Origin of the sequence: Pseudomonas sp. B21-047 (assembly GCF_024748775.1) — a bacterium.
Classification (GTDB): Bacteria; Pseudomonadota; Gammaproteobacteria; order Pseudomonadales; family Pseudomonadaceae; genus Aquipseudomonas; species Aquipseudomonas capeferrum.
Genome location: NZ_CP087169.1, coordinates 1,766,218 through 1,878,625 on the forward strand (window position 1 = coordinate 1,766,218; position 112,408 = coordinate 1,878,625).

Consider the following 112,408-nt stretch of genomic DNA (forward strand, 5'->3'; position numbering starts at 1 on the left):
TGTTGATGGTGGGTGATGTCGAGGTACAGCGTCAGCTGCGCGGATTGCGGGTCGGCCGGCTTCAGGGGCATGGCCAGGCTGCGGTAGTCGGTGCCGTCCGTGTGCAAGGTCGCAAGCCCGGAGGGCGGCGTGGTGTTGGGCAACTGCGTGCGGCTGTCGAACCACGGTGTGCCGTCTTTACCGCTGATGCGCAGGGCCAGGTCAGCCTGGTGGCTGAGCTCATCGCGCAGGGCCGGGAGCCGGGCCGCAAGCTCGGCGGGTGTGGCGACACCGGCGAGTTGCGTGCGAAACAGCGACAAGCGTGATTCGAGCAGTTGTTGGTCCAGCTCGATGAAGTGCTGTTCGCTGGCACGGTTGAACAGGATGCCGGCACCCAGCGAAACAGCAGCCGTGCAGGCCGCGAACAACAGCGCCAGGCGGCTGCCGAGGGAAAGCCTGCGCATCAATCTTGACGTTCCTCCAGTACATAACCCATGCCGCGCACCGTGTGGATCAGCTTGTTGGCGTGCGGGTCGTCGATCTTCAGGCGCAGGCGGCGAATCGCCACTTCGATGACATTGGTGTCGCTGTCGAAATTCATGTCCCAGACTTGCGAGGCAATCAGTGACTTGGGCAACACCTCACCCTGGCGCCGCAGCAGCAGTTCGAGCAGGGCGAACTCTTTGGCGGTGAGGTCGATGCGCTGGCCGGCACGCTCGGCACGGCGGCGGATCAGGTCCAGGCGCAGGTCGGCCAGGCTCAAGGTGGTGTCCAGGCTGGGGCTGGCGCCGCGGCGCAGCAGGCTGCGTACCCGTGCCAGCAGTTCGGAGAAGGCGAACGGCTTGACCAGGTAATCATCCGCGCCCAGCTCCAGGCCGTGCACGCGGTCCTCGACGGCATCGCGGGCGGTGAGGAACAGCACAGGTGTGTCCAGGCCGGCCTGGCGCACGGCTTGCAGAATCTGCCAGCCGTTGCGGCCAGGCAGCATGACATCGAGGATCAACAAGTCGTGATCGCCGCTTAGCGCCAGGTGCTGGCCGGTTTCGCCATCGGCCGCCAGTTCGGTGGCAAAGCCTGCTTCGCTCAGGCCTTGGCTGAGGTACTGGCCGGTGCGGGCCTGGTCTTCGACGATCAACAGTTTCATGCGGTGTCCACACTATCGGAGGCAGCCCTGTGCGGGCGGTGTGATGACTGAAATGATACGTGACTATATCAAGGGCCGCCCACGCGCCGCCCAAGCTGACAAAGTTGTAATCTTCCTGTCAGGTAGTTGCCAGCCGGCCTTTTCTAAAGTGGCCTTATCCCCGCTGTAAACTTTGGAGTCATCATGAAACACCTGTTCATCGCCGCCGCCCTTGCTCTGGTGAGCCTGCCCGCCCTGGCTGACGGTGGCAAAAGCTTCGCCTTCGGCGAGCCGGCCCCGGCGGCCAAGGCTACCCGCACGGTCGAGGTCGTGCTCAAGGACATCGCGTTCGAGCCCAAGCGCCTGCACGCCAAAGCTGGCGAAACCGTGCGTTTTGTCTTGATCAACGAAGGCAAGTTGCCCCACGAGTTCAACCTGGGCGACAAGGCCATGCACGCGGAGCACCAGAAGCAGATGGTCGCCATGCAGGGCAAGCTGTTTACCGCAGGCATGCACCACGAGGGCATGGACCACGGCCAGATGGACCACGGCCAGATGGGCCACGCAGACCATGGCCATGACGCGGGCAACACCGTGCTGGTACAACCGGGCCAGCGTGCCGAGCTTACCTGGACCTTCCGCCAGTCGGCGCCCATCGAGTTCGCCTGCAACGTGCCGGGGCACTACCAGGCCGGCATGGTCGGGCCGCTGACCATCGAGTGACTTGCCCTGCAAGGCGGGCGGTAAAAACGGTAGACTAGGGGTATTTCGAACCTTCAGGTCAGTTTCCATGCATCCCGCCGCCGAACACTCCCCGCTGGGCAAGTCCAGCGAATACATCGCTACCTACTCCCCTGAGCTGCTGTTCCCGATCCCGCGTACTGCCAAGTGGGCCGAGCTGGGCGTCACTGCCCAGACCCTGCCATGGCAGGGCGTGGACTACTGGAACTGCTTCGAGTTGTCGTGGCTGTTGCCCTCGGGCAAGCCGGTGGTAGCGATCGGTGAGTTCGCCATCCCTGCCGATTCGCCGAATATCATCGAGTCCAAGTCGTTCAAGTTGTACCTGAACTCGCTGAACCAGACGGTGTTCGCCGCGATTGGCGAGCTGCAGGCTTGCCTGGAGAAGGACTTGTCGGCAGCCGCTGGCAAGCCGGTCAGCGTCAAGGTTCGCACCTTGGCTGAAGTCGAGGCCCAGGGGGTGGTGGCGTTGCCGGGGCAGTGCATCGATGCACTGGATGTGGCCATCAGCAACTATGAACAGCCGCAACCGGAGCTGCTGCGCTGCAACCCGGAGCGTGTGGTGGAAGAGACCGTACACAGCCATTTGCTCAAATCCAACTGCCCGGTCACCGGTCAACCGGACTGGGGGAGCGTCGTGGTCGAGTACAAGGGCAGGGCGCTGGACCATGCCAGCCTGCTGACTTACCTGATCAGCTTCCGTCAGCATGCCGACTTCCATGAGCAGTGCGTGGAGCGGATCTACCTGGACTTGAAGAACCTGCTGCAGCCTGAGCATTTGACGGTGTATGCGCGGTATGTGCGACGAGGGGGGCTGGATATCAACCCGTATCGTAGCACCGGGGCGATCAGCCCGAATAACGTGCGCCTGGTGCGTCAGTAATTCTGACATGACGGGGCCGAGAAACGGCCCTTGCTATTTCAGATCCCCATGCTGTGCAGCGAATTGGCAATGCTGCGCAGGGTAGCGGTCAAGTCGGGGTGATCAGCCTCGAAGCGTTCAATCGCCAGGTTCACGCCATCCACCAGGTTGTTGTCCGGCGTGGCTTCTTCAAGCTTCAGTTGCGCTTCTATCTGTCTGGCTTCCTCATGCAGGGCGGCCAGCTCTTCTTCCGAAAGCGGTACGTTCCGGTCCAGTTGCTCGCGCAAGCTGTTCAGACGCTCTTGCAATTCGCGGGCAGGCATTGGCTTTTCTCCATCAATGGCTTGGCAAGGCATGGACCTCAGCGAAGCGGCAAAGGTTCTGGCCTGCTTTCAATGTAATCCACTTGCAGCCGCTTTGCATGATCCGCATCAAAGGTGCTGTATCAGGGTTTTTCACCCTTGCGGCGCCGTTGGGCAATGTCCTGCAGGCAGGTGTCCAGCGCTTCGAGGTGATCGATCACCGAGTGCACGCCCAGGCTGAACAGTTCGAGGGTGGCCTTGCCGCGGGCCAGGTCCCGCTCCTGTTGGCTCATGGCTTGCCAATGGCGGGAACTGAGGTCGCAATAAGGGCTGCAGGCGGCCAGGCCCACGGTCCACAAGCCGGCGTTCAGGCCCGATTGCAATAGCGCCGGTTCGCCACTGACCAGTACGCAGCCATCCAGGCGCGCGCTGTCCAGCGCCATCAGTGCCTGCCAGCAGGCGTTCGGTGCCGGCCAGCGCACACCATTAACCGAATGCCCCGGCAACCAGTCGGGCAGCACGTTGGCCAGGCGTTTGCCTTGCGTGGCACTCAGGTCGTCCAGCCAGATGCAGGGCACCTGGCGCTGGCGCAGGCTGGCGAGTGTTGCCAGGGCGCCGGGCGCGGGCAGCGGGTTGCCGTTCGCCCCCTGGACCAGGCAGCCACGCAGGCCGAACAGCACAGCAGTGAAGGCGGATGCATCGTGCATGGCAACTTCCCTGAAATAGTCCGCAGGCTATGCCGCCATTGTTACTGGGCGATGACGGTGCAACATGCGCTCACAAAATCTTGAGCAAAAATGTGTAATGCTGGTGATCAGCCCGTAAGCCCTTATACTTGCGCCTTACCAGCAGCGCGCCCGGTGCGGCTGCGGCCAAGAAATTCGATGGAGAGACATCTATGCGTAGGATCGGTGCCGGTGTGATCGAGCGAGTCACCCAGGCCTGTGTCTGCGCCAGCTTGCTGCTGGCGCCCGTGGCGGCTACCCAGGCGGCCACCGAGGACGACCCGTGGGAGGCGGTCAACCGACCGATCTTCAGGTTCAACGATACCGTCGACACCTATGCCCTCAAGCCATTGGCCAAGGGCTACGAGGCGGTGACGCCGCAATTCCTCGAAGACGGCATCCACAATGTCTTCCGCAACCTGGGCGACGTGACCAACCTGGTCAACAACGTGCTGCAGCTCAAGCCGCATGCGGCAGGGGTGGACACCGCACGCTTGATCGTCAACACCACGTTCGGCATCGGTGGCTTCTTCGACGTCGGCACCAAGATGGGCCTGCAGCGCAGCGACGAGGACTTTGGCCAGACCCTGGGCTACTGGGGTGTGGGCAGCGGCCCTTACGTAGTCATCCCGTTGCTGGGCCCAAGCACCGTGCGTGATGGCCTGGCCAAGTACCCTGACAGCTACACCAAGCCCTACCGCTATATCGACCATGTGCCGACGCGCAACTCGATCTTTGCACTGGACGTGATCGATACCCGCGCCAGCCTGCTGCCGGCGGAAAAACTGATTCAGGGCGACAAGTACATCTTCATTCGCAACGCCTACCTGCAGAACCGCGAGTTCAAGGTCAAGGACGGCGAAGTCGAAGACGACTTCTGATTCTTGAACAAGGGGCTGCCCTGCAGCCCCCGCGTCAATGCATGGCCAGGATGCGCAGGCCGAACTTCTGCTGCCCATCGGGCTGATCGGCGATCCACACCACCTCGGTGCTGGCGTGCAAGCCCTTGAGCGCCGGGTGATCGGAATCGATCCGCACCTCAAGCGTATCCCCCACCTGAAAGCGCTGCGGCGCCTGCACCTGCATGCCCCCGCTGGACAGGTCCAGGCACACCGCCGCAATCACCTGGCCTTCGTGCAGCAGGCTCACCTCGGTATCGATGCGCATGCGGATGAAATCGCGTTTTTCGCTGTGGTTGGAGGGCGTCTGAGGCATGCTGCATCCTTCCCTTTGGGTTGCACGGGTCGGCTTTCTTATAACTCCCGGTGATTTGGCCTGTAAAGAGCAGCGAGGTCGACCCTCGTACGCTTGAAACGCCTGGCGGATGGGAGTACCGTCTGCGCCTTACAGGGTAGCGCTGATAGTTGCCGGGCGGGTCTTCTTGTCCTACAACTCAAGTAGAGTGTTACCACAGAGTATTCCCGTAGCTGGCCGTCAGCTTTGCCGACACCGCTGCACCAACCCAAATCGGCGCCGTTCGCCCACATGCAGAAAACCAGTGCAACGCTGTTGATCATCGATGACGACGACGTGGTCCGTGCGAGCCTCGCCGCCTATCTTGAAGACAGTGGTTTCAGCGTCCTCCAGGCCGGTAATGGCCAGCAGGGGCTTCAGGTCTTCGAAGAACACCAGCCCGACCTCGTGATCTGCGATCTGCGCATGCCGCAGATGGGCGGGCTCGAACTGATCCGCCAGATCAGCGAGCGCGCGCCGCAATTGCCGGTGATCGTGGTGTCCGGTGCCGGCGTCATGAGCGATGCGGTCGAGGCCTTGCGCCTGGGCGCTGCCGACTACCTGATCAAGCCGCTGGAAGACCTTGCCGTGCTCGAGCATTCGGTGCGCCGGGCGCTCGACCGTTCGCGCCTGGTGCTGGAAAACCAGCGCTACCGCGACAAGCTCGAAGCGGCCAACCGTGAGCTTGAAGCCAGCCTGCACCTGCTGCAGGAGGACCAGACCGCCGGTCGGCAGGTGCAGATGAACATGCTGCCGGAAAGCCCCTGGGTAGCCGGCGAGTTCGCGTTCGAGCACCAGATCATCCCGTCGCTGTACCTGTCGGGTGACTTCGCCGACTACTTCCGTGTGGATGACCGCCGCATCGCCTTCTACCTCGCCGATGTCTCCGGGCATGGCGCGTCGTCGGCCTTCGTCACGGTGCTGCTCAAGTTCATGACCACGCGCCTGTTGTTCGAATTCAAGCGCGGCAGCAAGATGCGCGAGTTCAAGCCTTCGCAAGTGCTCAGCCACATCAACCGCGGGCTGATCAACTGCAAGCTGGGCAAGCATGTGACCATGGTCGGCGGTGTGATCGACGAAGACACCGGCCTGTTGACCTATGCCGTGGGCGGCCACTTGCCGCTGCCGGTGCTGTACACCCCGGGCAGTACCCGCTACCTGGAAGGCCGCGGCCTGCCGGTGGGGTTGTTCGACGAGGCCAGTTACCAGGACCTGGTGGTGGAGCTGCCGCCTGTGTTCAGCCTCACCTTGATGTCCGATGGCATTCTGGACCTTTTGCCGGGTGACACGCTCAAAGATAAAGAAGCCGCCTTGCCAGAAATCGTCAAGGCAGCGGGTGGCAGCCTGGATGGGCTGCGCCAACGATTTGGATTGGCTACGCTTGGGGAGATGCCGGATGATATCGCCCTATTGGTGTTGAGCAGGAACCTTCAATGAGTACCGGTAGAATTCAGTTCGCCGAGCAAAGCGGTACCTTTGTACTGAAATTCGTCGGTGAAGTGCGCCTGACCTTGTGTTCGGCGCTGGATGCGACGATCGAGAAAATCTTCACTGCGCTGAATTTCTCGGCCATCGTCATCGACTTGACTGAAACCGAGAGCATCGACAGCACCACCTTGGGCTTGCTGGCCAAGTTGTCGATCCTGTCGCGCCAGAAGGTTGGGCTGCTGCCGACCGTGGTCACCACCAACCCGGATATTTCCCGGTTGCTGCAGTCGATGGGCTTCGATCAGGTGTTCAACATCGTCGATCGTCCGATACCGTGCCCGGAGTGCCTGACCGACCTGCCGTCGCAGGACCAGAACGAAGAGGTGGTGCGGTCAAAGGTGCTGGAGGCGCACAAGATCCTGATGGGCTTGAATGACTCCAACCGTGAAGCCTTCCATGACCTGGTGAATGCGCTAGAGCGCACCTGATTCATTGCCTTTACCGGCCCATGGCAGCGGGCTTACCCCGCCAAGAGGTCGGTAAAGGTTAAAACCATCGCTTATTCCGGCGCAACGAACTCTGTCACTTCCCGCCCACCGGCATCCAGCTGAAACACCCGCGCCGGCCGCCCTTGCTCATCAAAGAACACCTGCCCCAACCCCGCACCATTCCACAGCCGTTCCCCCGCCTTGCTATGGCTGGGCGTACGCGGCACCACCTCCATCTCCCGCCGCTTGGTAAACCAGTTGAGCGGCGAGCGTGGTGAATACAGCCAACGGTTCAGCCGGTCGAGCACATCGAGCAGGCGCCTGGGGAACTCGTTCTTGATGCCGCTGCTGGTGATCTGCCACAAGTGCGGGCTGCGCTGGCGATGGCGAATCAGTACTTCATACACGAATGAATAATGCACGTCGCCGGAGAGCACCACGTAATGCCCCGGCGTGCGCGAGTGGCGGAAGATATTCAAAATTACCTGCGCCGCGCCGCGGTGTGCCATCCAGTTCTCGGCATCCACCAGCAACGGGTAGCCCAGCCAGCTGAACGCTTTCTGCACGGTTTCGATCAGTTTTACCCCGAAGATCGGCGCGGGTGACACGATAATCGCCGAGGGATGATCGAGCAGCGCCTGCTGCAGCTCGCTCAACGCTTCCCAGTCGAGCAGGCCGGATGGCTTGGCCAGGCTGCTTTCGCTGCGCCAGCGGCGGGTGCGGGTGTCGAGCACCAGCAACGGCGGGTTGCTGGGCAAGCTGTACTGCCAGCCCTGGAACTGCAACGCTTCGCCGATCAGTTCGTCCTGTGCCGGGCTGTCTAGCGTTGTACCTGTCAGCACCTGGCAGCGCTCGACCAGCCCCGCGCAGCCATCCGGGTCGTTGCCCCAGCCCTGGCACAGCAAGTAGCCAAGCAACGCGTTGCCGATGATGCGCCGTGAGAAGGGGTGGCCATAGGCGGTTTCTTCCCACTGTGCCGAGAGGTTCCAGTCGTCGGTGATGTCGTGGTCATCGAAGATCATCAGGCACGGCAGGTGGGCCATTACCCGTGCCACCTGGCCCAGGTTGCTGGCGAAGGCCTCGATCAGTGGCAGCTCTTGCCGATACCGCGCCTGGCGCTCATCAGTGAGCCCGGCGGGCATGTCCAGGTTCACCAGGCGCCAAGGCTCGGGTGACCATACCAGCAGGTACATGGCCATGACTTCAGCGAAGGTGACCAGGTGGTTGTCGGCATTGCTTGACGAGAAGATCGGCTTGCGTTTGCCGCCGAAAAAGCGCTCGCGCAGGCTTTCGTTCTGTTCTTGGGCCGGCAGCAGGTCTGCACGGTGGTAATAGCTGGCTGGGTGCTGGTACAGCGCTGTGCTGTCGGCCACCACCGCACCATCGAGCTGTTCGTCGAACAGCCCCAGGCGCTCGATCAGACTATGGATGGCCCGCAGCATGGGGCCGGCAACATCGTCGGCATACACCTGGTCACCGCTCATCAGCAGCACGGCAGGGCGCTGTTCGGGCTGTTCGCACTGTGCCAGCAAACGGTCGGCGCAGAGCAGGCCATCCGCGGCAGGGTGGTGCGGCTTGCGACAAGAACCATGCAATAAATGGTCGAGGCGGTCCCGCAGCACAAAGCTTGGGCGCTGGCAGCCTGGGTAGAGCAGGTGGGGTGCCCACTCGGCGATGCCCTGGCCATCGATGCGCAAGTCATAGCCCAGCGCCTGGTTGCAAGGGAGGGGCTGGTCGAAGTGGATATCCAGCAAGTGGATAAACGCGTGCTGGCCTATCGGGATAACCTGGCAAGTGGCGTTGGCTGTACGCGCTGCGCCGTCCAGGGTGAATTCGGGTTGCAAGGGTTGCGTGGCGACCAGCCAGATGGCCAGGCGCTGGGGCTCTAGCCGGCGCAGTACCGGGCCGGCAAGAACGAGGGGTAGGGATGAGGTCATCAACAGCTCTGTTGGCTAGACAGCCCATCCACCCGTGCAGCGACAGCACTGCACCAGTGGCAGCGGGCTTGCCCGCGAATAGGCCATCGAATTCAAAATACCTCTGAAGCCTGGCGCTATTCAGCGCCAAACCAAAAACGGGCGGAAAATGCTGAGCATTTCCCGCCCGTCAGGCAAACCTAATATGTATCAGGCTTTTTCAGCCATCAGTTTCTCCAGCTTCTCCTGATCGCGGGCAAACTGACGAATACCCTCGGCCAGCTTCTCGGTGCCCATGGCATCTTCGTTCATCGCCCAGCGGAACTGGCTCTCGCTCAACACCTGCTTGGCCTCGCCAGCGTTGCCCGGTTTGAGCACGCGCGGCAGCTCGCCCTGATCATCGCTCAGTTGCTGCAGCAGCTCGGGGCTGATGGTCAGGCGATCGCAGCCTGCCAACTGCTCGATCTGGCTGATGTTGCGGAAGCTGGCGCCCATGACCACGGTGTCGTAGCCATTGGTCTTGTAGTAGTCGTAGATGCGCGTTACCGATTGCACGCCCGGGTCCTCGGCGCCCACGTACTCCTTGCCAGTGTTTTTCTTGTACCAGTCGTAGATACGGCCCACGAACGGCGAAATCAGGAACACCCCGGCATCGGCGCAGGCCTGAGCCTGGGCGAAGGAGAACAGCAGGGTGAGGTTGGTCTGGATGCCTTCCTTCTCCAGCTTCTCGGCGGCGCGGATGCCTTCCCAGGTGGAGGCCAGCTTGATCAGCACGCGGTCTTTGCCGACCCCGGCTTTGTCGTACAGCGCGATCAACTGACGGGCCTTGGCCAGCAGGGCCGGTTCATCGAACGACAGGCGGGCATCCACTTCGGTGGAGATTCGCCCAGGGATGGCCTTCAGAATGCCCGAACCCACCGCCACCGCGAACTTGTCGCAGGCCAGGTCCACATCGCCGTTGGCATCGCCCTTCACCTGCTTGAGCAGTTCCGCATAGCCGGGCATGGCAGCCGCCTTGAGCAGCAGCGACGGGTTGGTGGTGGCATCGACCGGTTTCAGGCGGGTGATGGCGTCCAGGTCCCCGGTGTCGGCGACCACGGTGGTGAACTGTTTGAGTTGTTCCAGCTTGGAGGTCATGGGCGTGCTCTGTCCTGTGCAATGACTCGACATTACCCGAGCCCCGGCGGCCGCTCAAGGCCCGTCGAAGCCGGGCGTGCAAAGCGGCCTTGCCGGGGCATCGGGCCGGTCGGAAAGGGCTGCGAAAGGTGATGATTCGAGTCCCCTCCCGCCGCGAGGTTCCCAAGTCTGCTGGACTATCTGCTTTTCAGCGCCTCGCCCAAGGTGCCGGATTCCCCTTCCTGGAGCCGTTTGCCGTCGGGCATGATGATTTCCAGCGTGGTCCCCGCAGGCCGAGGTGCTGGTTGTGCCGCCCGCGCCTGCGCCTTCCTCGCTTCAACCCTGCGCTCGATCATGGTTGGGTACTGCGAGGCCACCAACAGGATGATGGCGACCGGAGCAAAAATCGCCAGTGCCACACCCCAAGTGCCCTGGGAGCGCGTGCGCCTTTTCAACGCCCCTCCATCAGTTCCGCCGCTTGATCAAACACCGCCAACGGCTCGGCCGCCTTGTGAATATCCGCCGACAGCAACTGCCGGAACCGCCGCGCGCCCTTGAACCCCTGGGCCAGCCCCAGAATATGCCGGGTGATGTGGTGCATTGCCCCGCCACTTTCCATATGCGCCACGATATAAGGCCGCAGCAGCGCCAACGCCTCGCTGCGGCTGACCATCGGCGCCTCGCTGCCAAACAGTTGCTGGTCGACATCGGCCAGCAGGTAAGGGTTGTGGTACGCCTCACGCCCCAGCATCACCCCGTCGAACGTTTCAAGGTGCGCCTGGCATTGCGCCAAGGTCTTGATCCCCCCGTTGAGCACAAACTCCAGGTCCGGGAAGTCCGCCTTCAACTGTGCCGCCACGTCATAGCGCAATGGCGGCACCTCACGGTTCTCCTTGGGCGACAGCCCCTCAAGAATCGCGATCCGCGCATGCACGGTAAAACTCCGGCACCCGGCCTCACGCACCTGGCCGACGAAGTCGCACAGCTCGGCATAGCTGTCACGGCCATTGATGCCGATGCGGTGCTTCACCGTCACCGGCGTCGAAACCGCATCCCGCATGGCCTTCACGCAATCGGCCACCAGCGCCGGGTGGGCCATCAGGCAGGCGCCGATCATGTTGTTCTGCACCCGGTCGCTCGGGCAGCCGACGTTGAGGTTGACCTCGTCGTAACCGGCCTCTTCGGCCAAGCGCGCGCAGGCCGCCAGGTCAGCCGGCACGCTACCACCCAGTTGCAGGGCCAACGGGTGCTCGGACACGTCGTGACGCAGGAAACGGTGGGCGTCGTTGTGCAGCAGGGCGCCGGTGGTGACCATTTCGGTGTAGAGCAGGGTGTGCTTGGAGAGCAGGCGCAGGAAGAAGCGGCAGTGGCGGTCTGTCCAGTCCATCATCGGCGCGACAGAAAACCTCCTAACTACCAAATCGCCTGAGGTTGCTGGAGTTTCTGCTTGTTTCAGTAGCATTTTGGGGTCTCTGTTTGTCGTCGCTTTTTCCGGTTCTTGCTGGTTTTGCTACAGACGTTGCTTCTGTTTAGCAAATCAGCCATGGAGCAAATCCAATGGGAACCATCACGCAGCGCAAGCGCAAGGACGGGTCATCTGGCTTCACAGTCCAGATCCAAATCATGAAGGAAGTGGCGGCAGTTTATCAGGAAACCCAGACCTTCGATCGCAGGCGCAGAGCCCATTTCTGGATCCGGAATCGAGAGGCCAAGCTCTACGAGCCGGGCGCGATAGCGGAGGCGAAACGCCAAGGCATCACTGTCAAGCCGATGATCGAGCGGGCAAGCTGAAATGACTGCGGCGCCGGTCGATCAGACCAGGCGCCGCATGCAATCCAGCCGACCTGCCGCCGTTAGCTATTGCTGTTGATGCCGGCCAGGATGTTAGGCATTTTCTGGTACAACTTCACAGAGCCGGTGTTGCTCAGGTGGCCTGGATCTCGGTAGATCGGCACGCCATCGATGATGGTTTTGCACGACTTGGCATCACAGAGTGCGTCGGACAGGTAGATCACCTTGGCACCGAGGCTAGTCTCGGCGTACTTCATCAGGTTGAGCACATTCTTGTGGGAGCGCTCGAACAGCTTCCTGTCGAGCAGGCATTTGCTGGATTGATTGGTGAGCGATGGACTGGCCATTTCGGCCTGAATGCAGCTCACGATGGTGGTGTTGATGGGGGGCGGCGGAGAAATGATGACCACCTGCTTACCCAGTGCCTTCAGCTTCTCGACGACCACCTGCATATCCTTCATGGCGCGCTCTGGGGTGGACTTTTCAATCTGCATTACCCCGCTGGTGTCGAAGGAAATCGACTCGAAGGTGTCTTGCATGTACTGGCCGTAGGAGCCGGCCAGGATAACGGTCTTGATCGACGGGGTGTCGCTGATGAACTTGAAGGTGCTGTCGTTGAAGCCAACGCACTGACGCGCTTGCTCTTCGAAGTCGCTGCGCTTGGTATTCGGCGCTGTGTTCAGGAAGGGCGCGCAGGCACTGCGGGTGGCTTGGCGGATATCGATCTTCTGCGCTTGCGACAGTCCAGGGATGTTGTGCATTGCATAGGAGTCGCCCCACACGATGATCTTCGGATCTTGCGAGGTCCGGCACTTCTCGGTGTCTTTATAGATGTTGGTGCCGCAGGACCGGTCAAGGCCGTAGTTTGGTGCGAACAGCTTCTCGATCTTCTCCGCCGACTGGACCTTCAGGAACGAATGCGAAAGGCCGAACAGTGCCAGGGTAAGGGCAGGGAAGACGACCAGCGATGGCTTGAAGCCGTACTGCATAACCCGGAAAGGCTTTTCCACCAGGTTGTACAGTGCGATGGCCGTGACCAACGAAGCGGCTAGCAGGGTCGCTTTCACCGTCATGCTCTCGGTGCCGATTGAGGCGTTCGCGATCGCGATGATTGGCCAGTGGACCAGGTACAGGGAGTAGGAGATGTCGCCCGCTTTCTCGATGGGTGTCCAAACCTTGCTGTTGATCAGTCGGTGATTCGCCAGAAGTACGATGGCAGTAGCGAAGCAAACCACCACTGCGTCAAGGCCAGGGTGCGACAGGCCAGAGTTGACGAAGGGCGATGCCAGCAGCACGGCGAATGCCGGGATAGCCAGCTTCGACGTGACGTTCTTGACGGCGGCACTGTGCACGAGCATGGACGCAATGCTGCCGATCAGCAGTTCCCACGCCCGGGTCGGGAGCAGATAGAACGCTGCCGACTGGTTACTCAAGGACAGGTACAGGCAGCCAACGAAGCTGGCGATGGCCAGCACCACCAGGATCTTCCGCCAGTGCTTGGCCGGGGTGAAGGCCAGCAGCGCTGGGACAAAGAAGTAGAACTGTTCTTCAACCGCGAGCGACCACATGTGCAGTAAAGGCTTGGTCGCAGACTCAAGGTCGAAGTAACCCGCCTGGCTCAACAATACAAAGTTTGTGGAGAAGGTCAGCGCACCGATGATCTGTTGCTTCAGCGATTCAATCTGCATGGGTGGCAGGAAGAGTTTCGCCGCAATGATAGTTGCAAGGATCGTTACGAACGAAGCAGGCAGCAGGCGTTTGGCGCGGCGAAGATAGAATTCTTTGAAGGAGAACTTATCGCGCGCTAGTCCTCTTGAAACAATTGATGTAATCAAGAAGCCAGAGATGACAAAGAATATGTCTACGCCCAGATATCCATAGTGGAATCCCGGGATAGCCAAGTGTTCTAGAACGACGAATAAGACAGCAAGCCCGCGTAAGACTTGTATATCAACCCTGATAGTAGACATCGAGATCCCGGTTTGTTTTTCTGCGACAGCCGGAAATTGTATCCACAAATCCACCCGGAACCAATGACTATCGGAGTTGTCAGCGCACCCTTTCGGTGGCTCGGACCGCGATGCTGTCGCGCTGCATGGAAATCGTCCCTGCGCCCTGGCGCAGGAACGATTTTGCCAGGTGCCTAGCCAGGCAAGCTCATATGCAACAACGGAAATGGCCGCCCCTCGCCATCCAGCGCAGAGCGCCCCGTTTGCACAAACCCGTAATGCAGATAAAACCCCACGGCCTCGGGGTTCTGCTCGTTCACATCAACGCTCAATGCGCTGCGCGAACTGCGGGCGTAATCCAGGAGCGCGCGGCCAATGCCTTGCCCACGCAAATCGGGATCGATAAAGAGCATTTCCACATGGTGCTGATTCAGCCCGATAAAGCCCTGCGGGCAGTCGTCAGCATCGACTGCAACCCACAGCTCGACCGCGGGTAGGTAAACGTCGCGCAGCTGCGGTAGCAGCGCGTCTATGTCGGATGCCTGCAAAAAATGGTGAGTGGCGCGAACGGCGCGCAGCCAGATGTCGAGCAGCAGCGAGTGGTCGGCGGCGTTGGCCTGACGAATGATCATGGAAGCAACCTTTTGCACTTGATGACGGATAGCGGCACGCCATTGAGTGGCGACCGTATAAGTGTCGGCATCATGAATGCCCGCTTCGCGATTTAACGCCTGGGCGGTGCACAGCAGAGGTAGCCGAAAAGGAAGGGGCTGAAAAAATACTGGGCGCCGCAGGGGGCGTCAAGGCCAGAGCCCCTGCAAACACCAGGTGCTCAGATCGAACGCTGGTTCACCCGCGCGGTAAGCTGTTCGGCGCTATACGGCGATGGCTTCATGCGGCCGCTGTCGTTTGAACGACTGCGAGCCGCCGCATACCTGCATCACGGCCAGGGTTTTGCCTTGGGTGGGGCGCACGGCGCCAAGGGCCAGGGGTATCCAATCGATCGGTGCCTTGAACACGGCCGATAGGGAACCATGTGCGCATGAACAGGACTTGCACATATGAATAATCAGATTTTGGCTCTTCCTTGTAGGACGCTTCTGAATAACCCTTTGCAGGCCATTGCGTCATTGCGATGGAAAGCTGAGCCCCCTAGTCTCGCTGGGTCGTTGCATATTCAACGACCGGGTCTGCAAGCCCGTAGCTTGGATTGGTCTCAGTGGCTGTTGGCTTTGCTCAATGGTGGCTGCGTGTGGGTGGCCCTCGGGCCAGCCGGGCAATTGACCTCCAAGTCCGGTCTTGCAGGCCCGCACGTAGCCGCCACCCATTCATCTGCAAGTAATTTGGCGACGGTCCGACTTTAATGTTGTCTGGAGGTTGTCATGCTCAAGATCGTCCCTGACCCACCTTGCTCCCCCGATGCCACTCATTACCTCGAAGACACCCTGATCCAGGCCACGGAGTACGTACTCTGCGCCTTGGCAGTCGCCCATCACGCCGTCTCCACGCTGCCCAAGTCGCCCGCCTCGATCATGACCCTGGCAGTCATGCACGAGATGGAGGCCGTGCGCTCATTGCTGGAATCGGCGGTTGCGCAGGTGCAACTGACGCAACGGCCGCAGATGCATACGTTGCATTGACGTTCACCCGTGCCGGGGCTGCCTTGCAGCCCTTCGCGGGTAACCCGCGCCCACTGGGTCGTCAACTCGAATGCAAAGGTTGTTTTCTGCGCGACAGCGCAAGGGGATTTGAAATGGACAAGACAATACCAGAAGGCACCGGCACGCTCGTTTTGACCGTAGGTTCAGCGTCGTGCATGGACGGCGTGATAAAGGGCAAGCGCCTGTTTCGCGTTGAAGCCGGCAACTGCTGCAACCATGCCATCGAGCAGGCCTCGCTGCTGCTGGATTGCTCACGACGGGCATCGTTCATCGGTGTGATGGACGACGAACCTGTGCTGGTCTGGGCTTCGCACTTTCTTTGCGAAATGGCCAAGGCGCTGATGGATGATGCGCACATGGGTATGCGTAAACAACGCTGATGCGTCTCGGGGCTGTTGGCTGTTGCCCCCGCAACAGTGTTTCGCAAACAGTGCTTGAATTGGCTCGGGCGGCCAAACCCGTTAAGGTGTCGCCCCTCGCAAGGACTGCCCCGCTTCAGGACGTTTACGATGCCACTTTCGCCTAGTGCCACGCCGCCATTTGGCTTGCTCAGCGGTCGCCGGTTCACACCCGCTGCGTCACTCAAACCATTGCTTGAGGGGCATTCGCAACTGCTGGTTCCCGGCCCGGAAACGGTCTGGGCCATCGGCGAGGTCGACCTCGGTGCTTCGATGCACCTGCTGCGTTTCTATCTGGACGACGAAGACTATTGGCTGCAAGTGCTGATGAACGGTAGCGAAGTGGGTGATACCGTATTGTTCGGTTATCACAGCGCTGTACCGATCCGCGACGCGTCGCACCTTCAGCGCCTTGTCGGCAGCCAGTCCAAGGTCGGCCTGCCGATCTACGAACACGACGGCTACCTGTATTCCCGCCAGTGGGGCCAGGAGGCAGGCCAGGCCAAACTGGTTCCGTTGCACGAGCGCGTGACCAGCCCTGATGCGCGCTATGGCATCCAGCACCTGTCGATGCTCTACGCCCGCGATACCGGCCTGCCAGAGCGTCGCGAATTCCTGCTGCTGTCAGCGGAGGAGGACGAGCAGGGCAACGCCACTTTCACCACTTCGTTGGGCGTCACCCTACACCCCACGGACTTTCACGTAACCTGACAAGGACTCACCATGCTCGACGCTCTGCGCCTGTCGCTCAATGCCACTGCAGTGACTGGCTTCATCCTTTATATCAGCGTGGCACTGTTGCTGTTCTGGCTGTTCCAGTTCATCTATACCCGCCTTACTCCGCACCGCGAGTTCGCGCTCATTCGTGAGAACAACCCGGCCGCGGCCATTGCCCTGGGCGGCTCGCTGATCGGCTTTTCGCTGCCGGCCAGCAATATCATTGCCTACAGCGTCGGCATCCTGGACGTCGTGGCTTGGGTAGTGATTGCGGCAGTGGTGCAGTTGCTTGCCTTCGGCCTTACCAGCCTGGTGCTGCGCGGCCTGTCCAGGCGTATCGCCGCAGGCGAACTGGCCGCTGCCATCTACGCTGCCAGCGTGGCGATCAGCGTCGGCTTACTCAATTCGGCTTGCATGACCCCGTCGGCCTGACGCACTAGGAGCCCCCATGAAACCCCCAATGAGACGAAGCTCCGTCAAGCTGGTGCTGGCCAGCTCGCTGCCCTTGGCGTTGACCGCGTGCAGCCCGCAAGAGGAAACCTACACCGTCAGCCAGCAGGTGAACTACGGCAGTGTCGAAGCCTGCGTCAACGACAAGGTGCCGGAGAAGGCGTGCAACGATGCCTACAAGCAGGCGCTGGCCGAGTACCGGCGCACCGCCCCGACCTATGTATCGAAGCCCGACTGCGAAGCCGAATTCGCCCCTGACGGTTGCCAGATAGGCGCCGGTGGCCGTTTCATGCCCCGCATGAGCGGGTTCGAGCTGGACACCGCAGGCGAAGTCACCCAGTCCCAGGTCGATGCGGCCCACGCTCAGGGCGGCGGCTATGGCCACGTCGCCACCGCCGTGGTCGCTGGCATGCTGCTGGGGCAGATGACCAACAGCGCCGACCGCCGTTATCGCGCGCAGCCGCTGTATACCTATCGCGACGGCGCCGGGCAGCGCAGTGGCCTGCTTGGGCAGCGTTATGGTGTGGCCGGGGGCATTCAGCGCACCAACAAGGACGAGCAGAGCAGCAGTGGCGGTTCGTCCGGCGGGGGCGGTGCTGGCTATGGCGCGTCAGGCCGCACGGCGTCGCGCTCGGCCGTCTCTGCGTCCATCTCGCGGGGTGGCTTTGGCAGCCAGGCCACGGCCCGCAGTGGCTGGGGCGGCAAGTCCGGCAGCTTCTTCGGGGGGTAGGCATGCGCAAGGTCGAGCTCGCAGAGCGCCCAGGTTGGCGCGCCACTGCCCAACAAGAGGGCTTTGCCTTCCACACCCTCGATGGCGAGCGCTACTGGGACGAGCGGGGCTACTACCAATTCAGCCAGGCCCAGGTCGAGCGCGACTTGCAGGCCCCGACCGAAGCACTGCACGCGATGTGCCTGGACGCCGTTGATCGTATCGTCGACAGCGAGGCGCTGATGACGCGCCTGGCCATTCCTGCGGCATTCTTCGACCTGGTGCGGCACTCGTGGCTAGCGCGGCAGCCGCATCTGTATGGGCGCTTTGACTTCAGCTATGACGGCCATGGCCCGGTGAAACTGATCGAGGCCAACTACGACACGCCTACCTCGCTGTACGAGGCGGCGGCGTTCCAGTTGATCTGGCTTGAAGAGCAGATCCAGCGGGGCGTTCTGCCCGCGCATGCCAGCCAGTTCAATACCCTGGCCGCAGACCTCATTCAGGCGTTTGCCGCGCAGCAGGGGCAGGGCACGTTCTACTTCTCGACCATCTCGGGCTCGGTAGAGGACCGTGGCACAACGGACTTTTTGCGCAAGATGGCCGCGCACGCCGGTATTCCCACCCGGCATATCGACCTGGAGGACATCGGCCTGAATGGCGAGGGGCGTTTCGTTGACCTGGAGGGGCAGCCGATTCAGCGCTTGTTCAAGCTGCACGCCTGGGAGCACATTTTCCACGAAGCCTTCGGCAAGGCCATCCCAGGTTGTGACACGCAGTTCATCGAGCCGCCGTGGAAGGCGCTGATCTCCAACAAGGGCATCTTGCCGTTGCTGTGGGAATGGCACCCAGGCCACCCCAACCTGTTGCCGGCCTTCATCGACGATAACCCTTCGCGGCCTGTGCCCAAGGGCTGGGTACGCAAGCCGTATTTCTCGCGGGAAGGGGCCAATGTGGACATCCGCACCGGCGAGGGGCAGCGGGTGTTCGAAGACGGGCCCTACAACGATGCGCCGTACATCCTGCAAGGGTTTGCGCCGTTGCCCAGGTTTGCTGACAGCTACACGCTGATCGGTTCGTGGGTAGTCGGTGACACAGCGGCGGGTATCGGCATCCGTGAGGATGACTCACTGATTACCAAGGACAGCTCGCGGTTTTTGCCGCATGTCGTGCTGGACTGACGGGCCGCGAAGCGGGGCAGCTGAAACCCCCTGAACCTCACGTCGGTTTCAGGATGCGCCTGGTCGTTCGCATGCAACCCTGCGCCGCCACAAGTGCCATGCTTGCAGGATGCCCTCGGGCCAGTGCGCGCAGACGCACGGCCATGGGCAAGGAGGCTGCCGACACCACGCAACCGTGACGTGGCCGGTACGCCGCAGCAGAACACGCCGGCCCCTGCCTCTACAACGCCAAGGCAGGGTCCGTGATGCCGAGGTCCGCTGTATGCCTGATGAACTGCTCCACCTGCCTTTGATCCACAGCATCCTGGCCCGTGAAAAGGAGACCCCCGGCGCCCTGTTGCCGATCCTTCACGCCATTCAGCAAGGCATCGGCTTCGTCCCCGATGCCGCTGTCGCCGAAATTGCCCATGCCCTGAACCTTAGCCTGGCCGAGGTGCGTGGGGTGGTCAGCTTCTACCACGACTTCCGTACCACGCCGCCTGCACGCCATACCTTGCGCCTGTGCCGGGCCGAGTCATGCCAGAGCCGTGGCGCCGAGGCCTTGGCCGCGCAACTGCGCGACCAATTGGCGCTGGACGACCATGGCACCAGCGCCGACGGCGCCATCAGCCTGCGCCCGGTGTACTGCCTGGGCGCCTGCGCCTGCTCGCCAGCACTGGAGCTGGACGGCCAATTGCACGCACGCCTCACGCCTGAGCGCCTGCGTGCCCTGGTAAACGGTTGCCTGGAGGGCGAAACATGTTGAAAGTGTTCATCCCCTGTGATTCGGTAGCCCGCGCCGTGGGTGCCGACCAGGTTGCCGAGGCCGTGCAGCGCGAGGCCGAACGCCGGCAGTTGGCGGTCGATATCCAGCGCACCAGTTCGCGTGGCCTGTACTGGCTGGAGCCGCTGCTTGAATGCGAAACCGCACAAGGGCGCCAGGGTTTCGGCCCGGTCACGGTGCACGATGTGCCGGCGCTACTCGATGGCTTGGCAGGCGAGGCCCACGAGCATGCCCTGGCCTTGGGGCCGGTTGAGCAAATCCCTTATCTGAAAAGCCAGCAACGCCTGCTGTTCGCCCGGGCCGGGGTAACCCGGCCGCTGTCGCTGGACGACTACCGTGCCCACGGCGGCTTTGCCGGCCTGGAACACGCGGTGGCGCTGGACGGCGCCGAGGTGGTTGCCGCAGTGCTTGATTCCGGCCTGCGTGGCCGTGGCGGTGCGGCGTTCCCGGCTGGCATCAAATGGCGCACCGTGCGCGATGCCGGGGCTGGGCAGAAGTACGTGGTCTGCAACGCCGACGAAGGCGACTCCGGTACCTTCGCCGACCGTATGCTGATGGAAGGCGACCCGTTTCTGCTGATCGAAGGCATGATCATCGCCGGCCTGGCCGTGGGGGCCGACAAAGGCTACATCTACGTGCGCTCGGAATACCCCGACGCCATTCGCGTGCTCGACCAGGCCTTTGCCATCGCCCGTGACGCCGGCTACCTCGGTGTGAACGTGGCCGGCAGCGGCAAGGCCTTCGACCTGGAAGTCCGGGTTGGCGCTGGCGCTTATATCTGCGGCGAAGAAACCGCGCTGCTGGAGTCCCTTGAAGGCAAGCGCGGCATCGTCCGCGCCAAGCCGCCCTTGCCGGCCCTGCAGGGCCTGTTCGGCTTGCCGACCCTGGTGCACAACGTACTTACCCTGGCCTCGGTGCCGATCATCCTGGCCAAGGGCGCGGCGTTCTACCGCGACTTCGGCATGGGCCGTTCGCTGGGCACCATGCCGTTTCAGCTGGCCGGCAATATCCGCCACGGCGGCCTGGTGGAGCGGGCGTTCGGCCTGACCCTGCGCGAGCTGGTGGAAGGCTATGGCGGCGGTACCGCCAGCGGCCGGCCACTGAAGGCCGCGCAGGTCGGTGGGCCGCTCGGTGCCTGGGTGCCGCCCAGCCACTTCGACACGCCGCTGGACTATGAAGCCTTCGCCGCCATGGGCGCGATGCTCGGCCACGGCGGTGTGGTGGTGGCCGATGACACCCTCAACATGGCCAGCATGGCGCGCTTCGCCCTGCAGTTCTGCGCCGAGGAATCCTGCGGCAAGTGCACGCCCTGCCGCATCGGCTCGACCCGTGGCATGGAGGTGGTGGATCGGCTGATCGCCAGCACCGATTTCACCGAACGCCACGACCACGCCCTGCTGCTGCGCGACCTCTGCGACACGATGCAGTACGGCTCGCTGTGCGCCATGGGCGGGATGACGGCCTACCCCGTGGCCAGCGCGCTCAAGTACTTCCCCGCCGATTTCGGTCTGACTCAGACGGAGGCCGCACAGTGATCAATTTTTTCGACCCCGAGACCGATCTTGGCACCCCGGCCCGCGACAGCCAGGTGCAGGTCAGCCTGAACATCGACGGCCGCGCCATCAGCGTGCCTGCCGGTACCTCGGTGATGCGCGCCGCCGCCATGCTCGGCACCAGCATTCCCAAACTGTGCGCCACCGACAGCCTTGAAGCGTTCGGCTCGTGCCGCATGTGCATGGTGGAAATCGACGGCATGCGCGGGTATCCCGCCTCCTGTACCACCCCTGTCAGCGAAGGCATGGTGGTGCGCACCGAAACCCCGCGCCTGGCCGGGCTACGGCGCAATGTGATGGAGCTGTACATCTCCGATCACCCGCTGGACTGCCTGACCTGCTCGGCCAACGGTAACTGCGAACTGCAGACCGTCGCCGGCCAGGTGGGGCTGCGTGAGGTCCGCTACGGCTACGACGGCGCCAATCACCTGGCTGAGAAGAAGGACGTCTCCAACCCGTACTTCGACTACGAACCCAGCAAATGCATCGTCTGCAGCCGCTGCGTGCGCGCCTGCGAAGACATCCAGGGCACCTTTGCCCTGACCATCACCGGGCGTGGTTTCGACTCGCGGGTGGCGGCGGCTGGGGGCGATAACTTCCTGGCCTCCGAGTGCGTGTCGTGCGGTGCTTGCGTGCAGGCGTGCCCGACCGCCACCTTGACCGAAAAGAGCCTGGTGCAGCTCGGCCAGCCCGAACGTGCGGTGATCACCACCTGCGCCTACTGCGGTGTCGGCTGCTCGTTCCGTGCCGAGATGAAGGGCGACCAGTTGGTGCGCATGGTCCCGGACAAGAACGGCGGCGCCAACCATGGCCACGCCTGCGTCAAGGGCCGCTTCGCCTGGGGCTATGCCACCCACCCGGACCGCATCACCAAGCCGATGATCCGCAAGCGCCTCGAAGACCCGTGGCAGGAAGTCAGCTGGGAAGAGGCGGTAAACTACGCAGCCAGCGAGTTCCGGCGCATTCAGCTCAAATACGGGCGTGATTCGATTGGCGGCATCACCTCCAGCCGCTGCACCAACGAAGAGGCTTACCTGGTGCAGAAACTGGTGCGCGTGGCGTTTGGCAACAACAACGTCGACACCTGCGCCCGGGTGTGTCATTCGCCCACCGGCTACGGCCTCAAGCAGACCCTCGGTGAATCGGCCGGTACCCAGAGCTTCGATTCGGTGATGCAGGCCGACGTGGTGCTGGTGATTGGCGCCAACCCCACCGATGCCCACCCGGTGTTCGGCTCGCAGCTCAAGCGCCGCCTGCGCCAGGGCGCGCGGCTGATCGTCATCGACCCACGGCGCATCGACCTGGTCGACTCGCCCCACGCCCGCGCCGAGCTGCACCTGCAACTGCGCCCTGGCACCAACGTGGCCATGCTCAACGCCCTGGCCCATGTGATCGTCAGTGAAGGCTTGCTGGCCCAGCGCTTTATTGACGCGCGCTGCGAGACCGAGGACTTCGCCCGCTGGCGCGACTTCGTCAGCCTGCCAGAGAACGCGCCGGAAGTACTCGGCCCGGTCTGCGGCGTGCCTGCCGAGCAGATCCGCGCCGCAGCCCGGCTGTACGCCACCGGCGGCAACGCGGCCATCTACTACGGCCTGGGTGTCACCGAGCACAGCCAGGGCAGCACTGCGGTGATGGGCATCGCCAACCTGGCCATGGCCACCGGCAACATTGGCCGCGAAGGGGTAGGGGTGAACCCACTGCGTGGGCAGAACAACGTGCAAGGTTCGTGCGACATGGGCTCGTTCCCGCACGAACTGCCCGGCTACCGGCATATCTCCAACGAAGGGGTACGTGCCGAATTCGAGCGGGCCTGGGGCGTGACCTTGCAACCCGACCCGGGCCTGCGCATTCCCAACATGTTCGAAGCGGCCCTGGATGGCAGCTTCAAGGCGCTGTACTGCCAGGGTGAGGACATTGCCCAGAGCGACCCCAACACCCAGCACGTCACTGCGGCCCTGCATGCCATGGAGTGTGTGGTGGTGCAGGACATCTTCCTCAACGAAACGGCCAAGTTCGCCCACGTGTTCCTGCCGGGCAGTTCGTTCCTTGAAAAGGACGGCACCTTCACCAACGCCGAGCGGCGTATCTCGCGGGTGCGCAAGGTCATGGAGCCGCTGGCCGGCAAGGCCGACTGGGAGGCCACGGTGGCCTTGGCCAACGCCTTGGGCTACCCGATGCAGTACCGCCACCCGTCCCAGATCATGGACGAGATCGCCCGCCTGACGCCGACCTTCCACCGCGTCAGCTACGCCGAACTCGACCGCCATGGCAGCCTGCAGTGGCCGTGCAACGATGCCGCGCCCGATGGCACGCCGACCATGCACATCGACCAGTTCGTGCGCGGCAAGGGGCGCTTCATGCTCACGGGTTACGTGCCCACCGACGAGAAGGTCAACAGCCGCTACCCGCTGTTGCTGACCACCGGGCGTATCCTCAGCCAGTACAACGTTGGCGCCCAGACCCGGCGCACCGGCAACGTTGCCTGGCATGATGCCGACCGCCTGGAGCTGCACCCGACCGATGCCGAGAGCCGTGGCATTCGCGACGGTGACTGGGTGGGTATCGGCAGCCGTGCCGGGCAGACGGTGCTGCGCGCCAAGGTCAGTGCGCGGGTGGCGCCGGGGGTGGTGTACACCACGTTCCACTTCCCTGAGTCTGGCGCCAACGTGATCACCACCGACAACTCCGACTGGGCCACCAACTGCCCTGAATACAAGGTGACGGCGGTGGAGGTGGTGAAGGTGTTCCACCCGTCTGAATGGCAGAAGCGCTACCAGGACTTCAGCGACGAACAGCGCCGCCTGCTCAAGGAGCGCCGCACCGCCGAGCAACCGGAGAACGCCGAGGTGCGCCGATGAGCAGCGACAACCTGGTCAAGATGGCCAACCAGATTGCCCATTATTTTGACAGCGAACCGAACCGGGTGCTGGCGGTGCAGGGGGTGAGGCAGCACTTGCAGAGCTTCTGGACGCCGGCGATGCGCCGGCAGTTGCTGGCGTGGAGCGAGGCCAATGGCGGGGAAGGCCTGGACCCAAAAGTGCGTGAGGCGCTGACCTAGCCCTTCGCGCGAGGCAACGCCTTGCCTGTGTAGGAGCGGCCTTGCCGGGGCGCCGGACCGGTCGGAAAGGGCCGCATAGCGGCCCCGGCGATTTTTGCTGCGACACAGAACCTGGGGCCGCTACGCAGCCCTTTCGCGACGCAAGGCCGCTCCTACAAAAGCATGTTGATGCTGTGCTGGCCTACCCGCGGGCCAGTTCTGTCAGGTGGGCAATCGCTTCTTCGCTCTTGAGCACTAGCACATCCCCTTCGAGCGAGTCGAGCACCACCTCCGACGTATTGCCGATCAAGGCACCGGAAATCCCCGTGCGGGCCACCGTGCCGATCACCGTGACCACGGCGCCGAACCTCTTCTCGGTATGGGGTATCAGCACATCGGCCGGGCCTTCGGCGACATGCAGGCGTTCATCGCTGATGTCGAACTCGGCCTGAAACGCGCGGCAGGCTTCGCGGTAGCGCTCTGCAATGGTCTCGCTGAGCTGGTAGACCGGGTCCGCAGCCGACAGCATGGGGGAGGGGTGCGCACTGATGACGTGCAACTGACCTTTAGCCAGGCCGGCAATGGCATAGCCATGGTCGATGATACTTGCGTGCAACCGGCGGTGATCCTCATCCTGGTTGCCGACATCCACGGCCGCCAGAATTACCCCGCCCGTCCATGGCCGCTCGGTTTTCACCATCAGCACCGGGCTGGGGCACAGGCGCAGCAGCTTCCAGTCGCTGGGCGTCAGCAGTGCTTTTTTCAGGGGGTTGTCCGGCCGGTGCTCCTTGATGACCAGCTCGCAGCCTTCAGCTTGCTGCACCGCGATGATCGACTCGTGAAGGGTGTCGTGCCAGGCCTGCTCAAAGGTCACGTTGTCATACCCGTCATCGTGCAACTGGCTGCACAGCAGGCTGAGCAGCGCGCTGTGGTCCTGCTTCTTGTCACACATCAACAGGTGCAGGCGCGCGCCGGTCACCCCTGCGATTAGCTTGGCGCGGGTCAAGGCCCGGCTATGGGCATGCGCGGGGTCGAGGACGACGAGGATGCTGCGGACGGCTTGCATGGGCTTGAGCTCCGTTCAAAGATGGCGGCCAATGCCTGACTATAGTCGGCGCCCCACCCGCCGCCGCTTGATGTACATCAAGCATAGTCACTGGCGCTGCCGCTTGCCGCCGGTATAATCGCCGGCCCTGCCTGTTCTGTCTGGTTGCACGTTTATGTCCTTGATCCCCGAAATCGACGCCTTTCTTGGCTGCCCGACCCCAGATGCCTGGATCGAAGCGGCGCTTGCCGACCAGGAAACCCTGCTGATCGACCACAAGAACTGCGAGTTCAAGGCCGCCAGCACCGCCTTGAGCCTGATCGCCAAGTACAACACGCACCTGGACCTGATCAACATGATGTCGCGCCTGGCCCGCGAGGAGCTGGTGCACCATGAGCAGGTGTTGCGCCTGATGAAGCGTCGGGGTGTGACTTTGCGCCCGGTGTCGGCCGGGCGTTATGCCTCGGGCCTGCGCCGCCTGGTGCGTGCCCATGAACCGGTCAAACTGGTGGATACCCTGGTGGTTGGGGCTTTCATCGAAGCACGCAGTTGCGAGCGCTTTGCCGCACTGGTGCCGCACCTGGATGAAGAGCTGGGTACCTTCTACCACGGCTTGCTGAAAAGTGAAGCGCGCCATTACCAGGGCTACCTGAAGCTGGCCCATCAGTATGGTGAGGCAGCGGACATCGCCCGCCGGGTGGAGCTGGTACGTGAGGCCGAGGCCGAACTGATCCAGTCACCGGACCAGGAGCTGCGCTTCCATAGCGGTATCCCGCTGGCGCAGGCCGCCTGAAACCGGTCAGGCGGCGCTGCGGCCGTTAGCGCTGCTTAGTAACGGCGGCCCAGCAACAGGCCGACCACCAGGCCGAAGCCTGCGGACACGGCAACGGTCTGCCAGGGGTGGCCGCCGATGTAGTCCTGGGTGGCATCCACCACCGGCTGGGCCTTGTCACGCACATTGCTCGCCGCCTGGCGGGCCTGGCGCAGTTTCAGGCTGACTTGGGCGCGCAGGGTTTCTGCCTCCTCGCCAACCAGGGCTGCGCTGTCGTTGAGCAGCTTTTCGGATTCTTCGATCAATGCCTGCAGTTCGCTGAAGACCTGATCCTTGATCTGATCGCTGGCGGCTTGTGCGGCGTTTTTTCGGGCCATGAACTCATCCTCGTCAATGGGGGGGTGAACAATGGATGCCGGCGCGTCGGGAAAGTTGCGCCGGCTTTCCGGTGACGCATCGCTACGGTGTAAGATAGCGGCCATTTTCAACAGGCAGGTACCTTCATGAGTTTCAATCTGGCCAACAAGAGCTTCGAGGAACGGGCGCAGATCGAGGCAGAGAAGGCGCGGTTGTTCGAAATGTGGCAGAGCAACCTGGGCAAGGCCAAGGGCGAAGCGGCCCGGCTGATTTCCGAAAAGCCACGGCGCAAGGGTAAATGGGCCGAGTGGGTGCGTGCCGAGCTTGAAGGCATGTCGCCGCCCGAATACGCCAGCATGGTGCGCAGTGAGGTCAACAAGATGATGGCCGCCGCCAACAACAGCCGCTGAGGCTGTCTACCTGCCAGCGCCCGCAGCCGTCGGCAAATCCAGCGTGCCTTCGTCGGTGAAGCGGACGGTGCCCAGCCACCCGCCTGCCAGTTTGCCGCGCAGTACATAGGGTAGCCCTTGCAGCGAATTGCGCTGGCCCAGGCCATAGGCCTGGCGCAGGAAGGAAAACGCGGTGACGCTGACCGGCACTACGATCACTGCCTCGTCGAAACGGCCTATATGCCCCTGCTGGTCACTCACACCGGCGGCCAGCGGCTGGCCGTTGACCTGCAGGTCGAGCGCGATGCCGTTGTAGTCGATCGGGGTTTCGTTAGGGTTCTGTACGCGTATTTTCACCGCCATGCGCAGTTCCAGCTCCTGGCCGGGCAGCGGCTCGATGCCAATCACGCTGATGTTGAGCGGGTCGCGCGCCTGGAACAACGCACAGGCGCTGAGGCCGAACGCCAACAGCAGTACCAGGCAGCCGCGGGCACAGCGGTGCAAATGGGCAGTCATGGGTTGCAACCTTGCCAGAAGAATTCAAGCGTCAGTGTGGCAAATGCTCTCTGACGTTGAAAGTGGCGTGCACAATGAAAGATACTGTTTCTCATTAACGCCCGACAATTCCTCTTACTGGCCTTTCTCCTACCTCATGCTGACGTCTCCCGTGTCTGGTCTGCTGGCGAGTTTCCAGGAGCACTACGACGACCTCCTGCAGTTCCTGACCCGGCGCATGAGCGATCGCCAGCGCGCCGCCGACGTCGCGCAGGAGACGTACCTGAAGCTGGTGAAGATCGACCAGCAAGCGGTCCCGGTGCTGCATGCGCGCAGTTTCATCTTTCGGGTCGCGGGCAACCTGGCGATCGATGCTTTGCGCCGTGAGCAACGCAACGCTGCCCGTCACGATGACAGCGATGGCACAGGGGAGGTGGCCTGCCCGGCGCCGGCGCCCGAGGCGGCGTTGCTTGCCCGCGAGCGCCTGCAGATACTCGACGAGGCGCTGTTGCAGCTGCCCAGCAACGCCCGCCAGGCGCTGTTGCTCAACCGCATCGAAGGCCTGACCCAGGCACAGATTGCACAACGGCTGGGCGTTTCCGAAAGCATGGTGGCAAAATACATCGGCCAGGCACTGCGCCATTGCCGTGACTGGCTCAAACACAACCATGACTGAGCCTTACGCCATGCCTGCAGCCCAACCGCTCAGCGACCTCAGCGACGATGCCATCGATTGGCAGGTGCTGTTGCACGCGGGCAATGCCACGGCGGCGGACCACGCCCGCTATCAGCGGTGGTGCGCATTGAGCCCGGCGCATGCCGAGGCGGCGCGCGAGGCGCAAGCGCTGTGGCAAGACATTGGCCACACCCCGACCGCCCAGGTTGTCGCGCCACCACCCGTTCGGCGCCGACGGCACTGGGCGGCCGGCTTGGCGGCCTCGGTGGTGTTGATGGCCGCAGGCTTTACCGGCTGGCAGCAGGCCCCAATCTGGCTGGCGGACTACCACACCGGGCTGGGGCAGCGGCAGGCTATTACCCTGGCCGATGGCTCGCGGGTACTGCTGAACAGCGGCAGTGCCTTGACGGTGGCATTTACCGAGCGTGAGCGCCGAGTGGTACTCAATGCTGGCGAGGCCTTGTTCGAAACGGCCAACGACGCACGGCCCTTTGTGGTCGATACCGCAGGCGAGGCGGTGCGGGGCACGGCGGCGACGTTCAGCGTGCGCCGCGATGGCCGCGTGGTGCTGGCCCAGGGCGAGGCCACGGTGGGTGAGCGCAGGGTGCCGGTGTCGCCCGATGCCAGCGCACAGACCGCCTGGCAGCGCGGCAAGCTGATTTTCAACGGCAAGCCGCTGGGGCAGGTGCTGGCAGAGCTTGAGCGTTACCAGCAGGGGCGCATTTTGCTGTCCGATACCACGCTGGCTGCCCTGGAAGTGAGCGGGGTGTTCGACCTCGATGAGCCCCAGGCACTGCTGCGTACCTTGGAGCAGCGTTATGGCCTGAAGGTCACCTACCTGCCCTGGTTGGCCGTGGTGCACTGAGCCTGCAAAAAATAATCGAAATATTTTTCATCTGCCGCTGCAAGTTCATCCAGGCCAGATCGTCGTAGTGGGACTGCTCAGCAACCCATTCTCATTTACGACTTGTCTGGAAGCTCATTCGTGGCCCTTACGCTCAAGCCCTTGCACCGCCGCAGCGGTTCTCTCCATCACGCCTTGCTGTCTTGCAGTGCCCTGGCCATGCTGGCTGGCCCGCTGCAGGCGTTGGCCTCGACCGCTGCGCAAGCGGCCCAGGTCGAAGCCCGCCAGGTGCAGTTGGACGTGCCGGCCCAGCCACTGGACCAGGCCCTGACGGCGTTCGCCGACCAGGCCGGTTTGCACTTGCTGTACACCACCGGTGATGTGTCGGGCCTGAATAGCCAGGCCTTGCAGGGCAGCTACAGCATCGAGCAGGCGTTGCAGCAGTTGCTGGCCGGCAGCGGCATGGGCTGGCAGTTCAGCGATGCCCGCACCGTCACGCTGCGCAAGGCGGACACTGCGCCGCAGGCTGTCAACTTGAAGCCCATCGAAGTCAGCGTCGCCTCGCGCACGAGCACCGCCATCAGTGAAATCCCCGGCACCGTCTGGGTGGTCGATCAGCAGCAACTGCGCGAGCAGATCGACAGCGGTGTGAGCCTGAAGGAAGCCATCGGCAAGCTGGTGCCGGGCCTGGACCTGGCCCCAGAGGGGCGCACCAACTACGGCCAGAACATGCGTGGGCGCAATGTGCTGGTGATGATCGACGGGGTCAGCCAGAACAGCTCGCGCGGCCTGTCGCGCCAGTTCGACAGTATTTCGCCGTTCAACGTCGAGCGTGTCGAAGTGCTGTCGGGTGCCAGTGCCCTCTACGGGGGTGGCGCCACCGGCGGCATCATCAACATCGTGACCAAGAAGGGCGAGCCCGGCCCGGCACGCTTCGAGACCCAATTAGGTGCCAGCAGCGGTTTCAACAACAGTGACGACCTGGCCACCCGCATCGCCCAGTCGATCAGCGGCGGCAACGAGCGGGTCAGCGCCCGCCTGGGCATCTCCGGCGAGCAGAATGAAGCCTTTTACGACGGCGCTGGCGACCAGATATTCATCGACAATACCCAGACCGACCTGCAGTACAACCGCACAATCGACGTGCTCGGCACCTTGGGCCTGACCCTGACCGACGAGCAGAGCCTGGACCTGCTGGCCCAGTACTACGACTCGGGCAACCACGGCAGCACGGGTATCTACTTCCCCAACCTCAACCACAACGCCCCCTCGGACCTGGAAGACGCCGAACTGCGCAGCGGCTATTCCTCCGACCTAGAGCCACGCACCCGGCGCCTGTTGCTCAACGCCAACTACCATCACACCGATGTGCTGGGCCAGGACTTCTACCTGCAGGCCTCGTACCGCAAGGAAGACGACAACTTCTACCCGTTTCCGTACTACAACCGCGCCACCCCCACCGGGGCGCGCGGGGTGTACTTCGCCGCATCACAACAGAACTTCGAAGTCACCAGCCTCAAAGGCCTGTTCGCCAAACAATGGGATGCGCTCAAGCTGACCTACGGCGTCGACCTGGACCGCGAGCGCTTCAACGCCGAACAGACCACCTTCGATGCCCTGACGTCATCCGAAAGCGGTGGCCTGGAAATGGACAAGGCCAGCAAGGCCGCGCGCTACCCCAGTTACCGGGTTGACGGTGTGTCGGTGTACGCCCAGCTCGACTGGCATGCCACCGACAACCTGACCTTGTCCGGTGGCGCGCGGCGCCAGCAGATGGACGTGGATGTCAGCGATTTCAAAGGCGTACCCGGCGGCAGCAACGATTATCAGGTCAGCCTGTACAACGTCGGCGCCATTTACGATTTCAAGAATGGCCATCAGCTGTGGACCAACTACGGTGAAGGTTTCGACCTGCCAGACCCGGCCAAGTACTACGGCAAGCCAGGCCTGAGCGTCGCCGACAACCCGCTGGCCGGTATCAAGAGCCGCCAGGTCGAACTCGGCTGGCGCTTTGCCGACCTGGACTGGGACGCCCAGGCGGCGCTGTACTACATCTGGTCGGACAAGATCATCAACGTCGACTCGCAAACGCTGACCATCAACGTCGAAGAGCAGAAGAGCCGCGACTTTGGTTTCGAAGGTGCGTTGACCCGTCACTTCCAGAGCGGTTGGGAGGCCGGTGGTACCTTGCACCTGACCCGTTCCGAAGAAGAGGCCGCCAACGGTGGCTGGAACAAGCGCGATGCCCGCTATGCGTCGCTGTCCAAGTCCACCGCGTTCGTCGGCTGGAAGGGCGATGGCCGCAGTGCGCGGCTGCAGGCCAACCACGCATTCAGCCTCAAGGACGATGCCGATCACGAAATCGACGGCTACACCACCTTCGACCTGCTGGGCAGCCAGGACACTGGCTTCGGCACCTTCAGTGCAGGCATCCAGAACTTGCTGGACAAGCAGTACAGCACGGTCTGGGGGCAGCGTGCGACGTTGTTCTATGCACCGACCTATGGGCCAGCGTACCTGTATGACTACCAAGGGCGTGGGCGCACCTACACCCTGACCTGGAGCATGGCCTACTGATTGGCGCAGCCTGAAAACCCTTGGGCTACAGTGACGGGCAGCCCCCTTTGCCGAGGTGTCCGTCATGCGTCGATCGCTGTGCCTGTTGTCCGTGTGCCTGGCCCTGCCGCTGCAGGCCCAGGAAAAGGTCGTCAACCTCTACAGCTGGGCCGACTATGTCGCCCCGCAAACCCTTCAGCGCTTCGAGCACGAAACCGGCTACAAGGTGCGCTACGACACCTTCGACACCACCGAGGTGCTGGAGACCAAGCTGCTGACCGGGGGCAGCGGCTACGATGTGGTGGTGCCGTCATCCACCGTGCTGGCCCGTGCCCTCAAGGCCAATGCCCTGCAGCCGCTCGAAGCCCAGGCCATGCCGGGTTATGCCAACCTCGACCAGGACCTGCTGGCCAAGCTGGCCGAGGCCGACCCCGGCAACCGCTATGCGGTGCCCTACACCTGGGGCACTTTGGGCCTGGGGGTGAACGTCGAGGCCGTACGCCAGCGCCTGGGCGATGTGCCGCTGGACAGCCTCGACCTGTTGTTCAAGCCCGAGTACGCCAGCCGCCTGAAGGACTGCGGTATCGCCATGCCCGACTCGCCGCAGGAAATGATCGGCCTGACCTTGAACTACCTGGGCAAGGACCCCTACAGCCAGGACAAAACCGACCTTGCAGCGGCGCAGAAACTGCTGAACCAGCTGCAGCCTTCGATCCGCTATGTCGCCAACGGCCGGCAGATCAGCGACCTGGCCAACGGCAGTGTGTGCCTGGCACTGACCTACAACGGCGATGCGGCGATGGCCGCTGACCAGGCCCGCCGTGCGGGCAAGCCGTTCGAGCTGATCTACCGCATCCCCCAGGAAGGCACCGTGGTCTGGCAAGACAACCTGGTCATCCCCAAGGATGCGCCGCACCCTGAAGCGGCCCGGGCGTTCATCGCCTTCATGCTCAAGCCGGAGTCGGTTGCGGCACTGACCAACACGCTGTTCTTCGCCAATGCCAACCGCGCAGCCACGCCCTTGGTGGACGAAGCCGTGCGCAACGACCCGGACATCTACCCGCCTACCCAGGTACGTAAGCGGCTGTATGCCGACCGCAGCATGGCGCTTTCCGACCTGCGCCAACGCAACCGCCTGTGGATGGCCTTTCGCAGCGGCCAGTAAACCCGCCCGTGCGGGTCCATACTGAAACATCAGGAATTATCTCCAGCTGCATTCACACTTTTGCCGCGAACCCCTCGCGCCTTAGGCTATCAAACGCACAAGGCGCGGCATTTTCGTACAGGAGGTGAAGCATGAACCTGACCCTGCCAATCCTGGCCATCGGCCTGGCGTTGTGTATGCCCGCGCGCGCCGCGCCGGTTGTGCCCTTGCAGCTCGCTGCCAGCAACAACAACCCGTACAACAGCCCGATCCAGCGTGCCAACCCCAACAGTCGGCAAGGCAGCATGCCTGCCACACCGCCGGTGCGCGGGCCTTCGACCGACCCCTACCAGCGCACGCCGTCACTGGACAACCGCGGCATTGGCAACGGCGACAACCTGCGTCGCCAACAGCAGACCCCCAGTCTGGAACCCACCCGGCCACCGCGCGATAACCCACGCGCGCCGTGAGCCCCGTTGCAAGGAACCCTGCATGACCAGAGCTACCTGGCTGACCACCGTGACCGCTGCCGCGCTGCTGCCTTTGCTGGCGCAAGCGGCCTCCGAACAGCAGTTCCCCAGCGAGCAAGGGCAGTTGACCGTCAATACCGTGGCCGACGGCCTGCGCAACCCTTGGGCACTGGCCTTCCTGCCCGGTGGCAAAGACATGCTGGTCACCGAACGCCCCGGCAACTTGCGGCTGGTGAACGCCGAAGGCAAGGTCGGCCCGCCCATCAGCGGTGTGCCCAAGGTCTGGGCCGAGGGCCAGGGCGGCTTGCTGGATGTGGTGTTGTCGCCGGCATTCGGCAAGGACCGTACCGTTTACCTGTCCTATGCCGAAGCGGGCGATGACGGCAAGGCCGGTACGGCGGTTGGCCGGGGCCAGTTGTCTGAAGACCGCGCGCGGTTGGAGAACTTCACCGTGATCTTCCGCCAGCAGCCCAAACTGTCGGTGGGCAACCACTTCGGCTCGCGGCTGGTGTTCGACCGTGAGGGTTATCTGTTCATCGCCTTGGGCGAGAACAACCAACGGCCAACCGCCCAGGACCTCGACAAGCTGCAAGGCAAGATCGTGCGCATTCTGCCCGACGGCGAAGTGCCCAAGGACAACCCCTTCGTCGGCCAGGCCAACGTGCGGCCCGAGATCTGGTCGTTCGGCCACCGTAACCAGCAGGGGGCGGCGCTCAACCCTTGGACAGACACGCTCTGGACCCACGAGCACGGCCCGCGTGGCGGTGACGAAATCAATATTCCGCAGCCCGGCAAAAACTACGGCTGGCCGATTGCTACCCACGGCATCAACTACTCGCTGCTGCCGATTCCGGAGGCCAAGGGCAAGCATGTACAGGGCATGGTCGACCCGCACCATGTCTGGGAGAAGTCCCCGGGCATCAGCGGCATGGCGTTCTACGACAGCCCGACATTCAAGGGCTGGGACCATAATCTGTTCATTGGTGCGCTGGCCAGCCGGGAGCTGATTCGTCTGCAGCTCAAGGGCGACAAGGTCGTGCACGAGGAGCGCTTGCTGGGGGACCTCAAGGCACGTATCCGTGATGTGCGGGTAGGGCCGGATGGCTACTTGTATGTACTGACCGACGACAAGGACGGCCAATTGTTGAAAGTGGGCCTCAACGAAGGCTGAGGGGCAGGGCCGGCTTGCCGGCGAGGGGGGCGGTACTGATAATGCCGCATGACCTCAGACCCGCAGACCCTCTACCAACAAGCCCTGGCCGACCACGGCTATGTCCACGACCCTGCACAGGCCGATGCGGTCAACGCGCTGCAGGCCTGTTTCGAGGCAGTGGCACACGGTCGCCCGACCCAGGGCATCTACCTCTGGGGCCCGGTCGGCCGTGGCAAGACCTGGCTGATGGACCAGTTTCACCGCTGCCTGCAGCTGCCCAGCCGACGCCAGCACTTTCACCATTTCATGGCCTGGGTGCACCAGCGCCTGTTCCAGCTCAACGGCACCGCTGACCCGCTGCTGGCCCTGGCCCGTGAATTGGCCAGGCAGATACGTGTGCTGTGTTTCGACGAGTTGTTCGTCAACGACATCGGCGATGCGATCATCCTCGGGCGGCTGTTCCAGGTACTGTTCGATCAGGGCGTGGTGATCGTCGCCACCTCCAACCAGCCACCAGACCAGCTCTACCGCGACGGCTTCAACCGTGACCGCTTCGTGCCGGCAATTGCGGCCATCGAGCGGCACATGCGGGTGCTGTCGGTGGCCGGTGAGCAGGACCATCGCCTGCACCCGGGCGCGCAGCGCCAGCGCTATTGGGTGGTTGAACCCGGCGCGCGTGGGGTGCTCGCCGAGGTGTTTCGCCAGCTCAGCCCGGCAGACCCGGGGAGCGACCAGCCATTGGCCATAGGCTCAAGGCAGATCACGGTCATCCGGCGCAGCGAGCAGGCCATCTGGTGCCGCTTTGGCGACCTCTGCGAGCAATCCTTGGCGGCCACCGAGTTCATGGCGTTGTGTGACCGCTTCCCCTCGATTCTGCTGGAAGGGGTACCGGCGTTGGGTGGTGAACAACGGGCCGGCCGCATCGCCCGGGGTACAGAAGATGGCGCGGCGCGGGTCGCGGCAGGGGACCGTGAGCTGCCGGCGCTGTCGCCCAAGGACGATGCGGTGCGCCGGTTCATTGCGCTGGTCGACGAATGCTACGACCGCCGTGTGGCGTTGTATGTAGAGGCGCAGGTACCGCTCGATGCGCTGTACACGCAAGGGTACCTGGCGTTCCCGTACCAACGCACCCTGAGCCGCTTGCGCGAGATGCAACTGCAGCGCTTCGGCTCGTAGGCTTAGCGCTCCAGCCACTCGATCAGGGTCCGGTTGAACCGCACCGGCTCTTCGATCTGCGGCGCGTGGCCCATGCCTTCGAATGTCACCAGTTCACCCTGGGGGATCAGCTTGGCCACCTGCGGCCCCAGCACCTGGTACTTGCCCAACTGTGCCTTGACTTCTGGCGGTGCGATATCGCTGCCAATGGCCGTGGTGTCCTGATCGCCGATCAGCAGCAGGGTCGGCATCTTCAGGTCCTTGAACTCGTGGTACACCGGTTGGGTGAAGATCATGTCGTAGATCAGCGCCGAGTTCCACGCCACTGCTTCGTGGCCCGGGCCTTGGTTCAGGCCTACCAGCATCTGCACCCAGCGCTCGTACTCCGGCTTCCAGCGCCCGGCGTAGTACGTCTTGCGCTCATACTCACGTACCCCTGCGGCATCGAGCTTGAGCTCCCGTGCATACCACTGGTCCACCGTACGATACGGCACGCCCAGGGCTTTCCAGTCCTCAAGGCCGATCGGGTTGACCATCGCCAGGCGCTCGACCTGCTGCGGGTACATCAGTGCATAGCGGGTGGCGAGCATGCCGCCTGTGGAGTGGCCCAGCACAATGGCCTGCTTCACACCCAACTGGTCGAGCAGGGCATGGGTGTTGTCTGCCAGTTGCTGGAAGCTGTACTGGTAATACGCGGGTTTGCTGGAGGTGCAGAAGCCGACCTGGTCCGGGGCGATGACCCGGTAGCCGGCCTTGCTCAGGGCATTGATGGTGGTTTCCCAGGTGGCGGCGCAGAAGTTCTTGCCATGCATCAGCAGCACGCTGCGGCCGTTGGCCTGACCTTGGGCAGGCACGTCCATGTAGCCCATCTGCAGGGGTTGGCCCTGGGATTTGAAATCGAAATGCTTGAGCGGGTGAGGGTAGCTGAACCCTTCGAGCTGTTTACCGTAGGTGGGCGACTCGGCGGCGATGGCCGGGCCGCCGACAAGGCAGGCCAGAGCCAGGGCGGTTGCGCGCAGCATGGGGGCACTCCGTGTAGGGCCATGTAGGAATTGGCGACTGTAACAGTGAGTTGACCCCCGCAAGCGGCAAAGGTGTTACCAGGCGTGAAACCAGCCCAGGGTGAGCATGGCCACCACCGCGTAACGGCCGGCCTTGGCCAGGGTTACCAGCAGCATGAAGCGCCAGAACGGCTCGCGCATGATCCCGGCGATCAGGGTGAGCGGGTCGCCGATCACTGGCATCCAGCTCAGCAGCAGCGACCACTGCCCCCACCGCTGGTAGCGCTGCTGGGCACGCTCCAGTTGGACGGCGCTGAACGGGAACCAACGCTTGTCACGCCAGTGTTCGATGGCCCGCCCCAGTAGCCAGTTGACCACCGAGCCGAGCACATTGCCCAGGGTAGCCACCAGCAGCAAGGTTACCCAGGCATCGGGCTGGCGCAGCAGCAAGCCGACCAGCACCGCCTCCGATTGCAGCGGCAGCAGGGTGGCGGCGCCGAAGGCGCTGAAAAACAGCGCCCATAGGCTGAGCATCAGTAGTTGGCGACCACGGTGTCCTTGCCATCCTGGGTCACGCCGATGACCTGGTAGGCGTCTTTGTGGTCACCCATTTCCATGCCCGGTGAGCCCATGGGCATGCCCGGCACGGCCAGGCCCTTGAGGTCGTTTCGCTTGGCCAGCAGGCGAACCTGTTCGGCCGGTACATGGCCTTCGACGAACTTGCCGTCGATCACCCCGGTATGGCACGAGGCCAGGCGCGGCGCCACGCCCAGGCGTTGCTTGACCGCGCTCATATTGGGTTCGACGTGGTCATTGACGGTGAAGCCGTTGTCGCGCAGGTGGCTGATCCAGGCCTTGCAGCAGCCGCAGTTGGGGTCGCGGTACACATCGATGGTTTCGGCGGCCTGGGCCAGGCCGGTGATGGCCAGCAGGCCGACGGTGAGCAGGTGTTTGCGCAGCATGGTGAAGCACTCCTTTAGAAACGCAGGCGGATACCGGCCACCAGGCGGGTCTGGCCTGTGTCTTCGCCGTCTTCGCGGGCCTGATCGGCGCGGTTGCCGTGCAGGCGATTGAAACTGACCCCGAGGTAGGGCGCAAAGCCACGGCTGATCTCGTAGCGCAGGCGCAGGCCGACCTCGCTGTCAGCCAGCCCTGTGCCTTGCTCACGGCCGCCATCGTTGCGGCCGAAGAAGTTGGCTTCCAGGGTGGGTTCGAGTATCCAGCGGTTGGTCAGCAGCATAGCGTAAGCGGCTTCCAGGCGCAGCGCGGTCTGTTGCCGCTCGCCGGCATAGGCGGTGGCCTCCAGCTCTACGCCATACAGCGGTGTGCCCTGGATGCCGAAGGCTGCCCAGGCCTGGCCGCTGGCGGGCTTGAAGTCTTGGCGCAGGCCGCCGACCAGTTCCCACCAGGGGCTGATGGCGTGGCCCCACAGCGCCTGCAGTTCGGCCTTGTGGGTCTGGCCTTGCTCGCGCTCGCCTTCGCTGCGCAGCCACAGCCGGTCGATATCGCCGCCGACCCAGGCGCTGGCGTTCCAGTTCAAGGCACTGCCGTTGTCCACATGCTGGTATTCGAGCTGGTCGACGATCACTGCCCAGTTGAGCGCGCGGTCATGCACCTGGTGCCCTGGCAGCGGCGCGAAGGCGGCGTGGCGGTCGGCGTCGCTGAGCATCGGCAATGGCGTGCGCGGTTGCTGCGCAGGCGGCGTGGCATGGTTCATCTGGCGGTGGTCCATGGGCATGGCGCCGTGGTCCATGTGCTGCATGCCGGCGGCCAGGACGCGCTCACTGGCGAGCAATGCCAGCAGGGCTACGCCGGTGATGATGCGGCGGTTGTTGGGCTCATTCATCGACCCGTACCTCGCGGAACATGCCGGTCTCCATGTGGTAGAGCAGGTGGCAGTGGTAGGCCCAGCGGCCCAGGGCGTCGGCAGTGACCCGGTACGAGCGGCGGCTGCCGGGCGGGATGTCGACGGTATGCTTGCGCACCTGAAAGCGCCCGTGCTCGTCCTCCAGGTCGCTCCACATGCCGTGCAGGTGGATGGGGTGGGTCATCATGGTGTCGTTGACCAGGGTGATGCGCACGCGCTCGCCGTAGGTCAGGCGCAACGGTGCGGCATCGCTGAACTTGACCCCGTCGAACGACCAGGCGAAGCGCTCCATGTGGCCGGTCAGGTGCAGCTCGATGTCGCGTGACGGTTCGCGGCCGTCGGGGTCGGGGTAGGGGCTGCGCAGGTCGGCATACGTCAGCACCCGCCTGCCATTGCCGCGCAGGCCGATGCCTGGGTCGGCAAGGTTGGGCTGTGGGGCCATGGTTTGCATGTCCACCAGTGGGTTGTCGGTTTCGCTGGCCGGGTGCTGCTGCATGGCGGGCATGGCCGAATGGTCCATGCCGGCCATATTGCTGTGGTCCATGCCGGCCATGGCGCCGTGGCCCATGTCGGCCATGCTCAGCACCGGCCGAGGGTCGGGCTGCGGCACCGGTGCCTGCAAGCCGCTGGCGCGGGCCAGGGTGCCGCGGGCGTAGCCGCTGCGGTCCATGCTCTGGGCGTACAGGGTGTAGGCGGGCAGGTTGCCGACGGTTACCAGCACGTCGTAGGTTTCGGCCACGGCGATGCGCAGTTCGTCCACGCTGACCGGCGTCACCGGCAGGCCGTCGGCGGCGATCACCGTCAGCTTCAGGCCGGGGATGCGAAAGTCGAAATAGGTCATGGCCGAGGCATTGATCAGCCGCAGGCGCACGGTTTCACCCGGTTGGAACAGGCAGGTGAAGTTGCCGTCCGGCGGCTGGCCATTGAGCAGGTAGGTGTAGGTGGCTGCGCTGATATCGGCAAGGTCGGTGGGGCTCATGCGCATGCTTGCCCAGCCCATGCGTTCGGCGACCGTAGCGCCCCAGCCATTGTCAGCCACGTCATCGATGAAGTCACCGAGCGTGCGCTTGTGGTAGTTGAAGGCGTCGGATTGCTTCTTCAGGGTCGCCAGCAGCTGCTCGGGAGGTTGGTCCGACCAGTCGCTGAACAGCAGCACATGGTCACGCTGGTAGCGGTGCGCCTCGGCTTCGCGGGGTTCGATGACGATCGCCCCATACACCCCCGCCTGCTCCTGCAGCCCGGAATGGCTGTGGTACCAGTAGGTGCCGCTTTGGCGCAGGGTGAACTGGTAGAGGTAGCTGCCCCCAGGCTCGATACCGGCAAAGCTCAGGCCAGGGACGCCGTCCATGTTGGCCGGCAGAAGGATGCCATGCCAGTGGATCGAGGTGGCCTGATCGAGGTGGTTGCGCACGCGCAGGCTGACCGTATCACCTTCGCGCCAGCGCAGCACCGGGCCGGGCAGGCTGTTATTGACGGTTAGGGCTGTGCGCGGGCGGCCGGTGATATTGACGGCGCTCTGGCCGACCGACAGCTCGAAGTGCTGCCCGGCCAGGTCGCGGCCATCGGCTGCCTGGGCCAACGGCCGCCACAGGCCCAGGCCTGCCAGTGTGGTGGCGGCGCCCAGGCCTTTGACGAAGGTACGACGGGAGGGGGTGCGCAACATGGCGAGGCCTCATGCGAGAGAGCCCCGATGTTCGCCTGTGCCGGCTGTCAGCCAGCTGAGCTGCACATTACAGCGTTGTCAGGCGGCGGCTTCTTCGTGGCGCAGGTCGCGCATCAGCAGGCCGTACTCCAGGGAGACCTGTTCAGGGATCGGCAGGTACACCACATGGCCGTCCCCTGGGGCCACTTCGAGGGCTTGCTGCTGGCGGCCGCACAGGCGGTGCAGGTCGAAATGGTAGTTGCCACGCGGTGTCATCAGCTCCAGGTGGTCGCCCACGGCGAAGCGGTTCTTGACCTTGACCTCGGCCAGGCCGTCCACGCGCGCGCCGGTCAGCTCGCCGACGAACTGCTGGCGTTCGGACAGTGAGTTGCCACGCTGGTAGTTCTGGTACTCGTCGTGCACATGCCGGCGCAGAAAACCTTCGGTGTAACCGCGCTGGGCCAGGGATTCAAGGTTGTCCATCAGGGCGCGATCGAAAGGCCGGCCGGCCACGGCGTCATCGATCGCCTGGCGGTACGACTGCACCGCGCGGGCGCAGTAAAAGTGCGACTTGGTCCGGCCCTCGATCTTCAGCGAGTGCACGCCCATGCCGGCCAGGCGCCCGACGTGCTGGATGGCGCGCAGGTCCTTGGCGTTCATGATGTAGGTGCCGTGCTCGTCCTCGAACGCCGGCATCGCGTCGTCTGGGCGGTTGCTTTCGTGCAGCAGGAAGACGTGCTCGGTGGGCGCACCGAGGCCCAGGGTCGGCTCGACCTGGCGCACGATGTCGCCCGTGGCGTCTTCGCCGGCGGGCGTGGCTTGGTACTTCCAGCGGCAGGCATTGGTGCAACTGCCTTGGTTGGCGTCGCGCTTGTTGAGGTAGCCCGACAGCAGGCAGCGGCCGGAATAGGCCATGCACAGCGCGCCGTGGACGAAAACCTCCAGCTCCATGCCCGGCACCTGCTGGCGGATTTCTTCGATCTCCTCCAGCGACAGCTCCCGCGACAAAATCACTCGGCGTATCCCCTGCTGTTGCCAGAACTGCACGCTGGCCCAGTTGACCGTGTTGGCCTGCACCGACAGGTGTACTGGCATCTCTGGGTAGTGCTGGCGCACCAGCATGATCAGGCCGGGGTCGGACATGATCAGCGCATCCGGTGCCATCGCGATCACCGGTGCGAGGTCCTTGAGGAAAGTCTTGAGCTTGGCATTGTGCGGGGCGATGTTGACCACCACGTAGAAGTGCTTGCCCAGGGCATGCGCTTCCTGGATGCCCAGCGCCAGGTTGGCGTGGTCGAATTCGTTGTTGCGCACCCGCAAACTGTAGCGCGGCTGGCCGGCATAGACCGCGTCGGCGCCATAGGCGAAGGCATAACGCATGCTCTTGAGGGAGCCGGCGGGGGCCAGCAGTTCGGGCTTGGCGGGAGGGTTCATGGACGCACCGGGGCAAAAGGTGCGGATGCTAAGCACCTGCCGGCCACAGCGTATTGACCTGAATCAACGGAGCAGCGGCACTTTTGCGGCAGCGGCGGGCACTAATGTCCAAGAACCCGCGAGGAAGTGCCATGAACCCAACCGCTCTACAGAACAAAGCCCTGGCAGTCCTCCTGACGCTGGTGACCATTGCCTTCGTCTGGATCCTGCTGCCGTACTACGGTGCGATCTTCTGGGCGGTGATACTGGGCATCCTGTTTGCCCCCTTGCAGCGGAACCTGCTGATCCGCTTTGGGCGGCGGCGCAACCTGGCAGCGTTCACCACCTTGATGGTGTGCCTGCTGGTGGCGGTGCTGCCGGTCATCATCACCAGTGCCCTGCTGGTGCAGGAGGGCGCCACGCTGTACCAGCGCATCGAGAGTGGGCAACTGGATATCGCCGGCTACGTCGAGCGCGGCAAGGACATGCTGCCGGCCTTCGCGCAAAACAGCCTGGACAGCATGGGCATGGGTAACTTGGATGGGCTGCGCGACAAGATCACCAAGTGGGCCACGCAGGGTAGCCAGGTGCTGGCCAGCCAGGCATTCAACTTTGGCCAGGGCACGTTCGAGTTTCTGATCAGCTTCGGCATCATGATGTACCTGCTGTTCTTTTTTCTGCGTGAGGGGCCGGAAGTCGCCAGGCGAGTGCGGTTGGCGGTGCCACTGCCCGAGCACCAGAAGCGCCGGTTGCAGTTGAAGTTCAACCGTGTGGTGCGGGCGACGGTCAAGGGCAACGTGCTGGTTGCCATTACCCAGGGCGCGCTGGGCGGTCTGATCTTCTGGGTGCTGGATATTCCGAGTGCGCTGGTGTGGGCGGTACTGATGGCGTTTCTGTCGCTGTTGCCAGCGGTGGGGGCGGGCATCGTGTGGGCGCCGGTGGCGGCGTACTTCCTGCTGACCGGGGCGATTTTGCCGGGGGTGATCCTGAGCGCGTTCGGCGTGCTGGTGATCGGCCTGGTGGACAACGTGCTGCGGCCGATTCTGGTGGGCAAGGATACGCGCATGCCAGACTACCTGATCCTGGTTTCCACCTTGGGCGGGCTGGCGGTGTTCGGGCTCAACGGGTTCGTGATCGGGCCGTTGATCGCGGCGTTGTTCGTGTCGAGCTGGGCGATTTTTGCCGCGACCAAGCCGCAGGTGCAGTTGCCGGAATAAAGGTTGCGCCGCTGATGCTGGACGCTGGGCAGGGGCTTTCGTTTACCCTGTAGCCGTTATCTGCCTACGATGCCCGAGTATGGATACCCGCCACAGCGACAAACCCGGCTTCACCTACCAGGCGGTCTACCGCTACCTGCTCGACTGGATCGAGGCGGCGCCTTGCGACGTGGAGCAGCGCATGCCGTCGTTGCGTGATCTGGCCCAGCGGCTGAGTGTTTCGGTCTCCAGCACCAAATACGCCTATGCGCTGCTCGAGGACCAGGGGCGGGTGATTGCGCGGCCCAAGCGGGGCTACTTCACCGTCACCCGTAGCGCGCCGTTGCGCAGGGAGCCCTCCGCGAGCTTGCTCGACACCGTGTTTGCCAGCGCACGCCAGCCTGGCATGCTGGCCCTTGGCAGTGATGCGCCGGCCATGCTGCTGTCGCTGGATACACCGCTGCTGATGATCGAACGGGAGTTGGCGCGCCAATACCCGCGTGCCCAAGTGCCGCTGTATCAACCGTTCGGTGAACCTGAATTGCGCAGCGTGCTGGCGGGCATTTATACCCGCTCGGCGCAGCGTTGCTGGCAAGCCGAGCACGTGTTCATCGGTGCCGACCTGCGCAGCATGCTGGAGCTGGCGGTGCGTGCCCTGAACCTCGAGGGCGAGGTGGCGCTGGTCGAGTCGCCCTGCAGCTGGGCGGTACTGAGGCAGTTGCAGGCCGCGCGCATGACCATCATCGAAGTGCCCTTGGGCGACGACGGTCGGTTCGACCTGCAGCAGTTGCATCAACTGCTGAGCACCGTACCGGTGCGCCTGGCAGTGCTGTCGTCAACCACCAATGCGCCTCAGGGTGGCCTGATGCCGGCCGAGGACAAACTGCAGATCTGCCGCTGGCTGGCCGAGCGCGAGGTGTGGCTGTTCGAGAACGACGGGTATGGCGAACTGTGTTTCCACGAGGCGGCGCCGCGCTATCGTGATTTCGCCGACCCCGACCGGCTGTTGGTGTTCGCTGCCTTCGACAAGGTGATCGGTGCCGAGGCGCCTTATGGCTATCTGCTGTGCAAGCGCCATGCCGAGCGCTTGCAGCACGTGTTTCTGGAGCGCGGTTTTCGGTTGTCACCGATTCGCCAGAAGGCGATCGCCAAGTTGTTCACCTCGCGTCGGGTAGAGCAGCATCTGCAACGCCTGCGGCCTTTGCTGCGCGCTCGCATGCTGCACATGAAGGCGTTGCTGGAGGCCCACGGCCAAGGCTGCCTGCGTATCGTCGAGCCGCAGGGTGGGGCGAGCCTGTGGCTGGCGGCGACCCGGCCAGTGGACATGCGCCGGGTCTTCGAGCGGCTGTTGGCCCAGCGCATCGTCATCGCGCCGGGGGAAATCTTCAGCCAATGTGGCCTTTGGCAGGGCCACCTGCGGCTGTGCTACACGCTGGACTGGGACAAGGACATTGGCCAGGCGCTGCAACGCCTGGTCAAGGCGATTCAGGACGAGGCTCAGACCCCGTAGCAGTGATGCATTTCGGGGAAGGCGCCGTCGCGCACTTCGTCAGCGTAGCGGGCGCAGGCCTCGCGGATCACCTGGCCGACGTCGGCATACTGCTTGACGAAGCGTGGCACGTGTTCGCCGCCCAGCCCCAGCAGGTCTTCGGTGACCAGCACCTGGCCATCGCAAGCGGGTGAGGCGCCAATGCCGATGGTCGGTTTGTCGGTGGCCTCGGTGATGGCGCGGGCAATGGGTTCGGCCACGCCTTCGAGCACCAGGCTGAAGGCACCAGCCTCAAGGTTGGCCTGCGCATCGGCACGCAGTGCAGCGCCACTGTCGGGGCTCATGCCTTGGGCCTTGTAGCCGCCCATCACATTGATGAATTGCGGCATCAGGCCGATGTGCGCCATGACCGGTATGCCGCGCGCGACCAGAAACGCCACGGTGCTTGCCAAGGCCTGGTTGGCCTCCAGCTTTACCGCGTCGCAACCGGTGCTGGCGAGTACCTGGGCGCAGTTGCGAAACGCCTGCTCATGGGATTCCTGGTAGCTGCCGAATGGCATGTCGGCGATCACGCAGGCCAGGCGCGTGCTGTCTACGACCGCCCGGGTATGGCCAATGATTTCGTCCAGGCGCATGCCCAGGGTGGACGGGCGGCCGTAGCCGACCATCGCGGTGGAGTCACCCACCAGAATGAAATCGACCAGGGGGTCGATGACCTTGGCAATAGCGCTGGAGTAGGCCGTCAGCGAAACGATTTTCTGCCGGCCTTTCATGGCCACCAGCTGCGGTACCGTCAGCCGTCTGTTGCGGGTATGCGTGCTCATCGGTGTTCCCTTTGCGGTGTAATCGTCAGGAAAGAGGTGGCCCGATTATTGAGTTTCGCAGTCACGGCGCAATGTACAGAATGGCCCTGGAAAACAACCCAGATGTGCACCTGGGGCTGCAAGGCAACCCCAGGCGCCAAGCGCGACGGTCAGCAGGCCTGCGGCATCTCGCCCTTGGCCAGGCGCTGGTTGATATCGGCAATCACCTCGGGCAGCTCGTTGATGGTGTCGATCAGGTAGTGCGGGCGGGAACTGGCGAACAGCGCATGAATGCGCTTGCGCTCGCTTTCCAGCGCCTCGGCACTCAGCGCCTGGTAGCCTTCCCAGGTCAGGCCCAGGGCATTGCCGGAGCACACCAGGGCCACGGTCCACATGCCCGCACGACGGCCTTCGAGGATACCCGGCACGGTGTCATCGACCTTCACACAGGCCGCCACGTCATCGATGCCCAGGGCAATCACGTTGGCCAGGGCCTGGGCCGGCCATGGGCGGCCATTCGGGGTTTCGTCGGTGGCCACCACATGGTCGGCCACGTAGCCGTTCTGCGCGGCCAGCGCCACCACCTTGTCCATGACCACCTTCGGGTAACCCGAGCACGAGCCGATCTTCAGGCCGCCCTGGCGCAGGCCGGTGAGGGTGTCCAGCGCGCCGGGGATCAGCGCCGAGTGCACGGCGATTTTTTCGATCTGCAGCGGCATGAAGCGGTTGTAGAGGGCGGTGACGTCATCGTCGGTCGGGGTGCGGCCGAACACCTTGCGGTAGCGCTCGGCGATGTCTGGCACGTTGCACAGGGTGCGGATGTGGTCCCACTTGCCCATGCCCATCGGGCCACGGGCTTCTTCGATGGAGACCTGGACATCGAACTCGGCGAAGGCTTCGACGAAGATCTGCGTCGGGGCGAACGAGCCGAAATCGACCACGGTGCCGGCCCAGTCGAGGATGGCGGCTTGCAGCTGTGTTGGGTTGCTGTAGTTCATGTGCGCTAATTCCTGAAGTCGGGTGGGCAAAGGGTCAGATGGTCAGTACTTCCATTTCCCGCAGTACGTCGGCCACGGCATTTACGGCGGCCTGCATGCCGTCTGGCCCGACCACGCCGATGCAGCCGACGCGGAAGGTTTCGACCTGGGTCAGCTTGCCGGGGTAGAGGATGAAGCCCTTGGCCTTGACCCGCTCGTAGAAGTCCTTGAACTGGTAGCGGGCGTCGTTCGGGGCGTGGAAGGTAACGATGATCGGCGCCTGGATGTCGGCGGGCAGGAAACTGCGCAGGCCGATGGCGGCCATGCCGTCCAGCAGCGTCTTGCAGTTGTCGGCGTAGCGCTGGTGGCGGGCGGGCAGGCCGCCTTCCTCGTTGTACTGTTGCAGTGCTTCGTGCAGCGCCGCGACCACGTGGGTGGGTGGGGTGAAGCGCCACTGGCCGGTCTTGGCCATGTAGGTGTGCTGGTCGTACAGGTCCATGGCCAGGGAGTGGGCGTTGCCTTCGGCTGCGGCCAGTGCGGTTTTTTCGGCGAAGACGAAGCCCATGCCAGGTACGCCTTCCAGGCATTTGCCGGAGGCGGCGATCAATGCCTCGAAGGGGACTGCGCGGGCATCGATCGGCAGGGCGCCGAACGAGCTCATGGCATCGATGATCAGGCGCTTGCCGTGGCGTTTGATCACCTGGGCGATCTCTGGCAGCGGGTTGAGGATGCCGGTGCTGGTTTCGCAGTGGATCAGCGCCACGTGGGTGACACCCGGGTCGGCAGCCAGCAGGCGGTCGACGTCGGCGGCGGTGGTCGGCTGGTCTTCGGCGGTTTCGAAGGTGCTGTAGGTGCGCCCCAGCACCTTGCAGATCTTCGCAAGGCGTTGGCCGTAGGCCCCATTGATCAACACCAGCACCTTGCCGTCACGCGGAACCAGAGTGCCGATGGCGGCTTCCACGGCGAAGGTGCCGCTGCCTTGCAGGGGCACGCAGTGGTGGCTGGCGCTGCCGTCGATGATCGCCAGCAATTGCTCGCAGACGCTGGCCGTGAGTTGGTTGAAGTCGCGGTCCCAGGAGCCCCAGTCCACCAGCATGGCTTGGCGGGTACGGGCTGAAGTGGTCAGGGGGCCGGGGGTCAGCAGGATCGGGGCGTTGCTCATTCCGTGGTTCCTCACAAGCGGCGGGTGGTGAGCCGAAAAATCTGGCGCTGAAACTACGGAGCCAAGGTTGCAATTCACTGTGCTATCAATCAAATTGTTTGTTGTTATGCCAGCCATAAGTCGGGCCGATAGATATGAACCTGTTCCAGCTGCGTGCCTTCGATGCGGTGGCGCGTGAAGGTAGTTTCACCCGCGCTGCGGCGCGGTTGTTCATCAGCCAGCCGGCCGTCACCGGCCACGTCAAGGCGCTGGAAGAGCACTACCAGATCACCTTGTTGCGGCGTACCGCCCGGCGCGTGGAGCTGACCGAGGAGGGCACGCGGTTGGCAGCCATCACCCGCGCCATGTTCGGCCTGGCGGAGGAGGCCCAGGCCATGCTCGAGGCCAACCGGCAATTGCTGACCGGGCGTCTGGAAGTGGCCGCCGACGGCCCGCACCGGGTCATGCCGATGCTTGCCCTGCTGCGCGAGCGCTACCCGGGCATTACTGTCAACCTGCGCCTGGGCAATGCCCAGGAAACCCTGGCTGCGTTGCTCAGCGAGCATGCCGACGTGGCCGTGCTGACCGAGATTGAACCGCGCAAGGGCCTGCATTTGCAGAGCCTGTGTGAATCGCGCCTGTGCGCCTTGCTGCCGGCGGGGCATGCCTGGGCCAGTGGCGAGGGGGGCTTGCCGCTGGCCGAGCTGCACCAGCAGATCATGGTGCTGCGTGAGCCGAGTTCCACCACCCGGCGTACCTTTGACAAGGCCTGCGCCAAGGCAGGCGTGCAGCCGCGGGTACTGTTGGAGCTGGACAGCCGCGAGGCAGTGACCGAAGCGGTGGCCTCGGAGCTGGGCATTGGCGTTGTGTCGTCCACTGAAGTGGCCCATGACCCCAGGGTGGTGGCTCGGCCGCTGGCCGGCGACGGCCTGCTCAACCAGCACATGATTGGCTGCCTGGAGCGCCGCCGCGAACTGCGCCTGATCCAGGCCTTCCTGAGCCTGGCGGCAGGGTTGTGATGGCTGTTTTCAACTGGGCGCCCTAACATGACCGGCACAGAACCGACAGGACTGTCGATGAGCGATAAAGACACTATCTCCATGCAACTGGTGCGCGAAGCGCTGTTGCAGACCTGCCCGAAGGGTGAACCCGATAGCGGCTTGCTGGCGCGGGCTGGCATTGCCGTCGAGCACTTGCACCTGCCCGCTGCACGGGTCAGTGCCGACGCCTATGCCCGCCTCTGGCGTTTGCTGGCGCGGCGCTGCAATGACGAGTTCTTCGCCATGGACCCGCGTGGCCTGCGCAGCGGCAGCCTGGCGTTCATGTGCCGGGCGAGCATGGGCCAGCCGAGCTTGGGCACGGCGCTGGAAACCGCGTTGGCGTTCCTGTCGCTGATGCTCGAAGACTTGCAGCCAAGCCTGGTTCGCCAGGAAGGCCTGGCCGAGATCGTCATCAACGAGCCGCGGGACGAACCCCGTCGCGCCTTCACGTATTTCACCTTCTGGATGATCGTGCATGGCGTGGCCTGCTGGCTGGCCGGGCGGCGCATCCCGATTCTGGCCATCGACCTGCGCTGCGCCGAGCCACCGTTCTGTGACGACTATCGGGTGATGTTTTCGGAGAACCTGCACTTCGAACGCCCGCGCACGCGCATGATCATCGCCGCCGAATGCCTCGAACTGCCACTGCGGCGCAGCGAGGAGGAATTGCAGCGCTTTCTTGCCGAAGCGCCGGGCAACATCCTGGTCAAATACCGTGACCCCGCAAGCCTTGGGCGGCGTATCCGCACCAACCTGCTGCGCCTGGCCCCGGAGCATTGGCCGGACGGTGACAGCCTGGCGCGCCAGTTGTGCCTGTCGCCCTCGACCCTGCGCCGGCGCCTGGCCGAGGAGGGGCAGAACTACCAAGGCTTGAAAGACAGCGTACGCCGTGAGCTGGCGATCGCCTGGTTGAGCGAGGAAGAGGCGGCCATGGGTGAGATCGCCGAGCGCCTTGGGTTTGCCGACAGCAGTTCGTTCTACAAAGCGTTTCGCAAGTGGTTTGGCTGTAACCCGGGGCACTACCGGGCATTGATTCAGGCACGCGATTCGGGGCGCTGAGGGCGCTGCCGTGGCAAGGCCTCGCGGGCCGCTTCCCTCTGCGTCTTGAGCTGACGCTTATGCAGCATGGTTGACTCCGCCCACTACCCAGGGAGCCCACCATGCCCAACCCCACCACTGGCCACGACACGTTCATTGGCGCCACGTTACCCGAGTGGCTCAAGCGCGCTTCAAAAGGCCAGATCAACACCCTGCGTACCAGCCTGAACGCGCACCATGCGAGCCAGGCACGCTTGCGTGAGCTCACGGTTGAGCTACTGCCACTCCAGCAGTTTGCCGAGCAGCACCTGGCGACGCTGCTGGATGCACCGTTGCCAGACGGGCAGGCATTTGCCCAGCTCGAATGGCTGCGGATTGCGCCGCGCTTCGGCACTCTGCCCGGCACCTTGCAGCCCACCTACGAGTACAGCCAGACGCGTGAAAACGGGCTGCTGCGGCTGATGCGCAATTTTGCTGCTGGCACGGGTTACTACCAGGGTACGGGGCTGGTTTTGCCTGGCCGCGAGCAACCTTTGAATGCGTCACTGGAGGCCTTGATCGAGGCCTGCCGCACACTGAACGTCGGCCAGCGCTATCAAGATGAGCTGGAAAGGATCTTTCACCCGTCCACCTTGGCAACGTTGGCTGAAGACAAGCGCTCAGGCCTGAAGCTTGCGACCGAAGTGGCCGCCTTGCAGGGCAGCATCAGCAGCGATGTGCAGATTGCCCTGCGTGAAGTGGCGGACCACGGTCAAGCGCATCGACAGCAAGGGCTGAAAGGTACGCCCATGCTGCTGACGGCCCTTGAGCAACCGGTGGCTGATGGCTTGCTGATCCCGTTGCATGACACTGCGGGGGATGACTGGGGCATCGTCCTGTACCTCCCCAGTGATCCCCATCAGGCGCTGCGCTTCTTTACCACTGCGCAGGCCATGAACAGCGCCCTGGCGCTGCTGCTGCAGAGCGCTGACTACCGGCAGTACTTCACTCAGATGATCAGCCTTGAGCACCGTGCAGGTTTCGTCACTACCCTTGCCAAGCGCCTGAAGGACGACCAGCCGGACTTGCAGCTCGAAGGTGCCGCCCAGGGTACGGGTATTTTCGCGCAACTGGCTTCCCAGCAAGTGCAACGGGTCAAAGGGGATGCCCGGTTGCTGCTGGTACCGACGACCGATGCCGATAGCCTGGCGGTGCGCGCCAGGCACGCTGAGTGGAAGGCCGTAGGCCTGGACCTGGTGAACCTGGCGGGGTTTTTCAGTCCGGTCGTGGGGGCCTTGTTGTTGGGGCAGCTAGTGGTCCAGACCTGCTCGGAAGTGTTCGAGGGTGTAAGGGACTGGTCCAGGGGCCATCAGCACGAAGCACTGGAGCATCTGCTGGGCCTCGCCGAAACCCTGGCTGCCACCGCTGCCACCGTGGCGGGGGTCAGTTACCTGCGCAGCGCGTTTGTCGCAAGTCTTGAGCCTGTAACACTGGGCAATGGGCGTGCTCGCCTGTGGCACTTCGACGCCGCGAACTATCGATCCATGCCAGGCACCATCGACTTGCTCGAAGAAGGGCGCTACGGCGAGGGAGGGCGTCGCTGGGTCCGTCTCGACGGACGCTACCACGAGGTGCATCAGCCAATACCCGATGGCCCCTATCGGCTGCGCCACGCCGCGGGGGAGGGGGGGTATGGGCCGATTGTGCTGCACAACGGTGAGCGAGGCTGGCGACTGATGCGCGCGCAACCGCTGACATGGCAGGAGCCTGCACGCATGCTCGATGTGCTTTGGCCGCAACATCCGCCTATCGAACCTCGACAGGCCGAGCGGATATTGCAGGTGGCGGGTGTCAATGAGGACGAGTTGCGGGGTGTGCTGGTGGAGAACCGACCTGCCCCGGTGAACCTCGGGCAAACCCTACGTGCTTTTCAGGCGCATGCACGCATTGAAACGTTCTTTGCGCGTGTTCGCCTGCAGACCCTGATGCCATCGGACAGTGCATTGCTGGCCTGGAGCGAGGGCCAGCCAGGGGTGGGCAAGGGGCTGGAGCAGACGCTGGCGCATGAGGCGCAATTGCGCCCGCAGTTGTTTGACCATCTGACAGCGCAGTCGTTTGCCGAAGACCCTTTGAGCCTGTTGGTCAAACGGGACTTCCCTACCTTGCCTGCGGCCTACGTCAACGAAGTGGCTGGCCAGGCGGGCGAAGTTGAACGTGCAATGGCGCGGGTCGAGCAACGCCTGCCGTTGTCGTGCGCAAGTGACGCGCACGCCTTGCTGCGCCTGGCACGCTTGAACCAAGCATTGGCTGGGCTTTACCTGAGCACGGCTTACAGCGACCTGACAGGCGAGTTGGTGCTCACGTTGCTGGACAGCTTCGAACTTGAAAACCTCGACATCGACTTGCGCGATGGTGCGGTGGATGGGCGTTCGATCAAACACCTGGGTAGCGGTGGGCACAGTGAGGCGGAACGCATACTGGTCCGCCATGAAGGCACGTTTGAGCTGTACAACGGCCTGGGTGAGCAGCAGGTGATTACGCTTGCCGTGCCTGGCTGCATTTTCGAGGCAATCGTTGCCGCGCTTACCCCAGCGCAGCGGGCGGCTATGCAGCTGACAGCCAAGGATTCGGCAAACCAGTTGCGCGAGCAACTGCTGAGCCGGTTACCCGCTTCGCATTCGGGGGTTGTCCGTATGCTCCGTTGGCCAGAGCAGGGCGCCTGGTTCAATCCAGGTCGTCGTCTGGACGATGGGCGCGTCGGGTACCCACTCAGCGGCCGCCCTTCGGCTGGCCCCAGGGATGAGCAGGCGATCATCCGCGACCAATTACGCTCACTCTATCCAGGCCTGGATGAGCAAGCGCTGGATGCAGAGCAGGCGCGCTTGCAGCAAGGCCCACGTCCAGTGTTCGAGGCCCTGGTGGCGTTGCAGGACGATCATGATCAACTGGTGCAGCACCTCAACCGCTGGGTCGGTGCCGAGTTGCAGGCCGGTCGGCAAGCCGCGCGCAGGTTGACGGCAGACAGCATTCTGCGGGCATGGCGGCTGCAAGGCGAAATCGTGCCGGCAGGCGAAGGGCAGCGCTTGTCGCTGAGCGGCGCGCACCTGGGCACGCTGCCGCTGTTACCCGCGCAAATCGAGTTTCATCGCATCACGGTGCTGAGCCTGAACGACTCGCAGGTCACCGATATCCCGGTCGATTTTCTTCGCCCGTTCACTGCCCTGACGCACCTGAACCTCAGTCAGAACCAGTTGTTACGCCTGCCGAGGGGTATTGCGTATCTACCGGACATTCGCGTGCTGCGTCTGGCGCATAACCAGATTCGGCTCGATGCGCAGGCAATCGAGATTTTGCACGACCTGCCCAATCTTGCTCACCTTGACCTTAGCTATAACCGGCTGGAGGTGCTTGACCTGAGGCTCCATCAACTTTCCCGGTTGAGCAGCCTGAACCTTCGTCATTGCCGCTTGGGCGCCTGGCCGCAACGCCTGGAACTGTGCGGTTTGCTCGAGCGTGCTGACCTGCGCGACAACCAACTGCGCAGTGTACCGAACGAGATCCAGGAAATGCCCTATGCATTTCGGCGTGCCCTTTTGGTCGAGCGCAACCCACTGCCGGCCATGCAGCTACGTAGGCTGTATGCACTCGATGTCATCGATGAGCACGGGCACCTGCCTGAGGCTTCAGCGCTCGTTGACCTGCCCAGGGCCCGTACGCTCATGGTCGGACATGCCGACGAGGCGGCCCAGGTGACCAGGGACGCGCTATGGCAGCGGTTACTGGAGCAACCTGACAGCAGTGGGCTATTCAGGTTGCTGGCGCGCTTGGAGTTCACGGCTGACTACAGTCAGGCAGGCGGAGGGCGTGCTGCGCTGGTGGAAGGCGTGTGGTCATTGCTCGAAGCGCTGGATGGGGACCCGGTGCTTTGTCGGGACGTCTTTGAACGTGCCGCTCGGCCACTCTCCTGTTCGGACGCAGTTGCCAACCGTTTCAGTGCACTTCAACTGGTGGTGAGGCAGGCGCAGGCCGAAACCCGCGCGCTGAACCCTGAAAGCAGGGGCGAGTTGCTGGAGCTGGGCCGCCAGTTGTTTCGCCTGGACCAGCTGGAATGGGTGGCCTACCGGGACAGCCGACAGCGTCAGGCCACGGGGGAGCATTTCGACCAGTTGGCATTGGGGCTCGCCTACAAGGTGCAACTTCGCAGCCGTTTGACGCTGCCCGACCAGCCCTCTGCCATGCGCTACCCCGACGCTGCCGAGCTGACCCAGGCCCAGGTAGAGGCTGCATTCCTGCATGTTACCCGCGCACAGACCCTCGAAGCCCTTACCGATAGCCTGAGCCAGCGCGAGTTCTGGCGCCGTTACCTGCGTCAGCAACATGTCAGGATGTTCGATGCCATCAGTGCGGACTACACCCAGCGTATCATTCGGCTACAGGCTCAGCAGCCAGCCTTGTCGCCAACAGCGCTCGAGGAGCAGTTAAGCCGCCTGCGGGAACAGCAGAGCGTGGATACCGAGCGCCTGATCAGCGGGCTTACCCAGTCCTACCTGCGTGCAGCCAAGCGCGCAGCGGGGTGAACGAGGGCGGCCAAACCGGTCATCCAGATTGACAGCTTTGGCCATTGCCGCCGCGATTGAGCGGCGCGAACATCGTCGGACTGATGGTTAAACTCCAAAAACAAGAACCAGGAGTCAGACGATGCGTGATTACGCCGAGGCCGTTCGAGCGTTCGACCTTGCCCAGGCCGCCAGCACGGCGCTGCATGGCAACCTAGCTACCCTCAATGCCTGTGTCGAATGCTGTGATCGGCATGCCGGTGACGGCAAGCTGGCGCTGATCCACGAGGACCGCGAGGGCAACAGCACGCGCCACAGCTACGATCAGCTGAAGGCGCAAGCTGCCCGTTTTGCCAATGTGCTCAAGGCGCAGGGCGTGGGTGCCGGCGACCGGGTTGCCGGCCTGATGCCGCGTACCCCCGAGCTGCTGGTCACCATTCTCGCCACCTGGCGCCTGGGGGCGGTGTACCAGCCGCTGTTCACCGCGTTCGGGCCCAAGGCCATCGAACACCGCCTGGAGCAGTCCCACGCCCGGGTCGTCGTCACCGACAGCCACAATCGCGCCAAGCTGGACGATGTGCAGGCTTGCCCGACGATCATCACGGTCAACGCCCGCAGTGGCGAGCTGGATTTCCAACAATGCCTGGCGACGGCCTCAGCCGTCTGTGAGCCCGTCATGCGCTCGGGCGATGACCCGTTCCTGCTGATGTTCACCTCCGGCACCACCGGCCCTGCCAAACCCTTGGAGGTGCCGCTGCGCGCGATTGTGGCCTTCCAGGGCTACATGCGCGATGCCATCGGCCTGCGCCCCGAGGACAACTTCTGGAACCTGGCCGACCCAGGCTGGGCGTATGGCCTGTATTACGCGGTGACCGGCCCGCTGTCGCTGGGCCACGCCACCACCTTCTACGATGGCCCGTTCAGCGTCGAGAGCTGCGCGCGGGTCATCAACAAGCTGGGCATCACCAACCTGGCGGGCTCACCCACGGCCTATCGGCTGCTGATTGCCGCGGGTAGCGAGTTCTCCGCGCCGATCAAGGGGCGCCTGCGGGTCGTCAGCAGCGCGGGCGAACCGCTCAACCCGGAGGTGATTCGCTGGTTCGCCGACGAGCTGGGTGTGACCATCCACGATCATTACGGCCAGACCGAACTGGGCATGGTGCTGTGCAACCACCATGCTCTCAAACACCCGGTACACCTGGGGTCAGCCGGGTTCGCCATTCCCGGTCACCGCATCGTCGTGCTGGATGAACAGGGCGCAGAATTACCGGTCGGCCAGCCAGGCATCCTGGCGGTTGACCGCGAGCAATCGCCGCTTTGCTGGTTCGGTGGTTACCACGGTGTGCCTACCCGATCTTTCGTGGGCAAGTACTACCTCAGCGGCGACACTGTCGAGCTCAACGCTGACGGCAGCATCAGTTTTGTCGGCCGCAGCGACGACGTGATCACCACCTCCGGCTACCGGGTTGGCCCGTTCGATGTGGAAAGCGCGCTGATCGAACACCCGGCAGTCATCGAGGCGGCGGTGATCGGCAAGCCCGACCCCGAGCGCACCGAACTGATCAAGGCCTTCGTGGTATTGGCCAACGGTGTGCCAGGCACCGCTGAGCTGGAAGAGACCTTGCGCCAACACGTGCGCCAGCGCCTGTATGCCCACGCCTACCCGCGTGAAATCGAATTCGTCAGCGAGCTGCCCAAGACCCCGAGCGGCAAGCTGCAACGCTTCATCCTGCGCAACCAGGAAATCGCCAAACAACAAGCGCTACTGGCCGCCAGCAACAGCGCCTGAGGGAACCTACCATGCAGATCATCAACAAACATTTCATCGTCAGCGGCGCGGCTTCCGGGCTAGGTGCCGCCACCGCGCAAATGCTGATCGAGGCGGGTGCCAAGGTCATGCTGGTCGACCTCAATGCCCAGGCCGTCGAAGCCAAGGCGCGTGAACTGGGCGACAACGCCCGTTTCGCAGTTGCTGACATCAGCGACGAGCAGGCCGCCAAGGCTGCGGTCGACGCCGCCGTCAGCGCGTTTGGCAGCATTCATGGCCTGGTCAACTGCGCCGGTATCGTCGGCGCCGAGAAGGTCCTGGGCAAGCAAGGGCCGCATGGGCTGGCGAGCTTCGCCAAGGTCATCAACGTCAACCTGATTGGCAGCTTCAACCTGCTGCGCCTGACGGCGGCGGCGATGGCCGAGGGCCCGGCTGACGAAGGCGCTGAACGGGGTGTGATCATCAACACCGCGTCCATCGCCGCCTATGACGGGCAGATCGGCCAGGCCGCCTACGCCGCGTCCAAGGGCGCCATCGCCAGCCTCACGCTGCCAGCGGCCCGTGAGCTGGCGCGTTTCGGTATCCGCGTGATGACCATCGCCCCAGGCATTTTCGAGACGCCCATGATGGCCGGCATGACCCAGGAAGTGCGCGACTCGCTTGCCGCTGGCGTACCGTTCCCGCCACGCCTGGGCCGCCCGCAGGAATACGCCGCACTGGCCCGCCACATCATCGAGAACAGCATGCTCAACGGCGAGGTGATCCGCCTCGACGGCGCACTGCGCATGGCTGCCAAGTAAGGAGAAATGAACATGACCCTCGCCAACGACCCGATTGTCATCGTCAGCGCCGTGCGCACGCCCATGGGCGGCCTGCAGGGCGACCTCAAGAGCCTGACCGCGCCGCAACTGGGCGCCGCCGCAATCCGCGCCGCCGTCGAGCGCGCCGGCATCCAGGCCACCAGCGTCGAGCAGGTGCTGTTCGGTTGCGTGCTGCCGGCAGGCCTGGGGCAGGCGCCTGCACGTCAGGCGGCGCTGGGCGCCGGCCTGGATAAACACACCACCTGCACCACCCTGAACAAGATGTGCGGTTCGGGCATGCAGGCGGCGATCATGGCCCATGACCTGTTGCTGGCCGGCAGCGCCGATGTGGTGGTGGCCGGTGGCATGGAGAGCATGACCAACGCGCCCTACCTGCTGGACAAGGCCCGCAGTGGCTATCGCATGGGGCATGGCAAGATCATTGACCATATGTTCATGGACGGCCTGGAAGACGCTTACGACAAAGGGCGCCTGATGGGCACCTTCGCCGAGGATTGCGCGCAGGCTGGCGGCTTTAGCCGCGAAGCCCAGGATGCCTTCGCCATCAGCTCGCTGACCCGTGCCCAGGACGCCATCAAAAACGGCCGCTTCAGCGCCGAGATCGTCCCGGTAGAGGTCACCGAAGGCAAGGAAAAGCGCGTGATCAAGGATGACGAACAACCGCCCAAGGCGCGTCTGGACAAGATCCCGCAGCTCAAGCCGGCCTTCCGTGAGGGCGGGACGGTGACAGCGGCCAACGCCAGTTCGATTTCCGACGGCGCCGCGGCGCTGGTGCTGATGCGCCGTAGCGAAGCTGAAAAGCGCGGTTTGAAACCCCTGGCCGTCATTCATGGCCATGCCGCGTTCGCCGATGCCCCGGCGCTGTTCCCCACCGCGCCGATCGGCGCCATCGACAAACTGATGAAGCGCACCGGCTGGAACCTGGCCGAGGTGGACCTGTTCGAGATCAACGAAGCCTTTGCCGTCGTCACCCTCGCGGCTATGAAGCACCTCGACCTGCCGCATGACAAGGTCAACATCCACGGCGGTGCCTGCGCGCTGGGCCACCCGATCGGTGCCTCGGGTGCGCGGATTTTGGTGACCTTGCTGTCGGCCCTGCGCCAGAACAACCTGCGCCGGGGCGTGGCCGCCATCTGCATCGGCGGTGGCGAGGCCACGGCCATGGCCGTCGAATGCCTGTATTGAGGTGAACCATGCTGGTAACTGACGAGCAACAACAAATCGCCGACGCTGTCCGTGACTTTGCCCAGGAACGCCTGCGGCCGTTCGCCGAACAGTGGGACAAGGCGCACCGCTTCCCCCGTGAAGCCATCGACGAGATGGCCGCGCTGGGCCTGTTCGGCATGCTGGTGCCGGAGCAGTACGGGGGCAGTGACACGGGCTATGTAGCCTACGCCATGGCCCTTGAAGAAATCGCCGCAGGCGACGGTGCCTGCTCGACCATCATGAGCGTGCACAACTCGGTGGGTTGTGTGCCGATCCTGAAGTTTGGCACCGAGCAGCAAAAGCAGCAGTTTCTGACGCCGCTGGCCAGCGGTGCGATGATCGGCGCCTTCGCCCTGACCGAGCCCCAGGCGGGCTCCGATGCCAGCAGCCTGAAGACTCGCGCGCGTCTGGAGGGCGATCACTATGTGCTCAACGGCAGCAAACAGTTCATCACCTCCGGGCAGAACGCCGGTGTGGTCATCGTGTTTGCGGTGACCGACCCGCAAGCGGGCAAGCGCGGCATCACCGCTTTCATCGTGCCCACCGATGCGACGGGCTACCAGGTGGCGAGGGTCGAGGACAAGCTAGGGCAGCATGCCTCGGACACCTGTCAGATCGTTTTCGACAATGTGCGCGTGCCCGTTGCCAATCGCCTGGGCGAAGAAGGGCAGGGCTACAAGATCGCCCTGGCCAACCTTGAGGGTGGGCGTATCGGCATTGCGTCCCAGTCGGTCGGCATGGCACGTGCCGCGTTCGAGGTGGCGCGCGACTATGCCAAGGAGCGCCAGAGCTTTGGCAAGCCGTTGATCGAGCACCAGGCCGTGGCGTTCCGCCTGGCTGACATGGCCACGCGCATTGCCGTGGCCCGGCAGATGGTGTTGCATGCCGCCGCGCTGCGTGACGCCGGGCGCCCGGCGCTGGTGGAGGCGTCGATGGCCAAGCTGTTCGCCTCGGAAATGGCCGAAAAGGTCTGTTCGGATGCCTTGCAGACCCTGGGCGGATATGGCTATCTGAGTGACTTTCCGCTGGAGCGGATCTACCGCGACGTTCGGGTTTGCCAGATCTACGAAGGCACCAGCGACATTCAGCGCATGGTCATTGCGCGCAATCTTTGAAGGAGCAGTCTGCATGGCATTCGAAACCATCCTGTTGGACATCCACGGCAAGGTCGGCCTGATTACCCTCAACCGGCCCCAGGCGCTCAATGCGCTCAACGCGCAGATCGTCGGTGAGATCAACCAGGCCCTGGACCAGCTGGAAAAGGACCCGAACATCGGCTGCGTAGTGCTGACAGGCTCGGCCAAGGCGTTTGCCGCCGGTGCCGACATCAAGGAAATGGCCGACCTCAAATACCCGCAGATCTACGTCGATGACCTGTTCAGCGATGCTGATCGCATCGCCAACCGGCGCAAACCGATCATTGCTGCGGTGTCGGGTTTTGCCTTGGGTGGCGGCTGTGAACTGGCGATGATGTGCGACTTCATTCTGGCCGCTGACAATGCCAAATTCGGTCAGCCTGAGGTCAACCTGGGCGTATTGCCCGGCATGGGCGGCACCCAGCGGCTGACCCGCGCAGTCGGCAAGGCCAAGGCCATGGAACTGTGCCTGACCGGCCGCCTGATGGGCGCCGAAGAGGCAGAGCGCGCCGGCCTTGTGGCGCGCATCGTGCCCCAGGTCGAGCTGCTTGAGGAAGCGCTGAAAGTGGCTGCGACCATTGCCAGCAAGTCGATCCCGGTGAGCATGATGGTCAAGGAGAGTGTCAATCGGGCCTTTGAAGTTACCCTCAGTGAGGGCGTGCGGTTTGAGCGTCGAGTGTTCCATGCGGCGTTCGCCACTGAAGACCAGAAGGAAGGCATGAGTGCCTTCATTGGCAAGCGTGAGGCGCAGTTCAAGGATCGCTGAGTGCGTTGTACTTGCCTTGAGAGGTGGCGCGCTTCTTCTCGAATGCACCCGCCCTCTCAAGGCATGCCCGCCCAGGGCGCCGACCAGCGGATTCTGGTCAATGGGCGTAAATTCCCCCCCAATTGCAGTTGCTCCACGCGACGTGGCGCCTTAGACTGCCGCCCCCTGTAAAAGAGTGCCGGTTGGCGCTTGAAGAATTCCGCTGCCGACGCGCTGGCGTCGGCGGCACCCGAATCGCCCAATGCACATTTTTTCATAGAGAAATCGATGACCAAGGAACAGTTGCTGGCCATGTCGGCCGATGACTACATGAGCGCTGAACAGCTGGCCTTTTTCACTGGCCTGCTGCAAGCGATGAAAGTCGAAACCCATGAACGCATCGATAAGAACCGCATCATCATCGAAAGCCTGGAAACCCCGTCGGATCCAGCTGATGTGGCCTCGGTCGAAGAAGAGCGCCACTGGTTGGTCAACGCCATCGAGCGTGACCAACGCCTGCTGCCGCAGCTGGAGATGGCCTTGGGCCGAATCGCTGACGAAAGCTTTGGCTGGTGCGATGACAGTGGTGAGCCCATCGGCCTGCAGCGTCTGCTGATCAGCCCGACCACCAAGTACTGCATCGAAGCCCAGGAGCGCCACGAGCAGCTCGACCGCCACCAGCGGCAGATCTGACCGAGCGCGGTGCGTGAGCCCCACGGAGAAATCCCTGGGGCTTTTTGCGTTGTTGCGGCAAACGCTGCTGAATTTGTTGCTTGTGGCGTAACACTGCTGTACCGAGATGCGCTGTTTCCTGCCCGCAGGCAGGCGTATCATGGCTTTATCGTTAGGGTGCTAATTAAATTCCGGAGGGGATGATGAATAGCCGAGTCGATGTAGCCGTGATGATTGGCTCCGGTGTGCCTGCCACCTTGCAGGCGCTGGGCAAGCGCATTTGCTGGGTGGTGCTGGTCAATGGGGAGCGCCGCGGTACTGCGTTCGCCACGCGTGATGAGGCTGTGGAATGCCAGGCGGCCTGGTTGCAGCAACTCAGGAAGGGCCTTGCCGCTTGAAGGCGGTCGCAAGAAATGTTGTTTGCCTCTCGACGGATTTCGGTGTTTTCGTGCATATTCCTTCCCCAGTAATGCGCTGATGGATTTCAGAACCCGTTCTGTCGGGTGCTCTGCAACGCCCTATCGCATCTTTTCTGGCGGCTTTATTGTCAGGCATTACACTTCCCGCGTTGGGAATTTGCCGAAAGCCTGTACTGGGGCCAGATCTGGCAAGCCAGAGTAAAGAATCCTGCATGCTGCATCGCCAGCAGGCACAGACATCAGCGCATCGCTTTATTACTCTTTTCGCCTATCGCTATGTAATGGCCGTGCCTCACCGAGCGTGTGTGGGGGCGGGATGTAACCGGTTGAGGATCACTTCATTGGCAGTCAGCACTCTTGATACCCACGCCTTGTTCGCCCTGGGCGATTTGCGCGGTAAATTGGCCCAGCTGTTCCAAGGCCGCTTTATCTATGTCACCGAACAAAGTCCTGAAGGCCTGTATATGGCCGAGATCGACACCGAGAGTGCATTGGTGGTCGATGACAAGCAGCGCTTGGAGCTGAAAGTAGGCGATCACTTCCGTGCCGCCGTACTGCCCAGCCGCGAAGGCGGCAAGTTGGAAATGCGCTTTCGTGACATCAAGCTCAACGTCTACGGCGTGGGCGACTATGCCTTTGTTTCGGCGCCTGAAGGCAAGGGCATCGTGCTGCGCGAGGGCCATGGCGTGATGTTGGTCTTTGCTGCGCACCAGCAAGTGCAGGAAGGGCTGGGCAAGCTGCTCAAGGCCGTGACCGGCAAAGTCGCGAAATGGCGCAAGGGTGAGCTGACCACCTTCAAGGCCAGTGAATGACTGACGGCAACGGCTCGCCCGTTTCGCGTGCCGAGTTCCATCAGCAGCACCAGGCGGATGCGCTGGCGCAAGCCGAACGCCTGTTGGCTCGGCGTGAGGACTTGCAAGGGGCTTGGCTGAACTGGGTGGCCGGTGAACTGTATCGGCTCGGCCCGCCACCGTATGCCGCCATGGTCCGACGCGAGCTGCAGCGCCTCAGCCAGGGCTGAGGCTGCACGCTGTCAGTGGCCGCGGTCGCCGCCGCTGCTGACTTCCTCGGGCACCGCTTCTTTCGACATGCGCTTGCGAAACAGCGCAGCCCTGGCCAGCAAGAGCGTGGTGACCGGTACGGTGATCGACAGCAGTATCGGGATCAACCAGGCGTGCAGGATGGGCGCTTCCTTGAGCCACGAGAAGTAGATGATCGAGGCCAAGGCCACGCACCATGCGCCGAGTGTCGAGGCCAGCGCGGGTGGGTGCATGCGCTGGAAGTAATCCTTCAGGCGCAGCAGGCCCACGGCACCGATCAGGGCAAACAGGCTGCCGATCAGCAGCAGCGCGGCAGTGACCAACTCCAGCCAGAAGGGCAGTGCTAGCGTTTCGGTCATTCGATCACCTCACCACGAAGCAGGAACTTGGCCAGGGCGAACGAGCCGACAAAGCCGAACAACGCAATCAGCAGCGCACCTTCGAAGTAGGTGTCACTTGCATAGCGAATCCCCAGTACCAACATGGTCAGCATGGCCAGGATGTACAGGTAGTCCAGCGCCAGGACTCGGTCCTGGGCGGACGGGCCGCGGAACAGCCGGATCAGCGCCAGGGCCATGGCCAGGGCGAAAATGAACAGGCTGGCGAGTACAGCGTTGGCGAGCAGGCCTGTCATTGGAAAATCTCCATCAGCGGGCGTTCATAGGTGGCCTTGAAGTGCTCGATGAAGGCGGCTTCATCCTCCAGGTCGAACACATGCAGCAGCAGCACGCTGCGGTCCAGTGCCAGCTCGGACCAGACCGTACCCGGTACCACCGTGGTGATCATCGAAAGCGCGGCCAGGCCATGGGCATCACGCAGGGCCAGCGGGATGTGCACGAATGCCGAGCGCGGCGGCTGTTTGCCGGCGCGCAGCACGCCACGGGCCACCAGCAGGTTGGACACAATCACATCAAGGCCTACCCGGCCAATCAGCTTGGCAATCACCAGTGGGCGCCGCACATGGGCATGCTGGGGGCGTAGGGGTGCCATCAACAGCGGTGCAAGGATGCCGAGCAGGGCAGCGAGCAGCAGGTTGCCGGCGCTGACCGACAGGTTCAGCAGCAACCACAGGCCAAACAGCGACACCGACAGCAGCGGGGCGGGGAACAGACTGTTCATGGCTGCAGCTCCACGTCGAGGGAGGTCGGGCCAGGGATCGGTTTGGCAGCCATCACCGCTTTTATGTAGGTGTCCGGCGCCTGCAGGCTGGCAGCCGTGTCCTGGGTGTAGCGCAGCAACGGCTCGGCTTTGAAGCTGAGGATGATGCACAGCCCGAGCAGGATGACGATCGGCAGGCACTCATAGCGACGCAGCACAGGCGAGGGGCGCTCCTCGGGCTTCCAGAAGCGCTGGATACCCACGCGGCCAAAGGCGATCAGCGATGCCATGCCGGAAAGCACAAGCAATGCCACCAGGCCCCAGCCAGCTGTTGTCAGCGGTTGCTCCGGCGCTATGCCCAGCCCCAGCGGGTTGAACAGCGCACTGATCAGGTTGAGTTTGCCGATGAAGCCCGAAAGCGGCGGCATGCCGATGATCAGCAACGCACAGGCGATGAAGCTCAGGCCGAGGAAGGCCATGGTCCATGGGATGATCTGGCCGATCACGACCTTTTGTTCATCATCGAGGTTGATGCCCTTGGGCGGGTGCAGCGACTCCAGGGGCGAAGGCATGGCGTCTTCTTCTTCATCCAGCGGCACTTCGTTGGCCGAGCGCGAGCGCTCGACCAGCTCGGCGAGCAGGAACAGGGCGCACAGCGCCAGGGTCGAGTTGACCAGGTAGAACAATGCCGCGCCAGTGAGCACTGGTTGGGCAAAACCGACGGCCGCGAGCAGCGTGCCGGCGGAGACCAAGATGCTCAGGGCAGCCATGCGTTCCAGGCGTTGTGCGGCCAATATCGATACGGCGGCCACCGCCAGGGTGACCAGGCCGCCGTAAACCAGCCACTCGCCACCGAAGTGCGCCGAGGCGCCGGCTTGCCCGGAGAACAGCAGCGTCCACAGGCGCAGCACGGCATACAGGCCGACCTTGGTCATGATGGCAAAAAGCGCGGCAACCGGTGCGCTGGCCGAGGCGTAGGCAGGCACCAGCCAGAAGTTGAGGGGCCATATGCCGGCCTTGGCCAGAAACGCCATGGCCAGTATCGCGGCGCCTGCGTGCAGCAAGCCGCGATCGGCCTCCGGCACCAGCGGGATCTTCAGCGCCAGGTCGGCCATGTTCAAGGTGCCTGTCACGCCATAGAGCATCGCCGCGCCCACCAGAAACAACGACGAAGCGAACAGGTTGATGGCGATATAGTGCAGGCCGGCCCTGACCCTTGCGCGGCCCGAACCGTGCAGCAGCAAGCCATAGGAGGCTGCCAGCAGCACCTCGAAGAACACGAACAAGTTGAACAGGTCGGCCGTCAGGAATGCACCGTACAGCCCCATCAGCTGGATCTGGAACAGTGCGTGGAAGCTGGCACCGGCGCTGTCCCAGCGGGCGCGGGCAAACAGCAGGGCGCTGAAGCCGATGATGCCGGTCAGGGTCAGCAGCAATGCCGAAAGATGGTCGACTACCAACACGATGCCGAACGGTGCCGGCCAGTTGCCTGGCAGGTACACTCCGATCGATTCGGCCTGGCCCTGGGTGCGCACCCACAGCAGCAGGCTGACCGCGATGGCCAGGCCGGCGAAGGTGGACAGCAGGTTCAGTTGCGCCTTGATGCGCCGGTGTTTCTCGCCCAGCAACAGCATCACCGCAGCGGTGATGAGGGGCAGCAGGATGGGGGCGACGATCAGTTGACTCATGCCACTCATTCGTCACGCTCCCGGCCATCCACATGGTCGGTGCCGGTCAACCCGCGTGAGGCCAGCAGCACCACCAGGAACAGTGCGGTCATGGCGAAGCTGATGACGATGGCAGTCAGCACCAGGGCCTGGGGCAGGGGGTCGGTGTAGTGCAGCAAGTCCTGGGTCACGCCGTCCTTGATGATGGGCTCCTTGCCGATGAACAGGCTGCCCATGCTGAAGATGAACAGGTTGACGCCGTATGACAGCAGGCACAGGCCCATGATCACCTGGTAGGTCCGTGGGCGCAGGATCAACCAGACCCCCGAGGCGGCCAGTACGCCGATGGCGACTGCAATGACTTCTTCCATCAGGCGGCTCCTGCTTGGCTGGATTTCGACGGGTTGCCCGGGCGGTAGGCGCGCACCGACTGGTGCGCCAGGGCAGTGAGGATCAGCAGGGTCGAGCCGACCACCACGGTGTACACGCCGATATCGAAGAACAGCGCGCTGGCCACGTGCACATCCCCCAGCACGGGCAGGTGCAGGTGTGCCGTGTGCGTGGTCAGGAACGGGTAACCCAGCAGCATGGCGCCGACCCCGGTCAGGGTCGCGCACAGCAGGCCAGTGCCCATCCAGCGCAGCGGCCGCAAGCTCATTTGCGCCTCGACCCATTGGGTGCCGGCGACCATGTACTGCAGGATGAACGCCACCGACATCACCAGGCCGGCGACGAACCCGCCGCCAGGCTGGTTGTGGCCGCGCATGAACAGGTACATCGATACCAGCAGGGCGATTGGCAGCAGCAGCCGCACCAGCACCGCAGGCACCATCATGAAGCCCAGCGCGGTGTCTGTGGCGTGACGCGGGTTGATCAGGTCTGTGACCACGTCGGGCGCCAGCTGGCGCTGCTGGGCGGGCAACTGCATGCTCTCCTTGGGCGGGCGGAAGCGTCGCAGCAGGGCGAACACGGTCAGGGCCACGGCGACCAGCACGGTGATTTCACCGAGGGTGTCGAAGCCACGGAAGTCGACCAGCATCACATTGACCACATTGGTACCCCCCCCTTGCGGCAGGGCACGGCTCAGGTAGAACGAGGAAATGTCGTTGGGCGTTGGCCGGGTGAGCATGGCGTACGACAGCACCGCCATGCCGCCACCCACCAGCACCGCCAGCAGCAGGTCGCGCAGGCGGCGCATGCGGGCGCGCTCCAGGCTGCCCGGCAGCGGTGATACGCCTTCGATACGGCGCGGCAACCAGCGCAGGCCGAGCAGGATCAGTACAGTGGTGACCACTTCCACGACCAGCTGGGTCAGTGCCAGGTCGGGCGCCGAGAACCAGACGAAGGTGATGCAGGTCATCAGGCCGCAGACGCTGACCATGATCAAGGCGGCCAGACGGTGGTATTTGGCCTGGTAGGCGGCGCCGATGGCGCAGGCGATGGCGATCAGCCAGAGTGCGACGAACACGCCGGAACCAGGGATTTTCGGGCGCTCACCCCAGGTCAGCCCGCTGTACAGCATGGGCGTGAGGCCGGCCAGGAAGGCCGCCAGTACCAGCATGAACAGCTGCGATTGCAGGCGGCGCGTGGTCAGCAAACCTTCGATACGGCGGGCCAGCAGCATCAGGCGCACCAGGCCGTGCTCGAACAAGCGCTTGCCGTTGAACCGCTCGATCAGTGGTGGGTAGGGGAAGCGGCCCATGCGCAGTTGCTTGCGCAGCAGCAGGTAGAGCACGATGCCGCCGCTCATGGCCACCAGGCTCATGATCAGTGGCGCATTCCAGCCGTGCCAGATGGCCAGGCTGTATTCCGGTAGCGTACCGCCCACCACCGGCAGGGCCGCCGCAGCCAGCAACGGGCCGACCGACTGGGCAGGGAAGATGCCTACCACCAGGCAGGTGAGCACCAGCAGTTCGACCGGCGCGCGCATCCAGCGGGGGGGTTCGTGAGGTGTGTGGGGCAGGTCCTGGGCGGTTGGCCCGAAGAAGACATCGACGGTAAAGCGCAGTGCGTAGGCCACGCTGAAGGTACCGGCCAGCGTGGCGATCACCGGGAGGGCGGCTTCGACCCAGGCCGTGGAGCTGATGAACACTGTTTCTGCGAAGAACATCTCCTTGGACAGGAAGCCGTTCATCAGCGGCACGCCGGCCATCGAGGCGCTGGCCACCATGGCCAGGGTGGCGGTGTAGGGCACCAAGCGGATCAGGCCGCTGAGGCGCCGGATATCGCGCGTACCGCTCTCGTGGTCGATGATGCCGGCGGCCATGAACAGCGAGGCCTTGAAGGTGGCATGGTTGAGGATGTGGAACACGGCGGCGACTGCCGCCAGCGGGCTGTTCAAGCCCAGCAGCAGGGTGATCAGGCCCAGGTGGCTGATGGTGGAATACGCCAGCAGGCCCTTGAGGTCGTTCTGGAACATTGCGGCAAAGGCGCCGAGCAACAGCGTGATGGCGCCAGCCCCGCCGACGATCCAGAACCACTCCTCGCTGCCTGACAGCACAGGCCAAAGCCGCGCCAGCAGGAACACCCCGGCCTTTACCATGGTTGCCGAGTGCAGGTAGGCGGACACAGGGGTCGGCGCCGCCATCGCGTGGGGCAACCAGAAGTGGAACGGAAACTGCGCACTCTTGCTCAGGGCGCCGATCAGGATCAGTGGCAGTAGCACCGGGTACAGTGCGTGCTGGCGGATAACGTCACCCGCGGCCAGCACCTTGTCCAGGTCGTAGCTGCCGACCACGTGGCCCAGCAGCAAGGCACCGACCAGCAGGCACAGGCCGCCGGCACCGGTCACCATCAGCGCCATGTAGGCGCCGCGGCGGGCGTCGGCGCGATGGTGCCAATAACCGATCAGCAGGAAGGAGAAAACGCTGGTCAGCTCCCAGAAGAACACCAGCTGGATCAGGTTGCCAGAGATCACCAGGCCCAGCATGGCGCCCATGAACGCGAGGAAGAAGGCGAAGAAACGCGGCACCGGGTCTTGCGGTGACATGTAGTAGCGGGCATACAGCGACACCAGCGTGCCGATGCCCAGTACCAGCAGCGAGAACAGCCAGGCGAAGCCGTCCATGCGCAGCACAAGGTTCAACCCCAGGCTGGGCAGCCAGAGGAATTCCTCGCGAATCACGCCACCGTGGGCGACCTGAGGGTACAGCAGTGCTACCTGGACCGTACCGACCAAGGCGACGAGCCCCGCCAATATGGACTCGGCGTTACGTGCGTTGTGCGGCAGCACGGCTGCCAGGCAACTGCCCACGAACGGCAGAAGCAATAGCACTATCAAGGACATAGCGTTCTATTCTGGAGAGGTTTGCAAGGATCATACGTGCCGATCAGTTGATCACCAACACGCAAGCTGTCGCAGAATCCTACAAATACGCTGTGACAAGGTGTTTTTTTATAACAGTTTTTTACAAAGCATAGCTGGAGTTGGCTGCGTTACAGACCGGCCTGCTGCTCGCGTTCGGCCTGTGCTTCGAGTGCCTCGGCGTCTTCGCGGGGGCGGCGCACCTTCAGTTCGCTGACCACCACTGCGATCACGATCAGCAGCCCGCCGATCAATGCAACGCCAGGCAGGCGCTCGCCGGCGAGGCGTCCGACGATCCCGGCCCACACCGGCTCGCCGGCATAGATCAGGGTGGCGCGGGTGGGCGAAACTGACTTCTGTGCCCAGTTCATCGCCACCTGGATCACGGCGCTCATGGCGCCAAGCCCCAGGGCACTGGCCAGCAGCAGCCAGGAGAAGTCGGGGATGCGTTCTTGGGTCGGCACGATCATCAGGAACGACAGCAACGAGGCGGTCGCCAGCTGTACCACGGTTACACGGCGCACATCCACCTGGCCGGCATAGCGGCTGATCAGGATGATTTCGCCAGCAATGGCAATGGCGCTGACCAGGGTTACCATTTCGCCTTCGCTGAAGTGCAAGGTGCCGCCCTCTGGCCCGGCCAGCAGCATCAGGCCGCAGAATGCCAGGCAGATGCCAATGCTTGGCATCAGGCCGGGCCGGCGGCCGAGCACCAGCCATTGCAGCAGCGGCACGAAGGGCACATACAGCGCGGTAATGAAGGCTGACTGACTGCTGCTGATGGTTTGCAGGCCCATGGTCTGCAAGCCGTAGCCCAGCATGATCGACACGCCGATCAGCACGCCGGCCTTGAGCTCGGTAAGCGTCAGCCCCGGCAGCGCACGCGCCGAGACCACCCCCACGAACAACGCCGCCGCAGCGAAACGCAGGCCGACGAAGAACATCGGGCCGCTTACCGTCATCACGTTATGCACCAGCAAGAAGGTGCCGCCCCACAGCATGGTGATGAAGACCAGCACCAGTTCGGCCTTGCTCAGGCGAAAAGAAACGGCAGTGTTCGGTTGGCGGCTGGGGTGGGTCATGGTCTTGCACACTCGGAGGGGCCGGCGCACAATCTGCGCAAAGTGGGCAGTATACTGCGCAGCCACGATCAGCGAGCAACAGCGTGCACAAAAATCCCACACACCGCGCCTCGGTGCTGCAGCATGTCAGCCTCAACGTTCGGCGCCTGCGTAACGCAGCCGGTATGAGCCAGTCGGCCCTGGCCGAGCGCTCTGGCGTCAGCCGGCGGATGCTGGTGGCGATCGAGGCGGGTGAGAAGAATGTCAGCCTCACCACCCTCGATCTGATTGCCGAAGCCCTCGGCGTAGCATTCAGTACCTTGATCCAGGCGCCGGAGCAGCGCGACCCGAGCCGTATCGATGAACTGGCCTGGGCTGGCGAACATCCGCAAAGCAAGGCGGTGCTGCTGGGTAGCAGCACCGCCCGGCGTGAGGTCGAGCTTTGGGAATGGACGTTGGCGCCGGGCGAGTGCTACCTCAGCGAGGCGGATGCCGATGGCTGGAGCGAGCAGATCTATGTGGCCGAAGGGCAGCTCACACTGGTCATCGAAGACGCCGAGCACCGCTTGCAGGTCGGCCAGTTTCATGTGTTCCCCAGCAACTGCCGTTATGCCTATCGCAATGATGGCGCCGTGGCGGTGCGCTTTGTCCGCAACGTGGTGATCTGACCCTTGCAGGAGCGGCCTTGCGTCGCGAAAGGGGCGCAGTTCACAAGCGTCAAGCCTTGGGGGGCAACAGGTCGTCGGTCTTCACCACCTTGGCATAGGCAAATGCCAGTGCAGCCATCGCCGAGTCGTGCACATGGGCCGCCGGCACCTGTTTACCATTGAAATCCAGGGGCAGGGTGGCGCAGGCATCGTGGGCCACGGTCACTTCGTAGCCAAAATCGGCGGCGGCTCGGGTTGCTGCATCGATGCACATATGGCTCATGCTGCCGACGATGGTCAACGCCTGAACCCCATGCTGGTCCAGCGTATCCTTGAGGCCGGTGCCGAGAAACGCATTGACCTTGTGCTTGAGTACCACGGGTTCGCCAGTCACGGGCTCGACCTTGGCATGGATGGCCGCCCCTGGTGACTGCGGCGTGAAGAACGGCGCGTCGGCGCTTTCGAATTCATGCCGCACATGCACCACCAGGTCGCCCCGCTCGCGTGCGGCGGCCAGCAGCCGGGCGGCGTTGTCGGCTGCCTGTTCGGCGCCGTCGAGGGTCCATTTGCCACCGGGGAAATAGTCGTTCTGGATGTCGATGATGATCAGCGCTTGCTTGCTCATGTTGCCTCCTGCGGCGGTAGTCGTTGAATGACCATAGCGTGTGTACATCGACCTGAGGGTTTAACGGCAGCGCTTTTGCATCTTCTGACAAAAAAACCACTTGACCTTGACTTAACTTGAGGTTTTACCCTGCTCACCATCACGCTGATAGCGTCCAGAGCAAGGAGACTGTTCATGAGGGCGACGCCTCACTCTCTGTGGTTTACCCAGATGATCGAATATGAAGTCCCGGCCATGCGCCAGGTGGCATTGGCCCAGGCGTTGGTGGCGCGCAGCGAGGAACTGGCAACGCGCTGTGAAGGCTTGCAGGGCGTGAGCATCCAGGCCAGTGACGATGGCAGCCGGGTCTTGCAGTATCTGCAATGGCAATCGCGGCAGGCTTGGGCGGCAGCTGCGGCTGACTTCGCCGAGGAGCCTTTCTTCGACCTGCTGTGCCAGCATCAGGCGCGCGGCGTCAACTTTGCTGCCTACCAGACATTGCGCAGCCTCGTACGTGGCGCCGATGGTGGCCTGCACTGCCAGGTCGGCGAGCCTCAGGCATACCAGGGCGCGTAGTGCGGGTAGCGGTCCAGGCGCGCGCCTACGACCATTTCGCCGATCCAGGAGGCAAGGATCGAACTGTAGGCTTTCTGGCTTTCTTCGCTGGACAGCGCGTGGTCGGCACCGTCGACGATGCGGTGGGTCAGCGAATGGGCGCTGACGAACGCCGAGCGGTAGCTCATCAGTGTGCTGTGGGGCACATAGTCGTCTTGTTCAGACTCCACGAGTAATACATCACCACCGAATTCCGCGCACGCGGCCAGGGCACGGTTGTCCGTCGGGCCAAGCGGGCGTTGGCGGTAGGCGTTAAGCCGCTGCCGATCAAGGGTTTGCTTGGGGTTATCCCACTCGTCGTCCCAGTACATGGCGGGTACCCGCAGTGCCAGCCATTTCACTGGCCGCAGCCGGGTCAGCAGAGTGGCCAGGTAGCCACCGTAGCTGCTGCCGATGATGGCGATGGCACTGCTGTCCACGGACGGGTGGCTGACCAGGCGGTCGTAGGCGGCCAGCAAGTCGTTGAGGTTCTGTTCGCGGGTGACGGTCAGGCGCTGGCTTTCGGTCTTCTCGTGCCCGCGCAGGTCGAAGGTCATGCACACGCAGCCCAGCCCGGTGATATGCCGGGCGCGGGCCAGGTCGCGTTGCTGGCTGCCGCCCCAGCCGTGGACGAAGAGTATGCCCGGCATCTTGCTGCCAGGGCTGACCAGGGTGCCGACGATGGTGTCGTTCTCGACCTGCAGTTCGATGGTCTCACTCTGAATGGTCATGTTCGCGAATCCGTGCAAATTTGCTGAGTTGTCCGAGTTCACTGTCGATTCCTTGGTAAAAGAGGGTGGCGTCAGTGGGTAAGTCGGGCGTACCGAACACTTCATGGGTGGAAGCGCGAACCCGTTGCAGGGTGGGGTCATCGGCGAAGGCCTGCAGGGCCAGCAGTTCTGCACTGCTGGCGCCCCCTAGGCGCCAGGACTGTTCAAGCACGCCGCTGCGCACATGGCCTTGGGCGGTGGTGCCGTGCGCGATGTCGTAGTTGCGCCGTGATGCGACGAAGCCCGGGAAGTGCTGTTCGGCCGCCCGTTCGTAGGCCATGGCCTGGTTGATCGCCAGGCGCAGGTGGTCTTCCAGTGGCAATTGCAGCAGTGCCTGATAGTCACCGCGCACCACGATCAGGTCGGAGCCGCCATAAACCTCTGTGCCTTGATGGTCGTGGGTCAGCTGCTGGGTGCCGTGGTAGCTGCAGGTCAGGCCGGCGACCCGCACCTGGCCGACACTGAAGGTCTGTACCTCGCTCAGGTCTTCTTCAAGTACCAGGCCCCACACTGCCAGGGCCTGATCATCCATGTCGGCCAGCAAAGGCTCCAGCGCATCCGCTGTATCGATCACCTGTTGCCCGCGGCCGGCGCAAGCCAACACCGGCTTGATGCGCACTGGGCCGTCGAGCAGCAGCAAGCGTGCCGCAGTGCGGGCATCGGTTTTGCTGAACACGGTGTAGCCCCGCAGCAGCGCATCGCTGGCCTGCAGGGCGAAGGCGTCGGTCCAGCCTGGCGGGAAGCTGGCGTCGGCCGGCAGCGGATGGGAGATCGCCTTGGTCGCCATGTAGGGATAGGCGACCAACCCGCCGAACAGGTCCTGCTCGGTACGGATACCCAGCGCGGCATGGCGCTGTGGGTCGACCAGCGTTTCGGTCGGTACATAGTAGTAGCGGTCTGCAGCAGTGGCAGGTGCGGCAGGGTCTACGCGTGGGCAGCCCAGCAGCTGTGCCAGGGCATCGGCGAGCTTGAGGTGGGCGGCATGTTCGTGGTCGGGCGTGTGCTCGCGGGTGTCGAGCAGCACAACGCCGGTTTTCGAGTCGCAGGCAGCGGGCATAGGGGTTGGCCTGTCTGCAATGAATGTACTGTATGTGAATCCGTCGTTTTGGGGAAGTTCATCGGGATGTGATCGGTGGTCCGCGCGACTCTGTAGGGTCAGCTGTAGGAAACGTCTTGATTGCAGAGGGCGTGCCGGGCATTGCATGCCGCTAGCCGGTCGTCGCGATTGCAGGGCTCGGGTGGCTGTTCCATTATCGACAGCCTGGATTAGCCAAGATGTTTCGCAGGAGTGCGCATGAACGTTCAGACCACGATTGAGCAGAGTGTGCCGGAGCGCCTGATGCAGGTGCGCCAGGCAATGGCCGCAGAGGGCATCGATGCGCTGCTGGTGCCATCGGCCGATCCCCATCTTTCCGAATACCTGCCCGGCTTCTGGCAGGGGCGCCAATGGTTGTCCGGTTTCCACGGCTCTGTCGGCACGCTGGTGGTCACGGCGGGCTTTGCCGGGCTCTGGGTCGACAGCCGCTACTGGGAGCAGGCCGAAAACGAGCTGGCCGGCAGTGGCATCGAACTGATGAAGCTGCTGCCAGGCAAGCCGGGCGCGCTGGAGTGGCTGGGTGAGCACATCGCGCCGAAGGGGGCCGTTGCCGTGGACGGTGCCGTCATGGCCCTGGCGTCGGCGCGACTGTTGGGCGAGCGCCTGAAGGCCCGCGAGGTAAGGTTGGTGACTGACAAGGACCTGCTCGGCAAGGTTTGGCAGGGGCGCCCGCCGTTGCCAAGCAACCCGGTCTATCAGCACTTGCCGCCACATGCGACGCAGTGCCGGGCGGACAAACTCGCCCAATTGCGCGACAGCCTGAAGGCCAAGGGCGCCGACTGGCACTTCATCGCTACCCTGGATGACATTGCCTGGCTGTTCAACTTGCGCGGCAGTGATGTGTCGTACAACCCAGTCTTTGTTTCGTTCGCTCTGATCAGCCAGCAGCAGGCGACTGTGTTCGTGGGGCGCGACAAAGTCGATGATCATCTGCGCCATGTGTTGGCGGTAGACGGCATTGAGGTGCGTGACTACGCCGATATAGGTCAGGCCCTGGGTGCGGTGCCCTCAGGGAGCCGGCTGTTGCTCGACCCGGCGCGAGTCACTTGCGGCCTGCTGGAAAACCTGAGCCCTGGGGTGGAACTGGTCGAGGGGATCAACCCCACTACCCTGAGCAAGTCGTGCAAGCGTGAGGAGGACCTTGTGCACGTTCGCCGGGTCATGGAGCAGGATGGCGCCGCCTTGTGCGAGTTCTTCGCCTGGCTGGACGCAAACCTGGGCCGGGAGGTCATTACCGAGTTGACGGTCGATGAGCAACTGAGCGCCGCGCGTGCCCGACGCCCCGACTTCGTGTCGTTGAGCTTCTCGACCATTGCGGCCTTCAACGGCAATGGTGCGATGCCTCATTACCGCGCCACCGAGCAGTCGCATGCCACGCTCGAAGGTGACGGCTTGCTGCTGATCGATTCGGGTGGGCAGTACCTGGGCGGCACCACCGACATTACCCGGATGGTGCCGGTGGGCAACCCGACGCTTGAGCAGAAGCAGGATTGCACGCGTGTGCTCAAGGGTATGATTGCATTGTCGCGGGCCACCTTCCCGCGCGGGATCCTCTCACCACTGCTCGATGCCATTGCCCGGGCACCGATCTGGGCTGATCAAGTGGACTATGGCCACGGCACCGGTCATGGGGTGGGCTACTTCATGAACGTGCACGAGGGGCCACAGGTAATCGCCTATCAGGCGGCAGCCACGCCGCAAACTGCGATGCAGGCGGGCATGATCAGCTCAATCGAGCCAGGCACCTACCGGCCGCGCGAGTGGGGCGTTCGTATCGAGAACCTGGTGGTCAGTCGTGAAGCGGGCAAGAGTGCTTTTGGTGACTTCCTGAATTTCGAGACCTTGACGCTTTGCCCGATCGATACGCGCTGCCTGTTGCCCGAGTTGCTTGCCAGGGAAGAGCTGGACTGGCTGAACGGTTACCACGCGATGGTGCGTGAGCGCCTTGCGCCTTTATTGAAAGGCGAGGCGCTGGCCTGGCTGCAGGCGCGCACCGCGTCGCTGTGATAACCGGCCAATGAAAAGGGCAGCGTTCGCGCTGCCCTTTTCAATTGCGTGTGGTCATCACTTGCAGATGACGATCATGCTGCGGCTGGTATAGCCGGCCGGGTTGATACCGAACAGGTAGTCGCCGGGTTCTTCGTCGGTGTCGCCCGAGCGCGCAATGACCTTGTAGCCACGTGAGCTGCAAGACGTCGCGGCCTTGCTGTAGCAGTTGTCCCAGGACGAGGAAAGGCCAGAACAATTGATATGCAGGCCTTTCTTACCCCTTTTGACCTCAGTCTTGGCCGTGGCGGCACATCCAGCAATAGCCAAGATGGCCAGGATGAGCAAAATACGTTTCATTCCTGTCCTTAAATGCAGGGCGGAGCAGCTGTCTGGCCCTGTCGTTATCGCTTTGGTTCTTCCTGAAGTTTCCCCAGCGTCCGTGTTCGCTCCAGTAGATAGCGTAAAGATGTTGAAGCTGTGACAGCTTAATCAGCGAGACGGGCCGCTACAATCACTATTCCCGTCACAAATGAAAATATTTCTCATATCAGTCGGCGGCGACGGGTGGGGTGGGCGTCTGTCGCATGGACAGCGTGGTGCCTACCGATGCGACGATGATCGCCAGAATTGCCAACCATTGGGTGGTACTGAGTACTTCGCCGAGAAACAGCAGGCCGGACAGCGCGCCAAAGGCCGGTTCGATACTCATCAGCGTGCCGAAGGTGCGTGCAGGCATGCGTGTCAGGGCGACCATTTCCAGGCTGTAGGGCAGGGCGGTGGACAGTACCGCGACAGCCAAGGCCATTGGGATCACGGCTGGGGTGAGCAAGGCGCTGCCGGCGTGGATTACGCCGATAGGGGCCACGAACAGGGCGGCGACGACTACCCCGAGTGCGGCACTCTGGATGCCGTGCTCGGCGCCGGCGCGTTGGCCAAACAGGATATACAGCGCCCAGCACACGCCTGCCCCCAATGCGTAGGCGGCGCCCACCGGGTCAAGTGCTTGCCCACCATCGCCTGCCGGCAGCAACAGTAACAGGCCAGCAATCGCCAGGGCGATCCAGAGGAAGTCGATCGGGCGGCGCGAAGAGCAGATCGCCACGGCCAGGGGGCCGGTAAATTCCAGTGCCACGGCAATGCCGATAGGTACCGTTTGCAGAGACATATAGAAGAGGAAGTTCATGCCGCCGAGTGCCATGCCATAGATGATGACATTGCGCAGGGTGTTGGCGGTCATGCGGGCACGCCACGGGCGCAGGATCAGCAGCATGATGATGCTGGCGAAGATCAGGCGCAGCGCTGTGGTGCCCTGAGCGCCGATGATAGGGAACATGCTTTTGGCCAGTGACGCACCGGATTGTATCGATGCCATGGCGATGAGCAGCAGGCCGATGGGAAAGAGCGTGGCGGCCAGGCTGCGGGCTTGGGTGTTCATTTATGTGCGTCGATCCTTGAACAGGCGTAGGTGTGCACTATAGTGCGCACTTGTGGGGCTGCGGGGCAATGGGTTATTGGGTGTAAGGGTGAGGGCCGCGCGCCAATCCCCCAGGAATAACTGGCCCGAAACAAATGTAGGAGCGGCCTTGCGTCGCGATGCGCCGCGCGGGCGGCGCTCGATCTCATAGGCGCCGAAAGGGTAATGGCGGGCACCTGTCAGCCTTGATGCGGTCTTTTCTGCGGTTATTTCACTTTAATGAACATTAAGGGTTGACGCGGTTTCGAATCCCCTTATAATGCGCCCCACTTCCAGCGTAGTCGGAACGAAAAACTCCTTGAGTTTCAATGAGTTGATCGAGCCAGGTAGTGGTGGAAGTGCTCCGATCGAAAGGTCGTCAGCGGTTAAGATGGTGGTTGACAGCGCTTCTGAACGCTGTATGATTCGCCTCCCGCTACGAGAGATCGCAGCGAGTCAAGTGTTTGAAGCTAAACGAGTTTCTCGCAAAAAACTTCAAAATAAACGCTTGACAGGCACTGAGGAAAGCGTAGAATGCGCGCCTCGGTTGAGACGAAAAGCTCTTAACCAACCGCTCTTTAACAAATTGAATCAAGCAATTCGTGTGGGTGCTTGTGAGTACGGACTGATAGTCACAAAGATTATCAGCATCACAAGTGACCATGCGAGAAATCACATAGTCATTTGAGATTGCTGAGCCAAGTTTAGGGTTTCTTAAAAACCCAAGCAGTATTGAACTGAAGAGTTTGATCATGGCTCAGATTGAACGCTGGCGGCAGGCCTAACACATGCAAGTCGAGCGGATGAGAAGAGCTTGCTCTTCGATTCAGCGGCGGACGGGTGAGTAATGCCTAGGAATCTGCCTGGTAGTGGGGGACAACGTTTCGAAAGGAACGCTAATACCGCATACGTCCTACGGGAGAAAGCAGGGGACCTTCGGGCCTTGCGCTATCAGATGAGCCTAGGTCGGATTAGCTAGTTGGTGGGGTAATGGCTCACCAAGGCGACGATCCGTAACTGGTCTGAGAGGATGATCAGTCACACTGGAACTGAGACACGGTCCAGACTCCTACGGGAGGCAGCAGTGGGGAATATTGGACAATGGGCGAAAGCCTGATCCAGCCATGCCGCGTGTGTGAAGAAGGTCTTCGGATTGTAAAGCACTTTAAGTTGGGAGGAAGGGCAGTAAGCGAATACCTTGCTGTTTTGACGTTACCGACAGAATAAGCACCGGCTAACTCTGTGCCAGCAGCCGCGGTAATACAGAGGGTGCAAGCGTTAATCGGAATTACTGGGCGTAAAGCGCGCGTAGGTGGTTTGTTAAGTTGAATGTGAAAGCCCCGGGCTCAACCTGGGAACTGCATCCAAAACTGGCAAGCTAGAGTACGGTAGAGGGTGGTGGAATTTCCTGTGTAGCGGTGAAATGCGTAGATATAGGAAGGAACACCAGTGGCGAAGGCGACCACCTGGACTGATACTGACACTGAGGTGCGAAAGCGTGGGGAGCAAACAGGATTAGATACCCTGGTAGTCCACGCCGTAAACGATGTCAACTAGCCGTTGGAATCCTTGAGATTTTAGTGGCGCAGCTAACGCATTAAGTTGACCGCCTGGGGAGTACGGCCGCAAGGTTAAAACTCAAATGAATTGACGGGGGCCCGCACAAGCGGTGGAGCATGTGGTTTAATTCGAAGCAACGCGAAGAACCTTACCAGGCCTTGACATGCAGAGAACTTTCCAGAGATGGATTGGTGCCTTCGGGAACTCTGACACAGGTGCTGCATGGCTGTCGTCAGCTCGTGTCGTGAGATGTTGGGTTAAGTCCCGTAACGAGCGCAACCCTTGTCCTTAGTTACCAGCACGTTATGGTGGGCACTCTAAGGAGACTGCCGGTGACAAACCGGAGGAAGGTGGGGATGACGTCAAGTCATCATGGCCCTTACGGCCTGGGCTACACACGTGCTACAATGGTCGGTACAGAGGGTTGCCAAGCCGCGAGGTGGAGCTAATCTCACAAAACCGATCGTAGTCCGGATCGCAGTCTGCAACTCGACTGCGTGAAGTCGGAATCGCTAGTAATCGCGAATCAGAATGTCGCGGTGAATACGTTCCCGGGCCTTGTACACACCGCCCGTCACACCATGGGAGTGGGTTGCACCAGAAGTAGCTAGTCTAACCTTCGGGAGGACGGTTACCACGGTGTGATTCATGACTGGGGTGAAGTCGTAACAAGGTAGCCGTAGGGGAACCTGCGGCTGGATCACCTCCTTAATCGACGACATCAGCCTGCTGATGAGCTCCCACACGAATTGCTTGATTCTATGTGTAAGACGATGCTGTAAGCGACCCTATATAGGTCTGTAGCTCAGTTGGTTAGAGCGCACCCCTGATAAGGGTGAGGTCGGCAGTTCAAATCTGCCCAGACCTACCAATACTTGGCGGCCTCGGGCCATAGCTCAGCTGGGAGAGCGCCTGCCTTGCACGCAGGAGGTCAGCGGTTCGATCCCGCTTGGCTCCACCACTCTTGCAGTTCGCACCTGCTCAAACTCAGAAATGAGCATTCGTGTCGAATGTTGATTTCTGGCTTTTGTCAGATCGTTCTTTAAAAATTCGGATATGTGATAGAAATAGACTGAACACTACTTTCACTGGTAGTGGATCAGGCTAAGGTAAAATTTGTGATGTGCTCTTAACTGAGCAGCATGCGAATTTTCGGCGAATGTCGTCTTCACAGTATAACCAGATTGCTTGGGGTTATATGGTCAAGTGAAGAAGCGCATACGGTGGATGCCTTGGCAGTCAGAGGCGATGAAAGACGTGGTAGCCTGCGATAAGCTTTGGGGAGTCGGCAAACAGACTGTGATCCAGAGATCTCTGAATGGGGGAACCCACTCAGCATAAGCTGAGTATCTTGTACTGAATACATAGGTGCAAGAGGCGAACCAGGGGAACTGAAACATCTAAGTACCCTGAGGAAAAGAAATCAACCGAGATTCCCTTAGTAGTGGCGAGCGAACGGGGACCAGCCCTTAAGTTGGTTTGAGATTAGTGGAACGCTCTGGAAAGTGCGGCCATAGTGGGTGATAGCCCCGTACACGAAAATCTCTTATCAATGAAATCGAGTAGGACGGAGCACGAGAAACTTTGTCTGAATATGGGGGGACCATCCTCCAAGGCTAAATACTACTGACTGACCGATAGTGAACTAGTACCGTGAGGGAAAGGCGAAAAGAACCCCGGAGAGGGGAGTGAAATAGATCCTGAAACCGTATGCGTACAAGCAGTGGGAGCCTACTTGTTAGGTGACTGCGTACCTTTTGTATAATGGGTCAGCGACTTATATTCAGTGGCGAGCTTAACCGAATAGGGGAGGCGTAGCGAAAGCGAGTCTTAATAGGGCGTTTAGTCGCTGGGTATAGACCCGAAACCGGGCGATCTATCCATGGGCAGGTTGAAGGTTAGGTAACACTGACTGGAGGACCGAACCGACTACCGTTGAAAAGTTAGCGGATGACCTGTGGATCGGAGTGAAAGGCTAATCAAGCTCGGAGATAGCTGGTTCTCCTCGAAAGCTATTTAGGTAGCGCCTCATGTATCACTGTAGGGGGTAGAGCACTGTTTCGGCTAGGGGGTCATCCCGACTTACCAAACCGATGCAAACTCCGAATACCTACAAGTGCCGAGCATGGGAGACACACGGCGGGTGCTAACGTCCGTCGTGAAAAGGGAAACAACCCAGACCGTCAGCTAAGGTCCCAAAGTCATGGTTAAGTGGGAAACGATGTGGGAAGGCTTAGACAGCTAGGAGGTTGGCTTAGAAGCAGCCACCCTTTAAAGAAAGCGTAATAGCTCACTAGTCGAGTCGGCCTGCGCGGAAGATGTAACGGGGCTCAAACCATGCACCGAAGCTACGGGTATCATCTTATGATGATGCGGTAGAGGAGCGTTCTGTAAGCCTGTGAAGGTGAGTTGAGAAGCTTGCTGGAGGTATCAGAAGTGCGAATGCTGACATGAGTAACGACAATGGGAGTGAAAAACTCCCACGCCGAAAGACCAAGGTTTCCTGCGCAACGTTAATCGACGCAGGGTTAGTCGGTCCCTAAGGCGAGGCTGAAAAGCGTAGTCGATGGAAAACAGGTTAATATTCCTGTACTTGCAGTTATTGCGATGGAGGGACGGAGAAGGCTAGGCCAGCTTGGCGTTGGTTGTCCAAGTTTAAGGTGGTAGGCTGAAATCTTAGGCAAATCCGGGATTTCAAGGCCGAGAGCTGATGACGAGTTGCCTTTAGGCGACGAAGTGGTTGATGCCATGCTTCCAAGAAAAGCTCCTAAGCTTCAGATAACTGGGAACCGTACCCCAAACCGACACAGGTGGTTAGGTAGAGAATACCAAGGCGCTTGAGAGAACTCGGGTGAAGGAACTAGGCAAAATGGCACCGTAACTTCGGGAGAAGGTGCGCCGGCGAGGGTTAAGGACTTGCTCCGTAAGCCCATGCCGGTCGAAGATACCAGGCCGCTGCGACTGTTTATTAAAAACACAGCACTCTGCAAACACGAAAGTGGACGTATAGGGTGTGACGCCTGCCCGGTGCCGGAAGGTTAATTGATGGGGTTAGCGCAAGCGAAGCTCTTGATCGAAGCCCCGGTAAACGGCGGCCGTAACTATAACGGTCCTAAGGTAGCGAAATTCCTTGTCGGGTAAGTTCCGACCTGCACGAATGGCGTAACGATGGCGGCGCTGTCTCCACCCGAGACTCAGTGAAATTGAAATCGCTGTGAAGATGCAGTGTATCCGCGGCTAGACGGAAAGACCCCGTGAACCTTTACTATAGCTTTGCACTGGACTTTGAATTTGCTTGTGTAGGATAGGTGGGAGGCTTTGAAGTGGGGACGCCAGTTCTCATGGAGCCATCCTTGAAATACCACCCTGGCAACTTTGAGGTTCTAACTCAGGTCCGTTATCCGGATCGAGGACAGTGTATGGTGGGTAGTTTGACTGGGGCGGTCTCCTCCCAAAGAGTAACGGAGGAGTACGAAGGTGCGCTCAGACCGGTCGGAAATCGGTCGTAGAGTATAAAGGCAAAAGCGCGCTTGACTGCGAGACAAACACGTCGAGCAGGTACGAAAGTAGGTCTTAGTGATCCGGTGGTTCTGTATGGAAGGGCCATCGCTCAACGGATAAAAGGTACTCCGGGGATAACAGGCTGATACCGCCCAAGAGTTCATATCGACGGCGGTGTTTGGCACCTCGATGTCGGCTCATCACATCCTGGGGCTGAAGCCGGTCCCAAGGGTATGGCTGTTCGCCATTTAAAGTGGTACGCGAGCTGGGTTTAGAACGTCGTGAGACAGTTCGGTCCCTATCTGCCGTGGACGTTTGAGATTTGAGAGGGGCTGCTCCTAGTACGAGAGGACCGGAGTGGACGAACCTCTGGTGTTCCGGTTGTCACGCCAGTGGCATTGCCGGGTAGCTATGTTCGGAAGAGATAACCGCTGAAAGCATCTAAGCGGGAAACTTGCCTCAAGATGAGATCTCACTGGGATCTAGAATCCCCTAAAGGGCCGTCGAAGACTACGACGTTGATAGGTTGGGTGTGTAAGCGCTGTGAGGCGTTGAGCTAACCAATACTAATTGCCCGTGAGGCTTGACCATATAACACCCAAGCAATTTGCTCATGCAGATTGCGGTGGTGAAGACACACGAACCGAAAGTTCGAATGTGCATCACAACATCACATATCCGAATTCGCTGGGCTGTCCATCTGGACGTTCTGGCAACAGAATTTCTTGACGACCATAGAGCATTGGAACCACCTGATCCCATCCCGAACTCAGTAGTGAAACGATGCATCGCCGATGGTAGTGTGGGGTCTCCCCATGTGAGAGTAGGTCATCGTCAAGATTCATTTCGCAAAACCCCTATCTGCGCGAGCAGGTAGGGGTTTTGTCTTTTCCGGCTTGCACTCTCTATCGCGCTGCCGGGCACCCGACAATGAAATCTGCGTCATCTATGCCTGATCAATCGCGGGGTAGTGCTACCCTCGCGGAAATACTCAGCATGGATATCCATCATGGAAATGAACTGGCACCAGGCCCTGCAAGAGAGTCTGAGCTGGCTTGCAATTGCCTCGTTCATCACCTTGGTCTGCTTCACCGCAGCCGCCACACTGGCAGTACGCTATACCCGCTGGGGCAGCCAGTTCTGGCAGCTTGCCGGGGCATATTTCAGCTTCAGGCGCAGCTGGCGGCCGTTGTTGGTGTTTGCCTTGCTACTGGTGCTGACACTGTTCTCGGTGCGTCTGAACGTGCTGTTCTCGTTCTGGTACAACGGGTTCTACAGTGCCCTGCAAGGCCTCGACCAGAATGCCTTCTGGTACCTGCTTGGGGTATTTGCGGTGCTGGCGACCATTCACGTATTGCGCTCGCTGTTCACGTTCTACGTGACACAGGCTTTCAGCATTCAATGGCGAGTCTGGCTCACCGAGCGCTTGACCCGCGACTGGATGCATGGCGATGCCTATTACCGTAGTCAGTTCCTCGCTGAGCCGGTAGATAACCCTGACCAACGTATCGAGCTGGACGTAAACGCGTTCGTCACCAACTCGGTGTCGCTTGCGCTCGGCGCGGTCAGCGCGCTGGTCTCGCTGGTAGCCTTCACTGGCATCCTCTGGGGGTTGTCGGCGCCGCTTGAAGTGGCGGGGTACGAGGTACCACGGGCGATGGTCTTCGCCGTGTACCTGTATGTGATCGTCGCCACCTGGATCGCTTTTCGTCTCGGGCGCCCGCTGATTCGCCTGAACTTCCTCAACGAAAAACTCACCGCCAACTTCCGTTACGCCCTGATGCGTCTGCGCGAAAATGCCGAGAACATTGCCTTCTACCAGGGCGCGGATGTCGAGCGGGGTACGTTGTTGGGCCGCTTTGGCGCATTGATCGTCAACGCGTGGGCACTGGTCTTCCGAAACCTCAAGTTCAGCGGCTTCAACCTGGGCATCAGCCAGGTCGCCGTAGTGTTCCCGTTCATCCTCCAGGCGCCGCGCTTCTTCAGTGGCGCAATCAAGCTGGGTGACGTCATGCAGACCTCCCAGGCATTTGGCCAAGTGCAGGATTCGTTGTCTTTCTTCCGTGAGTCCTACGATGCGTTTGCCCAATACCGTGCCACCCTCGATCGTTTGACCGGCTTCCTGGATGCCAACGAGCAGGCCAGTTCACTGCCGCGCGTCAACACCGAGGAACAGGCGCACGCCCTGGATATCACCCGTTTGCAGGTGCTTCGCCCCGATGGCCATCACCTGATCGCCGACCTCGCCCTGAGCCTGCGTGCCGGTCGGGCGCTGTTGATCAAAGGGCCGTCGGGTAGCGGTAAAACCACCTTGTTGCGCGCCCTGGCGGGCCTCTGGCCATACGCCGAAGGTGAGGTGAAACGGCCTACGGGGCATCAGGCGTTGTTCCTGTCGCAGCGGCCCTACCTGCCGTTGGGTGACCTGCGTACCATCATCGCCTACCCCTCGGCCAGCGTGCCCGAGGACGAAGCGCGCATGCAGCAGGCTTTGCGCCAAGTCAACCTGGCCCACCTTGCCGAGCGCCTAGATGTCAGTTGTGACTGGTCGCACATACTCTCGGTCGGTGAACAACAACGCCTGGCGTTTGCCCGCGTGCTGTTCAACCAGCCCCAGGTGGTGTTTCTCGACGAGTCCACCTCGGCAATGGATGAAGGGCTGGAGCATGCGCTGTATGCGCTGTTGCGCAGCGAAATGCCAGACACCTTGCTGGTCAGTGTCGGCCACCGCAGTACCTTGGCGGCGTTCCACACCCACCGCCTGGAAGTGGATGGGCATGGGGGGTGGTCAGTACAGGAGCAGCACCCGGCGCAGGTTCCGGTTTAGCGACATTGCACACGCGGATAACGGCAAGACGACGTCAGGGCTGGTGCTCGGTATGCTGCATCACGATCAACTCGGCACCGTCGTTGCGCACATTCCCTACGTCCTTGCCCACCGCAAACCACTCGAACGCCTCCACCGGCAGGCATCGCTCCCGCGCCAGGCGTTCGGCTTGTGCGGCTGGCACATCAGCGTCAATCCACGCGCGCGCGTCCGCCGGCCCCAGCACCAGAGGCCGGCGGTCATGGATGTCGACCATTCCCTCATCACTGGCGGCGGTGATGATCACGAAGCCATCGCCCTCGCTGGGCGCCAGCCCCGTGTGCACTTCGGCTAACGCGGCCATGAACATCGGCGCGCGGCTTTTCAGGCGGATGTAATAGGGCTGCTTGCGCTTGGCATCGTGCGGGTCGGCCACCCATTCGTACCAACCATCCGCCATTACCAAGGCCCGCCCCTGAGGCCACAGAGCCTTGAAGAACTTGCCGGTGGTCACTGTCTCGACCCGCGCATTGATGGGGGCCGGGTGTTTGCGAGTGGCCCAGAAAGGTGCCCAGCCCCAGTGGCAAGGGTCGATGCGCAGGCCGTGCTCGGCATTGTGCAGGATCAGCACCCGGCTGCCGGGGGCAACGTTGTAGCGTCCGATTGGCAGGTTGTCGTAGCCGCTGATTACGTCCTGTTCGGCGTCCAGTTCACGCAGGTAATCGGCCAGGCCCTGATATTGAGCGAAGCGTCCGCACATGGCATCTACCCCCACTTGTCGAAATTTCCTACGCCGAAATTGACCTGATACTCAGCAGGTCGATACTGTATCTATATACAGTTAATTTCAAGGCCGTGCCATGACATCCATCCTGGGCCCCATCACCTGCGGTAGCGGTGTTGTTCCACGTTATCTGTTCCGTATCCCGGCAGGCTTTCCGTCACCGGCGGCGGATCACATGGAGCAGCCCATTTCGCTGGACGAACTGTTCAACCTGCGCGCCCCGCACATGTATCTGGTCAGGATAGACGGCGACAGCATGCAGGGCGCCGGGATCTTCGACGGCGACCTGGTGCTGGTCGACCGCTCCCTCGAAGCGCGGCATGGCCAGATCGTGATCGCTGCGGTCAATGGCGAGCCGCTGTGCAAGCGGCTGCACCGCATTGGCGGGCAGGTGGCGTTGCGCTCGGAGAATCCGCGTTACCCGCCGAGGTACATCCTCGAAGGCGACGAGTTGACGATCTGGGGCGTGGTGACGTTCAGCGTCCGCAGCCATGACCTGAAATAGCGGCGCAGCCCGTTCAGCGCAGCAGGCCAAGCCCTGCAAAGGTAGCCCCGGCGCACACTGCGTGGGATCTTCGGCAAGGCCTTGGCGGTGGCCATGTGCTGGGGTTTCTCGACGCTGCGCATCGCGGGGCCTCGGCCTGGTGGCTACGTTCGAAACTGTAGGAGCCCTGGCCCAGGATGCAAATCGGATGAGCGGGTAGCAGCATCCGCGCAGCGATGTGTTTAACTGTATATGAATACAGTATTTGTGTTGCCGCCCGATGAATCCTTCTCCCGTTTTCGCCCTGATCGATTGCAACAGCTTCTACGCCAGTTGCGAGCGTGTGTTCCGCCCCGATCTGTTGCGCACACCCATCGTCGTGTTGAGCAACAACGACGGCTGCATCATCGCCCGCAGCGCCGAGGCCAAGCAGTGGGTGAAGATGGGCCAGCCGTATTATGAGGTGAAGGAGCTGCTGCACCGCCATGGTGTCGTGGCTTTTTCATCCAACTACGCGCTGTACGGCGACATGAGCCAGCGCGTAATGACGGTAATCGAAGGCATGGTCCCGGCACTGGAGGTGTATTCCATCGACGAAGCCTTCGCGGACCTGGCCGGCGTGCCTGGCGACCTCGACTACCTTGGCCGTTGCATTCGCGAGCGGGTGCTCAAGCACACCGGCATCCCCGTGGGCGTTGGCATCGCCGGCACCAAGACCCTGGCCAAGCTGGCCAACCATGCGGCCAAGCGCTGGGCGGTGCACAGCGGCGGGGTGGTCGACCTGCGGGTTGCGTCGCATCGTGAGTGGGTGCTGAAAAAGTGCGACGTGTCCGAGGTCTGGGGCATCGGCAAGCGCCTCACCGCGCATCTGCAGGGCTTGGGCATCCGCACGGCCTGGGACCTGTCCCGCGCCGAGCCGGGCTTGTTGCGCAAGACCTTCAGCGTGGTGGTGGAAAAGACCGCGCGCGAACTGGCCGGCACGCCGTGCCTGCAACTGCAGGACATCGATCCGCCACGCCAGGAAATCTGTTGCAGCCGTATGTTCGGCCAGCGCCTGACCGAACTGGCGCCCATCAAGGAAGCAGTAGCCACCTACGTGATGCGCGCCTCGGAGAAGCTGCGTGGCCAGGGTTCACTGGCGAGCAAGATGCGTGTCAGCATCCGTACCGGCATGTTCAACCCGGACGAAGCCAAGTATGCCAATGGCGTGGTGGTGCAGTTGCCATACCCTACCGATGACGTGCGGCTGCTCACGCGCATGGCCCTGGAGGCGGTGGGCCGGGTGTATCGGCAGGGCTTTCGCTACAGCAAGGCAGAGGTGTTGCTGTTGCAGTTGTGCCGGCGCGGGGAGTTCACCGGCGACTTGTTTACGCCGTCGCAGACGCTGCAGACGGAGCGGGTGATGAGCGTGATCGACGGTGTGAATGCGCGCTGGGGCAGGGGCACGCTGCGCAGTGCGGCGGTGCCGGCGGCGGCGCAATGGGCGATGCGGCGTGAGTTGATGAGCGCAGGCTTTACCACGCAGGTGGATGGGTTGTGGCGGGTAAACCGCGCGCCCACAGAGCGCCGGTGCACCTAAATACTCAAGCGCACCGCCAACGCCGCCAATGTCACCAGCAACACCGGTACCGTCAGCAGTACCCCGACCTTCAAGAAATACCCCCAGCCAATGCTGACCCCTTTGCGCGCCAGCACATGCAGCCCCAGGTTCGACACCACCACCACCACCACCAGCGGCAGGCTGGCGGTGTCGGCGATGAAACCTGCGCCCATCACGTAGGCCAGAGTCGCGGCAGGCGAGAAGCGCAGCGCCAGCAGCATCGACATGACGAGGTCTCGATGGGCCAAAGAGGCCGCCACAGAGTAGGGCAAGCTCGGGCGTTTCAGCAAAGTTCCGTTACAAACATGTAAGTTTCGTAAATAAGATTTAAACTCATTTGAGAATCACTATATTTACCACCCCTATTGACCTCCACATTGTGTTTGCGAGGGCGGTGGGCGAGGGCTCTCCGGCCTGGCAAGGATGTGCCTTTCGCTCATGAACCGCAGGAGATGTACCGATGCAATCCAGAACCTCACCCAACAGCCTGGCCCTGGCGTTCGTCGCGCTGGCCTCGCCGGCCATGGTCGCGACCGCAGCCCACGCCGAAGAGCAACGCACGGGTGAAGTGCTGGAAGTACCGGTTGCTGAAAATGCCCTGGTCATCCAGGACACCCTCGTCACCGCCGAGCGCGAGGCGCGGCAGGCACTGGGTTCGTCGATCATCACCGAAGAAGACATCAAACGTCACCCCCCGAGCAATGACCTGTCCGAGCTGATCCGTCGCGAGCCTGGGGTCAACCTGACCGGCAACAGCGCCAGCGGTGCGCGCGGCAACAACCGGCAGATCGACCTGCGCGGCATGGGGCCGGAAAACACCTTGATCCTCATCGACGGCAAGCCTTCGAACGCCCGTAACGCCGTGCGCTACGGCTGGAACGGCGACCGCGACACCCGTGGCGAAACCAACTGGGTGCCGGCTGAAGCGGTCGAGCGCATCGAGATCCTGCGCGGGCCGGCGGCGGCGCGTTACGGCTCCGGCGCCATGGGTGGGGTGGTCAACATCATCACCAAGCGCCCGACCGATGAGCTCAAGGGCAGCGTCAGCCTGTACACGCAGATGCCCGAAGACAGCGCTGAGGGTGCCAGCCGCCGCGCCAACTTCAACCTGGGCGGCGGGCTCACCGAAAACCTTGGGTTCCGCCTGTACGGTGGCCTGGCCAAGACCGATGCCGACGACCTGGACATCAACGCCAGCCATGCCAACAGTGCGTTGTCGGCTGGCCGCGAAGGCGTGCGCAACAAGGACATCAACGGCCTGTTGAGCTGGAAGCTCAACGACGAGCACCGCCTCGAAGCCAGCGCCGGCTATAGCCGCCAAGGCAACCTCTACGCCGGCGACACCATGAACAGCAACGGTGGCAGCAATGTCGAGCTGATCTCCAGCCTGTATGGCCACGAGACCAACGTGATGCAACGCAACACCTACGACCTGACGCACCTGGGCGATTTTACCTGGGGTACCAGCAAGACCACCCTGGCCTATGAATACGTGCGCAACTGGCGCCTCAATGAAGGCCTGGCCGGTGGCCCGGAAGGCGCGATCAACGACAGCGGCGCGGCCATGTCGCGGCTGCGCAATACACGCCTGAGCAGCGAAGTGAACCTGCCGTTCGCGATGGGCAGCACCGAACATGTGCTGACCCTTGGGGGGGAGTACCTGTACGAGTCGCTGAACGATCAGGGCTCGTTCCGCCCGCAGAGTTTCGACCCGAGCGGCGGTGGCAACGACGCGATCAGCGGCTTCGATCGCAGCAACTCGAAGATGACCGCCAAGAGCTACGCGCTGTTCGTCGAAGACAACATCATTGTTGGCGACACCACCGTCACCCCGGGCCTGCGCTTCGACCACCACGAAACCTTCGGCGACAACTTCAGCCCTAGCCTGAACCTGTCGCACAAGCTGACCGAGGCGCTGTCGCTCAAGGGCGGTATCGCCCGGGCCTACAAGGTGCCGAACCTGTACCAGTCCAACCCCAATTACCTGCTCTACAGCCGGGGTAACGGTTGCAGCGTGCAGCAGACCAACTCCGGTGGCTGCTACCTGCAGGGCAACGCCGACCTCAAGCCCGAGATCAGCGTCAACAAGGAGATCGGCCTGCTGTACGACCGTGGCACCTGGCGTACCAGCGCGACCTACTTCCGCAACGACTACAAGAACAAGATCATCGGTGACACCGATGTGCTCTACACCATCAACAGCGGCCGTCGCGTGACCCAGTGGGAGAACGCCGGCGAGGCGCGCGTGGAAGGTATCGAGGGCAACTTCTTCATCGAGCTGACCCCGACCCTGGACTGGAACACCAACCTGACCTGGATGCTCGACAACGACAGCCGCGAGACTGGCGAACCGCTGTCGGTGATCCCGGAATACACGGTCAATACCACCCTCGACTGGCGCGCCACCGACAAGCTGTCGTTCCAGGTCGCGGGTACGTACTTCGGCAAGCAGAAATCGCCGACCTACAACTACCGCACCCAGGAAAGCTACGACCAGGATGCGCAGCAGGATGTGGAAGCCTACGGCCTGGTGGACGTGAGCACGGGCTACAAATTCAACGCCAACTATGACGTGCGGGTGGGGGTGAACAACGTGTTCGACAAACAGATCCTGCGCGGTGGCAATGCCAGCAGCTCGGGGGCCAATACCTATAACCAACCGGGTCGGGCGGTGTTTGCCTCGTTGAACATCACCTTCTGACCCCTGGGGCCGCTGTGCGGCCCTTTGCGATCGGTCGGCGCGAAGCAAGGCCGCTCCTGTACGCAGGCGCGGCCTTGCTTCGCGCCCCATCATGACCTTTGAGGGACACCCGATGATCCAAGCCCCCGCCTGGCTGCAGATCCTCTCCCGCAGCGCGGCCGCACTGTTTGGCGGCTACGCCCTCAGCTACGCCGCCAGTGCCTGCCTGGCCCGGTTGTTGCCGCTTTCAGCCGCCGATGCAGTCATTGTCGCGACCCTGCCAGCGTTCGTCTTCTACACCGGCGCAATCCTCTGGGCCTTTGCCAGCCGTGATGCCGTGCGCGCCTGGGCACCCTTGGCCCTCGCCGCACCGCTGGCATTGCTCGGCTTCTGGCCGCAGGCATTGGGGTGGCTGGCATGAAGAATACCTTCACACAATCGATGGCCTGGCTGCATACCTGGGCCGGGCTGATCTTCGGCTGGCTGTTGTTCGCCATCTTCGTCACCGGCACCCTGGCGGTGTTCGACAAGGAACTCGACCACTGGATGCAGCCAGAGGTCCCGGCTACCGAGGTTTCCCAGGCCGATGCCGCGCGACGGGCCGTTGCCTACCTGCAGGCCCATGAACCGCAGGCCGGCAACTGGGGCATCAGCCTGCCGACCGAACGCTCGCCGGGGTTGCGCGTATCCACCGGCGACCGTCGCCATGGCGGTGGCGTGCAGCTCGACCCGCGAACCGGCGAGGCCATCGAGGTGCGTGACAGCGTTGGCGGCAACTTCTTTTTCCGCTTCCATTTCACCCTCGACCTGCCGCGCAACTGGGGCATCTTCGTGGTTGGTGCGTTGGCGCTGGTGATGCTGGCCGCATTGGTCACCGGCATCGTGATCCACAAGAAAATCTTCAAAGAGTTCTTCACCTTCCGGCCCAACAAGGGCCAACGTTCGTGGCTGGACTTTCACAATGCCAGCGCTGTGCTGTTGCTACCGTTCCACCTGATGATCACCTATACCGGGCTGGTGATCTTCATGCTCATCTACATCCCGGCAGGGGTCGATGCGCTGTTCGAAGGCGACAGCCGCGCCTACTTCAATGCCCAGGGCAATGCCCGCCTGGAGCAGCCTCGGCAGCTGGCCAGGCAGCCGGGCCAACTGGTCGATGTAGCACCCTTGCTGGCCCAGGCCGAGGCTCGGCTGGGGCCGCTGGGCGGCCTCAACATCCGCAACCCCAACACGGCCGGTGCGCGCATCGAAATCCGCCCCGAGCTGGGCAACCGCATCGCCCTCGCCAAAGGCCAGGCCATGGTCTTCGATGGCGTCAGTGGCGAGCTGCTCAGCGATGTACCGCAATGGCGCGCGGCCCCCCTGACCCAGCGGGTGATGGTCGGCCTGCACTTCGCGCAGTTTGGCGGTTACCCGATGCGCTGGTTGTACTTCATCTGTGGGCTGGTCAGTTGCGTGATGATCGCCAGTGGGTTGGTGCTGTTCTGCGTCAAGCGTGGGCGCAAGTATGGCAACGGCACGGCCCAGGCTTCGGCGCGGCGCTGGTACCGGGTGGCCGAAGTGTGCAATGTCGGTTTCATCAGCGGCTTGCTGCTGGCCTGCGTGGCCCTGCTGTGGGCCAGCCGCGTACTGCCGGTCGAGCTGGCGCAACGGGAAAGCTGGGAAGTGCGTACGTTCTTCGGTGTGTGGGTGTTGGCGCTGTTGCATGCAGGCGTCAGGCCGGCCCGGCGGGCTTGGGTCGAGCAACTGCTGCTGGTGGCCGTGCTGTGCATCGGCTTGGGCGCACTGGGCGGCGTGGGGGATGCGATGCGCGTGGGGGTGGTACTCAGTGCCCTGGTGATGGGCGTTTTGCTGGGGCTGGTGGCGTGGCGGGTGGGCAAAGCGGTACCGGCGCCGATCCGGGCCAAAGCTGGGCGCAATGTGGAGGCTGGCGCATGATGATGTGGGTCACAGGTGGCGTGTTGTTCGCCTACGTCGGCATGCTCGGGCTGTGCCAAGGCCTGGAACGGCATTACAAGCAGGTATGGCAGCGGCCCTGCCCACGTGCGCTGCGTGTGGGGTTGCGCGGCGCGGGATGGCTCGCGTTGCTGGTCAGCCTGCTGTTGTGCGCTCAAGCCTGGGGGTGGGCCATGGGGCCGGTGGTCTGGCTGGGCGCGATGTCGTTGTCGGGGATGCTGCTGGTGATGCTGCTGCCGTACTGGCCACGGCTGGCCGTCGGCTTGGCGGCGGTTGTGCCTGTGTGGGGGATGGTGCAGCTGTTTGGGTGATGCCCGTTACTGAGCAGGGGTCAGGCCCAAAAGCCAAACAGCAGCAACGCTGCAACGCCTAGGCCCATTGCAATCGAACACCCCCCCAACGACAGCGCCGCGCGCCCTTGGCGGTACCAACCGTCCTGGCCAAGTTGCCGGGCCGGGGCCAGCAGGCTGCGCCAGCGCAACTCGGTGTCGTGAAACGCCTGCAAGTTCGCCGGGTCGGCATCCAGCCAGCGGCGAAAGTCGATGCGCTCGCACGCGGTCACGTGGGGGCTCTGCAGGCGCACGTACCATTGCCCGGCAACGCTCGCCAGCACATCGAGGCGCGAACGGCCTGCCTGCAGCGCCTGGTTCATATGGCGCTCGATGCTGCTCAACGGCAAATCAAGCCGGGCAGAGAGGGTGGCGAAATCCAGTTGGTCAAGACGGTTGAGCAGGAACACTTGCTGGACGCGTCGGGGCAGGCGTTTCAGGGCATGCAGCAGGGCGTCTTCGGCAGCGTGCTCGGCAGTGGCGGTGGGGTGTTCAAGGGGCAGCAGCAGACGTGTCATGGACAGCTCCTTGCTCAAAAGGGGAGGTGTGGGGGCATCTTCCTTGATGCCTCATCAGCGTAGGTGAAACGAGATTGATTCTCAAGTGCTGATTCGGCAAAGTTTTGTAATGAGCGTTCACGGTCTGACACACTTTTGCTATCATGCCGGCCACTCACGATCTTCATTAGCCTGAAGAGCAAAAAAAAAGACCCGGCAAAAAGCCGGGTCAAAAACCGTGATTAGCCTGATGAGGAGATAATCTGAGAGCGACCTAAGCTCCAGGTTATCCAGCAGATCTCGCGATCAGCTGAGTGCAATAATAATCGTTATCATTTGCCAGTCAAATGATTTTTCGCTAATTCGGTAAAATAGTTTTACCGATGCGCTTCCTTGTCCCGGCAATCGGGGCCTTTGCCGTTACCCGGCCATCACGTATCTCCCTTCCTTGTTACCTACAAACCCGTCTGCGCGGTGCGTTTGTGCTCCAGCAGTGCGCGCGCCATGTCCATCATGTGCATCAATGCGAAGGTCAACTCGCGCTGGGTGCCTTGCTGATGGACAGCGGTTTCCTGCGCCGTGGCGGCGGCGCAGCGGAGCAGGGCGATGGCGTGCTCCTGGGCTTGCTCACCGCTTACGCCTTCGTGGAGCGTCCAGATCTTGTTCTCGGTACTGGGGCGCGTCGGGTTGGGGTTGAGGTAGTAGTCGAGGGCGCGGCGGGCCGCTTCGCTGTCGAGATCTGTTTCGTCGTTTTGCGGTGGTTTCATCCTGATACCTGCGAATGCCAATAGGGAAAGGGTTCAGGTCGATACTAATACCTAAAGTATTTTCGCGCTTTCTGATAAATAATACTGAATGTTTATTGAGCGCCGGAAGGCAGTCCGTATCGTGCCAGCGATGAATATGGATAAATGGATTGCCCTCGTCCGTGACCGGATGGAGGAGCTAGGGCTTACTCAAGAGCAGCTTGCCGAGCGCGTTGGCGTGTCGCAAGGCAGCGTAGGGCATTGGGTGAACAAGCGGCGACAACCGAAGATCGAGTCGATGAACCGAACGTTCATCGAGCTTGGCATGCCTCATTACAATGTCAGCTTACGGCTGCGCATCGTGGGGCAGGTTGGCGAGGTGCGAGGCATCTATGATGTGGATGATGCCGACGACGACCTGGATCTCATGCAATACATCGTGTGTTTCCGCTACCCGGTACTGAGTTGGGATGAACTCGGTGCAGAGGCGCTGGCGGAGCCTGTTGCATACGAGCAGACGGACTACATGGCCCAGGGCAAGGCGTTCTGGCTGACCGTTGAAAACGATGCGATGAGTGCCGCCAGTGGCCGCAGTGTGCCGCAGGGCATGCGCATGCTGGTGGACCCAGGGGTGGAGGCTGAGCCGGGGCGCTTGGTCATCGCCCGCCAACCGGGCAAGCAGGCGATTTTCCGTGAGCTGGCCGAAGAGGGTGGCCAGCTGTACCTGAAGGCGCTGAACAGCAGCTACCCGGCACTGTTGTGCGAGGAGGGCTGCGTGTTTCTGGGCGTGGTCGTGCGGGTGCATGGGGCGTTTTGACTGCTGGTTTTTGTAGCGCCCATGTGATCGAGCGCCGCCCGCGCGGCACTCGATCGCATAGACACCCCAGGCCTCAAGCCGGCCCGCCTTGAATCATTCCACCAATTCGACCAGCACCGTCCCTTCGCTGACCATATCCCCTTCCTGACAGAACAGCGCCTTCACCGCCCCAGCATGCGGTGCGCGAATGCTGTGCTCCATCTTCATCGCCTCCAGTACCACCAGCGCGGTACCGGCCTCCACCACCTGCCCCGGCTCGACCAGCACCCGCACGATGCTGCCGTTCATGGGCGCGCCCAGGCCACCTTGGTGGCTATGGCTGGCCTCAGCCTCGGCAATCGGGTCGAAGGCTTCGATGGCGTGCATCTCGCCCTCCCAGCGCAGGTACAAGGTGCCACCGCGGCGTATCGCCAGGTGCTGACGGCGCACGCCTTCCTGGTCGTGCACCAGTTGCTCGCCATCGAGCTGCCAGGTAGAGGCCGCGCTGTGTTCCAGCGCCACTGCCTGGTCCTGCCCGGCACTGGCCAGATGCAGACAGCTACGCGCTGGCAGCCCCAGGCGCAGGCCGTTGCGCTCAGCCCACGGCGAACGGTTGTCGTCGTCCCGTTGCTGACCGGCCTGGCCCTGTAGCCAGGCTTCGGCGGCCGCCTCCCAGAAAGGTGCTGGCAGCGCTTGCGGGGCGGGCAGCAAAACATCCTGGTGACGCGGGATGAACCCGGTGTCGAGCTCGGCCTCGGCAAACGCCGGGTGGGCGAGAATGCGCCGCAGGAAGGCGATGTTGGTCTTCAACCCGCCGATGGCGAACTCGTCCAGCATCGCCAGCAAGCGCAGGCGAGCCTGTTCACGGTCCTCGCCCCAGGCAATCAGCTTGCCCAACATGGGGTCGTAGAACGGCGACACCTCGTCACCCTCGCTGACTCCGCTGTCCACCCGACGGCCTTCGCCCGGGGTCGACTCGCGGTACAGGGCCAGCTTGCCAGTGGCTGGCAGGAAGCCGTTGGCCGGGTCTTCGGCATACAGGCGCACCTCGATGGCATGGCCGATCAGCGGCACCTGTGCCTGCGTGATCGGCAATGCCTCGCCGCGCGCCACGCGGATTTGCCAGGCCACTAGATCAAGGCCGGTGATGGCTTCGGTAACCGGGTGTTCGACCTGCAGGCGGGTGTTCATCTCCATGAAGAAGAACTCGCCGCGGGCATCGAGCAGGAACTCCACCGTGCCCGCACCCACATAGCCGATGGCCTGAGCAGCGCGCACCGCGGCCTCGCCCATGGCCTGGCGCTGCGCGGGGGACAGGCCAGGGGCAGGGGCTTCTTCGACCACTTTCTGGTGGCGGCGCTGGATCGAGCAGTCACGTTCGTTGAGGTACAGGCAGTTGCCGTGCTGGTCGGCGAACACCTGGATTTCTACGTGGCGTGGCTTGAGTACGTACTTTTCCACCAGCATGCGAGCATCGCCAAACGACGATTGCGCCTCACGCTGCGCCGAGGCCAAGGCGTCGGCCAGTTGGCTTTCGTCCTCGACCACTTTCATGCCTTTGCCGCCACCACCGGCGCTGGCCTTGAGCAGCACCGGGTAGCCGATGCGTTCGGCGGCGGCACGGAAGGTGTCCAGGTCCTGGGCTTCACCGTGGTAGCCCGGCACCAGCGGCACGCCGGCCGCGTCCATCAGGGCCTTGGCCGCCGACTTGCTGCCCATCGCGTCGATGGCGCTGGCCGGTGGGCCGAGGAAGATCAGCCCGGCGTCTTCGATGGCGCGGGCAAAGCCTGCGTTTTCGGAAAGAAAGCCATAGCCCGGGTGGATGGCTTGGGCGCCGCTGGCCTTGGCCGCGGCAAGCAGTTTGTCCACCAGCAAGTAGCTTTCGGCGGCCTTGGTGCCGCCGAGGTCGACGCGGATATCGGCTTCGCGGCTGTGCCGTGCGTCACGGTCGGTGGCGCTGTGCACGGCAACGGTGGTCAGGCCCATGGCCTTGGCGGTGCGCATCACCCGGCAGGCAATCTCGCCGCGGTTGGCGACCAGCAGGGTGGTCAACGGGGTGCGGCTCATGGGCGCGGCTCCTTGTTATCGTCGGTTTGCCAGGCTGGGCGGCGCTTTTCGAGGAAGGCGCGCAGGCCCTCCTGGCCTTCGGCGCTGACGCGGATGCGAGCGATGGTGTTTTCGCAGTAGCGGCGCAGGGCAGGGCTCAGCTCGCCGTCATCGACCTCGCGCAGCAGGTCTTTGCTGGCGCGCAGGGCTTGCGGGCTGTTGAGCAGCAGGTTGGCCACCCAGGCTTCGACCTGGGCATCCAGTTCATGGGCCGGGTACACCTCGGCCAGCAGCCCCAGTTCACGGGCGCGCACGCCGCTGAAGCGTTCGGCGGTCAGGGCATAGCGGCGCGTGGCGCGCTCGCCGATGGCCTTGACCACGAACGGGCTGATGACCGCCGGGGCCAGGCCGATGCGCACTTCCGAAAGGCACAGCTGGGCGTCTTCGGCGCCGATGGCCATGTCGCAGCAACTGATCAGGCCCAACGCGCCACCAAAGGCCGCGCCTTGCACCACGGCCAGGGTCGGCGCCTTGAACCGGTGCAGGGTGTACATCAGCTCGCCCAGCTCGTGGGCGTCATCGAGGTTGGTGTTGAAGTCCAGTTGTGCCGACTGTTGCATCCAGGCCAGGTCGGCGCCGGCGCTGAAGTGCCGGCCACGGCCACGCAGCAGCAGAAAACGCAGGCTGCTGTCTTCGGCTAGCTGGCCGAGGGCGACGATCAGCTCGCGGATCATCTGGGCGTTGAAAGCGTTGTTCTTGTCTTCGCGGCTGAGCCACAGGGTGGCGAAGCCGCGAGGGTCGTTGACCACTTCAAGGGTGCTGAAATCGCTCATGGATCACATCCGGAAAATGCCGAAGCGGCTCTGTTCGATCGGGGCGTTCAGCGCGGCGGACAACGCCAGGCCGAGCACGTCGCGGGTCTGTGCCGGGTCGATCACGCCGTCGTCCCACAGCCGGGCGCTGGAGTAGTAGGGGTGGCCCTGGTGCTCGTACTGGTCGAGGATCGGCTGCTTGAGCCTGGCCTCGTCCTCGGCGCTGAAGGGCTGGCCGCTGCGCTCGCTTTGTTCGCGTTTGACCTGGGCTAGCACGCCTGCGGCCTGCTCGGCGCCCATCACGCCGATGCGTGCGTTAGGCCACATCCACAGCATGCGTGGGTCGTAGGCGCGGCCGCACATGCCATAGTTGCCGGCGCCGAAGCTGCCGCCGATGATTACCGTGAACTTCGGTACCTGGGCGCAGGCCACTGCGGTCACCAGCTTGGCGCCATGCTTGGCGATGCCGCCTTCCTCGTACTTCTTGCCGACCATGAAGCCGGTGATGTTCTGCAGGAACAGCAGCGGGATGCCGCGCTGGCAGGCCAGTTCGATGAAGTGCGCGCCCTTTTGCGCGGCCTCGGCGAACAGAATGCCGTTGTTGGCCAGGATCGCTATCGGGTAGCCGTGCAGGTGGGCGAAGCCACACACCAGGGTGGTGCCGAACAGTGCCTTGAACTCATCGAACACCGAGCCATCGACCAGGCGGGCAATGACCTCGCGCACGTCGAACGGCTGCTTGGCGTCTGCCGGTACCACGCCGTACAGCTCATCGGCAGGATACAGCGGGGCGATCGGCGCCTGGCGCTGCAAGGTGCCCAGCTTGTGCCAGTTGAGGTTGGCCACGCTGCGCCGGGCCAGGGCCAAGGCGTGTTCGTCATTGTCGGCGTAATGGTCGGCCACGCCGCTGATGCGGCAGTGCACATCGGCGCCGCCGAGGTCTTCGGCGCTCACCACCTCACCGGTGGCGGCCTTCACCAGCGGCGGGCCGGCCAGGAAGATGGTGGCCTGCTGGCGGACCATGATCGCTTCGTCGGCCATGGCCGGCACATAGGCCCCGCCGGCGGTACACGAGCCCATCACCACGGCGATCTGCGGGATGCCCAGCGCGCTCATGTTGGCCTGGTTGAAGAAGATCCGCCCGAAGTGCTCGCGGTCAGGGAACACTTCGTCCTGACGCGGCAGGTTGGCGCCACCGGAATCGACCAGGTAGATGCACGGCAGGCGGTTCTGCAGGGCGATGGTTTGCGCGCGCAGGTGTTTCTTGACCGTCAGCGGGTAGTAGGAGCCGCCTTTGACCGTGGCGTCGTTGGCCACGATCATGCACTCCACGCCTTCGACTCGGCCGATGCCGGCAATCACGCCCGCAGCGGGCACGTCTTCGCCATACACCTCATGGGCGGCCAACTGGCCGATTTCGAGGAAGGGTGAGCCTGCGTCCAGCAGGCGGTCGATACGCTCGCGCGGTAGCAGTTTGCCGCGCGAGGTATGCCGCTCCTGGGCCTTGGGGCCGCCGCCCTGGGCGATGTGGGCAAGCAGGCCACGCAGGGCCTGGACCTGTTCGAGCATGGCCGCGCTGTTGCCGGCGAACTCCGCCGAACGCGGGTTGATCTGGGTGTGCAAGGTAGCCATGTGCGCCCGTCCCTTGTGCTCAGCGGGTTTCGTTGAACAGTTCGCGGCCGATCAGCATCCGGCGGATTTCGCTGGTGCCGGCGCCGATCTCGTAGAGTTTCGCGTCGCGCAGCAGGCGCCCGGCCGGGAACTCGTTGATGTAGCCGTTGCCGCCGAGAATCTGGATAGCCTCCAGGGCCATTTGCGTGGCGCGTTCGGCGGTATAGAGGATGACCCCGGCAGCGTCCTTGCGGGTGGTCTCGCCACGGTCGCAGGCCTGGGCCACGGCGTACAGGTAGGCGCGGCTGGCGTTGAGCTGGGTGTACATGTCGGCGATCTTGCCCTGGATCAGCTGGAACTCGCCGATGCTCTGGCCAAATTGCTTGCGGTCGTGGATGTAGGGCACTACCAGGTCCATGCAGCTTTGCATGATGCCAGTCGGGCCGCCGGAGAGCACCACGCGCTCGTAGTCCAGGCCGCTCATCAGTACGCGTACGCCGCCGTTGAGCTGGCCGAGGATGTTCTCTTCGGGCACCTCGACGTCATCGAAGAACAGCTCGCAGGTGTTGGAGCCGCGCATGCCCAGCTTGTCGAACTTGTTGCTGCGGCTGAAGCCGTTCCAGTCACGTTCGACGATGAACGCAGTGATGCCGTGTGCGCCCTTGTCCAGGTCGGTCTTGGCGTAGATCACGTAGGTGTTGGCGTCGGGGCCATTGGTGATCCAGGTCTTGCTGCCGTTGAGCACGTAGCGGTCGCCGCGTTTTTCGGCGCGCAGCTTCATCGAGACCACGTCGGAGCCGGCGTTGGGCTCGCTCATGGCCAACGCGCCGATGTGTTCGCCGCTGATCAGCTTGGGCAGGTACTTGAGCTTTTGCTCATGGGTGCCGTTGCGGTTGATCTGGTTGACGCAGAGGTTGGAGTGCGCGCCGTAGGACAGTGCCACCGAGGCCGAGCCCCGGCTGATTTCTTCCATCGACACCACATGGGCCAGGTAGCCCAGGCCAGCGCCGCCGTATTCTTCCGATACGGTGATGCCCAGCAGGCCCATGTCACCGAATTTGCGCCACATGTCGGCAGGGAACAGGTTGTCGTGGTCGATTTGCGCGGCACGCTGCGCCAGTTCGGCGGCGACGAAGCTGCGCACCTGGTCGCGGAGCATGTCGATGGTCTCGCCCAGGGCGAAGTTCAGGGAGGGGTAATGCATGGGGGCACCTTCTTGTTCTTGAAATAGGGAAAGCACAGTGTCTTTTTCACCTTTACGTTAACGTAAACCTGCCTTCTATTACTGTCAATCTCAGCATCACCTTTACGTAAACGTAAATCTGCGCCAGAGTATCTCCCGCTTGCTTCAATCGTGCCCAGAACAACCACAAGAAGGGACACCCATGAGTCAACCGAGCTATACCTGCGGTCGCCAGGACCGGCCCTTGCTGACCCTGACCATCGGCCAGGCCTTCGACGCCACTGTGGCCCGTTACCCCGACCGCGAAGCGTTGGTGGTGCGCCATCAGGGCCTGCGGTACACCTGGGGGCAGTTGGCCGAACAGGTCGATGTACACGCCCGCGCCTTGATGGCCCTGGGCGTGGGCACCGCCGACCGGGTCGGCATCTGGGCGCCCAACTGCGCCCAGTGGTGCATCCTGCAACTGGCCAGCGCCAAGGTCGGCGCGATTCTGGTCAACATCAACCCGGCCTACCGCGTGGGTGAGCTGGAATACGTGCTGCGGCAGTCTGGCTGCCGCTGGCTGGTGTGCGCCGATACCTTCAAGACGTCCGATTACCACGCCATGGTCCAGGAGCTGGTACCGGAACTGGCTGCAGCGGCCCCCGGTGAGCTGGCCAGCGAACGCTTGCCCGATCTGCACGGGGTGATCAGCCTGGCCTGCAACCCGCCGCAGGGCTTTCTGCCCTGGCCTGCGCTGGCAGAGCGGGCAGGGCAGACGCCTGCCGAAGCCTACCAGGCCCGCCAGCAGAGCCTGCAGTTCGACCAGCCGGTGAACATCCAGTACACCTCCGGTACCACTGGCGCACCCAAGGGGGCGACGCTCAGCCACTACAACATCCTCAACAACGGTTTCATGGTCGGCGAGAGCCTGGGCCTGACCAGCGACGACCGCATGGTGATCCCGGTGCCGTTGTACCACTGCTTCGGCATGGTCATGGCCAACCTCGGTTGCATTACCCATGGCAGCACGATGGTCTACCCCAATGACGCCTTCGATGCCGAGCTGACCCTGCGAGCGGTTGCCGAAGAGCGCGCCAGCATCCTCTACGGCGTGCCCACCATGTTCATCGCCATGCTCGACCACCCGGCCCGCCAGGGCATGGACCTCTCGACCCTGCGCAGCGGCATCATGGCCGGCGCCACCTGCCCGATCGAGGTGATGCGCCGGGTCATCGACCAGATGCACATGGCCCAGGTGCAGATCGCCTACGGCATGACCGAGACCAGCCCGGTATCGCTGCAGACCGGCCCGGATGACGCGCTTGAACTGCGCGTGACCACGGTCGGCCGCACCCAGCCGCAGCTGGAGAACAAGCTGGTGGATGCCGACGGCTGCATCGTACCCAGGGGCGAAATCGGCGAATTGTGCACCCGTGGCTACAGCGTGATGCTGGGATACTGGGACAATCCGCAGGCCACGGCAGATGCCATCGACCCCGCGGGGTGGATGCACTCGGGCGACCTGGCGGTGATGGACGAAGAGGGCCATGTGCGCATCGTCGGGCGCAACAAGGACATGATCATCCGCGGTGGCGAGAACATCTATCCACGCGAGCTGGAGGAGTTCTTCTATACCCACCCGGCGGTGGCCGATGCGCAGGTGATCGGCATTCCGTGCAGCAAATATGGCGAAGAGGTGGTGGCCTGGATCAAGCTGCATCCGGGGCATAGCGCTACGGTTGAGGAGCTGCACGGCTGGTGCAAGGCACGTATCGCGCATTACAAGGTGCCGCGGCATTTCCGCTTTGTCGACGAGTTCCCGATGACGGTGACGGGCAAGGTGCAGAAGTTTCGGATGCGCGAAATCAGCTCGGCGGAAATTTCGGCGGTCTCTGCGGGTTGACAGGTTTGCGCTGCCGGCCTCTTCGCGGGTAAGCCCGCGAAGAGGCCAGTGCAGCCACTGTAAAAGCCTCTATCCTTAAGCCTTCACTGGTGGCTCCTGGCTCGGCGGGTCGCCCACTGTCGGCGGTACCGTCGGCTTGATCGGCAGCTCGTCCGGGTCTTCTTCCGGTACGGGCGGCGGCAAGCTGGGGTCGTCGATGTTGGGATCGGGTGTCTCCGGTGGAATGGGAATGTTCATGGCCTGACCTCGCGTGGGTGAATGAAGAGGTGCTGCAGGCTCTGACTGTCAGGGGCTGCCATTCGCTCAATTTTTTTGAACCCCCACGCCCGCGCTCGGCTCTGAACCCTTACCGCCACCAGCCTAAGGGAGCAAGGTCCGATGTCACGAAACGAGCCCTTCCAGAGCGTGCCTGCGGCGAATGATCACCCGGACCAGGCCATTAGCCTGTCCCAGGCGCTGCTGGCGCCGCGCATCGTGATCGAAGGCACGCAACCCGCGCTCGACGGTGGTACGTTCGCCGTCAAGGCCATCAGCGGCCAGGCGGTCGCAGTCAGCAGCAAGGTCTACAGCGACGGCCACGACCGCCTGGCCGTGATGCTCAATTGGCGCCAGGCGAACAGCCGGCGCTGGCACTGCGTGCCGATGCAGTCGCCGGGCAATGACCTGTGGCTGGCCGAGTTCACCCCGACCGAGCTCGGCCCGCACCTGTTCAGCATCGAAGCCTGGATCGACCCGTTCGCCACCTACTGCCACGACTTGGAGAAAAAGTACCACGCCGGGGTGGAGGTGAAGCTGGAGCTGGAAGAAGGCAGGTTGATGCTGGGCAAAGGCATCGAGCTGAGCCAAGGCGCGTTGCGTGACGAACTGCAAGCCGTGCAGCAGCGCTTGCCTGGGTTGAGCGCCGATGACCAAGTGGCGGTGTTTCTGAGCGAGAGCACCGCGCGCCTGATGAGCGAGGCCGAGCACCGCAGCTACTTGACCCGCAGCAGTGACTTCCCCCTCGACGTCGACCGCCCCGCCGCGCAATTCGCCAGTTGGTACGAGCTGTTTCCGCGTTCGATCACCGACAGCCCCGAGCGCCACGGCACCTTCAATGACGTGCACGAACGCCTGCCGATGATCCGCGACATGGGCTTTGACGTGCTGTATTTCCCACCCATTCATCCGATTGGCAAGCAGCACCGCAAGGGCCGCAACAATGCCTTGCAGGCAGCGCCCAGCGACCCGGGCAGCCCATACGCCATCGGCAGCGACGAAGGCGGGCACGATGCCATTCATCCTGAATTGGGCACCCGTGAAGACTTCCGCCGCCTGGTAGCCGCCGCTGCCGAGCATGGCCTGGAAATCGCCCTGGATTTCGCCATCCAGTGCTCCCAGGACCACCCGTGGCTCAAACAGCACCCTGGTTGGTTCAGCTGGCGCCCCGACGGCACCATCCGCTATGCGGAAAACCCGCCGAAGAAGTACCAGGACATCGTCAACGTCGACTTCTACGCCCCCGACGCCGTGCCTGCGCTGTGGCTGGCGCTGCGCGATGTGGTGGTCGGCTGGGTCGAGGAGGGCGTCAAGACCTTCCGCGTCGACAACCCGCACACCAAGCCGTTGCCATTCTGGCAATGGCTGATCGCCAATGTGCGCAGCCAGCACCCGGACGTGATCTTTCTCGCCGAAGCCTTCACCAAGCCTGCAATGATGGCGCGCCTGGGTAAGGTCGGCTACGCGCAGAGCTACACCTATTTCACCTGGCGCAACACCAAGCAGGAATTGCGCGAGTTCTACGAACAGCTCAACCAGCCACCGTGGAGCCTGTGCTACCGGCCCAACTTCTTCGTCAACACACCCGACATCAACCCGTTTTTCCTGCACACCTCAGGGCGTGCCGGTTTTCTCATTCGCGCGGCCCTCGCCACCATGGGGTCGGGGTTGTGGGGCATGTATTCGGGCTTCGAGCTGTGCGAAGCCACACCGCTGCCCGGCAAGGAGGAATACCTCGATTCGGAGAAGTACGAAATCCGCCCGCGTGATTTCACCCAACCCGGCAACATCATTGCCGAGATCGCCCAGCTCAACCGAATTCGCCGGCAGAACCGCGCCCTGCAGACGCACCTGGGGGTGGCGTTCTTCAATTGCTGGAACGACAACATCCTGTACTTCGCCAAGCGCACGCCCGAGCGCGACAACTTCATCCTGGTGGCCATCAGCCTGGACCCGCACAACGCCCAGGAAGCCAGCTTCGAGTTGCCGCTGTGGGAGTTGGGGCTGGACGACAATGCCGACACGTTGGGTGAAGACTTGATGAACGGCCACCGCTGGACCTGGCACGGCAAGACCCAGTGGATGCGTATCGAACCCTGGCATCAGCCGTTTGGTATCTGGCGCATAGAAAAGGCCCGTTAGTCCCTCAGGGGCGGTGCTGAACCCGCAATTGAAAGGAGTCACCCATGGCCAAGCGTTCCCGCCCGGCAGCCTTCATCGACGACCCGCTGTGGTACAAGGACGCGGTGATCTACCAGCTGCACATCAAGTCGTTCTTCGACGCCAACAACGACGGCATTGGCGATTTCGCCGGGCTGATCAGCAAGCTCGACTACATCGCCGAACTGGGCGTCAACACCCTCTGGCTGCTGCCGTTCTACCCCTCGCCACGGCGCGACGACGGCTATGACATCGCCGAGTACAAGGCCGTGCACCCCGACTACGGCAGCATGGCCGACGCCCGGCGCTTCATTGCCGAGGCGCACAAGCGCGGCCTGCGGGTGATCACCGAACTGGTCATCAACCATACCTCCGACCAGCACCCGTGGTTCCAGCGCGCCCGCCTGGCCAAGCGCGGCAGCAAGGCGCGCGACTTCTACGTGTGGTCGGATGACGACCAGAAGTATGACGGCACACGCATCATCTTCCTTGACACCGAAAAGTCCAATTGGACCTGGGACCCGGTCGCCGGCCAATACTTCTGGCACCGCTTCTACTCGCACCAGCCCGACCTCAACTTCGACAACCCGCAGGTGCTCAAGGCCGTGATCGGGGTGATGCGCTTCTGGCTCGACCTGGGCGTCGACGGCCTGCGCCTGGACGCCATCCCCTACCTGATCGAGCGCGACGGCACCAACAACGAAAACCTCCCCGAGACCCACCGGGTGCTCAAAGCCATCCGCGCCGAGATCGACGCCAACTACCCGGACCGCATGCTCCTGGCCGAAGCCAACCAGTGGCCCGAAGACACCCGCCCGTACTTTGGCGAGGGCGACGGCGACGAGTGCCACATGGCCTTCCACTTCCCGCTGATGCCGCGCATGTACATGGCCCTGGCGATGGAGGACCGCTTCCCGATCACCGACATCCTGCGCCAGACCCCAGAGATCCCCGCCCACTGCCAGTGGGCGATCTTCCTGCGCAACCACGATGAGCTGACCCTGGAGATGGTCACCGACCGCGAGCGCGACTACCTGTGGAACTACTACGCCGAAGACCGCCGCGCGCGTATCAACCTCGGCATCCGCCGCAGGTTGGCGCCTTTGCTGCAACGCGACCGCCGGCGCATCGAACTGCTGACCAGCCTGCTGCTGTCGATGCCCGGCACACCGACCCTGTACTACGGCGATGAGCTGGGCATGGGCGATAACATCTACCTGGGCGACCGCGATGGCGTGCGCACCCCCATGCAATGGTCGCCGGACCGCAACGGCGGGTTCTCCCGCGCCGACCCGCAGCGCCTGGTGCTGCCGCCGATCATGGACCCACTGTACGGCTACCAGACGGTCAACGTCGAAGCCCAGGCCCACGACCCGCATTCGCTGCTCAACTGGAACCGCCGCCTGCTGGCGGTGCGCAACCAGCAGAAGGCCTTTGGCCGGGGCAGCATTCGCATGCTCACACCGAGCAACCGGCGCATCCTCGCTTACCTGCGCGAGTACGTCGACCAGGACGGCAACAGCGAGGTGATCCTGTGTGTGGCCAACGTGTCCCGTGCCGCACAGGCCGCTGAACTGGAGCTGTCGCAATACGCCGATAAAGTGCCGGTGGAAATGCTCGGTGGCAGCGCCTTCCCACCGATCGGCCAGTTGCCTTTTCTGCTCACGTTACCGCCATATGCGTTCTACTGGTTCCTGCTGGCCGCGCACGACCGCATGCCCAGCTGGCACATCCAGGCTACCGAGGGGTTACCCGAATTGACCACACTGGTGCTGCGCAAGCGCCTGGAAGAGTTGCTCGAAGCGCCTTCCAGCGAAATACTCGAAGGCTCGATACTGCCGCAGTACCTGCCTAAACGGCGCTGGTTCGCCGGCAAGGAAGGGCCGCTCGACCAGGTTCGCCTGCGCTATGGCGTGCGCTTCGGCACCGCGACCACACCGGTGCTGCTCAGCGAGCTGGAGGTGCTCAGCGACGGTGTGGCCAACCACTACCAACTGCCCTTCGGCCTGTTGCCCGAAGAGCAGATCAACAGCGCCTTGCCCCAGCAGCTGGCGCTGTCGCGGGTGCGCCGTGGCCGCCAGGTCGGCCTGATCACCGACGCGTTCGTCCTCGAGCCGTTTATCCGCGCCGTGCTACGTGCCTGCCAGGAGCGCCACCGGCTGCCGTGCGGCAATGGCCTGGGCGAGCTGCGCTTCGAGTGCACCGATCAACTGGCCGGGCTGGGGCTTGGCGAAGACAGCCCGGTGCGCTACTTGAGTGCCGAGCAGTCCAACAGCTCGGTGGTGCTCGCTGACCGGGTGGTGCTCAAGTTGATCCGCCGGGTCAACCCGGGCATTCACCCCGAGCTTGAGATGAGCGCCTACCTGACCGCGGCGGGCTTTACCAATATTTCGCCGCTGCTGGCGTGGGTCAGCCGCGTGGACGAGCACGCCACCCCGCACCTGCTGATGATTGCCCAGGGCTACCTGAGCAACCAGGGCGATGCCTGGGCCTGGACCCAGAACACCCTGGAACGGGCCATCCGCGACGAAATGGAGCCGTCCAGCGCGGCCAGCGAAGCCCACACCGATGCGCTGGCCGAACTCGACGGCTTCGCCGCCTTGCTCGGCCAGCGCCTGGGCGAAATGCACCTGTTGCTGGCGGCACCGACCGAAGACACCGCCTTCCAGCCGCGCCCAAGCGATGCCCGGGACAGCGAACGCTGGAGCAGCCAGATCAGTGCCGAACTGACCCACGCCCTCGACCTGCTGGCCCAGCACCGCGACAGCCTCGACAGTGACAGCCAGGCGCTGGTAGATGACCTGCAGCAACAGCGCGACGGCCTTGCCCAGCACATCGATAACCTCGCGCACCAAGCCCAGGGCGGCTTGCTGATGCGTGTGCACGGCGATCTGCACCTGGGCCAGGTGCTGGTGGTGCAGGGCGATGCCTACCTGATCGATTTCGAGGGCGAGCCGTCCCGCCCCGTGGAAGAGCGCCGGGCCCGGCACAGCCCCTACAAAGATGTCAGCGGCGTGCTGCGATCCTTCGACTATGCTGCTGCGATGATTCTGCGCAGCACCTCTGCCGTGGACCTTTCCGACCCTGCGCGCAAGGCGCGGCAACGGGTGGCCAGGCAGTACCTGCACCAGTCGCGGCATGCCTTTGTCGAAGCCTATGGCCTGGCCACCGCTGCCATGCCCCACGCCTGGCAACAGGCGGAAGGCGAGCGTGCCGCGCTGGAATTGTTCTGCCTGGAAAAAGCCGCGTACGAAATCACATACGAAGCTGAAAATCGACCGAATTGGCTGGCCGTGCCTTTGCATGGCTTGCATGGACTGATCAGTACCTGGGGAGAGTCATAGATGAATGCAACCACGCGTGAAAACGGCGGTCTTCGGCAACGGGACCTCGACGCCCTGGCCCGCGCCGAGCACGCCGATCCATTTGCGGTACTTGGCCCCCATGGCGATGGCGCGGGTGGGCAGTTCGTGCGCGCCTTCTTGCCCACTGCCCTGAACGTGCGCGTACTGGCGCGCGACGATGGGCGCGTACTCGCCGAAATGCGCCAGGGCAGCCTGCCGGGGCTGTTTACCGCGCACCTTGATGAGGCACAGCCGTACCAGCTGCACATTGCTTGGGCCGGCGGCGAGCAGGTGACCGAAGACCCGTACAGCTTTGGCCCGCAATTGGGCGATATGGACCTGTACCTGTTCGCCGAGGGCAACCACCGTGACCTGTCGGGGCGCTTCGGTGCGCAGCCGATGCAGGCCGACGGCGTCGACGGCGTGTGCTTCTCGGTGTGGGCACCGAATGCCCGACGGGTGTCCGTGGTGGGTGACTTCAACAACTGGGACGGCCGCCGTCACCCCATGCGCCTGCGTCACAGTGCAGGGGTCTGGGAGCTGTTTGTGCCACGCCTTGGCGTTGGCGAAACCTACAAGTTCGAGGTGCTGGGCAAAGACGGTGTGTTGCCCTTGAAAGCCGACCCGCTGGCCCGTGCCACCGAACTGCCGCCGAGCACGGCGTCGAAGGTGGCCAGCGCGCTCAGCCACCCCTGGCAGGACCACGACTGGATGGCGCAGCGTGCGCAACGTCACGCCTACAGCGCGCCCCTGTCGATCTATGAGTTGCATGTCGGCTCGTGGCAATGCGAGCTGGATGACCTGGGCGAAGTCGCGCGTTACTACAACTGGCGCGAGCTGGCCGAGCGTCTGGTGCCCTATGTGCAGGCGCTGGGCTTCACCCACATCGAACTGATGCCGATCATGGAGCACCCGTTCGGCGGCTCGTGGGGCTACCAGCCCCTGTCGATGTTCGCGCCCACCTCACGCTACGGCAGTGCCGAAGATTTCGCCGCCTTCATCGACGCCTGCCACCAGGGCGGCATCGGTGTGATCCTCGACTGGGTGCCGGCGCATTTCCCCACCGACGAACATGGCCTGGCGCGTTTCGACGGCACCGCCTTGTACGAATACGAGAACCCGCTGGAGGGTTACCACCAGGACTGGAACACGCTGATCTACAACCTTGGGCGTAACGAAGTGCGCGGCTTCATGCTGGCCTCGGCGTTGCTCTGGCTCAAGCAGTTCCACATCGACGGCCTGCGGGTCGACGCGGTGGCATCGATGCTCTACCGCGACTACTCGCGCAAGGCCGGCGAGTGGGTGCCCAACCGCCATGGCGGGCGCGAGAACCTGGAGGCCATCGACTTCATCCGCCACCTCAATGGCGTGGCGGCGCACGAGGCTCCTGGCGCGTTGATCATCGCCGAAGAGTCCACCGCCTGGCCGGGCGTCAGCCAGCCGATCCAGCAGGGCGGGCTGGGCTTTGCCTACAAGTGGAACATGGGCTGGATGCACGACACCTTGCACTACATCCAGAACGACCCGGTGCACCGCACCTATCACCACAACGAGATGAGCTTCGGGCTGATCTATGCCTACTCCGAGCATTTCATCCTGCCGATTTCCCACGACGAAGTGGTGCATGGCAAGCATTCGCTGATCGACAAGATGCCGGGCGACCGCTGGCAGAAGTTCGCAAACCTGCGGGCCTACCTGACGTTCATGTGGGCGCACCCGGGCAAGAAGCTGTTGTTCATGGGCTGCGAATTTGGCCAGTGGCGCGAGTGGAACCACGACAGCGAGCTGGACTGGTACCTGCTGCAGTACCCCGAGCACAAGGGCGTGCAGCGCTTGGTCGGCGACCTCAACCGGCTGTACCGCGAGGAGCCGGCGCTGCACGAACAGGATTGCCAGCCCCAGGGCTTCCAGTGGCTGATCGGCGACGACGCGCAAAACAGCGTGTATGCCTGGCTGCGCTGGAGCAGCAATGGCGAGCCGTTGCTGGTGGTGGCCAACTTCACCCCGGTGCCGCGCGAGGGGTACCGGATTGGCGTGCCGTTTGGCGAGCGCTGGGAAGAACTGCTGAACAGCGATGCCGAACTGTATGCAGGGTCTAATGTAGGCAACCTGGGGGCCGTGGAAAGTGACCAGGTATCCAGCCATGGGCAGCCATTGTCGCTGGCGCTGAACCTGCCGCCGCTGGGCGTATTGATCCTCAAACCCGCCTGATCGGCCTGCCAACTCGGTTGCGTTGTAGGAGCGGCCTTGCGTCGCGAAAGGGCTGCGCAGCGGCCCCAGCAATCTCTGCGGCGAAGCTGAAATTCAGCTCTGCGGCGAAGCTGAAATCCAGGGGCTGCTACGCACCCCGTTCGCGACGCAAGGCCGCTCCTACACACAAACCGGGGTTACCGGCTACCAGCGCATCCGCACCCCAAGGCTGCCGATCAACCCATTCAGGTCATTGTCATCCACATCGCTGCTGTAGTCGGCACTCACAAACAACGCCACATTCGGCGTCACCCGGGCTACCAGCCCCAACCCCAATTCCACTGTGGTCGAATACCGCGAGCTGGAAATTTTGTCGACCTGGTCCAGCTTCACCTCGTCGGCATTGCTGAAGTCATACCAGACGTTGGTCCGTACATAGGGTTCAATCGGCATGCCACGCACCTCGTAGCGCCCGGACAACTTGGCACCGACCCGGCCGCTCCAGCTGGGCTGGCTGTCGAATGCCTGCAGCGTCTCCTCCTGCACGCGGCTGCCGGGGAAAAACTGCTGGTTGATCAACTGTGCCTGCGGCTCGATCACCCAACCCCCGCCCAGGCCGATCGGGTAGCCACCTTCCAGCGAGAAGGTCATGGCATGGCCGCTGTCGTCCAGGCGCTGGCCGCTCTCGCCACGGCCATTGATATCGATACGCGAGCCCATGGCCACGGCATCCAGGTGCCAGCCCCGTTCATGGGTCATGCTCCAGTACACGCCCAGGCTTTCGCCACTCAGGTTCACGGCATTGCGCTGCTTGTCGCCCAGCAGCGGGCGAATGCCATTGAAGCTGCTCTGCAGGTTGTTGTGGCCAACGAAGATGCCCGCGCGGTGCACATTGCCCGCCGTGGTTTCACGCATGAACAGGTCCGGGCCGATCATCAGTTGCTGGCTGGGGGCCTCTAACTGGTCGGGCGGCTGTGCACCGGTGCGCGGGGCGCCAGGGAAGAATTGCGACCACTGGCTGGCGACCAGGTCGGCTACTCCCTGGTCGTGGCGCTCGGACATCCTTTCCGAGAATGCGTTGAGGGTACCGATGTTCAACCCGCTGGCGCTGACCGGGTCGAGCGATAGCTGCGGGACCGCCGCTTGTTGCAGAAAACGGGGGGAGGTCGGGTCGTCCTGCAAGTCGAATGCGAAAGTTTCCACCGGGGTTGCCAGAAGCAGCGACGTGGAAACCGCGCAGAAAATGCTGTCGAAGCGCAAGGGATTCGAGGTTCTTTTCATGGCGGATCTCCGTAGTTTTTGTGGTACAGCCCAAGGACCTGGCCTGTTGTCACGAGCTGTACGGCAAAAACAGGGGGCGACCCAAACCAGCACGCCTGCTTTCGCAAACGCGCACGAAGGCGCGAGCTAGAGGCCCGGCGCGAGATCTTTACGACTAGATACTGTTCAGCTAAGGAGAGGTCTGGGCTTGCGTCAAGAAAGCGTGAAGGATCTGTTCATAGCCTGTGATTCGGTACAAGTAGCTGATTTGTTGAGTGAAATACTCGGGGATATCGAAGTTCGCTATTTACCGCTGCTTGGCTATGAAGAATGATTGCTACAGCTTGACCTCGACGGCCAGCGGCAGATGGTCGGAGAGGTGCGTCCAAGGTTTGTGCCCCAGAATCCGAGGTGCATGGCTTTCGGCGTTGCGCAGGTAGATACGGTCCAGGCGCAGCAGCGGCATGCGCGCGGGGTAGGTGCGCGCCAAGTGCCCGTGGTGGCGCTCGAACGCTTCGTGCAAGTCGTTGCGCAGGCCCAAGGTGCGATTGCCGCGCAGCTTCCAGTCGTTGAAGTCGCCGGCGATGATCACCGGGGCGCCTTCCGGCAGTGATTCGAGCAACCTGCGCAGCAGCTGCAACTGTTGCTGGCGGTGGCTTTCCAATAGCGACAAGTGCACGCAGATGGCATGCACCTGGTGTGGGCCGGGCACATCGAGGATGCAATGCAACAGGCCACGGCGTTCGGGGCCGGTGATCGAGACGTCGAGGTTGCGGTGCTCGATGATCGGGTACTTCGACAGCAGGGCGTTGCCATGGTGGCCGTCGGGGTAGACCGCGTTGCGGCCGTAGGCGAAGTCGCTCCACATGCTGTCGGCGAGAAATTCGTACTGGGAGGTTTGCGGCCAACCGGGGTAGCGCGCAGCGTGGCGGTCGTGGCTGCCCAGCACTTCCTGGAGGAAGACGATGTCGGCCTGGGTACTGCGCACCGCCTCGCGCAGTTCCGGCAGGATGAAGCGCCGGTTGAAGGCGGTAAACCCTTTGTGGGTGTTGACCGTGAGTACCCGCAGCCGATGCACGGCCGGGGCCTGGTTGACGGTGGCGAAACCTGCACTGCCGGCTTCGAGGTTCACAGTGGCTCCTCTGTTAAAACGTCACGCTCGGCCTTTGTAGGAGCGGCCTTGCGTCGCGAAAGGGTCGCGCAGCGGCCCCAGCAATCTCTGCGGCGAAGCTGAAATTCAGCTCTGCGGCGAAGCTGAAATCCAGCTCTGCGGCGAAGCTGAAATTCAGCTCTGCGGCGAAGCTGAAATCCAGGGGCCGCTGCGCAGCCCTTTCGCGACGCAAGGCCGCTCCTACAAGGGACCGGTCAGGGCCCTTCGGGTTCACTCTTCCTCGCGTTGCAACACCATCAATAGCATCGAGCGCCCCTTCACCTCGAACGTGCTCTCGAACGCCAAGTGCTGCCCCTTGCGCAACTCTGGCCGGTCGGTATCCACCAGGCAGCTCCAGTAATCACCGTCAGGCACGGTCGGCAACTGGAACGGCACCACGTCATGATGGGCATTGACGATCAGCAGCACCGTCGCCTCGGCGCCTGGCCGGGCGATGCCGCTGACCTGGGCACGCCCGTCGATCAACATGCCCAGGCACCGGCCATGGGGGTCTTCCCATTGCTCGACGCTCATCTCGCTGCCATCCGGCGCCAACCAGGTGACATCCTTGACCCCGATCGCCTCGTTGTAGTCGCCCACCAGAAAGCGTGAGCGGCGCAGCACCGGGTAGGCCAGGCGCAGGCGGGTCAGGCGCTTGACGAAGGCCAGCAGCGCGGCGCCCTCGTCGTCCAGGTCCCAGTTGACCCAACCGATCTCGCTGTCCTGGCAATAGGCGTTGTTGTTGCCGTGCTGAGTGCGGCTGAACTCGTCGCCGGCGACGATCATCGGCGTGCCTTGGGCAAACAACAGGGTGGCGAAGTAGTTACGCATCTGGCGCATGCGCAGGGCATTGATTTCCGGGTCGTCGGTGGGGCCTTCGGCGCCACAGTTCCACGACAGGTTGTTGTCGGTGCCGTCCTGGTTGTTCTCGTCGTTGTCCTCGTTGTGCTTGTTGTTGTAGGACACCAGGTCGCGCAAGGTGAAACCATCGTGGGCGGTGACGAAATTGACCGAGGCATAGGGGCGCCGGCCGCGGTTGTTGAACATGTCGCCCGACGCGGTCATGCGCGAAGCGAAGTCGGCCAGCTGGCCTTCGTCACCTTTCCAGAACGCCCGCACGGTATCGCGGAAGCGGTCGTTCCACTCGGCCCAGCCGGGCGCGAAGTTGCCCACCTGATAGCCACCGGGGCCGCAGTCCCAAGGTTCGGCAATCAGCTTGACCTGGCTCAGCATCGGGTCCTGGCGGCAGGCGACGAGGAACCCGTGGCGTTCGCTGTAGCCGTCATGGTAACGGCCAAGGATGGTCGCCAGGTCGAAGCGGAAGCCATCCACGTGCATCTCACCGGCCCAGTAACGCAGCGAGTCGGTG

General features: G+C 62.9%; 102 protein-coding genes, 1 tRNA gene, 3 rRNA genes and 3 pseudogenes (2 of these 109 running past the window's edge). 59 read left to right on the forward strand and 50 right to left on the reverse strand.

Annotated features, from left to right (window positions below; all coding sequences use genetic code 11):
• Window positions 1–446, reverse strand: partial view of a heavy metal sensor histidine kinase gene (locus LOY26_RS08080; RefSeq protein WP_202883655.1) — the 5' portion only. The gene continues 907 nt to the left of window position 1, outside the view; only the first 446 of its 1,353 coding nucleotides appear in the window; its start codon is at window positions 444–446; its stop codon lies off the left edge, out of view.
• Complete coding sequence (gene cinR / locus LOY26_RS08085; protein WP_033700385.1) at window positions 443–1,123, reverse strand: two-component system response regulator CinR; 681 nt, start codon at window positions 1,121–1,123, stop codon at window positions 443–445. Before cinR ends, LOY26_RS08080 begins: the two co-directional genes overlap by 4 nt.
• Window positions 1,124–1,306: 183 nt before the next feature.
• Between cinR and LOY26_RS08090 the strand changes: the two genes are divergently transcribed.
• Window positions 1,307–1,825: a cupredoxin family protein gene (locus LOY26_RS08090; protein ID WP_258714566.1), complete on the forward strand. Its 519-nt coding sequence runs from the start codon at window positions 1,307–1,309 to the stop codon at window positions 1,823–1,825.
• A 67-nt stretch (window positions 1,826–1,892) separates the two neighbouring features.
• Window positions 1,893–2,723: an NADPH-dependent 7-cyano-7-deazaguanine reductase QueF gene (queF, locus tag LOY26_RS08095; RefSeq protein WP_033700383.1), complete on the forward strand. Its 831-nt coding sequence runs from the start codon at window positions 1,893–1,895 to the stop codon at window positions 2,721–2,723.
• Between the two features lie 38 nt (window positions 2,724–2,761).
• On the opposite strand, the gene LOY26_RS08100 is transcribed toward queF, so the two are convergent.
• Window positions 2,762–3,025 carry a DUF4404 family protein gene (locus LOY26_RS08100; RefSeq protein ID WP_003248815.1) on the reverse strand — a complete coding sequence of 88 codons (264 nt, stop codon included), beginning with the start codon at window positions 3,023–3,025 and terminating at the stop codon, window positions 2,762–2,764.
• Between the two features lie 122 nt (window positions 3,026–3,147).
• The gene (locus LOY26_RS08105) at window positions 3,148–3,711 is read right to left on the reverse strand and encodes a hypothetical protein (RefSeq protein ID WP_033700381.1); all 564 of its coding nucleotides are present in this window, start codon (window positions 3,709–3,711) and stop codon (window positions 3,148–3,150) included.
• Window positions 3,712–3,902: 191 nt separating this feature from the next.
• Between LOY26_RS08105 and LOY26_RS08110 the strand changes: the two genes are divergently transcribed.
• Window positions 3,903–4,610 carry a VacJ family lipoprotein gene (locus tag LOY26_RS08110; protein WP_033700380.1) on the forward strand — a complete coding sequence of 236 codons (708 nt, stop codon included), beginning with the start codon at window positions 3,903–3,905 and terminating at the stop codon, window positions 4,608–4,610.
• Between the two features lie 34 nt (window positions 4,611–4,644).
• Here the strand turns inward: LOY26_RS08110 and LOY26_RS08115 are convergent, their stop codons facing one another.
• The gene (locus LOY26_RS08115) at window positions 4,645–4,944 is read right to left on the reverse strand and encodes a PilZ domain-containing protein (RefSeq protein ID WP_033700379.1); all 300 of its coding nucleotides are present in this window, start codon (window positions 4,942–4,944) and stop codon (window positions 4,645–4,647) included.
• A 270-nt stretch (window positions 4,945–5,214) separates the two neighbouring features.
• Here LOY26_RS08115 and rssB point away from each other — a divergent pair, with 270 nt between their 5' ends.
• On the forward strand, window positions 5,215–6,399 hold the full coding sequence (gene rssB / locus LOY26_RS08120; protein ID WP_258714567.1) for a two-component system response regulator RssB: 1,185 nt from the start codon (window positions 5,215–5,217) through the stop codon (window positions 6,397–6,399).
• Entirely contained in the window at window positions 6,396–6,878 is a 483-nt protein-coding gene (gene rssC / locus LOY26_RS08125; protein ID WP_016500715.1) for an anti-sigma factor antagonist RssC, read from the forward strand. The genes rssB and rssC overlap by 4 nt, the downstream gene beginning before the upstream one ends.
• A gap of 71 nt (window positions 6,879–6,949) precedes the next feature.
• On the opposite strand, the gene LOY26_RS08130 is transcribed toward rssC, so the two are convergent.
• The 4 genes from LOY26_RS08130 to dusA form a co-directional block, all read right to left on the reverse strand.
• Window positions 6,950–8,815, reverse strand: coding sequence for an alkaline phosphatase D family protein (locus LOY26_RS08130; protein ID WP_258714568.1), 1,866 nt, complete (start codon window positions 8,813–8,815; stop codon window positions 6,950–6,952).
• A 189-nt stretch (window positions 8,816–9,004) separates the two neighbouring features.
• Entirely contained in the window at window positions 9,005–9,931 is a 927-nt protein-coding gene (gene tal, locus LOY26_RS08135) for a transaldolase (protein ID WP_033700376.1), read from the reverse strand.
• 176 nt (window positions 9,932–10,107) lie between these two features.
• Complete coding sequence (locus tag LOY26_RS08140) at window positions 10,108–10,329, reverse strand: hypothetical protein (RefSeq protein WP_227696913.1); 222 nt, start codon at window positions 10,327–10,329, stop codon at window positions 10,108–10,110.
• 32 nt (window positions 10,330–10,361) lie between these two features.
• The gene (gene dusA / locus LOY26_RS08145; protein WP_258714569.1) at window positions 10,362–11,372 is read right to left on the reverse strand and encodes a tRNA dihydrouridine(20/20a) synthase DusA; all 1,011 of its coding nucleotides are present in this window, start codon (window positions 11,370–11,372) and stop codon (window positions 10,362–10,364) included.
• 95 nt (window positions 11,373–11,467) lie between these two features.
• On the opposite strand from dusA, the gene LOY26_RS08150 reads away from it, so the two are divergent.
• Window positions 11,468–11,701: a hypothetical protein gene (locus LOY26_RS08150; RefSeq protein WP_258714570.1), complete on the forward strand. Its 234-nt coding sequence runs from the start codon at window positions 11,468–11,470 to the stop codon at window positions 11,699–11,701.
• A gap of 62 nt (window positions 11,702–11,763) precedes the next feature.
• Here the strand turns inward: LOY26_RS08150 and LOY26_RS08155 are convergent, their stop codons facing one another.
• The 3 genes and pseudogenes from LOY26_RS08155 to LOY26_RS27000 all read right to left on the reverse strand — a co-directional run.
• Window positions 11,764–13,671, reverse strand: a complete 1,908-nt coding sequence (locus LOY26_RS08155; RefSeq protein ID WP_258714571.1) for an acyltransferase family protein — start codon at window positions 13,669–13,671, stop codon at window positions 11,764–11,766.
• 173 nt (window positions 13,672–13,844) lie between these two features.
• Window positions 13,845–14,282 (reverse strand): acetyltransferase, encoded by a 438-nt coding sequence (locus LOY26_RS08160; protein WP_033700370.1) that lies wholly within the window; start codon window positions 14,280–14,282, stop codon window positions 13,845–13,847.
• 279 nt (window positions 14,283–14,561) lie between these two features.
• Window positions 14,562–14,687: pseudogene (locus LOY26_RS27000) on the reverse strand (arsenical resistance protein ArsH); the annotation flags it as partial.
• Window positions 14,688–15,032: 345 nt separating this feature from the next.
• Here LOY26_RS27000 and LOY26_RS08170 point away from each other — a divergent pair.
• The 10 genes from LOY26_RS08170 to LOY26_RS08215 all read left to right on the forward strand — a co-directional run bounded on the left by LOY26_RS08170 (window position 15,033) and on the right by LOY26_RS08215 (window position 24,140).
• Entirely contained in the window at window positions 15,033–15,290 is a 258-nt protein-coding gene (locus LOY26_RS08170; protein ID WP_033700369.1) for a hypothetical protein, read from the forward strand.
• 113 nt (window positions 15,291–15,403) lie between these two features.
• On the forward strand, window positions 15,404–15,691 hold the full coding sequence (locus tag LOY26_RS08175; protein ID WP_033700367.1) for a DUF3077 domain-containing protein: 288 nt from the start codon (window positions 15,404–15,406) through the stop codon (window positions 15,689–15,691).
• Between the two features lie 54 nt (window positions 15,692–15,745).
• Complete coding sequence (locus LOY26_RS08180) at window positions 15,746–16,420, forward strand: DUF2491 family protein (RefSeq protein ID WP_371856445.1); 675 nt, start codon at window positions 15,746–15,748, stop codon at window positions 16,418–16,420.
• A 12-nt stretch (window positions 16,421–16,432) separates the two neighbouring features.
• On the forward strand, window positions 16,433–16,858 hold the full coding sequence (locus tag LOY26_RS08185; RefSeq protein ID WP_033700365.1) for a DUF350 domain-containing protein: 426 nt from the start codon (window positions 16,433–16,435) through the stop codon (window positions 16,856–16,858).
• A 28-nt stretch (window positions 16,859–16,886) separates the two neighbouring features.
• On the forward strand, window positions 16,887–17,606 hold the full coding sequence (locus tag LOY26_RS08190; protein ID WP_186665731.1) for a DUF1190 domain-containing protein: 720 nt from the start codon (window positions 16,887–16,889) through the stop codon (window positions 17,604–17,606).
• Between the two features lie 2 nt (window positions 17,607–17,608).
• On the forward strand, window positions 17,609–18,766 hold the full coding sequence (locus LOY26_RS08195; RefSeq protein ID WP_186665734.1) for a glutathionylspermidine synthase family protein: 1,158 nt from the start codon (window positions 17,609–17,611) through the stop codon (window positions 18,764–18,766).
• A gap of 262 nt (window positions 18,767–19,028) precedes the next feature.
• Window positions 19,029–19,511: a formate dehydrogenase subunit gamma gene (locus tag LOY26_RS08200; protein ID WP_258714572.1), complete on the forward strand. Its 483-nt coding sequence runs from the start codon at window positions 19,029–19,031 to the stop codon at window positions 19,509–19,511.
• On the forward strand, window positions 19,505–21,064 hold the full coding sequence (locus LOY26_RS08205; protein ID WP_033700359.1) for an NADH-quinone oxidoreductase subunit NuoF: 1,560 nt from the start codon (window positions 19,505–19,507) through the stop codon (window positions 21,062–21,064). The genes LOY26_RS08200 and LOY26_RS08205 overlap by 7 nt, the downstream gene beginning before the upstream one ends.
• Complete coding sequence (gene fdhF / locus LOY26_RS08210; protein ID WP_033700357.1) at window positions 21,061–23,940, forward strand: formate dehydrogenase subunit alpha; 2,880 nt, start codon at window positions 21,061–21,063, stop codon at window positions 23,938–23,940. Before LOY26_RS08205 ends, fdhF begins: the two co-directional genes overlap by 4 nt.
• Window positions 23,937–24,140 carry a formate dehydrogenase subunit delta gene (locus tag LOY26_RS08215; RefSeq protein ID WP_033700355.1) on the forward strand — a complete coding sequence of 68 codons (204 nt, stop codon included), beginning with the start codon at window positions 23,937–23,939 and terminating at the stop codon, window positions 24,138–24,140. Before fdhF ends, LOY26_RS08215 begins: the two co-directional genes overlap by 4 nt.
• Window positions 24,141–24,321: 181 nt before the next feature.
• Here LOY26_RS08215 and LOY26_RS08220 read toward each other — a convergent pair whose 3' ends face one another.
• On the reverse strand, window positions 24,322–25,185 hold the full coding sequence (locus LOY26_RS08220) for a universal stress protein (protein ID WP_047583898.1): 864 nt from the start codon (window positions 25,183–25,185) through the stop codon (window positions 24,322–24,324).
• Between the two features lie 154 nt (window positions 25,186–25,339).
• On the opposite strand from LOY26_RS08220, the gene LOY26_RS08225 reads away from it, so the two are divergent.
• The gene (locus LOY26_RS08225; protein ID WP_258714573.1) at window positions 25,340–25,957 is read left to right on the forward strand and encodes a tRNA-(ms[2]io[6]A)-hydroxylase; all 618 of its coding nucleotides are present in this window, start codon (window positions 25,340–25,342) and stop codon (window positions 25,955–25,957) included.
• Window positions 25,958–25,992: 35 nt separating this feature from the next.
• Here LOY26_RS08225 and LOY26_RS08230 read toward each other — a convergent pair whose 3' ends face one another.
• Complete coding sequence (locus tag LOY26_RS08230; protein ID WP_033700349.1) at window positions 25,993–26,313, reverse strand: YqjD family protein; 321 nt, start codon at window positions 26,311–26,313, stop codon at window positions 25,993–25,995.
• A gap of 126 nt (window positions 26,314–26,439) precedes the next feature.
• On the opposite strand from LOY26_RS08230, the gene LOY26_RS08235 reads away from it, so the two are divergent.
• Window positions 26,440–26,703 carry a hypothetical protein gene (locus tag LOY26_RS08235; protein WP_186661176.1) on the forward strand — a complete coding sequence of 88 codons (264 nt, stop codon included), beginning with the start codon at window positions 26,440–26,442 and terminating at the stop codon, window positions 26,701–26,703.
• A gap of 6 nt (window positions 26,704–26,709) precedes the next feature.
• On the opposite strand, the gene LOY26_RS08240 is transcribed toward LOY26_RS08235, so the two are convergent.
• Window positions 26,710–27,198: an LEA type 2 family protein gene (locus LOY26_RS08240; protein ID WP_186661177.1), complete on the reverse strand. Its 489-nt coding sequence runs from the start codon at window positions 27,196–27,198 to the stop codon at window positions 26,710–26,712.
• Between the two features lie 136 nt (window positions 27,199–27,334).
• Between LOY26_RS08240 and LOY26_RS08245 the strand changes: the two are divergent.
• From LOY26_RS08245 to zapE, 7 genes and pseudogenes are all read left to right on the forward strand, one after another.
• A pseudogene (locus LOY26_RS08245) lies at window positions 27,335–27,841 on the forward strand (RNA polymerase sigma factor); the annotation flags it as partial.
• A 4-nt stretch (window positions 27,842–27,845) separates the two neighbouring features.
• On the forward strand, window positions 27,846–28,718 hold the full coding sequence (locus tag LOY26_RS08250) for a FecR domain-containing protein (protein ID WP_258714574.1): 873 nt from the start codon (window positions 27,846–27,848) through the stop codon (window positions 28,716–28,718).
• Between the two features lie 120 nt (window positions 28,719–28,838).
• The gene (locus tag LOY26_RS08255) at window positions 28,839–31,274 is read left to right on the forward strand and encodes a TonB-dependent receptor (RefSeq protein ID WP_186665738.1); all 2,436 of its coding nucleotides are present in this window, start codon (window positions 28,839–28,841) and stop codon (window positions 31,272–31,274) included.
• Window positions 31,275–31,338: 64 nt separating this feature from the next.
• Window positions 31,339–32,418: an extracellular solute-binding protein gene (locus tag LOY26_RS08260; protein WP_258714575.1), complete on the forward strand. Its 1,080-nt coding sequence runs from the start codon at window positions 31,339–31,341 to the stop codon at window positions 32,416–32,418.
• Between the two features lie 131 nt (window positions 32,419–32,549).
• Complete coding sequence (locus LOY26_RS08265; protein WP_258714576.1) at window positions 32,550–32,867, forward strand: hypothetical protein; 318 nt, start codon at window positions 32,550–32,552, stop codon at window positions 32,865–32,867.
• A 22-nt stretch (window positions 32,868–32,889) separates the two neighbouring features.
• On the forward strand, window positions 32,890–34,038 hold the full coding sequence (locus LOY26_RS08270) for a PQQ-dependent sugar dehydrogenase (protein WP_258714577.1): 1,149 nt from the start codon (window positions 32,890–32,892) through the stop codon (window positions 34,036–34,038).
• Between the two features lie 48 nt (window positions 34,039–34,086).
• Window positions 34,087–35,196 (forward strand): cell division protein ZapE, encoded by a 1,110-nt coding sequence (gene zapE, locus LOY26_RS08275; RefSeq protein ID WP_258714578.1) that lies wholly within the window; start codon window positions 34,087–34,089, stop codon window positions 35,194–35,196.
• 2 nt (window positions 35,197–35,198) lie between these two features.
• On the opposite strand, the gene LOY26_RS08280 is transcribed toward zapE, so the two are convergent.
• From LOY26_RS08280 to yegQ, 6 genes are all read right to left on the reverse strand, one after another.
• On the reverse strand, window positions 35,199–36,197 hold the full coding sequence (locus LOY26_RS08280) for an alpha/beta fold hydrolase (RefSeq protein WP_186661186.1): 999 nt from the start codon (window positions 36,195–36,197) through the stop codon (window positions 35,199–35,201).
• Between the two features lie 75 nt (window positions 36,198–36,272).
• Window positions 36,273–36,710, reverse strand: a complete 438-nt coding sequence (locus tag LOY26_RS08285; protein WP_186661188.1) for a YqaA family protein — start codon at window positions 36,708–36,710, stop codon at window positions 36,273–36,275.
• Complete coding sequence (locus LOY26_RS08290) at window positions 36,710–37,138, reverse strand: DUF411 domain-containing protein (RefSeq protein WP_186661190.1); 429 nt, start codon at window positions 37,136–37,138, stop codon at window positions 36,710–36,712. Before LOY26_RS08290 ends, LOY26_RS08285 begins: the two co-directional genes overlap by 1 nt.
• A 14-nt stretch (window positions 37,139–37,152) precedes the next feature.
• Entirely contained in the window at window positions 37,153–38,022 is an 870-nt protein-coding gene (locus tag LOY26_RS08295; protein ID WP_156310689.1) for a copper resistance protein B, read from the reverse strand.
• Window positions 38,015–39,706, reverse strand: coding sequence for a copper resistance system multicopper oxidase (locus LOY26_RS08300; RefSeq protein WP_258714579.1), 1,692 nt, complete (start codon window positions 39,704–39,706; stop codon window positions 38,015–38,017). The genes LOY26_RS08295 and LOY26_RS08300 overlap by 8 nt, the downstream gene beginning before the upstream one ends.
• 78 nt (window positions 39,707–39,784) lie before the next feature.
• On the reverse strand, window positions 39,785–41,119 hold the full coding sequence (gene yegQ, locus LOY26_RS08305) for a tRNA 5-hydroxyuridine modification protein YegQ (protein WP_186661194.1): 1,335 nt from the start codon (window positions 41,117–41,119) through the stop codon (window positions 39,785–39,787).
• 131 nt (window positions 41,120–41,250) lie between these two features.
• Here yegQ and LOY26_RS08310 point away from each other — a divergent pair, with 131 nt between their 5' ends.
• Both LOY26_RS08310 and LOY26_RS08315 read left to right on the forward strand, forming a co-directional pair.
• On the forward strand, window positions 41,251–42,315 hold the full coding sequence (locus tag LOY26_RS08310) for an AI-2E family transporter (protein ID WP_186661196.1): 1,065 nt from the start codon (window positions 41,251–41,253) through the stop codon (window positions 42,313–42,315).
• Window positions 42,316–42,394: 79 nt separating this feature from the next.
• Window positions 42,395–43,804: a PLP-dependent aminotransferase family protein gene (locus tag LOY26_RS08315; RefSeq protein ID WP_186665757.1), complete on the forward strand. Its 1,410-nt coding sequence runs from the start codon at window positions 42,395–42,397 to the stop codon at window positions 43,802–43,804.
• Here the strand turns inward: LOY26_RS08315 and panB are convergent.
• The 3 genes from panB to LOY26_RS08330 form a co-directional block, all read right to left on the reverse strand.
• Window positions 43,792–44,607 (reverse strand): 3-methyl-2-oxobutanoate hydroxymethyltransferase, encoded by an 816-nt coding sequence (panB, locus tag LOY26_RS08320; protein ID WP_186661200.1) that lies wholly within the window; start codon window positions 44,605–44,607, stop codon window positions 43,792–43,794. The genes LOY26_RS08315 and panB overlap by 13 nt on opposite strands.
• Before the next feature lie 149 nt (window positions 44,608–44,756).
• A complete protein-coding gene (gene phnX, locus LOY26_RS08325; RefSeq protein WP_033700321.1) occupies window positions 44,757–45,584 on the reverse strand; it encodes a phosphonoacetaldehyde hydrolase in 828 nt (275 codons plus the stop codon).
• A 34-nt stretch (window positions 45,585–45,618) separates the two neighbouring features.
• Window positions 45,619–46,725: a 2-aminoethylphosphonate--pyruvate transaminase gene (locus LOY26_RS08330; RefSeq protein WP_156310683.1), complete on the reverse strand. Its 1,107-nt coding sequence runs from the start codon at window positions 46,723–46,725 to the stop codon at window positions 45,619–45,621.
• Window positions 46,726–46,859: 134 nt separating this feature from the next.
• Between LOY26_RS08330 and LOY26_RS08335 the strand changes: the two genes are divergently transcribed.
• From LOY26_RS08335 to LOY26_RS08390, 12 genes are all read left to right on the forward strand, one after another.
• On the forward strand, window positions 46,860–47,723 hold the full coding sequence (locus LOY26_RS08335) for a LysR substrate-binding domain-containing protein (protein WP_258714580.1): 864 nt from the start codon (window positions 46,860–46,862) through the stop codon (window positions 47,721–47,723).
• Between the two features lie 57 nt (window positions 47,724–47,780).
• On the forward strand, window positions 47,781–48,803 hold the full coding sequence (locus LOY26_RS08340) for an AraC family transcriptional regulator (RefSeq protein WP_186665759.1): 1,023 nt from the start codon (window positions 47,781–47,783) through the stop codon (window positions 48,801–48,803).
• 101 nt (window positions 48,804–48,904) lie between these two features.
• Window positions 48,905–53,338, forward strand: a complete 4,434-nt coding sequence (locus tag LOY26_RS08345) for an NEL-type E3 ubiquitin ligase domain-containing protein (protein ID WP_258714581.1) — start codon at window positions 48,905–48,907, stop codon at window positions 53,336–53,338.
• A 121-nt stretch (window positions 53,339–53,459) separates the two neighbouring features.
• Window positions 53,460–55,106: an acyl-CoA synthetase gene (locus LOY26_RS08350; protein WP_258714582.1), complete on the forward strand. Its 1,647-nt coding sequence runs from the start codon at window positions 53,460–53,462 to the stop codon at window positions 55,104–55,106.
• Between the two features lie 11 nt (window positions 55,107–55,117).
• A complete protein-coding gene (locus tag LOY26_RS08355) occupies window positions 55,118–55,885 on the forward strand; it encodes an SDR family NAD(P)-dependent oxidoreductase (RefSeq protein WP_033700311.1) in 768 nt (255 codons plus the stop codon).
• A gap of 12 nt (window positions 55,886–55,897) precedes the next feature.
• A complete protein-coding gene (locus tag LOY26_RS08360; RefSeq protein WP_156310679.1) occupies window positions 55,898–57,091 on the forward strand; it encodes an acetyl-CoA C-acyltransferase in 1,194 nt (397 codons plus the stop codon).
• Between the two features lie 8 nt (window positions 57,092–57,099).
• Entirely contained in the window at window positions 57,100–58,227 is a 1,128-nt protein-coding gene (locus LOY26_RS08365; RefSeq protein ID WP_258714583.1) for an acyl-CoA dehydrogenase, read from the forward strand.
• A gap of 13 nt (window positions 58,228–58,240) precedes the next feature.
• Window positions 58,241–59,014, forward strand: coding sequence for an enoyl-CoA hydratase (locus LOY26_RS08370; protein WP_033700305.1), 774 nt, complete (start codon window positions 58,241–58,243; stop codon window positions 59,012–59,014).
• A gap of 267 nt (window positions 59,015–59,281) precedes the next feature.
• A complete protein-coding gene (locus LOY26_RS08375; RefSeq protein WP_033700302.1) occupies window positions 59,282–59,686 on the forward strand; it encodes a TraR/DksA C4-type zinc finger protein in 405 nt (134 codons plus the stop codon).
• A gap of 182 nt (window positions 59,687–59,868) precedes the next feature.
• Window positions 59,869–60,063: a hypothetical protein gene (locus LOY26_RS08380; RefSeq protein ID WP_033700301.1), complete on the forward strand. Its 195-nt coding sequence runs from the start codon at window positions 59,869–59,871 to the stop codon at window positions 60,061–60,063.
• A gap of 362 nt (window positions 60,064–60,425) precedes the next feature.
• Complete coding sequence (locus LOY26_RS08385) at window positions 60,426–60,896, forward strand: hypothetical protein (RefSeq protein WP_186661214.1); 471 nt, start codon at window positions 60,426–60,428, stop codon at window positions 60,894–60,896.
• Window positions 60,893–61,105: a hypothetical protein gene (locus LOY26_RS08390; protein WP_033700297.1), complete on the forward strand. Its 213-nt coding sequence runs from the start codon at window positions 60,893–60,895 to the stop codon at window positions 61,103–61,105. Before LOY26_RS08385 ends, LOY26_RS08390 begins: the two co-directional genes overlap by 4 nt.
• 12 nt (window positions 61,106–61,117) lie before the next feature.
• Here the strand turns inward: LOY26_RS08390 and LOY26_RS08395 are convergent, their stop codons facing one another.
• The 7 genes from LOY26_RS08395 to LOY26_RS08425 all read right to left on the reverse strand — a co-directional run bounded on the left by LOY26_RS08395 (window position 61,118) and on the right by LOY26_RS08425 (window position 68,275).
• Window positions 61,118–61,483, reverse strand: coding sequence for a Na+/H+ antiporter subunit G (locus LOY26_RS08395; protein ID WP_033700295.1), 366 nt, complete (start codon window positions 61,481–61,483; stop codon window positions 61,118–61,120).
• Window positions 61,480–61,758, reverse strand: a complete 279-nt coding sequence (locus LOY26_RS08400) for a K+/H+ antiporter subunit F (protein ID WP_003259015.1) — start codon at window positions 61,756–61,758, stop codon at window positions 61,480–61,482. Before LOY26_RS08400 ends, LOY26_RS08395 begins: the two co-directional genes overlap by 4 nt.
• The gene (locus tag LOY26_RS08405; protein ID WP_186661217.1) at window positions 61,755–62,243 is read right to left on the reverse strand and encodes a Na+/H+ antiporter subunit E; all 489 of its coding nucleotides are present in this window, start codon (window positions 62,241–62,243) and stop codon (window positions 61,755–61,757) included. The genes LOY26_RS08400 and LOY26_RS08405 overlap by 4 nt, the downstream gene beginning before the upstream one ends.
• Window positions 62,240–63,919, reverse strand: coding sequence for a monovalent cation/H+ antiporter subunit D (locus tag LOY26_RS08410; RefSeq protein WP_258714584.1), 1,680 nt, complete (start codon window positions 63,917–63,919; stop codon window positions 62,240–62,242). Before LOY26_RS08410 ends, LOY26_RS08405 begins: the two co-directional genes overlap by 4 nt.
• Window positions 63,916–64,260, reverse strand: a complete 345-nt coding sequence (locus tag LOY26_RS08415) for a Na+/H+ antiporter subunit C (protein ID WP_003250128.1) — start codon at window positions 64,258–64,260, stop codon at window positions 63,916–63,918. Before LOY26_RS08415 ends, LOY26_RS08410 begins: the two co-directional genes overlap by 4 nt.
• Entirely contained in the window at window positions 64,260–67,175 is a 2,916-nt protein-coding gene (locus tag LOY26_RS08420; protein ID WP_047583907.1) for a monovalent cation/H+ antiporter subunit A, read from the reverse strand. Before LOY26_RS08420 ends, LOY26_RS08415 begins: the two co-directional genes overlap by 1 nt.
• Window positions 67,176–67,324: 149 nt before the next feature.
• A complete protein-coding gene (locus tag LOY26_RS08425) occupies window positions 67,325–68,275 on the reverse strand; it encodes a DMT family transporter (RefSeq protein WP_186661223.1) in 951 nt (316 codons plus the stop codon).
• 83 nt (window positions 68,276–68,358) lie between these two features.
• On the opposite strand from LOY26_RS08425, the gene LOY26_RS08430 reads away from it, so the two are divergent.
• On the forward strand, window positions 68,359–68,922 hold the full coding sequence (locus tag LOY26_RS08430) for a helix-turn-helix domain-containing protein (RefSeq protein ID WP_033700285.1): 564 nt from the start codon (window positions 68,359–68,361) through the stop codon (window positions 68,920–68,922).
• 49 nt (window positions 68,923–68,971) lie between these two features.
• Here the strand turns inward: LOY26_RS08430 and LOY26_RS08435 are convergent, their stop codons facing one another.
• Entirely contained in the window at window positions 68,972–69,526 is a 555-nt protein-coding gene (locus LOY26_RS08435) for a cysteine hydrolase family protein (RefSeq protein ID WP_186665770.1), read from the reverse strand.
• Window positions 69,527–69,700: 174 nt separating this feature from the next.
• On the opposite strand from LOY26_RS08435, the gene LOY26_RS08440 reads away from it, so the two are divergent.
• A complete protein-coding gene (locus LOY26_RS08440; protein ID WP_033700280.1) occupies window positions 69,701–70,081 on the forward strand; it encodes an antibiotic biosynthesis monooxygenase in 381 nt (126 codons plus the stop codon).
• Here the strand turns inward: LOY26_RS08440 and LOY26_RS08445 are convergent.
• Both LOY26_RS08445 and LOY26_RS08450 read right to left on the reverse strand, forming a co-directional pair.
• Window positions 70,060–70,830, reverse strand: coding sequence for a S9 family peptidase (locus tag LOY26_RS08445; protein ID WP_258714585.1), 771 nt, complete (start codon window positions 70,828–70,830; stop codon window positions 70,060–70,062). The genes LOY26_RS08440 and LOY26_RS08445 overlap by 22 nt on opposite strands.
• Entirely contained in the window at window positions 70,814–71,926 is a 1,113-nt protein-coding gene (locus tag LOY26_RS08450) for a DUF3182 family protein (protein WP_258714586.1), read from the reverse strand. The genes LOY26_RS08445 and LOY26_RS08450 overlap by 17 nt, the downstream gene beginning before the upstream one ends.
• A gap of 237 nt (window positions 71,927–72,163) precedes the next feature.
• Here LOY26_RS08450 and LOY26_RS08455 point away from each other — a divergent pair, with 237 nt between their 5' ends.
• Window positions 72,164–73,972 carry an aminopeptidase P family protein gene (locus LOY26_RS08455; RefSeq protein WP_186661228.1) on the forward strand — a complete coding sequence of 603 codons (1,809 nt, stop codon included), beginning with the start codon at window positions 72,164–72,166 and terminating at the stop codon, window positions 73,970–73,972.
• A gap of 57 nt (window positions 73,973–74,029) precedes the next feature.
• Here the strand turns inward: LOY26_RS08455 and LOY26_RS08460 are convergent, their stop codons facing one another.
• Together LOY26_RS08460 and rhtA are read right to left on the reverse strand one after the other, a co-directional pair.
• A complete protein-coding gene (locus LOY26_RS08460) occupies window positions 74,030–74,311 on the reverse strand; it encodes a hypothetical protein (RefSeq protein WP_033700272.1) in 282 nt (93 codons plus the stop codon).
• A gap of 190 nt (window positions 74,312–74,501) precedes the next feature.
• The gene (gene rhtA / locus LOY26_RS08465) at window positions 74,502–75,389 is read right to left on the reverse strand and encodes a threonine/homoserine exporter RhtA (RefSeq protein WP_186665776.1); all 888 of its coding nucleotides are present in this window, start codon (window positions 75,387–75,389) and stop codon (window positions 74,502–74,504) included.
• 752 nt (window positions 75,390–76,141) lie between these two features.
• Between rhtA and LOY26_RS08470 the strand changes: the two genes are divergently transcribed.
• From LOY26_RS08470 to LOY26_RS08490, 5 genes are all read left to right on the forward strand, one after another.
• Window positions 76,142–77,678: ribosomal RNA gene (locus tag LOY26_RS08470) — 16S ribosomal RNA — on the forward strand.
• Window positions 77,679–77,761: 83 nt separating this feature from the next.
• A tRNA-Ile gene (locus LOY26_RS08475) sits at window positions 77,762–77,838 on the forward strand.
• Between the two features lie 329 nt (window positions 77,839–78,167).
• Window positions 78,168–81,059, forward strand: a 23S ribosomal RNA gene (locus LOY26_RS08480).
• A gap of 133 nt (window positions 81,060–81,192) precedes the next feature.
• Window positions 81,193–81,308: ribosomal RNA gene (gene rrf / locus LOY26_RS08485) — 5S ribosomal RNA — on the forward strand.
• Together the 16S, 23S and 5S rRNA genes with 1 tRNA gene alongside form the textbook arrangement of a ribosomal RNA operon.
• Before the next feature lie 169 nt (window positions 81,309–81,477).
• The gene (locus LOY26_RS08490; RefSeq protein ID WP_258714587.1) at window positions 81,478–83,292 is read left to right on the forward strand and encodes an ABC transporter ATP-binding protein/permease; all 1,815 of its coding nucleotides are present in this window, start codon (window positions 81,478–81,480) and stop codon (window positions 83,290–83,292) included.
• Window positions 83,293–83,326: 34 nt separating this feature from the next.
• Here the strand turns inward: LOY26_RS08490 and LOY26_RS08495 are convergent, their stop codons facing one another.
• Complete coding sequence (locus LOY26_RS08495) at window positions 83,327–84,031, reverse strand: SOS response-associated peptidase family protein (protein WP_258714588.1); 705 nt, start codon at window positions 84,029–84,031, stop codon at window positions 83,327–83,329.
• A gap of 100 nt (window positions 84,032–84,131) precedes the next feature.
• Here LOY26_RS08495 and LOY26_RS08500 point away from each other — a divergent pair, with 100 nt between their 5' ends.
• Window positions 84,132–84,560, forward strand: a complete 429-nt coding sequence (locus LOY26_RS08500; protein ID WP_033696667.1) for a LexA family transcriptional regulator — start codon at window positions 84,132–84,134, stop codon at window positions 84,558–84,560.
• A gap of 259 nt (window positions 84,561–84,819) precedes the next feature.
• Window positions 84,820–86,118: a Y-family DNA polymerase gene (locus tag LOY26_RS08505; RefSeq protein WP_258714589.1), complete on the forward strand. Its 1,299-nt coding sequence runs from the start codon at window positions 84,820–84,822 to the stop codon at window positions 86,116–86,118.
• Here the strand turns inward: LOY26_RS08505 and LOY26_RS27005 are convergent.
• Entirely contained in the window at window positions 86,115–86,267 is a 153-nt protein-coding gene (locus tag LOY26_RS27005) for an ArsB/NhaD family transporter (RefSeq protein WP_408980771.1), read from the reverse strand. The genes LOY26_RS08505 and LOY26_RS27005 overlap by 4 nt on opposite strands.
• A pseudogene (locus tag LOY26_RS27010) lies at window positions 86,240–86,372 on the reverse strand (ArsB/NhaD family transporter); the annotation flags it as partial. The pseudogene LOY26_RS27010 and the gene LOY26_RS27005, both read right to left, overlap by 28 nt.
• 227 nt (window positions 86,373–86,599) lie before the next feature.
• Between LOY26_RS27010 and LOY26_RS08515 the strand changes: the two are divergent.
• The 4 genes from LOY26_RS08515 to LOY26_RS08530 all read left to right on the forward strand — a co-directional run bounded on the left by LOY26_RS08515 (window position 86,600) and on the right by LOY26_RS08530 (window position 91,086).
• A complete protein-coding gene (locus tag LOY26_RS08515) occupies window positions 86,600–88,840 on the forward strand; it encodes a TonB-dependent siderophore receptor (protein WP_258714590.1) in 2,241 nt (746 codons plus the stop codon).
• 112 nt (window positions 88,841–88,952) lie between these two features.
• On the forward strand, window positions 88,953–89,240 hold the full coding sequence (locus LOY26_RS08520) for a hypothetical protein (protein WP_033696671.1): 288 nt from the start codon (window positions 88,953–88,955) through the stop codon (window positions 89,238–89,240).
• A complete protein-coding gene (locus tag LOY26_RS08525; protein WP_033696672.1) occupies window positions 89,237–90,757 on the forward strand; it encodes a PepSY domain-containing protein in 1,521 nt (506 codons plus the stop codon). The genes LOY26_RS08520 and LOY26_RS08525 overlap by 4 nt, the downstream gene beginning before the upstream one ends.
• Entirely contained in the window at window positions 90,754–91,086 is a 333-nt protein-coding gene (locus tag LOY26_RS08530; RefSeq protein ID WP_258714591.1) for a DUF3325 domain-containing protein, read from the forward strand. Before LOY26_RS08525 ends, LOY26_RS08530 begins: the two co-directional genes overlap by 4 nt.
• A 20-nt stretch (window positions 91,087–91,106) precedes the next feature.
• Here LOY26_RS08530 and LOY26_RS08535 read toward each other — a convergent pair whose 3' ends face one another.
• On the reverse strand, window positions 91,107–91,622 hold the full coding sequence (locus LOY26_RS08535) for a DUF4880 domain-containing protein (protein ID WP_033696674.1): 516 nt from the start codon (window positions 91,620–91,622) through the stop codon (window positions 91,107–91,109).
• A 434-nt stretch (window positions 91,623–92,056) separates the two neighbouring features.
• A complete protein-coding gene (locus LOY26_RS08540) occupies window positions 92,057–92,368 on the reverse strand; it encodes a DUF6124 family protein (RefSeq protein ID WP_033696675.1) in 312 nt (103 codons plus the stop codon).
• Between the two features lie 88 nt (window positions 92,369–92,456).
• Here LOY26_RS08540 and LOY26_RS08545 point away from each other — a divergent pair, with 88 nt between their 5' ends.
• Window positions 92,457–93,164, forward strand: coding sequence for a LexA family transcriptional regulator (locus LOY26_RS08545; protein WP_095064378.1), 708 nt, complete (start codon window positions 92,457–92,459; stop codon window positions 93,162–93,164).
• A 93-nt stretch (window positions 93,165–93,257) separates the two neighbouring features.
• Here LOY26_RS08545 and LOY26_RS08550 read toward each other — a convergent pair whose 3' ends face one another.
• Genes LOY26_RS08550 through LOY26_RS08565 form a run of 4 tightly spaced genes read right to left on the reverse strand, consistent with a single transcriptional unit; the run spans window position 93,258 to window position 98,816 of the window.
• A complete protein-coding gene (locus LOY26_RS08550; RefSeq protein ID WP_033696677.1) occupies window positions 93,258–95,210 on the reverse strand; it encodes an acetyl/propionyl/methylcrotonyl-CoA carboxylase subunit alpha in 1,953 nt (650 codons plus the stop codon).
• On the reverse strand, window positions 95,207–96,022 hold the full coding sequence (locus LOY26_RS08555) for a gamma-carboxygeranoyl-CoA hydratase (protein ID WP_033696678.1): 816 nt from the start codon (window positions 96,020–96,022) through the stop codon (window positions 95,207–95,209). Before LOY26_RS08555 ends, LOY26_RS08550 begins: the two co-directional genes overlap by 4 nt.
• Window positions 96,023–96,025: 3 nt before the next feature.
• A complete protein-coding gene (locus LOY26_RS08560; RefSeq protein WP_033696679.1) occupies window positions 96,026–97,633 on the reverse strand; it encodes a carboxyl transferase domain-containing protein in 1,608 nt (535 codons plus the stop codon).
• A 19-nt stretch (window positions 97,634–97,652) separates the two neighbouring features.
• Window positions 97,653–98,816: an isovaleryl-CoA dehydrogenase gene (locus tag LOY26_RS08565; protein ID WP_258714592.1), complete on the reverse strand. Its 1,164-nt coding sequence runs from the start codon at window positions 98,814–98,816 to the stop codon at window positions 97,653–97,655.
• 181 nt (window positions 98,817–98,997) lie between these two features.
• On the opposite strand from LOY26_RS08565, the gene LOY26_RS08570 reads away from it, so the two are divergent.
• A complete protein-coding gene (locus LOY26_RS08570) occupies window positions 98,998–100,680 on the forward strand; it encodes an AMP-binding protein (protein ID WP_258714593.1) in 1,683 nt (560 codons plus the stop codon).
• A gap of 75 nt (window positions 100,681–100,755) precedes the next feature.
• Here LOY26_RS08570 and LOY26_RS08575 read toward each other — a convergent pair whose 3' ends face one another.
• A complete protein-coding gene (locus tag LOY26_RS08575; RefSeq protein ID WP_003251307.1) occupies window positions 100,756–100,917 on the reverse strand; it encodes a hypothetical protein in 162 nt (53 codons plus the stop codon).
• Window positions 100,918–101,058: 141 nt separating this feature from the next.
• On the opposite strand from LOY26_RS08575, the gene LOY26_RS08580 reads away from it, so the two are divergent.
• From LOY26_RS08580 to glgB, 3 genes are read left to right on the forward strand one after another with little or no spacing between them, the layout of a single operon-like run.
• The gene (locus LOY26_RS08580) at window positions 101,059–103,077 is read left to right on the forward strand and encodes an alpha-1,4-glucan--maltose-1-phosphate maltosyltransferase (RefSeq protein WP_258714594.1); all 2,019 of its coding nucleotides are present in this window, start codon (window positions 101,059–101,061) and stop codon (window positions 103,075–103,077) included.
• 44 nt (window positions 103,078–103,121) lie between these two features.
• Window positions 103,122–106,439, forward strand: a complete 3,318-nt coding sequence (treS, locus tag LOY26_RS08585; protein ID WP_258714595.1) for a maltose alpha-D-glucosyltransferase — start codon at window positions 103,122–103,124, stop codon at window positions 106,437–106,439.
• Entirely contained in the window at window positions 106,440–108,650 is a 2,211-nt protein-coding gene (gene glgB, locus LOY26_RS08590; protein WP_258714596.1) for a 1,4-alpha-glucan branching protein GlgB, read from the forward strand.
• Between the two features lie 183 nt (window positions 108,651–108,833).
• Here the strand turns inward: glgB and LOY26_RS08595 are convergent, their stop codons facing one another.
• The gene (locus LOY26_RS08595; protein WP_258714597.1) at window positions 108,834–109,910 is read right to left on the reverse strand and encodes an autotransporter outer membrane beta-barrel domain-containing protein; all 1,077 of its coding nucleotides are present in this window, start codon (window positions 109,908–109,910) and stop codon (window positions 108,834–108,836) included.
• Between the two features lie 187 nt (window positions 109,911–110,097).
• Here LOY26_RS08595 and LOY26_RS08600 point away from each other — a divergent pair, with 187 nt between their 5' ends.
• On the forward strand, window positions 110,098–110,223 hold the full coding sequence (locus tag LOY26_RS08600) for a hypothetical protein (protein WP_256577300.1): 126 nt from the start codon (window positions 110,098–110,100) through the stop codon (window positions 110,221–110,223).
• A gap of 3 nt (window positions 110,224–110,226) precedes the next feature.
• Here LOY26_RS08600 and LOY26_RS08605 read toward each other — a convergent pair whose 3' ends face one another.
• The 3 genes in view from LOY26_RS08605 to glgX are tightly spaced (at most 38 nt apart) and all read right to left on the reverse strand, a layout consistent with a single transcriptional unit that may run on beyond the window.
• On the reverse strand, window positions 110,227–111,021 hold the full coding sequence (locus LOY26_RS08605; RefSeq protein WP_033696686.1) for an endonuclease/exonuclease/phosphatase family protein: 795 nt from the start codon (window positions 111,019–111,021) through the stop codon (window positions 110,227–110,229).
• Window positions 111,022–111,034: 13 nt separating this feature from the next.
• A complete protein-coding gene (locus LOY26_RS08610) occupies window positions 111,035–111,232 on the reverse strand; it encodes a hypothetical protein (RefSeq protein WP_258714598.1) in 198 nt (65 codons plus the stop codon).
• Window positions 111,233–111,270: 38 nt separating this feature from the next.
• Window positions 111,271–112,408 carry the 3' portion of a glycogen debranching protein GlgX gene (gene glgX, locus LOY26_RS08615; RefSeq protein WP_033696687.1) on the reverse strand. The gene runs 1,016 nt beyond the window's last position, so 1,138 of the gene's 2,154 nt are visible here — the last part of the coding sequence; its start codon lies off the right edge, out of view; the stop codon is at window positions 111,271–111,273.

Excerpts from the sequence above, each read along its gene's own strand:
- cinR (WP_033700385.1), bottom strand. The coding sequence starts at position 1,123 with ATGAAACTGTTGATCGTCGAAGACCAGGCCCGCACCGGCCAGTACCTC.
- LOY26_RS08090 (WP_258714566.1), top strand. The coding sequence starts at position 1,307 with ATGAAACACCTGTTCATCGCCGCCGCCCTTGCTCTGGTGAGCCTGCCC.
- queF (WP_033700383.1), top strand. The coding sequence starts at position 1,893 with ATGCATCCCGCCGCCGAACACTCCCCGCTGGGCAAGTCCAGCGAATAC.
- LOY26_RS08100 (WP_003248815.1), bottom strand. The coding sequence starts at position 3,025 with ATGCCTGCCCGCGAATTGCAAGAGCGTCTGAACAGCTTGCGCGAGCAA.
- LOY26_RS08105 (WP_033700381.1), bottom strand. The coding sequence starts at position 3,711 with ATGCACGATGCATCCGCCTTCACTGCTGTGCTGTTCGGCCTGCGTGGC.
- LOY26_RS08110 (WP_033700380.1), top strand. The coding sequence starts at position 3,903 with ATGCGTAGGATCGGTGCCGGTGTGATCGAGCGAGTCACCCAGGCCTGT.
- LOY26_RS08115 (WP_033700379.1), bottom strand. The coding sequence starts at position 4,944 with ATGCCTCAGACGCCCTCCAACCACAGCGAAAAACGCGATTTCATCCGC.
- rssB (WP_258714567.1), top strand. The coding sequence starts at position 5,215 with ATGCAGAAAACCAGTGCAACGCTGTTGATCATCGATGACGACGACGTG.
- rssC (WP_016500715.1), top strand. The coding sequence starts at position 6,396 with ATGAGTACCGGTAGAATTCAGTTCGCCGAGCAAAGCGGTACCTTTGTA.
- LOY26_RS08130 (WP_258714568.1), bottom strand. The coding sequence starts at position 8,815 with ATGACCTCATCCCTACCCCTCGTTCTTGCCGGCCCGGTACTGCGCCGG.
- tal (WP_033700376.1), bottom strand. The coding sequence starts at position 9,931 with ATGACCTCCAAGCTGGAACAACTCAAACAGTTCACCACCGTGGTCGCC.
- dusA (WP_258714569.1), bottom strand. The coding sequence starts at position 11,372 with ATGCTACTGAAACAAGCAGAAACTCCAGCAACCTCAGGCGATTTGGTA.
- LOY26_RS08150 (WP_258714570.1), top strand. The coding sequence starts at position 11,468 with ATGGGAACCATCACGCAGCGCAAGCGCAAGGACGGGTCATCTGGCTTC.
- LOY26_RS08155 (WP_258714571.1), bottom strand. The coding sequence starts at position 13,671 with ATGTCTACTATCAGGGTTGATATACAAGTCTTACGCGGGCTTGCTGTC.
- LOY26_RS08160 (WP_033700370.1), bottom strand. The coding sequence starts at position 14,282 with ATGATCATTCGTCAGGCCAACGCCGCCGACCACTCGCTGCTGCTCGAC.
- LOY26_RS08170 (WP_033700369.1), top strand. The coding sequence starts at position 15,033 with ATGCTCAAGATCGTCCCTGACCCACCTTGCTCCCCCGATGCCACTCAT.
- LOY26_RS08175 (WP_033700367.1), top strand. The coding sequence starts at position 15,404 with ATGGACAAGACAATACCAGAAGGCACCGGCACGCTCGTTTTGACCGTA.
- LOY26_RS08185 (WP_033700365.1), top strand. The coding sequence starts at position 16,433 with ATGCTCGACGCTCTGCGCCTGTCGCTCAATGCCACTGCAGTGACTGGC.
- LOY26_RS08190 (WP_186665731.1), top strand. The coding sequence starts at position 16,887 with ATGAGACGAAGCTCCGTCAAGCTGGTGCTGGCCAGCTCGCTGCCCTTG.
- LOY26_RS08195 (WP_186665734.1), top strand. The coding sequence starts at position 17,609 with ATGCGCAAGGTCGAGCTCGCAGAGCGCCCAGGTTGGCGCGCCACTGCC.
- LOY26_RS08200 (WP_258714572.1), top strand. The coding sequence starts at position 19,029 with ATGCCTGATGAACTGCTCCACCTGCCTTTGATCCACAGCATCCTGGCC.
- LOY26_RS08205 (WP_033700359.1), top strand. The coding sequence starts at position 19,505 with ATGTTGAAAGTGTTCATCCCCTGTGATTCGGTAGCCCGCGCCGTGGGT.
- LOY26_RS08215 (WP_033700355.1), top strand. The coding sequence starts at position 23,937 with ATGAGCAGCGACAACCTGGTCAAGATGGCCAACCAGATTGCCCATTAT.
- LOY26_RS08220 (WP_047583898.1), bottom strand. The coding sequence starts at position 25,185 with ATGCAAGCCGTCCGCAGCATCCTCGTCGTCCTCGACCCCGCGCATGCC.
- LOY26_RS08225 (WP_258714573.1), top strand. The coding sequence starts at position 25,340 with ATGTCCTTGATCCCCGAAATCGACGCCTTTCTTGGCTGCCCGACCCCA.
- LOY26_RS08230 (WP_033700349.1), bottom strand. The coding sequence starts at position 26,313 with ATGGCCCGAAAAAACGCCGCACAAGCCGCCAGCGATCAGATCAAGGAT.
- LOY26_RS08235 (WP_186661176.1), top strand. The coding sequence starts at position 26,440 with ATGAGTTTCAATCTGGCCAACAAGAGCTTCGAGGAACGGGCGCAGATC.
- LOY26_RS08240 (WP_186661177.1), bottom strand. The coding sequence starts at position 27,198 with ATGACTGCCCATTTGCACCGCTGTGCCCGCGGCTGCCTGGTACTGCTG.
- LOY26_RS08250 (WP_258714574.1), top strand. The coding sequence starts at position 27,846 with ATGACTGAGCCTTACGCCATGCCTGCAGCCCAACCGCTCAGCGACCTC.
- LOY26_RS08260 (WP_258714575.1), top strand. The coding sequence starts at position 31,339 with ATGCGTCGATCGCTGTGCCTGTTGTCCGTGTGCCTGGCCCTGCCGCTG.
- LOY26_RS08265 (WP_258714576.1), top strand. The coding sequence starts at position 32,550 with ATGAACCTGACCCTGCCAATCCTGGCCATCGGCCTGGCGTTGTGTATG.
- LOY26_RS08270 (WP_258714577.1), top strand. The coding sequence starts at position 32,890 with ATGACCAGAGCTACCTGGCTGACCACCGTGACCGCTGCCGCGCTGCTG.
- zapE (WP_258714578.1), top strand. The coding sequence starts at position 34,087 with ATGACCTCAGACCCGCAGACCCTCTACCAACAAGCCCTGGCCGACCAC.
- LOY26_RS08280 (WP_186661186.1), bottom strand. The coding sequence starts at position 36,197 with ATGCTGCGCGCAACCGCCCTGGCTCTGGCCTGCCTTGTCGGCGGCCCG.
- LOY26_RS08285 (WP_186661188.1), bottom strand. The coding sequence starts at position 36,710 with ATGCTCAGCCTATGGGCGCTGTTTTTCAGCGCCTTCGGCGCCGCCACC.
- LOY26_RS08290 (WP_186661190.1), bottom strand. The coding sequence starts at position 37,138 with ATGCTGCGCAAACACCTGCTCACCGTCGGCCTGCTGGCCATCACCGGC.
- LOY26_RS08295 (WP_156310689.1), bottom strand. The coding sequence starts at position 38,022 with ATGAATGAGCCCAACAACCGCCGCATCATCACCGGCGTAGCCCTGCTG.
- LOY26_RS08300 (WP_258714579.1), bottom strand. The coding sequence starts at position 39,706 with ATGTTGCGCACCCCCTCCCGTCGTACCTTCGTCAAAGGCCTGGGCGCC.
- yegQ (WP_186661194.1), bottom strand. The coding sequence starts at position 41,119 with ATGAACCCTCCCGCCAAGCCCGAACTGCTGGCCCCCGCCGGCTCCCTC.
- LOY26_RS08310 (WP_186661196.1), top strand. The coding sequence starts at position 41,251 with ATGAACCCAACCGCTCTACAGAACAAAGCCCTGGCAGTCCTCCTGACG.
- LOY26_RS08315 (WP_186665757.1), top strand. The coding sequence starts at position 42,395 with ATGGATACCCGCCACAGCGACAAACCCGGCTTCACCTACCAGGCGGTC.
- panB (WP_186661200.1), bottom strand. The coding sequence starts at position 44,607 with ATGAGCACGCATACCCGCAACAGACGGCTGACGGTACCGCAGCTGGTG.
- phnX (WP_033700321.1), bottom strand. The coding sequence starts at position 45,584 with ATGAACTACAGCAACCCAACACAGCTGCAAGCCGCCATCCTCGACTGG.
- LOY26_RS08330 (WP_156310683.1), bottom strand. The coding sequence starts at position 46,725 with ATGAGCAACGCCCCGATCCTGCTGACCCCCGGCCCCCTGACCACTTCA.
- LOY26_RS08335 (WP_258714580.1), top strand. The coding sequence starts at position 46,860 with ATGAACCTGTTCCAGCTGCGTGCCTTCGATGCGGTGGCGCGTGAAGGT.
- LOY26_RS08340 (WP_186665759.1), top strand. The coding sequence starts at position 47,781 with ATGAGCGATAAAGACACTATCTCCATGCAACTGGTGCGCGAAGCGCTG.
- LOY26_RS08345 (WP_258714581.1), top strand. The coding sequence starts at position 48,905 with ATGCCCAACCCCACCACTGGCCACGACACGTTCATTGGCGCCACGTTA.
- LOY26_RS08350 (WP_258714582.1), top strand. The coding sequence starts at position 53,460 with ATGCGTGATTACGCCGAGGCCGTTCGAGCGTTCGACCTTGCCCAGGCC.
- LOY26_RS08355 (WP_033700311.1), top strand. The coding sequence starts at position 55,118 with ATGCAGATCATCAACAAACATTTCATCGTCAGCGGCGCGGCTTCCGGG.
- LOY26_RS08360 (WP_156310679.1), top strand. The coding sequence starts at position 55,898 with ATGACCCTCGCCAACGACCCGATTGTCATCGTCAGCGCCGTGCGCACG.
- LOY26_RS08365 (WP_258714583.1), top strand. The coding sequence starts at position 57,100 with ATGCTGGTAACTGACGAGCAACAACAAATCGCCGACGCTGTCCGTGAC.
- LOY26_RS08370 (WP_033700305.1), top strand. The coding sequence starts at position 58,241 with ATGGCATTCGAAACCATCCTGTTGGACATCCACGGCAAGGTCGGCCTG.
- LOY26_RS08375 (WP_033700302.1), top strand. The coding sequence starts at position 59,282 with ATGACCAAGGAACAGTTGCTGGCCATGTCGGCCGATGACTACATGAGC.
- LOY26_RS08380 (WP_033700301.1), top strand. The coding sequence starts at position 59,869 with ATGAATAGCCGAGTCGATGTAGCCGTGATGATTGGCTCCGGTGTGCCT.
- LOY26_RS08390 (WP_033700297.1), top strand. The coding sequence starts at position 60,893 with ATGACTGACGGCAACGGCTCGCCCGTTTCGCGTGCCGAGTTCCATCAG.
- LOY26_RS08395 (WP_033700295.1), bottom strand. The coding sequence starts at position 61,483 with ATGACCGAAACGCTAGCACTGCCCTTCTGGCTGGAGTTGGTCACTGCC.
- LOY26_RS08400 (WP_003259015.1), bottom strand. The coding sequence starts at position 61,758 with ATGACAGGCCTGCTCGCCAACGCTGTACTCGCCAGCCTGTTCATTTTC.
- LOY26_RS08405 (WP_186661217.1), bottom strand. The coding sequence starts at position 62,243 with ATGAACAGTCTGTTCCCCGCCCCGCTGCTGTCGGTGTCGCTGTTTGGC.
- LOY26_RS08410 (WP_258714584.1), bottom strand. The coding sequence starts at position 63,919 with ATGAGTGGCATGAGTCAACTGATCGTCGCCCCCATCCTGCTGCCCCTC.
- LOY26_RS08415 (WP_003250128.1), bottom strand. The coding sequence starts at position 64,260 with ATGGAAGAAGTCATTGCAGTCGCCATCGGCGTACTGGCCGCCTCGGGG.
- LOY26_RS08420 (WP_047583907.1), bottom strand. The coding sequence starts at position 67,175 with ATGTCCTTGATAGTGCTATTGCTTCTGCCGTTCGTGGGCAGTTGCCTG.
- LOY26_RS08425 (WP_186661223.1), bottom strand. The coding sequence starts at position 68,275 with ATGACCCACCCCAGCCGCCAACCGAACACTGCCGTTTCTTTTCGCCTG.
- LOY26_RS08435 (WP_186665770.1), bottom strand. The coding sequence starts at position 69,526 with ATGAGCAAGCAAGCGCTGATCATCATCGACATCCAGAACGACTATTTC.
- LOY26_RS08440 (WP_033700280.1), top strand. The coding sequence starts at position 69,701 with ATGAGGGCGACGCCTCACTCTCTGTGGTTTACCCAGATGATCGAATAT.
- LOY26_RS08445 (WP_258714585.1), bottom strand. The coding sequence starts at position 70,830 with ATGACCATTCAGAGTGAGACCATCGAACTGCAGGTCGAGAACGACACC.
- LOY26_RS08450 (WP_258714586.1), bottom strand. The coding sequence starts at position 71,926 with ATGCCCGCTGCCTGCGACTCGAAAACCGGCGTTGTGCTGCTCGACACC.
- LOY26_RS08455 (WP_186661228.1), top strand. The coding sequence starts at position 72,164 with ATGAACGTTCAGACCACGATTGAGCAGAGTGTGCCGGAGCGCCTGATG.
- LOY26_RS08460 (WP_033700272.1), bottom strand. The coding sequence starts at position 74,311 with ATGAAACGTATTTTGCTCATCCTGGCCATCTTGGCTATTGCTGGATGT.
- rhtA (WP_186665776.1), bottom strand. The coding sequence starts at position 75,389 with ATGAACACCCAAGCCCGCAGCCTGGCCGCCACGCTCTTTCCCATCGGC.
- LOY26_RS08490 (WP_258714587.1), top strand. The coding sequence starts at position 81,478 with ATGGAAATGAACTGGCACCAGGCCCTGCAAGAGAGTCTGAGCTGGCTT.
- LOY26_RS08495 (WP_258714588.1), bottom strand. The coding sequence starts at position 84,031 with ATGTGCGGACGCTTCGCTCAATATCAGGGCCTGGCCGATTACCTGCGT.
- LOY26_RS08500 (WP_033696667.1), top strand. The coding sequence starts at position 84,132 with ATGACATCCATCCTGGGCCCCATCACCTGCGGTAGCGGTGTTGTTCCA.
- LOY26_RS08505 (WP_258714589.1), top strand. The coding sequence starts at position 84,820 with ATGAATCCTTCTCCCGTTTTCGCCCTGATCGATTGCAACAGCTTCTAC.
- LOY26_RS08515 (WP_258714590.1), top strand. The coding sequence starts at position 86,600 with ATGCAATCCAGAACCTCACCCAACAGCCTGGCCCTGGCGTTCGTCGCG.
- LOY26_RS08520 (WP_033696671.1), top strand. The coding sequence starts at position 88,953 with ATGATCCAAGCCCCCGCCTGGCTGCAGATCCTCTCCCGCAGCGCGGCC.
- LOY26_RS08525 (WP_033696672.1), top strand. The coding sequence starts at position 89,237 with ATGAAGAATACCTTCACACAATCGATGGCCTGGCTGCATACCTGGGCC.
- LOY26_RS08530 (WP_258714591.1), top strand. The coding sequence starts at position 90,754 with ATGATGATGTGGGTCACAGGTGGCGTGTTGTTCGCCTACGTCGGCATG.
- LOY26_RS08535 (WP_033696674.1), bottom strand. The coding sequence starts at position 91,622 with ATGACACGTCTGCTGCTGCCCCTTGAACACCCCACCGCCACTGCCGAG.
- LOY26_RS08540 (WP_033696675.1), bottom strand. The coding sequence starts at position 92,368 with ATGAAACCACCGCAAAACGACGAAACAGATCTCGACAGCGAAGCGGCC.
- LOY26_RS08545 (WP_095064378.1), top strand. The coding sequence starts at position 92,457 with ATGTTTATTGAGCGCCGGAAGGCAGTCCGTATCGTGCCAGCGATGAAT.
- LOY26_RS08550 (WP_033696677.1), bottom strand. The coding sequence starts at position 95,210 with ATGAGCCGCACCCCGTTGACCACCCTGCTGGTCGCCAACCGCGGCGAG.
- LOY26_RS08555 (WP_033696678.1), bottom strand. The coding sequence starts at position 96,022 with ATGAGCGATTTCAGCACCCTTGAAGTGGTCAACGACCCTCGCGGCTTC.
- LOY26_RS08560 (WP_033696679.1), bottom strand. The coding sequence starts at position 97,633 with ATGGCTACCTTGCACACCCAGATCAACCCGCGTTCGGCGGAGTTCGCC.
- LOY26_RS08565 (WP_258714592.1), bottom strand. The coding sequence starts at position 98,816 with ATGCATTACCCCTCCCTGAACTTCGCCCTGGGCGAGACCATCGACATG.
- LOY26_RS08570 (WP_258714593.1), top strand. The coding sequence starts at position 98,998 with ATGAGTCAACCGAGCTATACCTGCGGTCGCCAGGACCGGCCCTTGCTG.
- LOY26_RS08575 (WP_003251307.1), bottom strand. The coding sequence starts at position 100,917 with ATGAACATTCCCATTCCACCGGAGACACCCGATCCCAACATCGACGAC.
- LOY26_RS08580 (WP_258714594.1), top strand. The coding sequence starts at position 101,059 with ATGTCACGAAACGAGCCCTTCCAGAGCGTGCCTGCGGCGAATGATCAC.
- treS (WP_258714595.1), top strand. The coding sequence starts at position 103,122 with ATGGCCAAGCGTTCCCGCCCGGCAGCCTTCATCGACGACCCGCTGTGG.
- glgB (WP_258714596.1), top strand. The coding sequence starts at position 106,440 with ATGAATGCAACCACGCGTGAAAACGGCGGTCTTCGGCAACGGGACCTC.
- LOY26_RS08595 (WP_258714597.1), bottom strand. The coding sequence starts at position 109,910 with ATGAAAAGAACCTCGAATCCCTTGCGCTTCGACAGCATTTTCTGCGCG.